At 59.5% G+C, this 110,089-nt stretch carries 115 protein-coding genes and 1 tRNA gene (2 of these 116 only partly in view); 63 read left to right on the top strand and 53 right to left on the bottom strand.

From position 1 onward, the window contains the following. From ACR0NF_RS02765 to ACR0NF_RS02785, 5 genes are all read left to right on the top strand, one after another. Positions 1-139, top strand: partial view of an SPOR domain-containing protein gene (locus ACR0NF_RS02765; RefSeq protein WP_480469548.1) — the final stretch only. It extends 905 nt beyond the left edge of the window; the window shows 139 of its 1,044 coding nt (coding positions 906-1,044); its start codon lies beyond the left edge, outside the window; the stop codon is at positions 137-139. After that, positions 136-1,143 carry a beta-N-acetylhexosaminidase gene (nagZ, locus tag ACR0NF_RS02770; protein ID WP_480666798.1) on the top strand — a complete coding sequence of 336 codons (1,008 nt, stop codon included), beginning with the start codon at positions 136-138 and terminating at the stop codon, positions 1,141-1,143. Before ACR0NF_RS02765 ends, nagZ begins: the two co-directional genes overlap by 4 nt. Next, entirely contained in the window at positions 1,133-1,927 is a 795-nt protein-coding gene (locus tag ACR0NF_RS02775) for a segregation and condensation protein A (protein WP_170509855.1), read from the top strand. The genes nagZ and ACR0NF_RS02775 overlap by 11 nt, the downstream gene beginning before the upstream one ends. Continuing rightward, positions 1,920-2,570, top strand: coding sequence for an SMC-Scp complex subunit ScpB (gene scpB, locus ACR0NF_RS02780; protein WP_480469550.1), 651 nt, complete (start codon positions 1,920-1,922; stop codon positions 2,568-2,570). The genes ACR0NF_RS02775 and scpB overlap by 8 nt, the downstream gene beginning before the upstream one ends. Positions 2,571-2,635: 65 nt before the next feature. After that, the gene (locus tag ACR0NF_RS02785) at positions 2,636-2,875 is read left to right on the top strand and encodes a hypothetical protein (protein ID WP_480469551.1); all 240 of its coding nucleotides are present in this window, start codon (positions 2,636-2,638) and stop codon (positions 2,873-2,875) included. A 3-nt stretch (positions 2,876-2,878) separates the two neighbouring features. On the opposite strand, the gene ACR0NF_RS02790 is transcribed toward ACR0NF_RS02785, so the two are convergent. The 8 genes from ACR0NF_RS02790 to ACR0NF_RS02825 all read right to left on the bottom strand — a co-directional run bounded on the left by ACR0NF_RS02790 (position 2,879) and on the right by ACR0NF_RS02825 (position 8,220). Next, complete coding sequence (locus ACR0NF_RS02790; protein WP_480469552.1) at positions 2,879-3,958, bottom strand: 2'-deoxycytidine 5'-triphosphate deaminase; 1,080 nt, start codon at positions 3,956-3,958, stop codon at positions 2,879-2,881. A 61-nt stretch (positions 3,959-4,019) separates the two neighbouring features. Beyond that, positions 4,020-4,096: transfer RNA gene (locus tag ACR0NF_RS02795), tRNA-Pro, on the bottom strand. A 61-nt stretch (positions 4,097-4,157) separates the two neighbouring features. Beyond that, positions 4,158-4,748, bottom strand: a complete 591-nt coding sequence (locus ACR0NF_RS02800) for a MerR family transcriptional regulator (RefSeq protein WP_480666800.1) — start codon at positions 4,746-4,748, stop codon at positions 4,158-4,160. 18 nt (positions 4,749-4,766) lie between these two features. Then, positions 4,767-5,069 carry an integration host factor subunit alpha gene (gene ihfA, locus ACR0NF_RS02805; RefSeq protein WP_008755922.1) on the bottom strand — a complete coding sequence of 101 codons (303 nt, stop codon included), beginning with the start codon at positions 5,067-5,069 and terminating at the stop codon, positions 4,767-4,769. Between the two features lie 96 nt (positions 5,070-5,165). Next, positions 5,166-6,137 carry a beta-ketoacyl-ACP synthase III gene (locus ACR0NF_RS02810; protein ID WP_480469554.1) on the bottom strand — a complete coding sequence of 324 codons (972 nt, stop codon included), beginning with the start codon at positions 6,135-6,137 and terminating at the stop codon, positions 5,166-5,168. Positions 6,138-6,161: 24 nt separating this feature from the next. Next, on the bottom strand, positions 6,162-7,247 hold the full coding sequence (gene plsX, locus ACR0NF_RS02815; protein WP_480469555.1) for a phosphate acyltransferase PlsX: 1,086 nt from the start codon (positions 7,245-7,247) through the stop codon (positions 6,162-6,164). Positions 7,248-7,271: 24 nt separating this feature from the next. Beyond that, entirely contained in the window at positions 7,272-7,478 is a 207-nt protein-coding gene (rpmF, locus tag ACR0NF_RS02820) for a 50S ribosomal protein L32 (RefSeq protein ID WP_008756996.1), read from the bottom strand. A gap of 205 nt (positions 7,479-7,683) precedes the next feature. After that, complete coding sequence (locus ACR0NF_RS02825) at positions 7,684-8,220, bottom strand: YceD family protein (protein ID WP_480777733.1); 537 nt, start codon at positions 8,218-8,220, stop codon at positions 7,684-7,686. Between the two features lie 85 nt (positions 8,221-8,305). Here ACR0NF_RS02825 and ACR0NF_RS02830 point away from each other — a divergent pair, with 85 nt between their 5' ends. From ACR0NF_RS02830 to ACR0NF_RS02840, 3 genes are all read left to right on the top strand, one after another. Further along, positions 8,306-8,782, top strand: coding sequence for an outer membrane protein assembly factor BamE (locus ACR0NF_RS02830; protein ID WP_480469557.1), 477 nt, complete (start codon positions 8,306-8,308; stop codon positions 8,780-8,782). A gap of 97 nt (positions 8,783-8,879) precedes the next feature. Next, positions 8,880-9,614 (top strand): GNAT family N-acetyltransferase, encoded by a 735-nt coding sequence (locus ACR0NF_RS02835; RefSeq protein WP_480777734.1) that lies wholly within the window; start codon positions 8,880-8,882, stop codon positions 9,612-9,614. A gap of 68 nt (positions 9,615-9,682) precedes the next feature. Next, positions 9,683-11,491: an ABC-F family ATP-binding cassette domain-containing protein gene (locus tag ACR0NF_RS02840; protein ID WP_480777735.1), complete on the top strand. Its 1,809-nt coding sequence runs from the start codon at positions 9,683-9,685 to the stop codon at positions 11,489-11,491. 76 nt (positions 11,492-11,567) lie between these two features. On the opposite strand, the gene ACR0NF_RS02845 is transcribed toward ACR0NF_RS02840, so the two are convergent. Beyond that, positions 11,568-12,122: a sugar O-acetyltransferase gene (locus ACR0NF_RS02845; RefSeq protein WP_480469560.1), complete on the bottom strand. Its 555-nt coding sequence runs from the start codon at positions 12,120-12,122 to the stop codon at positions 11,568-11,570. 10 nt (positions 12,123-12,132) lie between these two features. Next, a complete protein-coding gene (locus ACR0NF_RS02850) occupies positions 12,133-12,888 on the bottom strand; it encodes a 3-hydroxyacyl-CoA dehydrogenase (RefSeq protein WP_480469561.1) in 756 nt (251 codons plus the stop codon). 169 nt (positions 12,889-13,057) lie between these two features. On the opposite strand from ACR0NF_RS02850, the gene ACR0NF_RS02855 reads away from it, so the two are divergent. Continuing rightward, complete coding sequence (locus tag ACR0NF_RS02855; protein WP_480777736.1) at positions 13,058-13,774, top strand: hypothetical protein; 717 nt, start codon at positions 13,058-13,060, stop codon at positions 13,772-13,774. 99 nt (positions 13,775-13,873) lie between these two features. Here the strand turns inward: ACR0NF_RS02855 and tyrS are convergent, their stop codons facing one another. Beyond that, positions 13,874-15,127, bottom strand: a complete 1,254-nt coding sequence (gene tyrS / locus ACR0NF_RS02860; protein WP_480657419.1) for a tyrosine--tRNA ligase — start codon at positions 15,125-15,127, stop codon at positions 13,874-13,876. 562 nt (positions 15,128-15,689) lie between these two features. After that, positions 15,690-17,255 (bottom strand): carbamoyltransferase C-terminal domain-containing protein, encoded by a 1,566-nt coding sequence (locus ACR0NF_RS02865; RefSeq protein ID WP_480777737.1) that lies wholly within the window; start codon positions 17,253-17,255, stop codon positions 15,690-15,692. Between the two features lie 395 nt (positions 17,256-17,650). Between ACR0NF_RS02865 and ACR0NF_RS02870 the strand changes: the two genes are divergently transcribed. The 4 genes from ACR0NF_RS02870 (at position 17,651) to ACR0NF_RS02885 (ending at position 21,670) form a co-directional block, all read left to right on the top strand. Further along, the gene (locus ACR0NF_RS02870) at positions 17,651-18,061 is read left to right on the top strand and encodes an SxtJ family membrane protein (protein WP_480469565.1); all 411 of its coding nucleotides are present in this window, start codon (positions 17,651-17,653) and stop codon (positions 18,059-18,061) included. A gap of 19 nt (positions 18,062-18,080) precedes the next feature. Then, a complete protein-coding gene (locus ACR0NF_RS02875; protein ID WP_480469566.1) occupies positions 18,081-18,230 on the top strand; it encodes a DUF5989 family protein in 150 nt (49 codons plus the stop codon). A gap of 70 nt (positions 18,231-18,300) precedes the next feature. After that, positions 18,301-20,148 carry a carbamoyltransferase family protein gene (locus ACR0NF_RS02880; RefSeq protein WP_480469567.1) on the top strand — a complete coding sequence of 616 codons (1,848 nt, stop codon included), beginning with the start codon at positions 18,301-18,303 and terminating at the stop codon, positions 20,146-20,148. A 394-nt stretch (positions 20,149-20,542) separates the two neighbouring features. Beyond that, positions 20,543-21,670 (top strand): anhydro-N-acetylmuramic acid kinase, encoded by a 1,128-nt coding sequence (locus tag ACR0NF_RS02885; protein ID WP_480777738.1) that lies wholly within the window; start codon positions 20,543-20,545, stop codon positions 21,668-21,670. Between the two features lie 109 nt (positions 21,671-21,779). Here the strand turns inward: ACR0NF_RS02885 and ACR0NF_RS02890 are convergent, their stop codons facing one another. Both ACR0NF_RS02890 and ACR0NF_RS02895 read right to left on the bottom strand, forming a co-directional pair. Next, positions 21,780-22,670 carry a fatty acid desaturase gene (locus ACR0NF_RS02890; RefSeq protein WP_480666804.1) on the bottom strand — a complete coding sequence of 297 codons (891 nt, stop codon included), beginning with the start codon at positions 22,668-22,670 and terminating at the stop codon, positions 21,780-21,782. Between the two features lie 4 nt (positions 22,671-22,674). Continuing rightward, positions 22,675-23,094, bottom strand: a complete 420-nt coding sequence (locus ACR0NF_RS02895) for a cupin domain-containing protein (protein WP_480657424.1) — start codon at positions 23,092-23,094, stop codon at positions 22,675-22,677. 87 nt (positions 23,095-23,181) lie between these two features. Here ACR0NF_RS02895 and ACR0NF_RS02900 point away from each other — a divergent pair, with 87 nt between their 5' ends. After that, complete coding sequence (locus ACR0NF_RS02900; RefSeq protein WP_480777739.1) at positions 23,182-24,600, top strand: protein adenylyltransferase SelO; 1,419 nt, start codon at positions 23,182-23,184, stop codon at positions 24,598-24,600. A gap of 7 nt (positions 24,601-24,607) precedes the next feature. Here ACR0NF_RS02900 and ACR0NF_RS02905 read toward each other — a convergent pair whose 3' ends face one another. Continuing rightward, positions 24,608-25,495, bottom strand: a complete 888-nt coding sequence (locus tag ACR0NF_RS02905; RefSeq protein ID WP_480469572.1) for a DMT family transporter — start codon at positions 25,493-25,495, stop codon at positions 24,608-24,610. A gap of 187 nt (positions 25,496-25,682) precedes the next feature. On the opposite strand from ACR0NF_RS02905, the gene ACR0NF_RS02910 reads away from it, so the two are divergent. The 6 genes from ACR0NF_RS02910 to ACR0NF_RS02935 all read left to right on the top strand — a co-directional run bounded on the left by ACR0NF_RS02910 (position 25,683) and on the right by ACR0NF_RS02935 (position 30,019). Next, positions 25,683-26,381 (top strand): endonuclease/exonuclease/phosphatase family protein, encoded by a 699-nt coding sequence (locus ACR0NF_RS02910; protein WP_480469573.1) that lies wholly within the window; start codon positions 25,683-25,685, stop codon positions 26,379-26,381. Between the two features lie 71 nt (positions 26,382-26,452). Then, entirely contained in the window at positions 26,453-26,866 is a 414-nt protein-coding gene (locus ACR0NF_RS02915) for a Fur family transcriptional regulator (protein WP_480469574.1), read from the top strand. A 136-nt stretch (positions 26,867-27,002) separates the two neighbouring features. Next, positions 27,003-27,881: a DMT family transporter gene (locus ACR0NF_RS02920; protein WP_480777740.1), complete on the top strand. Its 879-nt coding sequence runs from the start codon at positions 27,003-27,005 to the stop codon at positions 27,879-27,881. A gap of 137 nt (positions 27,882-28,018) precedes the next feature. Further along, a complete protein-coding gene (gene eno / locus ACR0NF_RS02925) occupies positions 28,019-29,296 on the top strand; it encodes a phosphopyruvate hydratase (RefSeq protein ID WP_480469576.1) in 1,278 nt (425 codons plus the stop codon). A gap of 135 nt (positions 29,297-29,431) precedes the next feature. After that, positions 29,432-29,749 (top strand): hypothetical protein, encoded by a 318-nt coding sequence (locus ACR0NF_RS02930; RefSeq protein WP_480777741.1) that lies wholly within the window; start codon positions 29,432-29,434, stop codon positions 29,747-29,749. A gap of 102 nt (positions 29,750-29,851) precedes the next feature. Next, positions 29,852-30,019 carry a hypothetical protein gene (locus tag ACR0NF_RS02935; RefSeq protein WP_480469578.1) on the top strand — a complete coding sequence of 56 codons (168 nt, stop codon included), beginning with the start codon at positions 29,852-29,854 and terminating at the stop codon, positions 30,017-30,019. Here ACR0NF_RS02935 and ACR0NF_RS02940 read toward each other — a convergent pair. From ACR0NF_RS02940 to mazG, 3 genes are all read right to left on the bottom strand, one after another. Next, positions 30,016-30,465: an N-acetyltransferase family protein gene (locus tag ACR0NF_RS02940; RefSeq protein WP_480469579.1), complete on the bottom strand. Its 450-nt coding sequence runs from the start codon at positions 30,463-30,465 to the stop codon at positions 30,016-30,018. The genes ACR0NF_RS02935 and ACR0NF_RS02940 overlap by 4 nt on opposite strands. Next, positions 30,462-31,400 (bottom strand): nucleoside hydrolase, encoded by a 939-nt coding sequence (locus tag ACR0NF_RS02945; protein WP_480469580.1) that lies wholly within the window; start codon positions 31,398-31,400, stop codon positions 30,462-30,464. The genes ACR0NF_RS02940 and ACR0NF_RS02945 overlap by 4 nt, the downstream gene beginning before the upstream one ends. Positions 31,401-31,463: 63 nt before the next feature. Continuing rightward, positions 31,464-32,321: a nucleoside triphosphate pyrophosphohydrolase gene (gene mazG, locus ACR0NF_RS02950; protein WP_480469581.1), complete on the bottom strand. Its 858-nt coding sequence runs from the start codon at positions 32,319-32,321 to the stop codon at positions 31,464-31,466. A 66-nt stretch (positions 32,322-32,387) separates the two neighbouring features. Between mazG and ACR0NF_RS02955 the strand changes: the two genes are divergently transcribed. The 4 genes from ACR0NF_RS02955 to ACR0NF_RS02970 all read left to right on the top strand — a co-directional run bounded on the left by ACR0NF_RS02955 (position 32,388) and on the right by ACR0NF_RS02970 (position 35,995). Next, complete coding sequence (locus tag ACR0NF_RS02955) at positions 32,388-33,551, top strand: M20 aminoacylase family protein (RefSeq protein ID WP_170595399.1); 1,164 nt, start codon at positions 32,388-32,390, stop codon at positions 33,549-33,551. Positions 33,552-33,563: 12 nt separating this feature from the next. After that, the gene (speB, locus tag ACR0NF_RS02960) at positions 33,564-34,532 is read left to right on the top strand and encodes an agmatinase (protein ID WP_480777742.1); all 969 of its coding nucleotides are present in this window, start codon (positions 33,564-33,566) and stop codon (positions 34,530-34,532) included. 59 nt (positions 34,533-34,591) lie between these two features. Next, complete coding sequence (speB, locus tag ACR0NF_RS02965; protein WP_480469584.1) at positions 34,592-35,527, top strand: agmatinase; 936 nt, start codon at positions 34,592-34,594, stop codon at positions 35,525-35,527. Between the two features lie 66 nt (positions 35,528-35,593). Then, the gene (locus ACR0NF_RS02970; RefSeq protein WP_480777743.1) at positions 35,594-35,995 is read left to right on the top strand and encodes a DUF1499 domain-containing protein; all 402 of its coding nucleotides are present in this window, start codon (positions 35,594-35,596) and stop codon (positions 35,993-35,995) included. On the opposite strand, the gene ACR0NF_RS02975 is transcribed toward ACR0NF_RS02970, so the two are convergent. Then, complete coding sequence (locus ACR0NF_RS02975) at positions 35,921-36,223, bottom strand: hypothetical protein (RefSeq protein ID WP_480777744.1); 303 nt, start codon at positions 36,221-36,223, stop codon at positions 35,921-35,923. The two genes, ACR0NF_RS02970 and ACR0NF_RS02975, sit on opposite strands and share 75 nt — an antisense overlap. A gap of 62 nt (positions 36,224-36,285) precedes the next feature. On the opposite strand from ACR0NF_RS02975, the gene prfA reads away from it, so the two are divergent. The 3 genes from prfA (at position 36,286) to ACR0NF_RS02990 (ending at position 39,002) form a co-directional block, all read left to right on the top strand. Beyond that, on the top strand, positions 36,286-37,341 hold the full coding sequence (prfA, locus tag ACR0NF_RS02980) for a peptide chain release factor 1 (protein ID WP_480471891.1): 1,056 nt from the start codon (positions 36,286-36,288) through the stop codon (positions 37,339-37,341). After that, the gene (prmC, locus tag ACR0NF_RS02985) at positions 37,338-38,183 is read left to right on the top strand and encodes a peptide chain release factor N(5)-glutamine methyltransferase (protein WP_480657430.1); all 846 of its coding nucleotides are present in this window, start codon (positions 37,338-37,340) and stop codon (positions 38,181-38,183) included. Before prfA ends, prmC begins: the two co-directional genes overlap by 4 nt. 240 nt (positions 38,184-38,423) lie before the next feature. Then, positions 38,424-39,002: a DUF4167 domain-containing protein gene (locus tag ACR0NF_RS02990; RefSeq protein WP_480469588.1), complete on the top strand. Its 579-nt coding sequence runs from the start codon at positions 38,424-38,426 to the stop codon at positions 39,000-39,002. 58 nt (positions 39,003-39,060) lie between these two features. Here the strand turns inward: ACR0NF_RS02990 and rsmA are convergent, their stop codons facing one another. The 5 genes from rsmA to lptG all read right to left on the bottom strand — a co-directional run bounded on the left by rsmA (position 39,061) and on the right by lptG (position 45,441). Continuing rightward, complete coding sequence (rsmA, locus tag ACR0NF_RS02995) at positions 39,061-39,903, bottom strand: 16S rRNA (adenine(1518)-N(6)/adenine(1519)-N(6))-dimethyltransferase RsmA (RefSeq protein ID WP_480657431.1); 843 nt, start codon at positions 39,901-39,903, stop codon at positions 39,061-39,063. Between the two features lie 81 nt (positions 39,904-39,984). Beyond that, positions 39,985-40,950, bottom strand: coding sequence for a 4-hydroxythreonine-4-phosphate dehydrogenase PdxA (gene pdxA, locus ACR0NF_RS03000; RefSeq protein ID WP_480777745.1), 966 nt, complete (start codon positions 40,948-40,950; stop codon positions 39,985-39,987). Next, the gene (locus ACR0NF_RS03005; RefSeq protein WP_480469591.1) at positions 40,947-42,191 is read right to left on the bottom strand and encodes a peptidylprolyl isomerase; all 1,245 of its coding nucleotides are present in this window, start codon (positions 42,189-42,191) and stop codon (positions 40,947-40,949) included. Before ACR0NF_RS03005 ends, pdxA begins: the two co-directional genes overlap by 4 nt. Continuing rightward, a complete protein-coding gene (locus tag ACR0NF_RS03010) occupies positions 42,182-44,341 on the bottom strand; it encodes an LPS-assembly protein LptD (protein WP_480469592.1) in 2,160 nt (719 codons plus the stop codon). The genes ACR0NF_RS03005 and ACR0NF_RS03010 overlap by 10 nt, the downstream gene beginning before the upstream one ends. Then, positions 44,341-45,441, bottom strand: a complete 1,101-nt coding sequence (gene lptG, locus ACR0NF_RS03015) for an LPS export ABC transporter permease LptG (protein ID WP_480469593.1) — start codon at positions 45,439-45,441, stop codon at positions 44,341-44,343. The genes ACR0NF_RS03010 and lptG overlap by 1 nt, the downstream gene beginning before the upstream one ends. Before the next feature lie 219 nt (positions 45,442-45,660). Here lptG and ACR0NF_RS03020 point away from each other — a divergent pair, with 219 nt between their 5' ends. From ACR0NF_RS03020 to ACR0NF_RS03030, 3 genes are read left to right on the top strand one after another with little or no spacing between them, the layout of a single operon-like run. Continuing rightward, on the top strand, positions 45,661-47,139 hold the full coding sequence (locus tag ACR0NF_RS03020) for a leucyl aminopeptidase (RefSeq protein ID WP_480777746.1): 1,479 nt from the start codon (positions 45,661-45,663) through the stop codon (positions 47,137-47,139). A gap of 4 nt (positions 47,140-47,143) precedes the next feature. Beyond that, positions 47,144-47,602, top strand: coding sequence for a DNA polymerase III subunit chi (locus ACR0NF_RS03025; RefSeq protein ID WP_480469595.1), 459 nt, complete (start codon positions 47,144-47,146; stop codon positions 47,600-47,602). A gap of 27 nt (positions 47,603-47,629) precedes the next feature. Next, positions 47,630-48,676: an aldo/keto reductase gene (locus ACR0NF_RS03030; protein WP_480666811.1), complete on the top strand. Its 1,047-nt coding sequence runs from the start codon at positions 47,630-47,632 to the stop codon at positions 48,674-48,676. Positions 48,677-48,752: 76 nt separating this feature from the next. Here ACR0NF_RS03030 and ACR0NF_RS03035 read toward each other — a convergent pair whose 3' ends face one another. Then, positions 48,753-49,739 carry a GlxA family transcriptional regulator gene (locus ACR0NF_RS03035; RefSeq protein WP_480469597.1) on the bottom strand — a complete coding sequence of 329 codons (987 nt, stop codon included), beginning with the start codon at positions 49,737-49,739 and terminating at the stop codon, positions 48,753-48,755. A 131-nt stretch (positions 49,740-49,870) separates the two neighbouring features. On the opposite strand from ACR0NF_RS03035, the gene bcoG reads away from it, so the two are divergent. From bcoG to ACR0NF_RS03055, 4 genes are all read left to right on the top strand, one after another. After that, the gene (gene bcoG, locus ACR0NF_RS03040) at positions 49,871-50,785 is read left to right on the top strand and encodes a 3-dehydrocarnitine:acetyl-CoA trimethylamine transferase BcoG (RefSeq protein ID WP_480777747.1); all 915 of its coding nucleotides are present in this window, start codon (positions 49,871-49,873) and stop codon (positions 50,783-50,785) included. 64 nt (positions 50,786-50,849) lie between these two features. Next, positions 50,850-51,179: a hypothetical protein gene (locus tag ACR0NF_RS03045; RefSeq protein ID WP_480777748.1), complete on the top strand. Its 330-nt coding sequence runs from the start codon at positions 50,850-50,852 to the stop codon at positions 51,177-51,179. Between the two features lie 8 nt (positions 51,180-51,187). After that, on the top strand, positions 51,188-52,654 hold the full coding sequence (locus ACR0NF_RS03050) for a carnitine 3-dehydrogenase (RefSeq protein WP_480777749.1): 1,467 nt from the start codon (positions 51,188-51,190) through the stop codon (positions 52,652-52,654). Then, the gene (locus ACR0NF_RS03055) at positions 52,651-53,412 is read left to right on the top strand and encodes an SDR family oxidoreductase (RefSeq protein WP_480777750.1); all 762 of its coding nucleotides are present in this window, start codon (positions 52,651-52,653) and stop codon (positions 53,410-53,412) included. The genes ACR0NF_RS03050 and ACR0NF_RS03055 overlap by 4 nt, the downstream gene beginning before the upstream one ends. Before the next feature lies 1 nt (position 53,413). Here ACR0NF_RS03055 and ACR0NF_RS03060 read toward each other — a convergent pair whose 3' ends face one another. Continuing rightward, the gene (locus tag ACR0NF_RS03060) at positions 53,414-53,596 is read right to left on the bottom strand and encodes a hypothetical protein (protein WP_480469602.1); all 183 of its coding nucleotides are present in this window, start codon (positions 53,594-53,596) and stop codon (positions 53,414-53,416) included. 76 nt (positions 53,597-53,672) lie between these two features. Then, the gene (locus ACR0NF_RS03065; protein WP_480777751.1) at positions 53,673-54,539 is read right to left on the bottom strand and encodes a helix-turn-helix domain-containing protein; all 867 of its coding nucleotides are present in this window, start codon (positions 54,537-54,539) and stop codon (positions 53,673-53,675) included. Between the two features lie 109 nt (positions 54,540-54,648). On the opposite strand from ACR0NF_RS03065, the gene ACR0NF_RS03070 reads away from it, so the two are divergent. From ACR0NF_RS03070 to ACR0NF_RS03080, 3 genes are read left to right on the top strand one after another with little or no spacing between them, the layout of a single operon-like run. Next, entirely contained in the window at positions 54,649-54,852 is a 204-nt protein-coding gene (locus tag ACR0NF_RS03070) for a DUF2061 domain-containing protein (protein WP_480657445.1), read from the top strand. Continuing rightward, positions 54,845-55,747, top strand: a complete 903-nt coding sequence (locus ACR0NF_RS03075) for a fatty acid desaturase (protein ID WP_480666817.1) — start codon at positions 54,845-54,847, stop codon at positions 55,745-55,747. The genes ACR0NF_RS03070 and ACR0NF_RS03075 overlap by 8 nt, the downstream gene beginning before the upstream one ends. Before the next feature lie 21 nt (positions 55,748-55,768). Then, positions 55,769-56,671: an EamA family transporter gene (locus ACR0NF_RS03080; protein ID WP_480666818.1), complete on the top strand. Its 903-nt coding sequence runs from the start codon at positions 55,769-55,771 to the stop codon at positions 56,669-56,671. Here ACR0NF_RS03080 and ACR0NF_RS03085 read toward each other — a convergent pair. From ACR0NF_RS03085 to ACR0NF_RS03095, 3 genes are all read right to left on the bottom strand, one after another. Then, a complete protein-coding gene (locus tag ACR0NF_RS03085; RefSeq protein WP_480666820.1) occupies positions 56,668-58,047 on the bottom strand; it encodes a DEAD/DEAH box helicase in 1,380 nt (459 codons plus the stop codon). The genes ACR0NF_RS03080 and ACR0NF_RS03085 overlap by 4 nt on opposite strands. 183 nt (positions 58,048-58,230) lie before the next feature. Then, the gene (locus ACR0NF_RS03090) at positions 58,231-59,169 is read right to left on the bottom strand and encodes a glycosyltransferase family 2 protein (RefSeq protein WP_480777752.1); all 939 of its coding nucleotides are present in this window, start codon (positions 59,167-59,169) and stop codon (positions 58,231-58,233) included. A gap of 24 nt (positions 59,170-59,193) precedes the next feature. Further along, complete coding sequence (locus ACR0NF_RS03095) at positions 59,194-60,798, bottom strand: peptide chain release factor 3 (protein WP_480666822.1); 1,605 nt, start codon at positions 60,796-60,798, stop codon at positions 59,194-59,196. Between the two features lie 109 nt (positions 60,799-60,907). Here ACR0NF_RS03095 and ACR0NF_RS03100 point away from each other — a divergent pair, with 109 nt between their 5' ends. The 8 genes from ACR0NF_RS03100 to ACR0NF_RS03135 all read left to right on the top strand — a co-directional run bounded on the left by ACR0NF_RS03100 (position 60,908) and on the right by ACR0NF_RS03135 (position 68,321). After that, on the top strand, positions 60,908-61,270 hold the full coding sequence (locus tag ACR0NF_RS03100) for a nuclear transport factor 2 family protein (RefSeq protein ID WP_480469610.1): 363 nt from the start codon (positions 60,908-60,910) through the stop codon (positions 61,268-61,270). A 70-nt stretch (positions 61,271-61,340) separates the two neighbouring features. Continuing rightward, on the top strand, positions 61,341-62,120 hold the full coding sequence (locus ACR0NF_RS03105) for an SDR family oxidoreductase (protein WP_480469611.1): 780 nt from the start codon (positions 61,341-61,343) through the stop codon (positions 62,118-62,120). Between the two features lie 2 nt (positions 62,121-62,122). Further along, complete coding sequence (locus tag ACR0NF_RS03110; protein WP_480777753.1) at positions 62,123-63,235, top strand: hypothetical protein; 1,113 nt, start codon at positions 62,123-62,125, stop codon at positions 63,233-63,235. A 98-nt stretch (positions 63,236-63,333) separates the two neighbouring features. Beyond that, positions 63,334-64,380, top strand: coding sequence for a methyltransferase domain-containing protein (locus tag ACR0NF_RS03115; RefSeq protein ID WP_480777754.1), 1,047 nt, complete (start codon positions 63,334-63,336; stop codon positions 64,378-64,380). 45 nt (positions 64,381-64,425) lie between these two features. Beyond that, positions 64,426-65,547 (top strand): ABC transporter ATP-binding protein, encoded by a 1,122-nt coding sequence (locus ACR0NF_RS03120; protein ID WP_480777755.1) that lies wholly within the window; start codon positions 64,426-64,428, stop codon positions 65,545-65,547. Between the two features lie 120 nt (positions 65,548-65,667). Further along, complete coding sequence (gene surE, locus ACR0NF_RS03125) at positions 65,668-66,450, top strand: 5'/3'-nucleotidase SurE (protein ID WP_480777756.1); 783 nt, start codon at positions 65,668-65,670, stop codon at positions 66,448-66,450. Further along, positions 66,447-67,097 carry a protein-L-isoaspartate(D-aspartate) O-methyltransferase gene (locus tag ACR0NF_RS03130; protein ID WP_480777757.1) on the top strand — a complete coding sequence of 217 codons (651 nt, stop codon included), beginning with the start codon at positions 66,447-66,449 and terminating at the stop codon, positions 67,095-67,097. The genes surE and ACR0NF_RS03130 overlap by 4 nt, the downstream gene beginning before the upstream one ends. A gap of 63 nt (positions 67,098-67,160) precedes the next feature. After that, positions 67,161-68,321: a peptidoglycan DD-metalloendopeptidase family protein gene (locus ACR0NF_RS03135; protein ID WP_480657454.1), complete on the top strand. Its 1,161-nt coding sequence runs from the start codon at positions 67,161-67,163 to the stop codon at positions 68,319-68,321. Positions 68,322-68,384: 63 nt separating this feature from the next. Here the strand turns inward: ACR0NF_RS03135 and ACR0NF_RS03140 are convergent, their stop codons facing one another. Continuing rightward, positions 68,385-69,056, bottom strand: coding sequence for a helix-turn-helix transcriptional regulator (locus tag ACR0NF_RS03140; protein ID WP_480777758.1), 672 nt, complete (start codon positions 69,054-69,056; stop codon positions 68,385-68,387). 21 nt (positions 69,057-69,077) lie between these two features. Then, positions 69,078-69,383: a hypothetical protein gene (locus tag ACR0NF_RS03145; RefSeq protein WP_480469619.1), complete on the bottom strand. Its 306-nt coding sequence runs from the start codon at positions 69,381-69,383 to the stop codon at positions 69,078-69,080. Positions 69,384-69,601: 218 nt separating this feature from the next. Between ACR0NF_RS03145 and ACR0NF_RS03150 the strand changes: the two genes are divergently transcribed. The 4 genes from ACR0NF_RS03150 (at position 69,602) to ACR0NF_RS03165 (ending at position 72,114) form a co-directional block, all read left to right on the top strand. Continuing rightward, complete coding sequence (locus ACR0NF_RS03150) at positions 69,602-69,817, top strand: twin-arginine translocase TatA/TatE family subunit (RefSeq protein ID WP_480469620.1); 216 nt, start codon at positions 69,602-69,604, stop codon at positions 69,815-69,817. 6 nt (positions 69,818-69,823) lie between these two features. Continuing rightward, complete coding sequence (gene tatB / locus ACR0NF_RS03155; RefSeq protein ID WP_480777759.1) at positions 69,824-70,282, top strand: Sec-independent protein translocase protein TatB; 459 nt, start codon at positions 69,824-69,826, stop codon at positions 70,280-70,282. Next, on the top strand, positions 70,279-71,157 hold the full coding sequence (gene tatC, locus ACR0NF_RS03160; RefSeq protein ID WP_480469622.1) for a twin-arginine translocase subunit TatC: 879 nt from the start codon (positions 70,279-70,281) through the stop codon (positions 71,155-71,157). The genes tatB and tatC overlap by 4 nt, the downstream gene beginning before the upstream one ends. Before the next feature lie 114 nt (positions 71,158-71,271). Then, positions 71,272-72,114 (top strand): ATP-binding protein, encoded by an 843-nt coding sequence (locus tag ACR0NF_RS03165; RefSeq protein WP_480657457.1) that lies wholly within the window; start codon positions 71,272-71,274, stop codon positions 72,112-72,114. 62 nt (positions 72,115-72,176) lie between these two features. On the opposite strand, the gene ACR0NF_RS03170 is transcribed toward ACR0NF_RS03165, so the two are convergent. The 7 genes from ACR0NF_RS03170 to ACR0NF_RS03200 form a co-directional block, all read right to left on the bottom strand. Further along, the gene (locus ACR0NF_RS03170; RefSeq protein ID WP_480777760.1) at positions 72,177-72,821 is read right to left on the bottom strand and encodes an SDR family NAD(P)-dependent oxidoreductase; all 645 of its coding nucleotides are present in this window, start codon (positions 72,819-72,821) and stop codon (positions 72,177-72,179) included. Positions 72,822-72,863: 42 nt separating this feature from the next. Beyond that, entirely contained in the window at positions 72,864-73,112 is a 249-nt protein-coding gene (locus ACR0NF_RS03175) for a pilus assembly protein PilP (protein WP_480777761.1), read from the bottom strand. A gap of 242 nt (positions 73,113-73,354) precedes the next feature. After that, a complete protein-coding gene (gene purF / locus ACR0NF_RS03180) occupies positions 73,355-74,875 on the bottom strand; it encodes an amidophosphoribosyltransferase (RefSeq protein ID WP_480469626.1) in 1,521 nt (506 codons plus the stop codon). A gap of 644 nt (positions 74,876-75,519) precedes the next feature. Next, complete coding sequence (locus ACR0NF_RS03185; RefSeq protein WP_480469627.1) at positions 75,520-76,092, bottom strand: CvpA family protein; 573 nt, start codon at positions 76,090-76,092, stop codon at positions 75,520-75,522. Between the two features lie 41 nt (positions 76,093-76,133). Next, a complete protein-coding gene (gene radA, locus ACR0NF_RS03190; RefSeq protein ID WP_480666827.1) occupies positions 76,134-77,498 on the bottom strand; it encodes a DNA repair protein RadA in 1,365 nt (454 codons plus the stop codon). Positions 77,499-77,619: 121 nt separating this feature from the next. After that, positions 77,620-78,396, bottom strand: coding sequence for a DNA repair protein (locus tag ACR0NF_RS03195; protein ID WP_480777762.1), 777 nt, complete (start codon positions 78,394-78,396; stop codon positions 77,620-77,622). Positions 78,397-78,543: 147 nt separating this feature from the next. Next, complete coding sequence (locus ACR0NF_RS03200) at positions 78,544-78,996, bottom strand: paraquat-inducible protein A (protein ID WP_480657463.1); 453 nt, start codon at positions 78,994-78,996, stop codon at positions 78,544-78,546. 104 nt (positions 78,997-79,100) lie between these two features. Between ACR0NF_RS03200 and ACR0NF_RS03205 the strand changes: the two genes are divergently transcribed. Beyond that, the gene (locus ACR0NF_RS03205; protein ID WP_170470693.1) at positions 79,101-79,529 is read left to right on the top strand and encodes a thioesterase family protein; all 429 of its coding nucleotides are present in this window, start codon (positions 79,101-79,103) and stop codon (positions 79,527-79,529) included. On the opposite strand, the gene ACR0NF_RS03210 is transcribed toward ACR0NF_RS03205, so the two are convergent. The 3 genes from ACR0NF_RS03210 to alr are packed head-to-tail and all read right to left on the bottom strand — an operon-like array spanning position 79,526 to position 82,082. After that, positions 79,526-80,272, bottom strand: a complete 747-nt coding sequence (locus ACR0NF_RS03210; RefSeq protein WP_480469632.1) for an ABC transporter ATP-binding protein — start codon at positions 80,270-80,272, stop codon at positions 79,526-79,528. The two genes, ACR0NF_RS03205 and ACR0NF_RS03210, sit on opposite strands and share 4 nt — an antisense overlap. Continuing rightward, entirely contained in the window at positions 80,269-81,051 is a 783-nt protein-coding gene (locus tag ACR0NF_RS03215) for an MlaE family ABC transporter permease (protein ID WP_480469633.1), read from the bottom strand. Before ACR0NF_RS03215 ends, ACR0NF_RS03210 begins: the two co-directional genes overlap by 4 nt. Beyond that, on the bottom strand, positions 81,048-82,082 hold the full coding sequence (gene alr / locus ACR0NF_RS03220) for an alanine racemase (protein WP_480469634.1): 1,035 nt from the start codon (positions 82,080-82,082) through the stop codon (positions 81,048-81,050). Before alr ends, ACR0NF_RS03215 begins: the two co-directional genes overlap by 4 nt. Before the next feature lie 264 nt (positions 82,083-82,346). Between alr and ACR0NF_RS03225 the strand changes: the two genes are divergently transcribed. Further along, the gene (locus ACR0NF_RS03225) at positions 82,347-82,928 is read left to right on the top strand and encodes a GNAT family N-acetyltransferase (RefSeq protein WP_480469635.1); all 582 of its coding nucleotides are present in this window, start codon (positions 82,347-82,349) and stop codon (positions 82,926-82,928) included. Positions 82,929-82,931: 3 nt separating this feature from the next. On the opposite strand, the gene ACR0NF_RS03230 is transcribed toward ACR0NF_RS03225, so the two are convergent. Together ACR0NF_RS03230 and ACR0NF_RS03235 are read right to left on the bottom strand one after the other, a co-directional pair. Continuing rightward, positions 82,932-84,422, bottom strand: coding sequence for a replicative DNA helicase (locus ACR0NF_RS03230; RefSeq protein WP_480469636.1), 1,491 nt, complete (start codon positions 84,420-84,422; stop codon positions 82,932-82,934). Between the two features lie 201 nt (positions 84,423-84,623). Beyond that, positions 84,624-85,301, bottom strand: coding sequence for an orotate phosphoribosyltransferase (locus ACR0NF_RS03235; protein WP_480657469.1), 678 nt, complete (start codon positions 85,299-85,301; stop codon positions 84,624-84,626). A 411-nt stretch (positions 85,302-85,712) separates the two neighbouring features. Here ACR0NF_RS03235 and ACR0NF_RS03240 point away from each other — a divergent pair, with 411 nt between their 5' ends. After that, a complete protein-coding gene (locus ACR0NF_RS03240; protein WP_480777763.1) occupies positions 85,713-86,993 on the top strand; it encodes an alginate O-acetyltransferase AlgX-related protein in 1,281 nt (426 codons plus the stop codon). Positions 86,994-87,438: 445 nt separating this feature from the next. Here ACR0NF_RS03240 and ACR0NF_RS03245 read toward each other — a convergent pair whose 3' ends face one another. From ACR0NF_RS03245 to ACR0NF_RS03260, 4 genes are all read right to left on the bottom strand, one after another. Further along, positions 87,439-88,620, bottom strand: coding sequence for an ammonium transporter (locus tag ACR0NF_RS03245; RefSeq protein WP_480469639.1), 1,182 nt, complete (start codon positions 88,618-88,620; stop codon positions 87,439-87,441). A gap of 197 nt (positions 88,621-88,817) precedes the next feature. Then, on the bottom strand, positions 88,818-89,294 hold the full coding sequence (locus tag ACR0NF_RS03250; protein WP_480777764.1) for a CinA family protein: 477 nt from the start codon (positions 89,292-89,294) through the stop codon (positions 88,818-88,820). Next, positions 89,291-89,788 (bottom strand): phosphatidylglycerophosphatase A family protein, encoded by a 498-nt coding sequence (locus ACR0NF_RS03255; protein ID WP_480469641.1) that lies wholly within the window; start codon positions 89,786-89,788, stop codon positions 89,291-89,293. The genes ACR0NF_RS03250 and ACR0NF_RS03255 overlap by 4 nt, the downstream gene beginning before the upstream one ends. Continuing rightward, the gene (locus tag ACR0NF_RS03260) at positions 89,785-90,915 is read right to left on the bottom strand and encodes a bifunctional 2-C-methyl-D-erythritol 4-phosphate cytidylyltransferase/2-C-methyl-D-erythritol 2,4-cyclodiphosphate synthase (RefSeq protein WP_480469642.1); all 1,131 of its coding nucleotides are present in this window, start codon (positions 90,913-90,915) and stop codon (positions 89,785-89,787) included. The genes ACR0NF_RS03255 and ACR0NF_RS03260 overlap by 4 nt, the downstream gene beginning before the upstream one ends. A 179-nt stretch (positions 90,916-91,094) precedes the next feature. Between ACR0NF_RS03260 and dusB the strand changes: the two genes are divergently transcribed. The 7 genes from dusB (at position 91,095) to ACR0NF_RS03295 (ending at position 100,145) form a co-directional block, all read left to right on the top strand. Beyond that, entirely contained in the window at positions 91,095-92,078 is a 984-nt protein-coding gene (gene dusB, locus ACR0NF_RS03265) for a tRNA dihydrouridine synthase DusB (protein ID WP_480777765.1), read from the top strand. Further along, positions 92,075-93,154 (top strand): two-component system sensor histidine kinase NtrB, encoded by a 1,080-nt coding sequence (locus ACR0NF_RS03270; protein ID WP_480777766.1) that lies wholly within the window; start codon positions 92,075-92,077, stop codon positions 93,152-93,154. Before dusB ends, ACR0NF_RS03270 begins: the two co-directional genes overlap by 4 nt. After that, complete coding sequence (locus tag ACR0NF_RS03275; RefSeq protein WP_480777767.1) at positions 93,154-94,521, top strand: response regulator; 1,368 nt, start codon at positions 93,154-93,156, stop codon at positions 94,519-94,521. Before ACR0NF_RS03270 ends, ACR0NF_RS03275 begins: the two co-directional genes overlap by 1 nt. A 162-nt stretch (positions 94,522-94,683) precedes the next feature. Further along, complete coding sequence (locus tag ACR0NF_RS03280) at positions 94,684-96,909, top strand: sensor histidine kinase NtrY-like (RefSeq protein WP_480667137.1); 2,226 nt, start codon at positions 94,684-94,686, stop codon at positions 96,907-96,909. Next, entirely contained in the window at positions 96,906-98,315 is a 1,410-nt protein-coding gene (ntrX, locus tag ACR0NF_RS03285) for a nitrogen assimilation response regulator NtrX (RefSeq protein ID WP_480469646.1), read from the top strand. Before ACR0NF_RS03280 ends, ntrX begins: the two co-directional genes overlap by 4 nt. Before the next feature lie 23 nt (positions 98,316-98,338). After that, positions 98,339-98,929 carry a helix-turn-helix transcriptional regulator gene (locus ACR0NF_RS03290; RefSeq protein WP_480469647.1) on the top strand — a complete coding sequence of 197 codons (591 nt, stop codon included), beginning with the start codon at positions 98,339-98,341 and terminating at the stop codon, positions 98,927-98,929. A gap of 43 nt (positions 98,930-98,972) precedes the next feature. Beyond that, positions 98,973-100,145: an MFS transporter gene (locus ACR0NF_RS03295; protein ID WP_480469648.1), complete on the top strand. Its 1,173-nt coding sequence runs from the start codon at positions 98,973-98,975 to the stop codon at positions 100,143-100,145. A gap of 10 nt (positions 100,146-100,155) precedes the next feature. Here the strand turns inward: ACR0NF_RS03295 and ACR0NF_RS03300 are convergent, their stop codons facing one another. Beyond that, a complete protein-coding gene (locus ACR0NF_RS03300; RefSeq protein ID WP_480657480.1) occupies positions 100,156-100,635 on the bottom strand; it encodes a hypothetical protein in 480 nt (159 codons plus the stop codon). 96 nt (positions 100,636-100,731) lie between these two features. On the opposite strand from ACR0NF_RS03300, the gene trkA reads away from it, so the two are divergent. The 4 genes from trkA (at position 100,732) to hflX (ending at position 105,290) form a co-directional block, all read left to right on the top strand. Next, the gene (trkA, locus tag ACR0NF_RS03305; protein WP_480469650.1) at positions 100,732-102,108 is read left to right on the top strand and encodes a Trk system potassium transporter TrkA; all 1,377 of its coding nucleotides are present in this window, start codon (positions 100,732-100,734) and stop codon (positions 102,106-102,108) included. Next, entirely contained in the window at positions 102,108-103,649 is a 1,542-nt protein-coding gene (locus ACR0NF_RS03310) for a TrkH family potassium uptake protein (RefSeq protein ID WP_480469651.1), read from the top strand. The genes trkA and ACR0NF_RS03310 overlap by 1 nt, the downstream gene beginning before the upstream one ends. 130 nt (positions 103,650-103,779) lie before the next feature. Continuing rightward, positions 103,780-104,019: an RNA chaperone Hfq gene (gene hfq / locus ACR0NF_RS03315; protein ID WP_005982826.1), complete on the top strand. Its 240-nt coding sequence runs from the start codon at positions 103,780-103,782 to the stop codon at positions 104,017-104,019. Beyond that, positions 104,019-105,290: a GTPase HflX gene (gene hflX, locus ACR0NF_RS03320; RefSeq protein WP_480777768.1), complete on the top strand. Its 1,272-nt coding sequence runs from the start codon at positions 104,019-104,021 to the stop codon at positions 105,288-105,290. The genes hfq and hflX overlap by 1 nt, the downstream gene beginning before the upstream one ends. Here hflX and ACR0NF_RS03325 read toward each other — a convergent pair. From ACR0NF_RS03325 to hemB, 4 genes are all read right to left on the bottom strand, one after another. Then, positions 105,287-105,682 carry a nuclear transport factor 2 family protein gene (locus ACR0NF_RS03325; protein WP_480469653.1) on the bottom strand — a complete coding sequence of 132 codons (396 nt, stop codon included), beginning with the start codon at positions 105,680-105,682 and terminating at the stop codon, positions 105,287-105,289. The two genes, hflX and ACR0NF_RS03325, sit on opposite strands and share 4 nt — an antisense overlap. Before the next feature lie 103 nt (positions 105,683-105,785). Further along, positions 105,786-108,248: a penicillin acylase family protein gene (locus ACR0NF_RS03330; RefSeq protein ID WP_480666840.1), complete on the bottom strand. Its 2,463-nt coding sequence runs from the start codon at positions 108,246-108,248 to the stop codon at positions 105,786-105,788. A 166-nt stretch (positions 108,249-108,414) separates the two neighbouring features. Beyond that, positions 108,415-108,987, bottom strand: a complete 573-nt coding sequence (locus tag ACR0NF_RS03335; protein ID WP_480469655.1) for a lipid-binding SYLF domain-containing protein — start codon at positions 108,985-108,987, stop codon at positions 108,415-108,417. A 143-nt stretch (positions 108,988-109,130) separates the two neighbouring features. Beyond that, a protein-coding gene (hemB, locus tag ACR0NF_RS03340; protein WP_480666842.1) for a porphobilinogen synthase crosses the window boundary here: on the bottom strand, positions 109,131-110,089 show its 3' portion. The gene runs 40 nt beyond the window's last position; the window shows 959 of its 999 coding nt (coding positions 41-999); its start codon lies off the right edge, out of view — the gene reads right to left on this strand; it ends in the stop codon at positions 109,131-109,133.

A 110,089-nucleotide genomic window follows, 5' to 3' on the forward strand; every position in this document is an offset into this window, starting at 1 on the left:
TATCCAGAAAACCTCAAGTGGTGGACGCACCTTCTATCGCCTGCGTGTCATGGGGTTTGATGATCTGAGCGACTCGCGTCAGTTTTGTGCCGCCTTGGTCGCGCAGGGCGCCGATTGTATTCCGGTCGCCGTTCGTTGAAGTTCGGAGCAGTCATCACCGATGCCCATGGGCTGCGCCTGACGGCAGACGAGAAAGCCCTGTTCAAAGAAATGAACCCGTTCGGGTTCATTTTGTTTGCCCGCAACATTGAAACCGCCGACCAGACTCGCGCCCTGTGCGACGATTTCCGCGAGGCCGTTGGCCGAAATTGTCTGATCACCGTGGATCAGGAGGGGGGCCGCGTGCAGCGCCTGCGCGCACCTTTGGCCCGTGAATGGATGCCTCCGCTGGACCATGTCGCGCGTGCCGGGGATCAGGCTGAGCGTGCGATGTATCTGCGCTATCGCCTGATTGCGGATGAACTGCTGGCTCTGGGCATCGACAGCAACTGTGCACCGATGGTCGATCTGGCCCGCGACGATACCCATGCATTCCTGAAGAATCGCTGCTATGCCTCTGATCCAGAACAGGTTTCTGCGATAGGATGGGCCGTTGCGAACGGCCATCTGGATGGTGGTGTGCTGCCGATTGTGAAGCACATGCCTGGCCATGGCTTATCAACGCTCGATAGCCATCACGACCTGCCGCATGTGGATCTTTCGCTGGATGCGCTGGAAGAGGCCGATTTTGCCCCGTTCAGAGCGCTCAATGATCTGCCGATGGGGATGACGGCGCATCTGGTTTATGACCAGATTGACCCTCGGCCTGCGACGATCTCGGCTGGAATGATGACGCTGATCAGGGAGCGGATCGGTTTCGACGGTCTGATCATGACCGACGATATCACGATGAAGGCTTTGCAGGGCACGCCCGCTGATTTGGCCCGTCAGGCGCTGGACGCCGGATGCGATGTGGCCTTGCACTGCAACGGGGCCTTTGAAGAACGTGCTAAGGTGCTCGAAGCCGCTGGTGAGATGTCGGATGCGGCACAAGCCCGCGCAGATCGGGCGTTGGCCCAGCGGCAACCGCCACAGGAACTTGACATCCAAGCCGCCGAGGCGGAACTATCTGCCCTAATGGGCGGGCAGGTATATGCAGGATAACCTTTTCAGCGAAGACCCGGTCTCGGTCGCGGATCGGCTTGCAGCCGAAGCGCTGATTGTTGACGTTGATGGGTTTGAAGGCCCGTTGGATGTGCTGCTGACCCTGTCGCGGACGCAAAAGGTGGATCTGCGCAAGATCTCGGTTCTGGCGCTGGCGCAGCAATATCTGACATTCGTCGAAAAGGCACGGCAACTGCGGATCGAACTGGCCGCCGACTATCTGGTCATGGCTGCGTGGCTGGCCTTTCTCAAATCCCGTTTGCTGTTGCCCCCTGATCCGGATGATGAAGGGCCGTCGGGTGAGGAACTGGCCGCGCACCTCGCGTTCCAGTTGGAACGCCTGCAGGCCATGCGTGATGCCGCCGCACGGCTGATGGCGCGTGATCAGCTGGGTCGCGATTTCTTCAAGCGCGGGCAGGGCGAGGATGTCACCCGCATCCGCACCGTGACCTACTCCGCCACGCTGCTGGACCTGATGCAGGGCTATGCGCGTATCCGCACTCGTGACGAATTCCGTCCCTTCGTCATGGACCGTGATGCCGTCTTTACGATGGAACAAGCGCTGGAGCGGATGCGGCCCTTGATTGGCTTTGCCGGTGCTTGGACGGACATGGAGACCTATCTGCCCGAAGGCTGGGATGCCGACCCGGTGCGCCGCCGTTCGGCTACCGCTGCGACCTTTGCAGCCTCGCTGGAGCTGGTGAAAGAAGGACATATGGAGATCAAGCAAAGCGAAACCTTTGCCCCGATCCATCTGCGTAAGAGGACCGAAACACGTGACTGACGCACCCGAAGAAACAGGTACGCTGTTCGAAGCACCTCCGCTGGCTGAACAAGAGCGGATGGTCGAAGCTGTGCTGTTCGCAAGCGCCGAGCCGGTGACGATTGGTGATCTTGAAGCGCGGATGCCTCATGGCAGCAATGCCGCGCAAGCCGTTGAATCGCTTCAGAAGCGCTATGAAGGGCGTGGTGTGCGTGTCGTACGAGTGGGCGAGGCTTGGGCGATCCGTACCGCACCCGATCTGGGCTTTCTAATGCAGAAGGAAACAGTTGAGACCCGCAAGCTGAGCCGGGCCGCAATCGAAACGCTGGCGATCGTCGCCTATCACCAGCCCTGCACGCGGGCCGAGATCGAGGAAATCCGCGGTGTTTCCGTCTCGCGTGGCACCATCGATCAGCTTCTTGAAATGGAGTGGATCAGGCTAGGTCGACGCCGCATGACGCCGGGTCGTCCGGTGACCTTTGTGGTGACGCCCGAGTTTCTGGATCATTTCGGCTTGGAGAATGCCCGCGACCTGCCGGGCCTGAAAGAGCTGCGCGCCGCAGGGTTGCTGGAAAACCGGCCTCCGCCCGGCACCGTGCCTCTGGGCGAGGGGCAGGAAGCAGACGAGGACGAAGATCAGACAGAGCTGTTCGAGGAAGAGTGATCGGACAGCCCTTTTGTTGCCGCAGAACGTGCCTATTGTAGAGTGCAGGAAACGGAGTTGAGCCAATGAATGCCAATCGGATCATCGACATGATCGTGCGCCAAGTGACCCGTCGCCTTGTGAACCATGGGGTCAACAAGGGGATCGATCTGGCAAGCCGAGTGGGACGCAAACCGGATCAGTCAGAGACCCCGGGCAACCCGGAAGCTGACCGCCAGATGCACGACACCGCCGCGCGCCAGAAACAGAACGCCAATCAGATGAAGCAGATGACCCGCCAGATGCGCAGGTTCATGAAGTTCTGAGGATCAACCAACAGCCTTGAAATGCTTGGACAATTTCAGGCCCTGACCCTGATAGTTCGAAGCAATGCCTGCGCCATATAGCTGCGTCGGCATCTCAGCCATCTTCTCATAAACCAGCCGCCCAACGACCTGTCCGTGCTCAAGCACAAAGGGCGCCTCATGGCAGCGTACTTCCAGCACACCACGTGATCCGGCACCACCCGCTTCGGCATGACCGAAACCCGGGTCGAAGAACCCGGCGTAATGCACACGGAACTCACCCACCATGGCCAGATATGGGGCCATTTCTGCGGCGTACATTGGTGGGATATGCACCGCCTCGCGGCTGACGAGGATGTAGAACGCACCGGGGTCAAGGATGATGCGCCCGTCCTTGGTGCGCACCTCCTCCCAATATTCCTGCGGGTCGTATTCGCCGATCCGGTCCAGATCGATCACCCCGGTATGGGGTTTGGCGCGATAACCGACCAGATCGGTGTCGGGCAGCTGCAGATCGACCGAGAACCCCAGGCCGTCCTGAATGACGGCTGGCCCGTCGACCAACGGCGTCTGTCCATGCAACGCGGTCAGCTCGGCGTCGCTCAGCACAGCCTGACCCTTACGGAAGCGGATTTGATTCAGCCGCATGCCTGGGCGCACCAGCACCGAAAAAGAACGCGGGCAAATCTCGGCATAAAGCGGACCGGTATAACCTGCGGGCACCCGGTCAAACTCGGTGCCGCCATCGGTGATGGTGCGGGTCAACAGGTCAAGCCGTCCGGTCGAGCTTTTGGCGTTGGCCACGGCGCTGACATCGCCGGGCAGCGCAAGCGCTTCCATCAGGGGTACCAGATAAACGCAGCCTTTTTCCAGAACCGCGCCGTCGGTGATGTCGATGCGATGCATCTCGAACTCAGCCAGACGATCTGCAACGGTGCGTCCTTCGCCTGCCAGGAACGAGGCACGCACCCGATAAGCCACTGTTCCCAAACGCAGATCAAGGCTGGCCGGCTGCACTTGGGCCGGGATAACATCCGGGTTCGCAGTGATCTCACCACGCGCGATCATCGCTTCCAGCTGCTGGTTTGGGCAAACACCTGTCATCTTGATCCCCCCTGATGCCAGAGCGGGATCCGGCCTATGTGCCATAAACGTCGGTGTGATTTGGTCGGGCTAGCAGGACTCGAACCTGCGACCTTCCGTCCCCCAGACGGACGCGCTACCAGGCTGCGCCATAGCCCGACGTTGAGGTGTTCATAAAGACTTTCCCGGCAGGGGCAAGAGGAAATCATCGCCTTTTTTGCTATCCCGCCGCGTGGTGTTCAACGCGATCCAGCCAGCTGCGCAGATCCTTTGCGATCGGCGCAATTTGCTTCAGCAGCTCGTCGTCATAGTCGCCTCGATTCCACGCCAGCGAAGCAATACCCCCCATCAACGGAGCCGCATCGACCTCATCAGGCTGTTGTGGCTGTTCCACGGCTGCCGGGGCCGGGGGCTTTGTGGCGGCGGGCTGGACAGGCTCACCCAGGTCCAAGTTGATCTGATCCGCTGGCTCTGCCGCCGGTTTTGCGGTGAAGGGCACAACCGTGCTTTCGGGCGCAGGCTCTGGCGCGGTTTCGTCGAGCGCGGGAGACAAAGACGCCACATGTGCCACACCTTGTTCGCGCAGGATGCGCTGAACGCCTTTGATGGTGATCCCATCTTCATGGAGCAGTTTCTTGATGCCACCCAGCAGGCGCATATCATTGGGGCGGTAGTATCGCCGCCCTCCGGCTCGTTTGACGGGCTTGACCTGCGTGAACTTGCTTTCCCAGAATCGCAGCACATGAGCCTGAACTCCGAGCCAATCCGCAACTTCACTGATCGTGCGAAATGCGTCGGGGGACTTACTCATAACACAGACGTCCTGAACTTACTTGCGATTCCCGGCTGCGACGCGATCCTTCATCAGGTGCGACGGGCGGAAGGTCAGCACGCGGCGCGGCTGGATAGGAACTTCTTCACCGGTTTTGGGGTTGCGGCCAATGCGGGCGGTTTTGTCCCGAACGCTGAACGTGCCAAAAGACGAAATCTTCACTTGCTCGCCACGCACCAGCGCGTCGGACATGTGGTTCAGTACGCTTTCGACCAACTGCGCGCTTTCGTTGCGTGACAGGCCTACCTCACGGAAGACGGCCTCGCTCAGATCCATTCGGGTTAGTGTTTTGTCGCCCATACTTTTTCCCCTGTTGATGGGGAAGCATATGGCGATGCGAAATTCGCTGTCAATATCAATGAATTGCGGGCGGCTCTGTAAGCCGGATTGTGCCGGTTACCAGCGTAGGGCGACCGCGCCCCAGGCCAAACCGCCACCGATGGCTTCAGTCACGATCAGATCGCCCTGTTTGATCTGTCCACGCTGCTTGCCAACGGACAGTGCCAGGGGAATCGATGCTGCCGAGGTGTTGCCGTGGTCCTGAACCGTGACGACGACATGATCCATCGGCAGGCCCATTTTCTTGGCGGTGCCCTGAATGATGCGGATATTGGCCTGATGCGGCACGATCCAGTCCACATCGTTGCTGGTCAGGCCCGCACGTTCCAGCGCGACCTCGGCTGTTCTGGCCAGTTTCTCGACGGCGTGACGGAAAACCTGATTGCCTTGCATGCGCAAATGCCCGGTGGATTGGGTCGAGACCCCGCCATCGACATAAAGCAGATCCTTGTAACGCCCGTCCGAATTCAGATCGGTCGCCAGAATGCCACGATCATCAGGCGTGCCATTGCCTTCCTGTTCTTCCAGCACCAATGCACCTGCGCCATCGCCGAACAAGACGCAGGTCGAACGATCGGTCCAGTCCATGATTCGCGAAAAGGTCTCGGCCCCGATCACCAGCACTCGCTTGGCCTGACCAGACAGGATCAGAGCATTGGCATTGCTCAGTGCGAATACAAAACCGGCGCAGACGGCTTGCACGTCAAACGCAAAGCCGTTGGTCATGCCCAACCGGGCCTGAACCATTGTCGCTGCAGACGGAAAGGTCAGATCGGCGGTTGAGGTTGCCAGAACGATGGCGTCAATGTCTTCAGCAGTCAGCCCGGCATCAGCCAGCGCGGCCTCGGCCGCTTTGGTGGCCAGATCGGAAGTGGTTTCATCATCGGCTGCGAAATGTCGCCGCTCGATACCGGATCGGCTGCGAATCCACTCATCCGTCGTATCCAGTGTTTGCTCGAACTCAGCGTTTGGCACAACGCGCTCCGGCAAATAATGTCCGACACCTACAACAACTGAGCGGCCTGCCATGCTGGGGTACTGCCTTTTTTGTTATTATTCCGATTGAGACACGGAATGGGCCGCATCTTGTGCAAGTGCGGCTGTTGATGCAACCCGTGCCGCCAATTTTTCGGAGAAGCCGGATTCAGCCAGCGTAAACGCCAGTTTGACCGCTGCTGAAACGCCTGTCGCGTCTGCTCCACCATGAGATTTAATGACGGTTCCGTTCAGGCCAAGGAAAACGCCCCCATTCACGCGACGGGGGTCGATCCGCTTTTTCAGACGGTTGAGCGACGTGATCGCAAGGATCGAGGCCAGCCTGGACAGGGGGGAATACTTGAACGCCTGCCGCAGAAGATCTCCGATCAGGTTGGCAGTGCCTTCGCCGGTTTTGATCGCGACATTGCCTGTGAACCCGTCCGTCACGATCACATCGGCCTTGTCGCCGGGGATATCACTGCCTTCGACAAAGCCCACGAACTCAAAATTCGCCTGTTCGGCAAAATCCGAGATCATCGCATGCGCTTCTTTCAGCTCGGCCCGGCCTTTGTGTTCTTCGGTTCCGACATTCAGCAGACCAATGCGGGGGCGGCTGAGCGCCATACCGTTGCGCGCGTAGGAGGCTCCCATCAGCGCATATTGCAGCAGGTCCTTGGCGTCAGCCCGCACATCCGCGCCTACGTCCAACATCACGTTGAATCCTTGCGGATTGCGTGAGGGCCACAGGATCGCGATGGCAGGGCGGTTCACGCCGGGCAGCTTGCGCAGCCGCAGCATCGACATCGCCATCAATGCGCCGGTGTTGCCGCAGGATACCGCGCCATGCGCTTCACCTGCGCGCACCGCCTCAAGCGCGGACCACATTGAGGTGTTCTTGCCGCTGCGCACAACCTGGCTGGGTTTGTCCTCCATCGTAACCACGTCGGGGCAATCACGAAAAACGACGCGCCCATCAAGGACACGCCGTTTGGAAACCAGCTTGCGCAATTCCTGTTCCTGACCGTGCAGGATGAACCCGATCTTCGGGTTCTTGTCCGCAGATTTGGCAATACCCGCCACAACGACGGCAGGGCCCGAATCTCCGCCCATAGCGTCAACCGAGATGATGATCCGTCCGGTTTGCGAGGGCTGATCCGTCATGCCTTAGCCTGCGTCCAATCAGGCTTAGGCCGCGTCTTCGTCCAGGTCGATTTCGTCGGCCTGAGCGACGACTTCGCGATCGTCATAGTGGCCGCAAGAGGCACAAACGTGGTGCGGGCGCTTCAGCTCGCCGCAGTTCGGGCATTCGTTCGGGTTTGCAGCAACCAGAGCGTCGTGTGCGCGGCGGTTATTGCGACGCGACTTGGAAACTTTGTTCTGTTGGACGGCCATGGTCTCAACCTTTGTCTGATATGGGCCAGCAGATTCGCCGCCGGCCGGGTTACGTTCTTTGTTTTCTCGTGGTTTGACGCGCGTTTAAGGGGCTTGCCCCGCAATGTCCAACCCAAATTCCAATGAGCGCGCGAAAATACTGCGATTCTCGTCATGTTCAAGCGGTTTTTCTGAAGGCCTGCTATGACAGGAAAACACCCCCCTGTCACTCGTCTTTTTTCAGCGCATCCCGCAGCCCCGCCAGACCGGCAAAGGGTTTGACATCCTCATCCGTCAGGGCCTGCTTGCCCGGTTCAGTATAGTCGGATTGGCCCAGTTCAGCACCGTCTTTGCGCGGATATTGGGGCAGGGCCAGCGACAGGGCCTCAACCATGATCAAGGCAGGATCGATCTCGGGACCAAGTGGTTCAGATTCATCATCTTCGGGGATTTCGAACTCTGGCTCGTCCGGGTCGGCCCAGTCGGCCAAAAAGATGCGACTCACCGGGACATCTATGCGCGTGGTCACAGGTTCCAGCGTCACAACGCAGGGCTGAATCACCGTCGCGCCCAGCTTTCCGGTAAGCGCCCAGTCACGTTTACCCTGCGCATGCAGCTCTCCCACAAAGCTGAGTTTGCGCAATCCCAGCAGGCCAAGCTCCAGTTTGATCGCCTCAAGTGCCTCGCCGGCCGGGCGCAAATCAAACGGTGTCGGAGCGTTTTGCGGCAGGTCCGCGACGCGCAAAGATGTCTGGTTGCTCATTCGTGAGGTTTTCCTGTGTTGAACCGGGACTGCGGTTTGATGTAATCGGATAGGGTCCGCAAGGGGCCAAGGCAAGAGGGTGTGCATGTTGAAGGGTGTGAACAGGTTGAAACCAGCGTCGAAAACGCTTGTCTTTGCGGCCTGTCTGGCAGTCGCAGGCGCATGTACGCCGATCTTTAAGAATCACGGCTATGTGCCGCCGCCAGAAGATCTAGCCAAGATCAAGGTCGGCGTCGATACGCGTGAAACTGTGGAAGAGGCCGTTGGCGCACCCAGTTCCGCAGGTGTGGTACGGGATTCGGGTTACTATTATGTTGCCTCGCGCATCCGTACGTCCGGGCTCAGACGGCCCAAGGTCGTATCGCGCGAGCTGGTCGCGATCAGTTTTGATCAGCGCGGCGTTGTGCGCAACATCGAACGGTTTGGGCTTGATGATGGATATGTCATCGTCCTCGACCGCCGTGTGACCGATTCCAACATCGAGGACAAAGGATTCCTGCGCCAGTTGCTTGGCAATATCGGCAACTTCAACCCGGCGAATATCCCAGGGGTCTCCAACTAAGTCGCTCAACACGCTTGCAGGTTCACGGGACAGTCACACATACTGTGCTAGGGACCAGACAGATGCGAACCGGTCTGCAACCGCGGAGGGTGCGACGATGGCTGATTTGTTGAACAGGGGCCACTATCGCGCTCGTCTGGCTCAGACCGGGCGCGATATAGCAGCTGCGCAAGCCCTGCGCACGCTGGCGTTTGGCACGCTCCAGACGGATCATGACGCGTATGACGCCCGATGTGCGCATGTTCTGATTGAAGATATGCAAGCAGATTGTCATCTGGTCTGCTGTTTTCGAATGCTGACGATGCAGGATGGTTCCGAGATCGGGCAGAGCTACTCGGCGCAATTCTATGATTTGTCAGCGTTAAATGATTTTACCAGTCCCATGGTTGAGATGGGCCGGTTCTGCATTCACCCCGATTGGACCGATCCCGATATCCTGCGTGTCGCATGGGGCGCGATGACGGCATATGTGGATCAGAACGGGGTTGAGATGCTGTTTGGCTGCTCGTCCTTCGCGGGGACCGAGACGGCCGAGTATCTGGATGCGTTTGCCATGCTGAAGCATCGTCATCTGGCGCCCAAGCGCTGGTTGCCGCGGGTGAAGGCACCGGATGTGTTTCGCTTTGCCGCGCGCCTGCGTCGTCGACCGAATGTGAAACAGGCGATGCTGCGGATGCCGCCTTTGCTGCGGACCTATCTGATGATGGGGGGATGGGTCAGCGACCATGCCGTGGTGGATCGGCGTATGAACACGCTGCATGTGTTTACGGGGCTTGAGATCGGAGCGATTCCCCCAGCCCGCAAACGCTTGCTGCGGGCGGTGGCCGGGTGATCCGAGTATTTCGGAAAAGGTGAAGCAGGGGCGTTGACGCGTTGCCTTGGCCGGTTTAGCTGGCGGGCATGGCGAGAATTCCTTTGTTGCAGATGTCCGGCATTTCCCTGACTTTCGGGGGCGATCCGGTGTTTTCCGAACTTGATCTGGTGGTTCAACCCGGTGACCGCGTGGCGCTGGTGGGGCGAAACGGATCCGGAAAATCGACCCTGATGAAAGTAATGGCAGGGCTGGTCGAGGCGGATCAGGGGGATATTGTGATTCCGCCCGGTAAATCCGTGGGTTACATGGAACAGGACCCGGGAATGGAAGGATTCGCGACGCTGGGCGACTACGCCTCCAGCGGGTTGGAGCCCGGTGAGCTGTACAAGGTGGAACGCGCTGGAGAGGGCCTAAAATTCGACCCGGATCGCGCGGTCGAGACCGCCTCGGGCGGCGAGCGGCGGCGGGCGGCGTTGGCCAAGCTGATGGCCGAAGCGCCGGACCTGATGCTGCTGGACGAGCCAACCAACCATCTGGATATCGAGGCGATTGCCTGGCTGGAGCGTGAGTTGGGCGCGACGCGTGCGGCCTATGTTCTGATCTCGCACGACCGGGCGTTTCTGCGCGCACTGACACGAGCAACGCTGTGGATTGATCGGGGCGCCGTGCGGCGGCAGGAGCAGGGGTTTGAAGCCTTTGAGGGCTGGCGCGACAAGGTCTGGGAAGAGGAGGATCAGCAGCGCCACAAGCTGAACCGCCTGATCAAGTCCGAGGCGCGATGGGCCGTTGAAGGCATCAGCGCGCGACGCAAGCGCAATCAAGGCAGGGTGCGCGCCCTGCAAGCCTTACGGGCCGAGAAAGCGGCGCAGATCAAGCGTCAGGGCTCGGCGGCTATGGCATTGGAATCAGGTCCTAAATCCGGTCGCAAGGTGATTGAGGCCAAGGGTGTTACCAAGGCTTTTGGCGCACAGCAGATCGTTCGGAATTTTGACCTTTTGGTGCAGCGCGGTGATCGGGTGGCCTTTGTCGGACCCAACGGTGTAGGCAAAACGACGCTGCTGAAAATGCTGCTGGGTCAGGTTGAACCGGATGAGGGCAACATCTCTCTGGGCACAAATCTTGAGATCGCGGTGTTTGATCAGACCCGTGCGCAGCTCGACCCTGAAATGACGCTGTGGGATAGCCTGACCGGTGATCCCGAGATGCGGGTTTCGGGCAAGGCCGATCAGGTGATGGTGGGTGGGCAACCAAAGCATGTGGTGGGCTATCTCAAAGAGTTCCTGTTCGAGGAACGGCAAGCAAGAGCGGCTGTTAAGTCCTTGTCCGGAGGGGAAAAAGCGCGATTGCTGTTGGCCAAGTTGATGGCGAAATCGTCGAACCTTCTGGTGCTGGATGAACCGACAAACGATCTGGATGTCGAGACGTTGGATCTGCTTCAGGAATTGCTGGACGACTATGACGGCACCGTGCTGCTGGTCAGCCACGACCGGGATTTTCTGGACCGTGTCGCCACGACGACAATCGCTATGGAAGGCACCGGGCGGGCAACCGTTTATGCCGGTGGCTGGTCTGACTACATCGCGCAGCGCGGTGATGTTTTTGAGAAAAAAGAAGAAAAAACAAAGATATCAAAGCCGAAGGTGAAGCAGGAAGCCAAGCCAAAGGTAGGGCTGTCCTTCTCGGAGAAACACCGGCTTGAGAAACTGCCTGCCGAGATCGCGCGGCTTGAGGCTGAGATCGCCAAGCTGGAGGAACTGATGTCAGACCCCGAGCTGTTCACGCGTGAGCCTGTGAAGTTCCAGAAAGCCACCGACGCTCTGGTCGAGCGGCAGAAAAAGCTGTCGGCGGCCGAGGAAGAGTGGCTGATGCTGGAGGAGAAGGCCGAGGCCGGATAGTCCGTGTTGTACATCCTGAAATCGCTCAGGTGTCCGAGTCGTACAACTTTTTCTGTAAACGAGTCGTAAACAGATTCTATCCGCGCGCGGTGATCGGACGGGCCGGGTTCCCCACAACCGTTTCGTCGGGTGCCACCGATTTCGTCACCACGCTGCCCGCGCCGATGATGGCGCGGTCACCGATTGAGACACCGGGCAGTATGATGGCCCCGCCGCCGATCCAGACGTTTTCCCCGATGGTGACCGGGTGGGCGATCTCAAGACCCTGCGCGCGCCGGGTCGGATCTTGGGCGTGTTCAGCGCAGTAGATCTGGACATTGGGTCCCAGCAGGGTTCCATCGCCGATCCGCACGGGGGCGGTGTCCAATATGGTGCAGCCGGCATTGAAATAGACTCGGTCACCCAGCGACAGGTTGATCCCATAGGCGCAGTGGAAGGGTGCCTCGATGAAGCAGTCCTGCCCAATCTTACCAAACAGTGCGGCCAGTTCATCTGCCATGCCGCCGCGATCATCGGGTGGGTAGGTGTTGTGGGCATGAACAGCGCGGCGCGCGGTCTGGCGCATCTGCTCTAGTTCAGGATCGAGGCAGGTGTACCACTCACCTGCCGCCATTTTCTGCCGCTCGCTCATGCCATCAGGGTTAACGCATCCGCAGGGCGCCGTCGATGCGGATGACCTCGCCGTTCAGATAGCCCATCTCGACGATGAACCCGGCCAACCGTCCATATTCGCGCGGATCGCCCAGACGGGGCGGGTTGGGGACGTCGGCGGCCAGTTGTTGCTGCACTTCTTCGGGCAGTCCGGCCAGCATCGGGGTCATGAAGATACCCGGCGCGATGGCCATGACACGGATGCCGGTCGAGGCCAGATCGCGTGCCATCGGCAGCGTCATCCCCACAATGCCACCTTTCGAGGCCGCATAGGCCGCTTGACCCTTCTGCCCGTCAAAGGCCGCGATTGATGCGGTGTTGATGATCACGCCGCGCGCGCCATCGGATTCGGGGTCGTTCTTCGCCATTTCAGCGGCGGCGAGGCGCGAGACGTTGAAACTGCCGACCAGATTGATGTCGATGGTGCGTTGAAAAGCGTTGAGAGGGTGGGGGCCGTCTTTGCCGACCGTCTTGGCCCCGATCGCGATACCGGCGCAGTTCACGGCGGCGGTGATCTTGCCCATCGACTGGACAGCCTGTTCGATGGCAGCGGCAACCGATGCCTCGTCGGTCACGTCAGTCTGCACGAAATGACCGCCGATCCCCGCAGCGACCTGCGGGCCACGCTCGGCGTCGCGGTCGAGGATTGTGATCTGTGCGCCCTGTTCGGCGAAATGGCGGGCGGTGGCCTCACCCAGGCCGGACGCGCCGCCGGTGATGACCGCTGCGGTGGTGGATAGCTGCATGGCCGGTTCCTCTCTCGGATATGAACGATTGTTCAATAACTGCAAGACCCGCACCCTGTCTACTGTTTTGAGAGTGTCGAGGTGCCAAACGATCGTTCACGCAAGGGTCGCCGTTTCGTGAATGAACAATCCGTTCCGACCACGTGTTTGACACTCAGGAGGTACCGATATGGTTATGTTAAAGAATGCGAAGCGTGCACTGGGCGCGATGGTAGCGGCTCCTGTTTTAGGGGTATTGATGGTTGGCAGCGTGGCTGCCGCGCCGGAGGTGTGCGATGGACGCACGGCGCGGGATTTGGCCAATGCCGGAGACTATGCGGGGCTGTGCGACTGTGCGCAGGTGACCCCGAGCTTTCTGAAGCGGCTTCAAAGGCGGTCGGATTTCGAAACGGTTCTGGGGGTCACGGGTGCGCAATGCCCGGGGCTGGCGGGGCTGCTGACCGATTTGCCAACCGCCAGTATTTCAGCAGCAGCGACATCGCGTGGTGAGGACCGAAGCTCTGACGGCAATGGCGTTGGTGATGGCGGTGCAGGCGGCGGAGGCGCTGGCGGCGGCGCCGGAGGTGACGGTGGCGATGGTGGTGCCGGAGGTGATGGTGGCGATGGCGGTGCCGGAGGCGACGGTGGCGATGGCGGTGCCGGAGGTGATGGTGGCGATGGCGGTGCCGGAGGTGACGGTGGTGACGGCGGCAAACCGGGTGGAAAGCCTGGCGGTAACGACGGCGCAAAGAAAAGTGGCAATGATCGCGCGGATAAAGCGCGCGCCAGAGCCGACAGGGCGCGAGCCGGTGCAAGGGCAGCGGCAGCGAATGCGAGATCCCGTGCCGACGCCGCCAGAGGCAAAGGCAAGGGTAAAGGTAAAGGTAAGGGCAAAGGCCGCAAGTAAGGCGAAGGCCGGGTGCCCATCAATTCGGGCAATTGCCGAAACAAAAAAGGAAACGGCCACCTCATGCAGGTGGCCGTTTTTTCTTTGTGGCAGTCGGAGTTAGCCCAATTGCACCAGTGCGTGGCGTTTCTTGCCCGCGCTCAGCTTGATCGGAGAAGACAGCGCGCCAGCGTCGATCATCAGACCGGCATCGGTCAGCGGGGTGTCGTCCAGCTTGGCGCCGTTTTCGGCGATCAGGCGCTTGGCCTCTTTGCCGGATTTCGCCAGACCCGATTTCACGATGATCTGGACGATGGACATGCCATCACCCAGCTCATCCATGCTGAGCGTGAGGGTCGGGAGATCACCGCCCACACCGCCTTTTTCGAACACTTCGCGCGCGGTGGCCTCGGCGTTCGCGGCCGCCTCGGCCCCGTGCAGCAGGGTCGTGACCTCGTTGGCGAGGCGGATCTTGGCCTCGTTGATCTCGGACCCTTGCAGCGCGCCGAGACGGTCGCATTCATCCACCGGCAATTCGGTATAGAGCTTCAGGAACCGCCCCACATCCGCATCAGTGGTGTTGCGCCAGAACTGCCAGAATTCATAAGGAGACCGCATCTCGGCGTTCAGCCAGACTGCGCCGTCCTGCGATTTGCCCATCTTCTTGCCGTCGCTGGTGGTCAGCAGGGGCGAAGTCAGACCATAGATCTCGTGATCCAGCACGCGGCGGGTCAGGTCGATGCCGTTGACGATATTGCCCCACTGGTCACTGCCGCCCATTTGCAGAACACAGCCATAGCGGCGGTTCAGCTCAAGGAAGTCATAGGCCTGCAGGATCATGTAGTTGAATTCGAGGAAGCTGAGCGATTGCTCGCGATCCAGCCGCGATTTCACGGATTCAAACGAAAGCATCCGGTTGACCGAGAAATGCCGCCCGATATCGCGCAGGAAATCGAGGTAATTCAGATCGTCCAGCCACTCGGCATTGTTCAGCATCAAGGCCTTGTTCTCGGCCTCGGTGTCGTAGTCGATATAGGCCGCAAACACCTTTTTGATGCCTGCGATGTTTTCGTCGATCTGTTCGGGGCCCAGCAGGGGGCGTTCATCGGCGCGGAACGAGGGGTCACCCACCTTGGTGGTGCCGCCGCCCATCAGAGTGATCGGCTGGTGGCCGGTTTTCTGGAACCAGCGCAGCATCATGATCTGGATCAGGCTGCCCACATGCAAGGACTTGGCCGTCGCATCAAAGCCGATATAGGCCGGTTTGCACCCACTGATCAGCGCGTCGTCAAGGCCCTGATAATCGGTGCAGTCGGCAAGAAAGCCGCGCTCGATCATCGTGGCGATGAAATCCGATTTGGGGTGGTAGGTCATGACGCTCAACAGGCCTTGTGTTCTGGCCCTCTTAGCAAGGGCTGGTGTAAATTATCGGTCAGCAAAAATCTAACTTGACCCGCTTGGCTGCACGAAGGAGCAACTTTCGTGCAACCGGGTTCTAAATCCCTATGGTTCGAGGATTTGTCAACATCGCCTCGCTTGAAAAGGTATGAGTTCCTTGAAGCTTTGCGTTGTCAAGGCTATCGGGCTGAGGCACCCCGATAGCATCGTATCATTCAACTCACTTCGGCCCTGAGGCAGTTTCTGCTACATCCTGCAGACAGATCATCAATTGCCGATGCTCGGAAGCCTCTCAACCAGAATTTCCCCCACGACTGCGTGGCCCTGTGGCGATAGATGGCCGTCATAACGCCAATACAATTGATGCCTCTGCAAGTCGCGCTGATGAAACAATGGCAAGGCGGCCCTTCAAAAGCAGGGAGAATGGGCGCAGAAATAGGACATATGCGTTGAGGTATTTCGGAGGCACCGCGCAAAACTGCATATCACCTCAACATCGTAGCGATTTGCATTTGAACCCCTTGCAATGCACCGCTCGCTAATTGAGTCGAACATACGAAATACCGGCAACAAATGCGTCAAGGCCCGATGACCGCGCGTAGTAGTACAAGTCACTGGTCTTATTGATGAACCCGGCGTTTTTGAAGTTCAGCGAGGTGTTGCAGAGGACGCCAACACCGGAAAGCGCTTTGAACTCGGTAAGAAGATTGTAAAGCACAGGGTTCTGATCCCGATTTACAGTCTGAACGCGCGCCGAGGCGTCAACGTGACGTACCGCCTTCAAGGCCGGGTTGGTGGTATTCTGAAAATACAGCATATGAGGCGATGCTCCCGACCAGTCGAAGTGCTCCGAGACATCCTCTTCAAGGCAAACCGGAGCTACCGGGGCATCGTCGGCGCGCCCTTTGATCCTGTTCAGGCGGGTTCGGTTTTCGGCCTTGAAAGGGGATGCGAAAATAGATCGGTTCCCGAGCGCTCGAGGCCCAATTTCGCAACATCCCGCCGCCCAACCGACAACCTTGTCTTCATACAGGTCTGCGGCGATTTCCCGGAGGTTCAATTCGCCGACCGTAGTCTCTGGCATGTCGATACGGTCATCTACAAAGGGCTGACCACAATAGACCGACCAATCAAGCTTGGCGCATCCGCTATAATGGCGCATGGCGTCTACGGCAGTCCCAATCGAGCTGCCGGAATCGCTGGTGCAGGGCGGGACAAAGACATCGCGAAACAGACCACACTCGCGCCATCGCGTGTTCCAGTTACAGTTGAGGCCACAATCACCCGAAATCAGCAAAGGATAGCCTTTGTTCAGATGAGTCTTCGCGAACTCATAAAAAGCGTTGAAAATAGCGTCGGAATACTTTGCGGCCAGGTTCCTGAAGCGGCTCGAGTCGATGCCGATATTGTGGAAAGGCGATGATGCGAAATCGCTTTTGCTTGGAGTGAAAGACGCCTTGTCCTGATAGAGCAACTGAGCGATCAAAGTTTCGGCATCGGTGTCTTGCGCATGGGCGTCCCCGATAGCACCCGCTGCCATCAGCTTGCCCGGTGCTTTCTTGCTGAAACCGTCGTGGGCGTGCAACCGTTCAGGATCGGCCAGATCAAGCAGAAACGAATACCTGAGCCAAGGTTTCGCCATGACCTGACCAAGGTGGCGAATGTTCAAATCTGCATCAATTTCGTAGAAATCGCCAAGCGCTTCCTCCCAAACAAGCGCATAGCAAGGTTCGCCCTGTTCGAACGGAGACAATGCATAAGCGCTCCAGATATGGGATCTTTCGTGGGTTGAAGAATAGAAGTCAATTGTTCTTCCAAAGAACGTTTTTTTGCCAACCACTTCGGAACGGTTGCCGAGGCCCTGATGACCGGCACCGGTTAATGTCGCGTGGCCATTTGCCGTAGATGACCACCCGCTGAGCGCCAGGACATCCGGCAAATCCTTGAACCATGTCGCGGCGTCGATAAACGTGTCCGGATTGACCGCAGAGCTTCGGGGATAGCTGTCTTTTTCAGCCTCATATGAGAACAAAAGCTCTTTCTTGTCGGTATCAATTCCAGCGATGGTGCCATCGTGCCCGGGCTTAAAAGAAAGAACTTTCATAATAACTCACTCGCAAAAATCGTATTCCGAGCGAGCGTATTGAGGAATGTATGGTTTAATCAAGTATCGTTGATACCCAAAGGTGACAAATCCAACGATTGGTGGCAACGAATTGGCACGGCTTGTGTTGATCGAGCTTTTGCATTCAAGGCAGTAGAGGTTGCGGCCTTTGCTGTCAGAGTGTCATCGTCGCGGTGGAGGATTCTGGATCAATTTTCAAGATCGCTCGGGATTGTCGTTCCTTCGGAGACATTGATTTCACATTCCTAGATACTGTTTGCAAGAATCCGCTCTGCTGTTGTACTAGAGTTCTGAGTTAGCTTTTCGAGTGCTTCATTCCAGGCTTGGATCGTTTTTATCGTCGGCCTTGACACAATTTGAAGAAAGGGTCGTGCGTGTCAGACATAGCATCACATTCAAAAGTAGAAATCGGTTCTGAACGCAGCTTTGGTCTTGTGTTTGCGGCTGTGTTCATGATCATTGCATTGTGGCCATGGGTCATTCATGGGAACCCGGTTCGACTTTGGGCCATTGCGATTGCAGCTGTGTTCCTGGCCGCTGCCTTTTTCGCGCAGCCCCTTCTGAAGCCCCTCAATAAGATCTGGTTCAAGTTCGGAATGCTGCTGAGCATGATCGTCTCACCGATCGTTATGGGCATCATTTTTTTCGTGACTGTCACGCCGATTGGACTGATCCGCCGTCTGAAGAATCCAGATCCGTTGAAACAGAAATTTGACGGTGATGCGGACAGCTATTGGATCGTGCGCGAAGCGTCTTCATCGGATTCGATGCGCAAGCAATTTTAGTATTTAGCGGAGTTTACCTATGTCTTTTGTCGCCGAGCTTTGGGAATTCATGAAGGTCCGAAAGAAGTTTTGGCTGTTGCCCATTCTCTTGATGATGGTGCTTTTGGGCGGTCTGATCGTTCTGACCCAGGGTTCCGCGATTGCTCCGTTCATCTATACAATCTTCTAAATCGCCTTTTGGGTGAGAAGACTGGCGGAATGGTTTACCAGATTATTAACCTTTGGAAGGGTAGAGCGTCATGACGGCGATACTTGGTGTTTCGGCTTTCTATCATGATAGCGCGGCGGCCATTCTCGTGGACGGTGAAGTTGTAGCGGCAGCGCAGGAAGAGCGATTTACGCGCAAGAAACACGATGCCGGATTTCCGCATGAGGCCATCGCCTATGTGCTTGAAGAGGCGGGAATGTCCTTGTCCGATGTCGATCATCTGGCGTTCTACGACAAGCCTTTCCTGAAGTTTGAACGTCTGCTTGAGACTTATGTCGCCAACGCACCGCGCGGCTTCAAAAGTTTCCACCTCGCGATACCGGTCTGGATCAAGGAAAAGCTCTTTCAGAAAGATCTGATGCTGAAGGAACTGAACAAGATTGAGAAGGGCACCAAAAAGACGTTTCGCAATCGTCTGCTCTTTGCCGAGCATCATATGAGCCACGCGGCCTCGGCCTTTTATCCATCGCCTTTTGAAGAGGCCGTTGTCCTGACGTTGGACGGTGTTGGCGAGTGGGCGACGACCACCGTGGCAATCGGGCGCGGTAAAGATCTGGAAATGGTGAAAGAGATACACTTTCCCCATTCGCTCGGGCTGCTTTACTCTGCCGTGACTTATTACACGGGCTTTCGGGTGAACTCGGGCGAATACAAGGTCATGGGGTTGGCTCCTTATGGCGAGCCGCGGTTCAAAGACCTGATGCTTGATAAGCTGATCGATCTGAAACCTGACGGGTCTTTTCGTTTGAACCAGGAGTACTTTAACTACGCCACTGGTCTGACCATGACCAATGAGAAGTTCTCCCAGCTGTTCGGACGACCCGTTCGCAAACCTGAAGAAGATCTGCTGGACCAGTTTCACATGGATATGGCGGCGTCGGTTCAGGCGGTGACCGAAGAGATTGTCATGACGATGACTCGTAGTCTTGCCAAAGAGTACGACATCCCAAATCTCTGCATGGCGGGTGGTGTTGCCCTGAACTGCGTGGCGAACGGCAAAATCCTTCGCGATGGGGCATTCAAGGATGTCTGGATACAACCCGCTGCAGGAGATGCAGGCGGGGCACTGGGAGCAGCCTATGCGGCCTGGCATCAGGAACTTGGACACGAACGCAAGGTTGCATCGGGTCGCGACGGCATGCGCGGCAGCTACCTGGGCCCGGTTTTCTCGCAAAGCAATATCGAGGAACGCATCGCAAAGGTCGGCGCAAAGTTCACGACAGTTTCCGAAAGCGAGATGATTGAAACAACCGCGACTGCCCTTGCCGAAGGAAAAGCGGTTGGTTGGTTCAACGGCAGAATGGAATTTGGGCCGCGCGCACTTGGTGGTCGTTCCATTTTGGGTGATCCGCGCTCGGCTTCGATGCAGAAGACGCTGAACCTAAAGGTGAAATTCCGCGAAAGCTTCCGACCCTTTGCCCCCTCTGTCTTGCGCGACGACATGGCTGATTGGTTCAATTTGGACTATGACAGCCCCTACATGCTGCTTGTCGATCACGTACGAGAGGACAAGCGGCGCGAAATGACCGACGACGAACAGAACCTGTTCGGGATCGATAAGCTCAACGTGAAACGTTCGGAAATCCCGGCGATCACGCATGTTGATTACTCGGCACGTATCCAAACCGTGCATGAGGATACGAACCCGCTGTATCACAAAGTCATATCTGCTTTTAAGGACAAGACCGGTTGCCCGGTTGTGGTGAATACATCTTTCAATGTCCGCGGTGAGCCGATCGTGTGCACTCCGGAAGATGCCTTCCGATGCTTCATGGGAACTGACATGGATATGCTCGTGGTTGGGAATTCGATCCTGCGCAAAGATGATCAGGATCCGGCCTTGTCAGAAGACTATAAAAACAAGTATGAGCTCGACTAAATGGGTCAAAGCCGGTGCGCCGGTCAGAAGCATTGGCAGATTCCACTGACAATCTTGCTCTAGATTGCCGTTCATAAATCAATCGATTGTTGGCGACGCGAAGATACCGCTAAGCGCACTAACCAAGTGTGCGGTAGGTTTTGGATATGTCGTGCCAATGGGGCTGACGTTGCGGGGTTCCGGGGACTGAGCAAACCGGATAGGGGAAAGGTGCGTTCTCAGGAAAGCTGGGGGTGCTCTGAAAGACGCTCTGGTCCGGGAAAAATGCGGGATTGGTGACAAGGTGTCTTGTCAGCCTCGGTGAGATGCGGGCAGGTTGAGGCCATTGCATCGTCTGGTTGAGTGGCTGTCAGAGGTCAGGCCGAAGGCGGGCTGGATAGAGCAGGAGAAACGCGTGAGCCGGAGCAACGGGAAAACAGGGCCGATCCGGGCGCTGGGGGCGATGTCTGGAACCTCGCTGGATGGCGTGGATGCGGCGGTGGTTGAAACCGACGGGCAGCGTATTTTCGGATTTGGCGACAGCCGGTATCGCGCGTATTCCGAGGAGGAACGTGCCACGTTGCGGGCGGCGCTGGGGCAATGGCACGGGCCCGAGGTTGAGGCGGCCGGAGAACTGGTAACCCTTGCTCATGCCGAGGCTTTGGCCGAGTTCGAAGATGTAGATCTGATCGGCTTTCACGGTCAAACTCTGGCGCATGAGCCACGCGGGCGCGGCACGTTGCAGGTGGGCGATGGTGTGGGCCTGTCGCAGGCTTTAGGACTGCCCGTCGTCTGGGATTTCCGCAGCGATGATGTCGCTTTGGGTGGCGAAGGTGCACCGCTGGCTCCATTCTTTCATTTCGCCTGTGCCAAATGGATTGGCGCCATGAAACCCTTGTGTTTTCTGAACTTGGGCGGGGTGGGGAATCTGACCTATGTGGACCCCTCGTTCGATGGGCCGGAGGCGCCGGGGGCACTACTGGCATTTGATACCGGACCCGCGAATGCGCCGGTCGATGATCTGATGCAGGCGCGGCTAGGGTTGCCGATGGATCGGGACGGTGCCTTGGCGCGCGGGGGGACGGTGGAAACCGGCGCGTTGGAGCTGTTTTTGGCTGAACCGTTTTTCAACCGGATGCCGCCGAAATCTCTGGATCGCAACGACTTTGCCGAGATGATCGGATTGGTGCAGGAACTGAGCGATGCGGATGCGGTGGCGACACTGACCGGCATGTGCGCAGCGGGTGTGGTGCAGGGGATGGAGCATTGTCCCAGACCGCCCGCGCGGATGTTGGTCACCGGCGGAGGACGGCGTAATCCGGTGCTGATGGAGATGCTGCGGGTTGCGCTGGATTGCCCGGTGGAACCGGTCGAGGCGGTGGGTCTTGATGGCGACATGCTGGAGGCGCAGGCTTTTGCCTATCTCGCAGTACGTGTCGCGCGCGGGATGCCGACCTCGTGCCCCGGAACGACCGGGGTAAGCGCGCTTGTGGGGGGCGGGGTTGTGTCGTCTCCGGCGCGCGGGGCTGTGGTGAGCGGGTAGGGGGCTCTGCCCCCGTCGCTGTGCGACTCCCCCGGGATATTTTTGGCCAGATGAAGAGCGGATCTATTGCTTTGTGTTTAGGTTGCACCAAGGCATCGAAACACGCGTTTTAGCGCCTAAGGGTTCGGGTGTAGTCTATCGAGAATTCTGCGTATCCGTCTGAGGTGGTTTTCAGGTGGGCCTGGGTCCAGTTGTGGAAGGCTGGCAGTTGGTGGAACGGTACGTTTGGGAAGGCGTGGTGTTCTGCGTGGTAGGGCATATTCCAGGCGATGAACCGGATCAGGCGGTTGGTGAAGGTGGTGCGGGAGTTTTCCAGCATATTCGCCACAGGCGGGCAGAGGCCGTGTTCTGCAAGCAGGTAGAGGCGCAGGAAAGGCTGGCCGATCAGAACGGGCAAGAGCCAGAGCCAGAAAAGTACCGGTGTGAAGAACAGGCTGAGCGCGGCGAGGAGGTAGAGGGTGAGAAGTAGTCGTGCTTCGACCCTTATGGCGCGGTGCTGGCGGGGCGGCAGGTAGGGGGCGCTGACACGGCCCAGAGCATTTTGGATCAGCGTGTGCGCCATGCCTGACCAGTAGGGCCCACTGCTGAGATAGATCAGCAGGCTCGGCCAATTGTCCGGGCGGGGTTTTCCCGCGAGTTCAGGGTCTTTGTCGGGGTGATTGGTCCATTTGTGGTGGGCCAGGTGGAAGTAGCGGAACCATGTGAAGGGCAACGCGATAAGGATTGAGACCACGTGGCCGACCACGTCGTTGATCCAGCCCGTGCGGAACGGTGTTTTGTGGGTACATTCGTGGCTGAGGGTGAAGAGGAAGACCAGCAATATGCCTTGTGGGAGAAGCAAGAGCGGCCAGAGAGGGACCTGCAGCAGGATGCCGGTTGAGGTGAGACCGAGAGCCACGAGGTAGAGCGCGAGGTGGATCAGGCCTGCGCTGTTGGAGCGCTGTTGCAGCTGGGTTTTCACCTCGGGCGGCAGGGTTGCTATGAGGCTGCGGTGATCCACCCGGTCAGCCTCTGACGATATCGAAACCGGGGGCGGCGAGGGTGAAGCCGTCGAACTCGAAACCCGGAGATACGGTACAGCTGACCAGCGTGTAGTTGCCGGTGCTGCGGGCGGCTTGCCAGTGGTTCTTTGGCACGATCAGTTGCGGTACGCCTTGGGTCAGGTCCGGGGTCAGCAGGTGATCGATCGCGGGGCCATCATCGGATGCGCTGAGCGACAGGATCAGCGGGGCGCCGGCGTGGTAGAGCCAGATCTCGGTCGCGTCGACGCGGTGCCAGTGGCTGCTTTCACCCTCGGCCAGCAGGAAGTAAATGCAGGTGCCGGTGGCGCGGCCTGCGTTATCGGCGCGCCAGGTTTCGCGAAACCAGCCGCCCTCGGGGTGGCGTTGCAGGTTGAGGCGGTCGATGATGTCTTGCGCGGTCATGGCAATCCTTCGTGGGGTTGGTGCGATTATGCACGGGCGGGTGCGATCCGCTATGGCATTTGCGTCTGCACAGCATATGTTTGCCGCATGACACTGACGATCCCTTTCGACAACAGCTATGCCCGTCTGCCCGATGCGTTTTATGCGCGGCAGGCTCCGGTTCCGGTGCGCGCGCCGCGCTTGGTTGCATTCAACGCTGATCTGGCGCGGTTGCTGAGGATTTCGCCGGGCGAGGTCGAGGAGATGGCGGAGGCTTTTGCGGGTAACACCGTGCCCGAGGGGGCACAGCCGCTGGCGCAGCTGTATTCCGGGCATCAGTTCGGGTCCTACAATCCTCAGCTGGGGGATGGCCGGGCCGTGCTGTTGGGGGAGACGGTCGGTGAGGACGGTGTGCGCCGTGATATTCAGCTGAAGGGGTCTGGCCCCACGCCTTTTTCGCGGCAGGGCGACGGACGGGCCTGGCTTGGGCCGGTGTTGCGGGAATATGTGGTCTCTGAGGCGATGCATGCGCTGGGCATTCCAACCACGCGGGCATTGGCTGCGGTGGAGACCGGAGAGATCGTGCTGCGCGAGGGGCCGATGCCGGGTGCGGTTCTGACGCGGGTGGCGCAGAGCCATCTGCGGGTGGGCACGTTTCAGGTTTTTGCCGCGCGCGGGCAGTTGGAGAGCCTGAAGCGGCTGACGGAATATGCGATCCAGCGGCACTATCCCGAGGCTGAAGGGCCGATGGGTCTGTTGCGTGCAGTGCGCGATGCACAGGCGCGGTTGATAGCGCAGTGGATGAGCGTTGGCTTCATTCATGGGGTGATGAACACGGACAATTGCTCGATCGCGGGTGAGACCATCGATTATGGGCCATGTGCCTTCATGGACAGCTATCATCCGAACACGGTCTACAGCTCGATTGATCGGATGGGGCGCTATGCCTATTCCAACCAGCCCGAGATTGCGGTGTGGAATCTGGCGCAGCTGGCAACGGCACTGATCCAGCAGTATGAGGATAAGGAGGCAGCTGTCGAGGAGGCAACCGAGATCGTGCATGCAATGCCCGATCTGATGCAGGAGCACTGGCTGCAGCGGTTCCGGGCCAAGATCGGGCTTACCCGGGCTGAGGAGGGTGATCTTGAGATGATCTCGGACCTGCTGACCCGGATGGCGCAGAACAGTGCTGATTTCACCAATACATTCCGGGCGCTGGGCGGGGATCGCGCGCGCGACCAGTTCACCGATCCGGCGGCTTATGATCAATGGGACGAGGGATGGCAGGCGCGGGTGCAACGCGAAGAGGCTTCGGCGGAGGTGATGGTTGCAGCGAACCCGGCGTTCATTCCCCGCAATCACCGGGTCGAGCAGATGATCCAGGCGGCGGTGCAGGGGGACTACGCCCTGTTCCAGCGGCTGAATGATGTGCTGTCACGGCCTTATGAGGATCAACCGGAAGCCAGTGACCTGAAACGCCCACCGGCTGAGAGTGAAGTGGTGCATGCCACGTTCTGCGGGACCTGATCCAGATTTATTTCCGCACGATTTCGAGCACTGCGGCGCTGACGATCAGCACAGCGCCCAACAATTCGCGCAATCCGAAGGGTTCGCCCGCGAACGCCGCTGCTGATGCGAGGCCGACGACGACCTCGCTCATCAACAGCAATCCGACGCGACCGGGCGAGAGTTTTGTGGCGGGCCAGATGGTCATGTAGACCATCGGCAGGGTGTAGAACACGGACAGCAGGACAAGTTGCAGCACCCAAAGGGTGTCTTCCGGCGCGATGGCAGGCAGCATGGGGGCTTCCAGAAACACCAGGCTGATCAGAGACAGGATTATGGCGCCCAGAACAAAGGCGAAGACCTGCCCGAAAGCCGACACTTGCACGGTCCGGTACAGGCCCATGGTTCCCAGTGCCCAGCAGATACCCGAAGCCAGGGCGAGCCAGTCACCGATATTGCTGGGCCAGGGCACAATACCACTGTCGCCCAGAACGATGAACAAACCGACCATACCGAAGACAAGGCCAAAAAACCGCTGCCAGCTGAGGCGTTCTCCGAGAAAGAGCAGCCCCAGAAGTGTGCTCCAGATCGGTGTCAGGTAAAACAGCAGGATTGAGCGCACGACATCGGTATAGACGAGGCTGATGGAGTAAAGGCTGAATGCGGCACCGGTGAACACGCCGCTGAGCAGCAGCCCGCGCCACTGCAGGGCCAATTGACGACGCTCGCGCCAGATCAGCGGGATCAGACCCAGTAAGGCAACGCTGTACATCGCGATCCCCGGCCACGGACCGGTGAGCCCGAGGTCCAGAAAGAACCGCACGGGGATCCAGTAGAGGCCCCACATCATCCCTCCGATCACGAGGACGATGCTTGCCTTGGTCAAATCGCGTCCGGGGGCTTCGGTGGAAACCATGTTGGCTCGGGTCCTTTGTCTCGCAAGATAATCAGGCATTAAAGCTGTGTACGGTGAGTGCAAGCTTTTTGCGCAGAATGCCGAAGGTGGTGAATGCAGGTGAGCGCCATAAGACAGTTTTTGCGGCTTCGACTTGCGATTGCCGGGTTTCATGGCAATCTAAGGCCCAAACGGATTTCGGATACTTATGACCCAGACCCTGCGCCTTGCGAGCTACAATATCCAGAAATGCCTGGGCCTCGATTTCCGGCGGCAGCCGCAGCGGATTATGCAGGTCATCGACAGCATGCAAGCCGATATCGTGGTGCTGCAGGAGGCGGACAAGAGGCTGCCTCCACGCCCGGCCGCCCTGCCGCATTTCATGCTGGATGAGGCGGGTTGGCAGATCGTCGATCTGGGCGGTGCGGGCAGTCTGGGCTGGCATGGCAACGCAGTGATCTGGCGCGGGGATGCGATTACGGTTCGGCAGACCGGGCATCATGAGTTGCCGGGGCTGGAGCCCCGGGGGGCCGTGCGGGTGGAGTTTGATACGCAGATCGGCCCATTACGTGTGATGGGGATGCATCTGGGGTTGTTGCCCGCGTCGCGCCGTCAGCAAATCACCCATATCCGGCGATGTGATTCTGATCTGGACGAGATGCCCACGGTCTGGGCCGGAGATTTCAACGAATGGTCGCGCCAACCCGTGTTGGATCATCTGGCCCCGGACATGCAGTTCCTACCTCCGGTGCCCAGCTTTCCTGCGGCGCAACCATTGGGCGCGCTGGACAGAATCGCGCTTGGGCAAGGGCTTGAGGCCACTCTGCACGGGGTGCATGACGCGCGACCGGCGCATATCGCCTCGGACCATTTGCCGGTCTGGGCAGACCTGCGCCGCGCGGCCTAGCGCAAAATCGTCGGTGGCGCAGCGCGCGCGGACATATTAAGACAGAAGTCCGAACAGTTCCGGGGGTCACCATGTCCGATACGATTATCGCCCGTTGCGAGGCCAAAGGCCTGCGCATGACCGGTCAGCGCCGGATCATTGCCCAGGTATTGCAACAGAGCGAAGATCACCCGGATGTCGAGGAGCTCTATGCCCGTGCCTCGGCTGAGGATGCGGGGATCTCGATCGCCACCGTCTATCGCACCGTGAAGCTGTTCGAAGAGGCCGGGATTCTGGAGCGTTTGGAGTTCGGCGATGGCCGCGCGCGCTATGAGGATGCCGAGCGTGATCACCATGATCATCTGATCGATATGCAGTCGGGCGAAGTGATCGAATTTGTCGATCCCGAGATCGAGGCCTTGCAGGAAAAGATTGCGGCCAAGCTGGGTTACAGGCTGAAGGGCCACCGGCTTGAGCTGTACGGGGTACCGTTGGACAAGGACTGACCCATCACGAAATGCGATAGGTCGACACACGGGAAATCATCAAACAGGTCGCAATTCGACTTGCGAGGTCGCAGTCAATCCGGTTTTGCTGCGGCAAGGGCCCCACGGTTCCTAACCCTCTCTGATGGAAACGCGCATGAATAACGTAAACGGCATCCTGCTGCTTGTCGGATCGATGGCAGCCTTTGCGATCGAGGATATGTTCATCAAGTACCTGTCGGTCACTGTGCCGACCGGGCAAATCCTGATTGCGCTGGGCGTTGTCTGCGGCCTGGCCTTTGCGTTGTTGTCAGTGGCGACGCGCAGACGGATCTTCGATCCGGCTGCATGGAAGCTTTTGTCAATTGCCCGCGCCGCGTCCGAGGGGGTGGGTGCGGTGCTGTTCGTGACCGCGCTGTCGTTGATCGATCTGTCTACGGTTGCGGCGGTGTTTCAGGCCTTGCCGCTGGTCGTGACCATGGGCGCTGCGTTGTTTCTGGGCGAAAAGGTCGGCTGGCGGCGGTGGAGTGCGATTGGTGTCGGCTTTGTCGGTGTTTTGATGATCATCCGTCCGGGGCTAGAGGGGTTCCAGCCGGAAACGCTGCTGGTCGTTGCGACCGTCGTCTTTATCGCCGCGCGCGACCTGATCACGCGCAGGCTGGATGCGCGGATCGCGTCCACCGTTGTTGCGATGCAAGCCTATATCGCCGCGACACTGGCCGGGCTTGTGTTGATGCTGTCTACCGGGCAGTCCTATGCCCCGGTCCAGGCGGCGCAGGTCGGGCCTTATCTGGCCGCAGTGGTGTTCAGCATGTTGGGCTATTACGGCATCGTGGCGGCGATGCGGGTGGGCGAGGCTTCGGCCATGATGCCGTTCCGCTATACGCGCCTTGTGTTCTCGATGATCGCGGGTGTGCTGATGTTCAACGAGCGGCCTGATGCGATGACCCTGGCGGGGGCCACGTTGATCATCGGGTCGGGTCTTTACACCTTTGTCCGCGAACGCCGTCTTGCGCGCGAGATGGTTCCAGCCTGATCAGTGTTGGCGCAAACAGAAAACTGTTAGCCCTAAAGGCAGGAAAATATACGTGTTAGCGATAACGTGACCGGTTTACTTTTCGCCGGTTGCTGTTATGAGGCGTGCAACTGATTGCAGCCACAGGGACGGGCCTCATGAGCACCATCATCGACATCCACGCACGCGAAATCCTGGACAGCCGGGGCAACCCGACGGTTGAGGTTGATGTGATTCTGGAAGACGGCACCATGGGTCGCGCCGCTGTGCCCTCGGGTGCGTCGACCGGCGCCTATGAGGCGGTCGAGAAGCGCGACGGCGACAAGGCGCGCTATATGGGCAAGGGCGTGCTGGAAGCGGTTGCTGCCGTGAACGGCGAGATCGCCGAGGAACTGGTGGGCTTTGACGCAACCGAGCAGGTGGCTATCGACCAAGCGATGATCGAGCTGGATGGCACCGAGAACAAGGGTCGTCTGGGCGCAAATGCCATTCTGGGCGTCTCGCTGGCGACCGCGAAGGCGGCAGCGGATTTCACCACGCAGCCTCTGTACCGCTATGTCGGCGGCACCTCGGCGCGCATTTTGCCGGTGCCGATGATGAATATCATCAACGGCGGTGAGCACGCGGACAACCCGATCGACATTCAGGAATTCATGATCATGCCAACCTCGGCTGCGAATATCCGCGAAGCTGTGCGCATGGGGTCCGAGGTGTTTCACACGCTGAAGAAAGAGCTTTCGGCGGCTGGTCTGGCCACCGGTGTGGGTGACGAGGGCGGATTTGCGCCCAACATCGCATCGACCCGCGAAGCGTTGGATTTCATTCTGAAGTCCATCGAAAAGGCGGGCTACAAGCCGGGCGAAGAAATCCACCTGGCCTTGGATTGTGCGGCGACCGAATACTACAAGGACGGCAAGTATGTCCTGTCGGGTGAGGGCAAGACCCTGACCTCGGAAGAGAACGCGGCTTATCTGGCGGCTCTGGTTGCAGACTACCCGATCATCTCGATCGAAGACGGCATGTCCGAGGATGATTGGGACGGCTGGAAAGCGCTGACCGACGCCCTTGGCAATGAGGTGCAACTGGTTGGCGACGACCTGTTTGTGACCAACCCCGAGCGTCTGGCCGAAGGTATTGACCGGGGATGCGCCAACTCGATGCTGGTCAAGGTGAACCAGATCGGATCGCTGACCGAGACGCTGCGTGCCGTCGATATGGCGCACCGCGCGCGGTATACCAACGTGATGTCGCACCGCTCGGGCGAGACCGAGGATGCCACCATCGCCGATCTGGCCGTGGCGACGAACTGCGGTCAGATCAAAACCGGCTCGCTGGCGCGGTCGGACCGGTTGGCCAAGTATAACCAGCTGATCCGTATCGAGGAATCGCTGGGTGAGGTCGCGGAATATGCGGGCGCGTCGATCCTGAAGCGCTGAGCGCACCGCACCTTTTTGAACCAGATCAGGCCCCGGCTTCCGCGCCGGGGCCATTTTTTTCTTTGCGTAATCCTCGATCTGTCTAAGCTGAGCATCAGAGGTCACAGTGCCGTGACTGATGGGAGAGGACGTCTTATGACCACATTCAAACACATCACTGGCGCAGCGGCGCTGTTGATCCTGCCTCAGATCGCGTTGGCCGAACGTCCGCCCGAAGCGGTGTGCCAGAAGATGGTGGAGGGCGATCCCAGCGGGCAGATCACGATGGAGGAATGCCTGTGCACCTATAACGTCGCCGACACGCTTCTGGACGATGATATCAAGGCGCTTTTGTTCCAATCCTGGTATACTGGCGAGAACGTGACCGCGCAGTTGGAGGCGCTGCCTGAGCCCAAACGCGTGCAGCGTCAGTTCAAGACCATGGAGCGGACGTTCAAGAAAAACTGCCTCTGAACGACGTATAATACCTACATAAAAATCATTATGTGTGAACTTGTTCCTATTGCCGTGGGGTAAGGCACGGTAGTCTGCCTGCATTGCAGAAAGGGGGGCAAGATGTCTGCTTCGAAGGTTTTTCTTGTGATTTCATTGGTTTCTGCCGGATTTCTGGCCGCATGTTCCGAGCCGGGAACCTATCCGATCACGGGCGCGGAGGTCTCGCAGGACGATCCGGTACAGGAAATGTACAATCCAGGGCTGATTTTCCGGGGTGAGTCGCGCTAAAGCGTTTTGCTCATCAACATATAGCGTTCGCGCGGTTTGAAGCCTGATCGCAGATAGAGTTTCTGCGCGGTCTCGTTGGTGCGGTCGACTTCAAGATGCAGGGCGGTCAGCCCGGCCTCGGCCAGCGCTTTGGGGAGATCGTGCAGCACTTCGGTTGCGATACCGCGGCCACGGACGGCGGGGCGGATGTAGATTTCGTCCACGAAGGCGTCCATGCCGCCGAACTCGACCGACCAGCCGAAGGTGAGGACAACATAGCCCAGCGGCGCGCGGCCCGGCCCGATCAGATACACGCACCCATGCGGTATGCCGTCCAACAGCGGGGCCAGCGCGTCGCGCCTATGCGCATCGTCCTGCGCGATGCCGGATTCCGAATGAAACGCCGCGACCAGCGCCATCAGGCGGTCCAGATCGTCGGGGCGGGCGAGGCGGAGTGCGGCGGTCATAGACGGGCCAGCCTTTCTGTGAGCAGGTCGAAGAAACCCTGGGCGTCCACGTCGCCCATGAACATGGCGTTTGGTGCGCGGTCGGTGACCCGCCACCAGTCGGCCACTGTCATACCCAATGTCAATTCTGACTGGGTTTCGATTTCAACATTGATGTGGCGACCCGAGAACAGCTCGGGGCGGATCAGATAGGCGGTGACGCAGGGATCGTGCAGCGGCGCACCTTCGGACCCGTACTTTTCTTTGTCGAAACGCTCGAAGAAATCGGTCATCTCGGCCACCGCATGACCAACCTTGCTGTCCAATGCCCGGAACGCATCGTTGCGATGGGGCGTGACCAGCGCATCATGGGTGACGTCCAGCGGCATCACCACGATGTGGATGCCAGATTTAAACACGATATCAGCGGCTTCCGGATCGACGTAGATGTTGAATTCGGCCGCTGGAGTGATGTTACCGACCTCGAAATAGGCCCCGCCCATCAGCACGATTTCCTGCACCCGATCGATGATGTCAGGGGCTTTCTGGAAAGCGGTGGCGATGTTGGTCAGCGGCCCCAGCGGGCAGAGCGTTACTGTGCCGGGCTCATGCGCGCGCAGAGTTTCGATGATGAAATCGACCGCATGGCCTTCGGCCAGAGGCATTTCGGGATCGGGCAGAACAGGGCCGTCGAGACCGGTTTTGCCGTGAACATGTTCGGCCGTGACAAGCGGGCGTTTCAGGGGTCGGTCGCACCCGGCATAGACAGGTATATCGGTATGGCCGGCCAGTTCGCAGACGATGCGCGCATTCTTGGCGGTCAGTTCCAGCGGCACGTTTCCAGCGACGGCAGTGATGCCCAGAACCTCGATCTCTTCGGGGCTGGCCAGCGCCAGAAGAATGGCGACTGCGTCGTCCTGACCGGGATCGGTGTCGATGATGATCTTGCGGGGCATGGTGGTCTCCGGGGGGCGTGAAGATCGGACACTCGCAAGTGTCGCGGGACTTGTCTACCAGATTTACACGTCCGCCGGAGCATCCACCGGCGGGAGTTTGCCGTTGGCGCGGTGTTCTTCGATTTTCACCTCATCCCACAGCGCGTCCATCTCGGCCAGGTCGCTTTGCGTAGGCGTTCTGCCACGTTCGGCCAGTCGCGCTTCGACCTTCTCAAAACGGCGGGTGAACTTGGCGTTGGTGCGGCGCAGGGCGGCCTCGGGTTCGATGCCTAAGTGCCGGCCGAGGTTGACGATCACGAACAGCAGATCGCCGAATTCATCCTCGAGCGCGTCGGCATCCATGCTGTCGCGCGCTTCTTCCAGTTCGGCGGCCTCTTCGGTGATCTTGGCGAGGACATGGCTGGCATCGGGCCAGTCGAACCCGACACGGGCGGCGCGTTTCTGCAGCTTGTGGGCACGTAGCAGGGCGGGCAGGTTGGCGGCAACCCCGTCCAGCGCCCCTTTCTGTTCCTTGCCCGCGCGTTCAGCGGCTTTGATGGTTTCCCAATCCAGCGTCTGTTGATCCGCCGACTTGTCTCGGGACTCATCACCGAAGACATGTGGGTGACGGGTAACCATCTTGTCCGACATGGTGCGCACCACGTCTTGGAAGGTGAAATGCCCAGCCTCTTCAGCCATTTGCGCGTGGAAGACGGATTGGAACAGCAGGTCGCCCAGTTCTCCTTTCAGCTCGTCGTAGGCCTCGCGTTCGATGGCGTCGGCGACCTCATAGGCTTCCTCAATCGTGTAGGGCGCGATGGTGGAAAAATCCTGTTCGATGTCCCACGGGCAGCCGGTTTGCGGGTCGCGCAGGCGGCGCATGATTTCCAGCAAACGCTCGATACCCGCGTCCGTGTCGTGGATCAGAGGATTTTCGGCCATTGCGAACCCTTTCGTTCCGGTGTCAGATGCATCCATCCCGCAGTCAGGATCAGGAGTCCACCCCAGATGCCCGTCGTCAACCGAATTGCCGATTACGCCGCTGATATGGCCAAGTGGCGCCAGCACCTTCACACCATCCCCGAATTGGAATTCGAATGCTATGAGACGGCCGCCTATGTGGCCGAGCGTCTGCGCGAGTTTGGGGTAGATGAACTGCATGAGGGAATCGCCAAAACCGGCATGGTCGCGATCATCAACGGGCAGGGCGAGGGACCGACTATTGGTCTGCGCGCTGACATGGATGCTCTGCCGATTACCGAGGAGACGGGCGTGGACTACGCCTCGAAAAACCCCGGTAAGATGCATGCCTGCGGTCATGACGGGCATACAACCATGCTACTGGGTGCTGCGCGCTATCTGGCCGAAACGCGGAATTTTGCGGGCCGGGTTGCGCTGATCTTTCAGCCTGCCGAGGAAGAGGGCGGCGGCGCGGGCGTGATGGTTGAAGAAGGCATCATGGATCGGTTCGATATCTCTCAGGTTTACGGTATCCATAACACTCCGGGTCGGCCCGAGGGGCTGTTCGAAACCACGCCGGGGCCGCTGATGGCCGCAGTAGATACGTTTGAGATCCATATTCAGGGCGTGGGCGGCCACGGGGCAATGCCGCATGAGACGCGCGACCCGGTGATGGCGGCTTGCGGAATGGCGCAGGCGATCCAGACCATCGTCAGCCGCAACCACTATGCGCTGGACGATCTGGTGGTGTCGGTGACGCAGATACACACCGGAACAGTGAATAACGTGATACCTGATACCGCTTATCTGAACGGCACCGTTCGCACCTTTGATCCGGCCGTGCAAAGGATGGTCAAAGAGAGAATGGCGCAGATCGTGGCGGGGCAGGCGGCCACGTACGGTGTCGAGGCCAAACTGGACTATCAGGAGGGTTATCCCGCCACTATCAACGACGCCGACAAGGCGGCATTCGCGGCTGAAGTGGCGCGGGATGTATCCGGCGCGGAACGCGTGAAAGATGATGCTGGGCGTGAGATGGGGGCCGAGGATTTTTCCTACATGCTGCAGGCCCGACCCGGTGCTTACCTGTTCATGGGGCAAGGAGATGGCGCGGGGCTGCACCATCCGAAATACAACTTCAATGACGACGTCGCGCCGATCGGAGCGTCCTTCTTCGCACGGATCGTCGAAAAGGCACAGCCGTTGGGCTGACAGGGAAAAGACATGGCACTGGAAGATGCAAAGAACCAGGTGGATGAGGCATTCACCAACCCCGATCTTAAGGGGCTGTCCTATGAAAACACCTTTGGCGGCGCGACTTCATTCCTGCGGCGGCTTTATACCAAAGACCTGACGGGTGTGGATATTGCTGTAACCGGCGTGCCTTTCGATCAGGCGGTGACAAACCGCCCCGGAACCCGGCTTGGCCCTCGTGCGATCCGCGAGGCCAGTGCGTTGCAATCGCCTGATGCGCCTTATGGCTGGCCCTTTGACGCGCTCAGCGAGCTGGCGATCGTGGATTATGGAGATATGGCCTACGACTATGCCAATATCCCGGCCTTTCCCGACACGCTGACCGATCATATCCGTACCATTTTGGCGGCGGATGTGGCTTCGGTCACGCTGGGAGGGGATCACTATATCAGCTTCCCGATCCTTAAGGCCTATGCCGAGAAATATGGGCCAATGTCACTGCTGCAATTCGATGCGCATACGGACACCTGGGCCGATGACGACATGTCCCGCGTGGACCACGGAACGATGTTCTACAAGGCGGTAAAATCGGGGTTGGTTGATCCGAAACGCTCGGTTCAGGTGGGCATTCGCACCACCAACGAAGACACGTTGGGCGTTAACATCATCGACGCGCGCGAGGTTTACGAATCCGGCCCCGCCGCCGTTGCGCAGAAGATCAAAGACATTCTGGGCGATAGCCCCGTTTACTTGAGCTTTGATATCGATGGTCTGGACCCGGCCTTTGCGCCCGGAACCGGGACGCCAGTCTGGGGCGGTCTGACCTCGATCCAGGCGCAAATCATCCTGCGCGACATTGCCGGGATCAATATCAAAGGTGGCGATGTGGTCGAGGTGTCTCCGCCATTCGACACCTCTGGTGCGACGGCGATTGCGGGGGCGCATGTGGCGACGCAGATCATTTGTCTGCTGGGGTGGAACAAGCTTGTGAAGCCTTAACCTTTGGTTAGGCATAATCCCGGTATCTGCTTGGTGAGGCACCGGATCGGAGACATCATATGACCGAATTCAACCAACCGATTGGCGGCAATGATCTGGCGCGGTTTTCTGGCCCGAATACCTTCATGCGCTTACCGCAGGCGTCTTCGCTGGAGGGGCTGGATGTGGCTGTGCTAGGCGTTCCGATGGATATCGGCACCTCGTGGCGGTCGGGCACGCGGTTTGGACCCAAGCAGATCCGCAGCGAGAGCGCGATGATCCGGCCCTATAATATGGCCAATGGCGCGGCGCCGTTTGACCATCTGCAGATCGCAGATATCGGGGATCTGGCGATCAATACGTTCTCGCTGGCCGACAGTCTCAAGATCATCAAAGACAGCTATGACGGTATACTGGGGCAGGGTGTCATCCCGGTGGCGATGGGCGGAGATCACTCGATCACCTTGCCGATTCTGCGGGCAATGGCAGCCAAGCACGGGCCAGTGGCTTTGGTGCATGTGGACGCTCATGCGGACGTGAATGACGAGATGTTTGGCGAGAAAGAAACCCACGGAACAGTCTTCCGTCGCGCCTATGAGGAAGGGTTGATCGTGCCCGACAAGACCTTCCAGATCGGCATTCGCGGCTCGGGCTACGCGGCCAGCGACTTTACCGAGGCGCAAGGTTGGGGGTTCCGCCAATACCCGGCATGGGAGCTATGGCAGCAGAACCTGACCGAGATCGGCTCACTGATCCGCAAGACGGTCGACGATCATCCGGTTTATATCACCTATGACATCGACAGCCTCGACCCGGCTTTTGCACCGGGAACCGGTACGCCCGAGATTGCGGGTCTGACCACGCCACAGGCGCTGCAGCTGATCCATGCGCTGGCGGGTATGAACGTGGTGGGCTGTGATCTGGTAGAGGTATCTCCGCCCTATGATCCGTCAGGCAATACCGCGTTGACTGCGGCGAACCTTCTGTTCGAGCTGCTGTGCATCCTGCCGGGGTGACGCCACGATAGGGGTGTTGGTCGCCCTCGGACTGGGTAGGCTTTGCGCAAAGGGATCGAAGGGCAGATGAAAATGGTGCTTTGGCTGTTGATTTCGGTGGGCATTGCGATGGGCGCATATGTTCGTCTTGCGCCGTCTGACCCAACGCGCTGGCATGTTGCCCCCGAAGGCGTGGATCGAGATTTTAGGAACGGCGTAGTGCGGGTCGTTGAGGCAGCCCCGGGAGGGCTGGAGCAACTCGATCATATTGCCCGCTCGACGCCGCGCACGACGGTGCTGGCAGGTTCGATCGAAGAGGGAATGATAACCTATGTCATCCGTTCCAGGGTATTCGGGTTTCGCGACTACACGACCGTGCAGCATGACGGGGATAAGCTGCGCATCTATGCGCGCTCAAGATTTGGTCGGAAAGATTTCGGCGTCAATCGACAGCGGGTCACCCACTGGCTTGCTTTGCTGCAACCCTGACGACAAGCACCCCTCTTGCACCTCGCGCCACATGGGCACGTTCAGCGACATCTGGCATTGGGCCATGAACATGCGACCGTCGACCTGTAGGCAGATCATCTCGCCCAGCTCGATGCGGCTGCCGGATTTGTCGGTGCAATAGCAATCGCGGGTCTTGCCATCGGGACCGACGTAATCGGCCATTGCAGGGCTTGAACAGAGGGTTAGGGTCAGGATCAGTCGTTTCATACCTCAAACCTAGCACAAGGCAGGGCCTTGACCAACGCCCCCGGATGAGAGACACCGCCCGGATGATCCCCGAAGAACGTCTTGAACAGATCACCCAGCGATTCCAGTACCTCGAAGCGGCCATGGCGGATGGTGCCTCGGGCGGGGATATTGCGGCTTTGGCCAAGGAATATTCGGATCTTAAGCCAGTCGTTGATCAGATTATGGCGTGGCGGCAACTGGTCAGTGATCTGACCGAGGCCGAGGCGATGTTGGCTGACCCGGACATGAAAGAGCTGGCGGAAGAAGAAATCCCCGAGCTGCAGGCACGTATCCCCGAGGCGGAACATGCGCTGCAACTGGCATTGTTGCCCAAGGATGCCGCTGATGCGCGCCCGGCGATGCTGGAGATTCGGCCCGGTACGGGTGGGGATGAGGCTGCGCTGTTCGCCGGAGACCTGCTGCGCATGTATCAGCGCTATGCCGAAGCGCGGGGCTGGAAGTTTGAGATAATCGAGGAACAGGCCTCTGATCTGGGTGGGATCAAAGAGGTCGTGGCCCATATCAAGGGTGACAACGTCTTTGCGCGGATGAAATACGAATCCGGTGTGCATCGGGTGCAGCGGGTGCCAGAGACGGAAAGCGGCGGGCGCATTCATACCTCTGCGGCGACGGTGGCGGTTCTGCCCGAGGCTGAAGATGTGGACATCCAGATTGATGCTAACGACATCCGGATCGACACGATGCGTAGCTCGGGCGCCGGGGGGCAGCACGTCAACACCACCGACTCGGCGGTGCGGATCACGCACTTGCCGACCGGGCTTGTGGTGACCAGTTCCGAGAAATCCCAGCATCGCAACCGTGAGATTGCGATGCAGGTGTTGAAGACGCGGCTTTATGATCTGGAGCGTCAACGCATCGACAGTGAGCGTTCTGCAGATCGCGCCAGTCAAGTGGGTTCGGGCGACCGGTCGGAGCGGATCAGGACTTATAATTTCCCCCAAGGTCGCATGACGGATCACCGTATCAACCTGACGCTCTATAAGCTCGATCAGGTGATGCAGGGCGATCTGGATGAGGTGATCGACGCGCTGACCGCAGATGATCAGGCCCGGCTGCTGGCCGAGATGGCGCAATGATTGCGGCGTTGACGGCAGCTCAGGCAATGGTGGCCGCCACTGCGCGTTTGCGGGCCGCAGGCGTGCCCGATCCGGCGCGGGATGCGCGGGTGCTGCTGGCCCATGCAGCGCGGATCGAGGCCAGCCGGGTGACGCTGATCGCGCCCGAGGAACTGCCTGTCGATATTGCGGAGCGCTATGACCAGCTGATCTCGTTGCGGGCCATTCGGGTGCCGGTGTCGCACCTGTTGGGCGAGCGGGAATTCTATGGCCGCCGGTTCCGGGTCAGCCGCGATGTGCTTGATCCACGCCCCGAAACCGAGGCTTTGATCGAGGCGGCGCTGAGCGAGCCGTTTGACCATCTGCTGGACCTGGGTGTGGGCTCGGGCTGTATCCTGATCACCTTGCTGGCCGAGCGCAGCAGCGCCTCGGGGCTGGGTGTGGATCTGAGCGAATCTGCCTGCCTGCAGGCCAGCGCCAACGCCGTGCAGCATCAGGTGCAGCCACGGGTGGAGATTCGGCAATCCGATTGGTTTGAGAACATTGAGGGGCAATTTGACCTTATTGTTTCAAATCCGCCCTATATTTCCGTTGAGGAAATGGATGATCTGTCGCCCGAGGTGCGCGAGCATGAACCGCGCATGGCCCTGACCGATGAAGGGGACGGGTTGGGGGCGTATCGCCGGATCGCCGCCTCGGCACCGGATTTTCTGATGCCGGGTGGGCGGTTGCTGGTCGAGATCGGGCCGACGCAGGGCAAATATGTTTCGGCCTTGTTTGATGCGGCGGGGTTGGTGGATATCCGCATAATCCCTGATCTGGACGGTCGGGATCGGGTTGTGGGTGCCAGAATGCCGCAGTAATGGGCCCGGCTGAGGCTGAAATGTGCCGATTGATGTAAAAAAGCTGCGAAATATCGGACAAAGCCCTTGTCTGAATGCGCAGGACATGTTTACTCAGGATTAGTCGGCGAGGTTGACGCTGTTTCAGCGCGCCCCTGACGCCAAGCCCAAAAAGTCGATGACGCGTTAAGGCACAAGCCACCGAGCAGCGTTAGATACGGGTTGATCGACAGTGAGTTTATAAGGCTGACGTAAAGTAAGATGAGATCTTCCAAATCCCGTTCGCGGGCCAAGAACAACCGCAATCGTCCTTCTGGCGGCAACGTCGTAAACCGGGTTTTTGACAGCTCGGGTCCTGAGGGCAAAGTGCGTGGCACCCCGCAGCAGATCATTGATAAGTACAACCAGCTGGCGCGCGATGCGCAGCTGTCCAATGACCGTGTGGCCGCCGAGAACTTTCAGCAGCACGCCGAGCATTATCTGCGCATGTTGAGCGAGGCGCAGCGCGAGATTGAAGCCCGCCGCGAAGAGCAGGAACGCCAGAACCGTGAACGGCAGGCTGAGCGTGATCGCGAACGTGCTGAGCGTCAGGAACGCGAGGCGGCCCGTCAGGCCGATCCGGCAGAGGCTCCGCAGCCTGATGTGATGGATTTCAGCGCGCCCGAGGCCACACCCGAAAGCGGGCTAGTCGAAACACCTGAGAACAAAGGGGCGGAGGCACCTGAGAAAAAGGAAAAGCCCGCTCGCAAGCCCCGCGCGCGCAAGCCGAAACCTGCGCCTGCGGCAGAGGCTGAAGCTGAGCCCAAGACAGATGGCGATACGCCCGAAGCGGCTGAGTAAGACCAGCCTCAGAAGAGACAAAGCCCCGAGGTTTCGACCCGGGGCTTTTTTCTTGGTGTCAGTTTTTCTGAACTTCGCGGGCCAGGGCGCAGAACGCCTCTAGCGGGACCTGTTCGGCGCGTTCCGTGGGCTGGATGCCTGCGGCAAGAAGGCGGTCCTCGATGTCAGGTGCCACGCCTTTCAGCGAGGCGCGCAGCATCTTGCGGCGCTGATTGAAGGCGGCGGCCACGACACGGGACAGAGTGGCGGCGTCCGCCGGATAGCGGGGCTCGGACAGCGCGGTCAGGTGGACCACGGCGCTGGAGACCTTTGGTGGTGGTGTGAAGGCCCCGGGCGGCAGCGACATGGCGATGCGCGCTTCGGCCCGCCATTGGGCGAGGATGGCGAGACGGCCATAGGCTTTGCCGCCGGGTTGGGCGACGATGCGTTCGGCCACTTCGCGTTGGAACATCAGCGTCAGGCTTTGCCAGAAGGGCGGCCATTGTGGCGGGGTGAGCCAACGGACCAGAAGCTCGGTCCCGACATTATAGGGTAGGTTGGCGGCCACGCGAATGGGCGGTGTCAGATGGGCCAGCGGGTCGATTTCAAGCGCATCGCCATTGATCACCTCTAGCTGGCCCGGATAGGCGGCGGCGATATCGTTTAGGGCGGCGATACAGCGTGTGTCTTTTTCCACCGCCACGACCTTGCGGGCCCCTTCGGAGAGCAACCCCCGGGTCAGGCCACCGGGGCCGGGGCCGATTTCGAGGACATCGCATTGTGTCAGATCCCCGGCCTGCCGTGCGATCTTGGCGGTCAGGTTGAGGTCGAGCAGGAAGTTCTGGCCCAGCGATTTGCGGGCTGAGAGCTGGTGCGTCGCGATGACCTCACGCAATGGGGGAAGGGAGTCGATGGCGCTCATGGCTTCACCGTTGCGTGTGTTGGAGGCGGAGTGCCAGAGAATTTTTGCCTCCGGCGGGGATATTTTTGGCCAGATGAAGCATTAGCGGGTATTGGCCATGGATTGGGCGAGCCTTAGCGCTTCGATCAGGCTGGTGGGGGCGGCGATGTTCTGACCGGCGATATCCAGTGCCGTGCCGTGATCGGGGGAGGTGCGAATGAACGGCAGGCCCAGCGTGACGTTCACGCCTTTGTCGAAATCCAGCGTTTTGATCGGGATCAGGGCCTGATCGTGGTACATGCAGATTGCTGCGTCATAATTGGCGCGTGCGGCGGCATGGAACAGGGTGTCCGCCGGGTGCGGGCCGGTGAGTGTGGTGTTTTCGATGCTCAGGTCGGACAACAGGGTCGCGATCCAGTCCATCTCCTCGGTTCCCATCTTGCCGCCTTCGCCTGCATGCGGGTTCAGGCCGGCAATCGCGATCCGGGGGGTCGGGATGCCGAATTGGGTTTGCAGGCTGTGGGCTGTGATCTCGATCGTGTCGCGCAGCAGGTCGGGCGTGAGCGCCGATGGAACTTGCGATAGCGGGATGTGAATGGTGGCCGGGACGACGCGCAGCTGATCGCTGGCCAACATCATCACAACGCGTTTGCGGCCGGCCAGAGCGGCGAGGAACTCGGTATGGCCCGGATAGGCGAAACCGGCTCCGTCGATCAGGGCCTTTTTGTTGATCGGTGCGGTGCACAAGGCAGAGGCCGCGCCCGACTGGACCAGCGCAACGCCCTGTTCAATGGCATCGATGACCGAAGGCGCATTGGCCGGGCCGGGATGGCCGGGCCGGTTGGGGGCGGGAAAATCCAGTTGCAGAACAGGCAGGGCGGATGCGCTGGCCGCGCGCGCCTCAGACGGATCGGCTATCCGGGCAATAGGGGTGTCCTGTGGCAGGTGCGCGGCGTCTCCGATGTAAAAGAACGGGCAATTGTCGCGTAGCGCCTTCCATGCCTTGGCTGCGATCTCGGGGCCAATTCCGGCGGGATCACCGCAGCTGAGGGCGATGGGGGCCGTCATTGCTCGATGATGACGGCGTCAGCCCGGAGTTGTTGCAACAGACTATCGGCAAAGGCCTGCAGGCGCTGCTGGGTCAATGCGTTGGCGACATCGGCGCGGGTGGTCTCTTCGCCCAGATTGCGGGTGCGGTTGCACAGCATCAGGAACACCAGGGTCTGACCGTTATTGCGCGTCAGCGTAGTCGACACCTCGTTCGGGTCCAGCTTGGCCAATTCCAGCGCGATATCCCGCGGGATCTCGGAAGGTTTGGCGGTGACGCGATCCAGCACCTCGGCAGGTTGATCCTTGGCAAGGCCATAGAGGTCATCGCAGGTGTCGATTTCTTCGCGCAGCTTAGCGGCGTCTGCCAGTGTTTCGGCGCTGCGACCTCCTGCGAGGTAATAGGCGGCGTAGTCGATCTCGGAATAGTTCGGGGTGCCGGGGGCAACCTCGCGGATACCGCGCATCTGGAACAGGGCGACGGCATTGCTGAGCGACAGGGGTTGCGTGATCTCTCCGTTTTTCAGACCAAGGATAACCGGTTGCAGCGCGGGAGGCAGATTGCTGAGCGACAACCAGTCGAGCCGCCCGCCTTCTTCGCGCGTGGCGGCAGCGGAATATTGAATAGCGGCTGACGAGAAACTTTCCTGATCCGTGAGCTGGGAAATCTCATCGGCCAGTGCTTCGGCTTGTGCCAGCGTCTGCGGGGTGACCGGGATGATGATTTCGGATAGCAGAACCTGAAGGCCGCCACCGCCACCTTGCCCGAGGGCGCGGTTGATCTCGTCTTCGGTGGGGCGCGATTGCGACAGGTAGCGCGCGCTGACATATTCGCGCCACGACAGCTGATCGGCGACGAAATCGCGCACGGTCTCGCGCGAGACGCCAGCTTCGTTGAGCAATCTCAGAAAATCTTCGCTGCCAAGATTGCCCCGAGCGGCGAGTTCATCGATTCCGGTCTGGACGTCTTCGGGGGCGACCTGAATTCCGACCTCGCGCATCGCTTGTTTGCGCAGACGGTCCTGAATCATCGCTTCGCGCACCTCGTCCTCGGAACTGCCGGGGGCACCGAGCAATTCAAGGAATTGCTGGCGTTGCTGCAGTTCGTACCAGGTCACGATGTCCTGATTGACGCGGATGGCGGGTGAGAACAGGCTTTGACTGAAAGCCTGCGGTGCCGTCATGCCACCCAATGCGACGGCAAAGAAGGCGGCGCGCCAGCCAGAGCGGAGAATTGTGGTGAAACCTGAGATCAGCTGCATCTTTTCTTGAACTTCTTGCCTTCGCCTTCGACGGAGTACCCTGTCAGGGCTACGGTAAAGCCGAATTCTGTCGAAGGCTCAATACTTGATGTCGAGGTAAAGCGCCTGTTGACGGTCATATTAACTTGCACACATTCGTTACTGTAGGTCAGCCCGAAGCCCAGACGGAGTGGTTCGGATTCGCTGATATCATATCGCGCACTCGCACGTGTCAGCCAGTTTTGGTCGATCCGATAGCGCCCGGCAACCCTCAGTTCCGAAATTTCATCATTATTGAGCTCGGCCGGATCGGGTTCAAGCCAGACATAGCCGCCGCTCAGCGATGTGTCACCCTTGGTCCAGGCGGCGCGGAGCTCGGCCTTGGTGAAGCTGAAATCGCTGTTCAGCAATCCGCGTGCCGCAAGGGTCAGGCCCCGGCCATTGTTCAGCTGCCCTGCCAGCAGCAGGTCCGATTTGGTACCTTGCAGGCCCGAGGTCAGGGTGAAATCCGGGTCGGCATCGGCGCGGAAGACCTGTCCGATGGTCGCCAGCGCGTGCCAGCCATCGGCCGCGTACCGCGCCCAGTTCACGCCGATGACCGCAGTGGTCCCGTCCTCGCGCCGGTCTTCGGCTGGAAAGCGGGAAAGCGACAGAAGGTTGCCCTGATCAAATTCCTGAAACGTGCTTTCGTCATTCGGGACATCCGTGTCCGAGACATCAGTCCAGCCGATCTGAGCGATGGGCTCCAGTATCTGGGTGGCTCCGCTTTGCTCGCGCCGTTGCATGGGATAGCGCAGGGTGAAGGCCGCGCGCGGTGTGGCGCGGGTTACATCATTGGGAAAACTGCTGTCGTTGCGGATGTTGAACGTATCGATCGCGGCACCCAGCTGGGCGTCGGCGCGCAGACCTGTGGCAAAGGTCCAGCTGCGCAACCATTCGGCATCGAATGTCGCGCGGGCGACGTCGCGCCCGACAATGTCCTCATCGCTGGTGCGGGTATGGGTATGCCCGATAAAGGCCAACGCGACTTCACCCCCAATGGCTTTGGGGAAATAGCGCTTGCGGAAGTCGATGTCGAAAATGCGCGAGGGGATCTCATCCTGCTCTTCGCTGTCACGGAGGGTTTCATAGTGGATGAAGCTGGTGCGGAACGCGGTGTCCCGTTTGATCCGTTCCAGGGCAATCTCGCTGCGCAGACGGTCGAAATCGGGCAGGCCGTAATCGGCCAGATAGGCATCATCCGAGGTGGTTTTGATGTCGAAAGTCAGGCGATAGCTGTTCTGCAGGTTGAAATAGCCATCCGCGAAGAAATAGCCGCGATCCTGATTGGGTTGGATGTCATCCCGGGTGTAGGCGCCGCGCAGACGGATTCGGCCGTTTTTGAACGCCTGCCGATAACGCAGCCCCAGTGTGCGGGTTTTGGACGACACATATGGGGTGACCGTCAGGTCCTTATGATCGCCAAGCTTGAAGAAATAAGGTACCTGCAATCCGGTTCCGAGCTGCGAGGTCGTGCGGATCGACGGCACAAGAAACCCGGTGGCGCGGTCCAGGGTCGGGTCGGGCAGGCGCAGGAACGGGAAATAGAATACCGGCACATCCAGGACACGGAATTGGGCACCCTCGAAATAAAGCTGCCGTTCGACCTGATCATGGGTCACTTTGCGGGCGCGGATTTGCCAGAGCGGCGGTTTTCCATTGGCACAGACATGGCACGAGGTGGCTGCCACCTTGCTGAACTGCGTATAGCGTCCAGCGGCACGGGTTGCCTGCACCGAAGCGATCTGAACCTGCTGATCAAACACCATTCGCGCGCCGGTCAGCAGACCGTTCTGAATGCCGCTGTCCAGTTGCGCGGAATCAGCCAGCAGCGTGGATTGGCCGCCCTGATCGATGCGGATCGGGCCCGTCAGGGTCAGCTCTCCGGTCTCGCGGTCGTAGGTAATGCTTTGGGCGGTCAGCTTCACGTCGCCCTGAAAGGCTTCCACATTGCCCTCGGCAACCAGTTTGCGGTCGGGGGTGATGAAGATCTGATCGGCTACCAGCAGCGCGGGCTGGTCTTGACCGCCTGCGTCGGTTGTTGGGGCGGTATCGTCGCTCTGTGCACTGGTTGCAATGGGCAGTGTCAGGATCAGCGCGCTGGATAGCAGCAGGGGAAGCAGGGCACGCATCAGCCGTCCTCCGCATGCAGCAACAAGCCCAGCGACAACAGGATCCCGGCAAAGGGCGGGGCCCAGGCGGCGACAAAGATGGGCAACTGTCCGTTTTCACCCAGAATTTGAGCGAAATTGCGGATGAAATAGATGCCAAAGCCCAGCAGCACGGCAGTCAGCACCGCAATGCCAGTGCCGCCAAAACGCACATGGCGCATGGTAAAGGCCGCGCCAATCAGGACCATCGAGACCAGAAATAGCGGGCGCGCCAATTGGACCTGCAGCCAGACCTCGTATTGCTTGGTTGAAAAACCGGCCTCGCGCAGATCACGAATCAACTGTGGCAGGTCGTAGACCGAGACTGAATCCTGTTGCCCCAGAGTATCCAGGATACGGTCACGGGTGAGCGTGGTCGGCAAATTCAGCACCTCATGTGTGATCGCGTTGGTCTCTGGGTTGAGGTCGTCTGCTAGTGTCCAGACCTTGACCTCATGCAGTGCCCAGTGGCCGTTTTCCAGTTCAGCACGCTTGGCGGCGATTTGTTCGGTGGGTTTGCCCTGAGACGAGAATGTCGTGATTGTCACGTCACGCAGTGCAAACCTGTCGCCATTGACCGTGCCAAGCGCATGGATGACTGACTGACCGCTGGCCGAGCCCTGACGCAGCCACAGCCCATCGCGGCTGATGGACAGGGTCGAACTGCCGTTGTTTCGAAAATCATCTGACAGGCGCTGGTATTCCTCGGATGTTGCTGCAGCGATTGGATTGAGTAATGAAACAGCAAGCGCGCCAATGGTCAGCGCCAGCAGGACCGGAGCCAGCAGCGCCCGGATGCCCGAGCGCCCGATGGCGCGTGTCACCACCAGTTCCGAGCTGCGGGCGAGGCCCACGAACAATGCAATCGTCGCAAGGATCATCAACAGCGGCAGCATCTCACTGATGGCTGTGGGGGTGTTCAGCAGGGTCAATCGCAAAAGCTGCCCGAAGGACAATCCGACCCCGTCAAAGCGGCGCACCTGCTCGATCAGGTCGATCAGGATCATCAGGGTCAGAAAGATTCCGCCGATCACCAGAAAGCTCTGGATGAAACGTCGGGCAAAATAACGGTCGAGGATCACGCAGGCATCTCCGCCCGATTGCGGCACTGGAGAATCGCGCGCCGCACTGGATTGATGCGCGACAGCCTATGCCTGCCGAATGATGCCACGTTATGTCCCCCGGGCCTGCAATTATTTTCGGGCGACCATAATGCAAATGCCCGTCGGGGAAAACTGCTATCTGGTCAACTGCGACCGTGCGGGCTAGGTCTTGGGCAACGCATTTTTCAGGAGAAAGATATGAGCAGTCTGGTGCCCGTCCGTTTTACCCCCGTTGATCTGGAACTGATGGCGACGGCCAAGGGCCGCGTCACGATCATCATTCCGGAGGACGGCAAGATGAGCCCCGCCGCCCGTCGCGCCAACCGCCTGACCAAAGGGGCCGTTGCGCGTCTGGTTGAGAGCGAGCGGTTCGGAAAGGCCAAATCGGGCGATGTAATCCCGATGGCGTGGCCTACGGGTATGGAAGCGATTGCCCTGGATGTGCTGGTGCTGCCGCGCCGTCCCGACAGCGATGAGGCGCGCAAGGCCGGGGCCAAGCTGATGAAGCTGGCTGCGGGCAAACCGGTTCTGGTGATGGCGGCCAATCAGGTTCGGGTCGAGGATCTGGCCCTAGGCATGGTGCTGCGCGCCTATGATTTTGATGCCCACAAAACAAAGGACTCGGACCCCGCTGGCGAAATTGTGATCGCGCATGGCAAGTCTGATGAGGCCGAAGCGGCCTTTGCGCCGCTTTATGCCGTCGCTGACGGCGTGCGGATGACTCGTGATTTGACCAACGAGCCTGCCAATGTGCTGACGACCACAGAATTCGCCAATCGTCTGGCCGAGATGGAAGCGCTGGGGCTGAAGGTCGAGGTTCTGGAAGAGGACAAGCTGGCCGAGTTGGGCATGCGTACACTGCTGAGTGTCGGGCAGGGATCGGTGAGCCCTTCGAAAGTTGTGGTGATGCATTGGAACGGTGGCGACAAGGATGACGCCCCGCTGGCGTTGGTCGGCAAGGGTGTGGTGTTCGATACCGGAGGGATTTCGCTGAAGCCCGCGGGCGGCATGGAAGACATGACCATGGATATGGGCGGCGCTGGCGTCGTGGCGGGCACCATGCGCGCGCTGGCCAAGCGTAAGGCCAAGGCCAATGTCGTGGGGCTGGTCGGGCTGGTTGAGAACATGCCATCGGGCAATGCGACCCGCCCCGGTGATGTGGTGAAATCGATGAAGGGCGACACCGTCGAGATCATCAATACCGATGCCGAGGGCCGTTTGGTTCTGTGCGACGTGATGTGGTACGCGCAGGATCGGTTCAACCCGGTGGGTATGATCGATCTGGCTACTTTGACCGGCGCGATCATCATCGGTCTGGGGCATGAGAATGCCGGGGTCTTCTCGAACAATGACACGTTCTGCGATGCCTTCCTGAAATCGGCCAAGGCCGAGGATGAGGGTGCATGGCGGATGCCTCTGGGTCCGAAATACGACGAGATGTTGAAATCGCGCATTGCGGATATGAAGAACGTGGGCGGACGGCCTGCGGGTTCAATCACCGCCGCGCAATTCCTGCAGCGTTTCGTTAAGGAAGAGACGCCGTGGATTCACCTCGATATCGCGGGCGTGGCCTCGGTCTCGTCCGAGACATCTTATGCGCCCAAAGGGGCCACCGGCTGGGGCGTGCGTGCGCTGAGCCGGTTCGTGCAGGACAATTTCGAGAGCGCGGAAGACTAATTCCGTGGGGGCCGTCTATTTCTACCACCTGACCCGTCAGCCGCTGGAGCACACTCTGCCGGTGCTGCTGGACAAGGCGCGGCAGGCCGGGTGGCGGATCGCAGTGCGTGGTGTTGATCCGGCGCGGATGGACTGGCTGGATGAAAGATTGTGGCTGGGGCCCGAGGAGGGGTTCCTGCCGCATGGCCGCGCCGGTGGCCCGCACGATGCGGCACAGCCGATTTTGCTGACCACCGGATCAGAGGCTGCCAATGACGCGACCTGCGTGATGGCAGTGGACGGGGCGCAGGTCGAGGCCGATGAGGTTCAGGCGCTGGAGCGGGTCTGCATTCTGTTTGATGGGAACGATCCGGATGCGGTTCAACATGCGCGCGGGCAGTGGAAGGCGCTGACCGGCGCGGGATGCTCGGCACAGTATTGGTCGGAAGAATCAGGGCGTTGGGAAAAGAAGGCCGAGGCTTGATCGGCCAATTTATTTAGGAGATTTGAGATGGAAATGAAGCCTTTGGGCCGCACGGGGATAATGGTGTCAGATCTATGTTTGGGCACGATGACGTTCGGCACGCAGACCTCAGAGATCGATGCGCATCGTCAGATGGATATGGCGCTGGCAGGCGGGATCAATTTCGTCGATGCGGCCGAGATGTACCCGGTCAACCCGATTTCGAAAGAAACGGTCGGACGGACTGAAGAAATTCTGGGCAATTGGAATGCGGCCAATCGCGCACGGCGCGGAGATTATGTGCTGGCGACCAAACATTCGGGCGAGGGGTTCATGCATGCGCGCGATGGGGCGCCGATCACGCATGAGACCATTCCCGAAGCCATCGAAGGTTCGCTCCGCCGGTTGCAGACGGATTGCATCGATCTCTATCAGTTTCACTGGCCGAACCGCGGCAGTTACATGTTCCGGCAGAACTGGGATTTTGAACCGCGTCCGCATGATCCGGTTCAGGTCGTCGAAGAGATGCGTGGCTGTTTGAACGCACTTCAGGCTCAGGTCGAAAAGGGCAATATCCGCGCCTTTGGTCTGTCGAATGAAAGCGCCTGGGGCACGGCGCAATGGCTGCGCGCCTCGGATGAGGTCGGGGGCCCTCGGGTTGCGACGATCCAGAACGAATATTCTTTGATGTGCCGGTTGTTCGATACCGATCTGGCCGAGCTTTGCATGTATGAAGATGTGGGATTGCTGGCCTTTTCGCCGCTGGCAGCGGGATTCCTGACGGGTAAGTATCAGGGCGGCGCGGTACCCGAGGGATCGCGTATGTCATTGGTGCCGCAGATGGGCGGGCGTAAAACGGGCCGCGTATTTGATGCGGTTGTGGCCTATCTGGAGATCGCAGCCCGTCATGGGCTGGACCCGATTCACATGGCGTTGGCCTGGTGTCAGAGCCGCCCCTTCATGGGATCGGTGATCTTCGGGGCAACGACGACCGAACAGCTGGAGCATATCCTGGCGGGCAAGGATCAGGTGTTGTCGTCAGAGGTGATGGCCGAGATCAGCGCGGCACATCGGGCGTTTCCGATGCCTTACTAGAGTGGAAGGGGGCTCTGCCCCCGTCGCCTTTGGCGACTCCCCCGAGATATTTTTAGCCAGATGAAGAGGGATCCCGTCAGTGATGGGTGGGCTGTGTGCGGTCTTGTCTGAGGTCGCGGGCTGAGAGGCCGTGGGCCGTGCGGAAGGCGCGGGCGAAGCTGGATTGGGACGTGAAGCCGGTCGCCAGCGCGACATCCATTAAGGACAGGTTGGTGTCGGTGACCAGACGGCGCGCCTCGGCCAGACGCAGTTGCAGGTAGTGGTCCTGCGGTGTCGTGTCCAGGCGCAGGCGGAACTGCTGTTGCAGGGTGCGCGGGCTGGTGCCGAGTGTGTCGGCAATATCGGCGAGGGGGAGCGGGTCGTCGAGCGACGCCTCCATCAGCGCGTTTGCCTTGGCGGTCAGGGCAGTGTGGCGGTGCGGCGCTCCGGTGCGGCTTTGGGGCTTTGAGGGCTCGGAAAGGCCGTCGTAGAGGAACAGGCCGGAGACACGCGCGGCAAAGCCTGCGCCGTGTCGCGCGGCGATGATGTGCAGCATCATGTCGATTGCCGGGACCGCTCCGCCAGAGGTCAGGCGGCTTTCGGATACGGTAAACCGGTCGGGGCGCACGTCGACGGCTGGGAAACGGGCGGCGAAGTTTTCCAGATCCTCCCAATGGGTGGTTGCGGCGTGGCCGTCGAGCAGACCGGCCTCGGCCAGCAGCCAGGGGCCGCCATCGATGCCTGCCATGGTCGCTCCGGTGCCAGCGATGCGGCGCAGACCTGCCAGCAGGCTGGGCGTGGCGTGGCGGGCGAGTTGGAACCCGGCCACGACGATCATCAGGTCGCAGCTTTGCAACCGAGCCAGCGGAACGCCCGGTACTTGCAGCGCGCTGGTCAACATCGCCGGGTCTTGGGTGGCGGTGACATAGTCCCAGTCAAATGCGGGACGATCGGCCAGCCGGTTGGCGGCGCGCATCGGGTCGACCGCGGCGGCGAAGCTGAGCGTGTTGCACTCATCCAACACCAGCACCGCGGTTTTCAGGGCGCGATGTTCGGGCTGGAGTATGTTTTTTGCGGATTTCATCAAGTTCGATTCGCATTCTGGCAAGTGTTTCCACAAGGCTGCGCCAGAGTCGCAGGCAACGCAAATCGGAATCCGGGGAGAAGTCTGGGGAAAACCTGACGCACAAGCCGGTATAACTTGGGGAAAACATCATGCCTCTGGAAATGAACCGCGAAGTCTTCATCACCTGCGCTGTCACCGGTTCGGGCGGGACGCAGGATCGTAGCCCGCATGTGCCACGTTCGCCCCAGCAGATTGCCGATAGCGCGATTGCGGCGGCAAAGGCGGGGGCCGCTATCGTGCATTGCCATGTGCGCGATCCCGAGACCGGCGCGCCGTCGCGCGATCTTGGTCTGTACCGAGAGGTGACAGACCGCATCCGGGATGCCGAGGTGGACGTGGTTCTGAACCTGACCGCTGGGATGGGTGGAGATATCGTGTTTGGTGGTGTCGAAAGCCCGTTCCCGGTGAACGAGGCGGCGACCGATATGATCGGCGCGACCGAGCGCGTCGCGCATATCGCAGAATGCTTGCCGGAGATTTGTACCTTGGACTGCGGCACCATGAACTTTGCCGAGGCCGATTATGTCATGACCAACACCCCCGGCGCGCTGCGGGCGATGGGGCAGATGATGACCGATATGGGCGTGAAGCCCGAGATCGAGGCTTTTGACACCGGCCATCTCTGGTTTGCCAAGCAATTGGTGAAAGAAGGGATTCTGGAGCCGAACGCTCTGGTGCAGCTGTGCATGGGGGTGCCGTGGGGCGCGCCGGATGATCTGAACACCTTTATGGCGATGGTCAACAATGTGCCGGATGACTGGACGTTCAGCGCGTTCTCGCTGGGGCGGAACCAGATGGCTTATGTGGCGGCGACCGTGCTGGCAGGGGGCAACGTGCGCGTGGGGCTCGAGGATAATCTGTGGCTGGACAAGGGCGTTCTGGCCGAGAACTGGCAGCTGGTTGAGCGGGCAGGTACCATCATCGAGAACATGGGTGCGCGGGTGATCGGGCCGCAGGAAGTTCGTGAGAAACTGGGGTTGGTGAAGCGGGCACCCAAGGGCTGAGAACCCATCTTGCGCCCAACAGCAGAAAAGGGCAGGCCGGGGCATCGGCAGAAGGAATGAGATGATGCGTTTGTTGCCTTTGACGTTGGTCGCCTCCGGTATGATAGCCCTGATTGGGTGCCTGCCAGAAGGCGACGAAACCACTGGCAAGCCTGTCGAGTCTGAGCGAACGGCATGCGAAGCCCAGGGTGGCACCTATGAGATCGGTGGTCTGGCGCAAAGCTATGTTTGTTTCACGCCCTTGCCGGATGCTGGCACCACCTGTGAAAAGGAAACCGATTGTGCAGGCTTCTGCCTTTCGGAAACAAGACAATGCAGCGCGGTCACGCCGCAATTCGGGTGCATACCGCACCTGGATGAAACGGGGCGTGAGCTGGTGATTTGTATCGATTAGAGGACAGCATGACGAAAACAGCAGCGATTATCGGTGGTGGCGTGATCGGCGGCGGATGGGCCGCTCGGTTTCTGCTTAATGGATGGAACGTGCGGGTTTTCGATCCGGACCCCGAGGCCGAGCGCAAGATTGGTGAGGTTCTGGACAATGCGCGGCGATCTTTGCCGGGGTTGAGCGATGTACCTTTGCCAGCAGAAGGAACGCTGACGTTTCACGGTGATCTGGCCGATGCCGTTCAGGGGGCTGTCTGGATTCAGGAAAGCGTGCCGGAGAGGCTCGATCTGAAACTGAAGGTATACAAGGGTTTGCAGGAGGCGTGTGATCCGGGTGCGATCATCGGGTCCTCAACCAGCGGGTTCAAGCCATCTGAGCTGCAAGAGGGGGCGCTGCGGCCCGAACAGATCGTTGTGACGCATCCGTTCAACCCGGTTTATCTGCTGCCGTTGATCGAACTGGTGCCGACCGACAAGAACCCGCCAGAGATGGTGGCGCTTGCGCAGGATTTGCTGAAATCGGTGGGTTTCTTCCCGCTGCATATCAAGAAGGAAATCGATGCGCATATTGCCGATCGGTTCCTGGAGGCCGTCTGGCGCGAGGCGCTGTGGCTGGTCAAGGACGGCATCGCCACGACTGAGGAAATTGACGAGGCGATCCGTATGGGCTTTGGCATCCGCTGGGCACAGATGGGTCTGTTCGAGACCTATCGTGTCGCAGGGGGCGAGGCCGGCATGCGGCATTTCATGGCACAGTTTGGGCCCGCACTCAAATGGCCCTGGACCAAGCTGATGGATGTGCCTGAATTCACCGATGAACTGGTCGAAATGATTGCAGATCAGTCGGATGCGCAGTCCGGCATGCACTCGATCCGGGAGTTGGAGCGCATCCGCGACAACAACCTCGTGGGTATGATGCGGGCGCTCAAGGCGCAGAATTATGGGGCCGGGGCGGTGCTGAACCAGCATGATGCGGCTTTGAAGCCCAGTGCCTTGCCGACGCTGGATCAGGCGGATCTGAGCCAGCCGATCCTGACACTTTCGCGCGCCGTTCCCCTGGACTGGACCGATTACAATGGTCACATGAACGAGGCGAAATATCTGGAAGCCTTTGCCGCCGCGACCGACCGGTTCATGGAGATCATCGGATGCGACATGGACTATATCCAATCGGGCGGCAGCTATTTCACCGCTGAAAACCACATCCGTTACATGAACGAGGTCCACGCCGGCGCAAAGATCGACGTGCGCACGCAGATGCTGCTGGGGCAGGGCAAGAAGTTGCATGTGTTCCATGAAATGTATGCGGGCGAGACGCTGCTGGCGACCGGCGAAAGCTTTTTGCTGCATGTCAGTCTGGAAACCCGTCGCCCCAGTGCGCCATCGCCCGAGATCGAGGCTGCGATGGCGCGGATTGCCGAGGCTCATGCCGGGTTGCCTTATCCCGAAGGTGCAGGGGCGGCGATCCGCAAACCGGCATGAGCGGCAAGGTCCTGATCACGGCCGGAGCATCGGGCGTCGGGCGCGCAATGGCCGAAGCATTCGATGCGGCAGGTGCCGAAGTCTGGGTCGCTGATCTGGATGCGGATGCATTGGCGCAGTGCCCGCCGCATTGGAGACGTAGCCAGCTTGACGTATCTGATGAGGCAGCGGTTGAAGCGCTGTTCGCCGAACTCAGGACCGCATGGGATGGGTTGGACGTGCTTTGCGCCAATGCCGGTATTGCCGGGCCGACAGCCGCGGTTGAGGATGTGGCCTTAACCGATTGGCGAACCTGTCTTTCCGTGAATCTTGAGGGCGCGTTCCTGTGCAGCAAATACGCAGCCCCGATCATGAAACAGCAGCGCAGCGGCGCGGTTCTGATCACCTCGTCCACGGCGGGTCAGTACGGATATCCCAACCGTGCGCCTTATGCGGCGGCGAAATGGGGAATGGTCGGGCTTGGCAAGACACTGGCAATGGAGCTTGGGCCACATGGCATCCGCTGCAACGTCATCTGCCCCGGCTCAGTCGAAGGCCCCCGGATGGAGGGCGTGCTGCAGCGCGAGGCCGCAGCCAAGGGCATGACCCGCGAGCAGGTTTATGACGGCTATGCTTCGGGCACGTCTATGGGCCGCTTTGTCGAGGCTCGGGACATCGCGAATATGGCCGTGTTCCTCGCGTCAGATGCGGCGCGGCTGGTGTCGGGTCAGGTGATCGCCGTGGATGGTCATACGGTCAATCCCGACCCGAAGCTCTAATCTAGCCCTGATTTGGCCCCCGGATCTGGCGGATGGCGCTGCGGACGGCTTGCCAGTCCTGCGCCTCCTGCGGGTTTCCGGCGGCTTCGCATTCTCGCATTTTCTGTGCGGCTTCTGCCTCGGCCCGATCCCCGTGGGCGGTGTAGAGGGCTCGTGCGTATTCAGCGGTTTTGAGTGCGTCCATTCCTGTCATCCTCCATCTCAGATCGGAATGTCTGATGGTTCGCGCCCGACGACTATACTACAGGATCGCGCTCAGGTCATGCCCGCGTGATCTGCTGCCGTAGTTGCTGCAGATAGGAGGGGAATTCGCGGGCGGTCATGTCGGCCTCGCGCACCAGCCGGTCGAAATGGCGGGTGAAGACCTCGATCCTGTCGCGGTCGCGAAACGCCATATAGTGGCTGCCTGCGTAAAAGACACAGAGCAGGGGGCCGAAAATCGTAACGGGCGCGGAGTAAAGCCGTTTGGCATCATAGAGATAGATGCGCAACCGGGGATAGAGCTGTTCGCAGAGGTTTAGCAGGTGATCGATCTGATCCAGCCGGATTTGCAGGGGCAGGCCCTCGTAATATCCGGTGGCGTGGGCAAAGCTGTGAAGTTCATACAACGGCATCGCGACTTCATAGTCTGATTGCGCGCTGCGCATCCAGGACAGCCGGTCCTCGGACGCGCCAATCGCCTGATCTGCCGTACGACCCAGATGCGGGGCATATTCCCATTCCAGCACGGCGCGGGTCTTGAGCATGTCGGGCAAGGTGGCGGGGACATAGCGGATTTTGTAGCCTGCGGCCTCCTGATGCCATTCGAAGATGCGTTCATCGACCAATGCGCGGGCGGCCTCGGTCAGGGTCAGGGAACTGGCAAGCAGCTCCGCAGCGCTTTCGGGACGGTCCGAGAGCCCCAGCAACCAATCAACCGAGACGCCGAGCGCCGAGGCGCAGCTGCCCACCACATGCGCGTTGGGCAGGCGTGCACCCGCTCCGGTCAACAGTTGCGAGATGGTCGAGCGATCCACGCCGATGTCACGTGCAAGGGCGCTTTGACTGACATCCCGGTCCTGCATCGCGCGGGCAAGACGGTGGCGGAACTGCGCGGCGCGGTCGCGTTTGTCGACTTTATCAAGCATATGTTGATTTATATCACATATGTTGAAGATTGTTAATCATATTCAGAATTCCCGAACCATGGCCCTGTCTGTAACGCTGAAATGACAAAAACAATAAATGGGGTCCGGAATGGAGACGCGACGAAGATCGGTCGTGAAGGCTGTGGTGTGGAATGTGATGGGGCTGGCGGTGATGACGCTGGTGGGCCTGATTGCCACGGGATCAGCCGCTGTCGGAGGGGTGCTGGCGCTGGTCAACACGGCGATCGGCCTGACGCTCTATGTGATTTACGAGCGTATCTGGGCCGGTATCGCGTGGGGTCGCAATGGCTGACCCCACGACGCCGAAATCGCCTGAATGGGTCACTTTTGGCCTGATTGTTGGATGTTACCTCGCCTGGCTGGGTACTTTGTTCTGGCTGGCCGGTGCGACTCTGTGGTTGGCCATCCCCGCGATGGGGTTGATCGCCGCGCTGCATTCGTCGCTGACACATGAGGCGCTGCACGGGCATCCGTTTCGACAGAAATGGCTGAATGAGGCGCTGATGGCGTTGCCCCTGACACTTTTCATCCCGTTCAACCGGTTCCGCGACCTGCATCTGGCGCATCATTGCGATGCCAACCTGACCGACCCTTATGACGACCCGGAAACCAATTATCTTGATCCTCAGGTCTGGGCCGGTCTGGGGATGTGGCAAAAGCGGCTTTACCTGCTGAACAACACTCTATTGGGGCGCATGGTTTTAGGGCCTGCTATTGGACAGTTGGCCTTTATGCGGGATGAATGGCGCGGCGCGCGGCGCGGTGATCGGGATATTCTGCTGGCCTGGGCCTTGCATCTGCCCGGAGTGGCTGCGGTGCTTTGGATCGTTTCCCTGTCGCCGATGCCAATCTGGGCGTTTGTCCTGTCGGCCTATATCGGGTTGGGTCTGGTCAAGATTCGCACCTTTCTGGAGCATCGCGCACATGAGAAATCCCGTGCGCGCACCGTTATCGTCGAAGATCGCGGCCTTTTGGCTTTTCTGTTTCTGAACAACAACCTGCATGTCGTTCATCACATGAATCCCGCAGCCCCCTGGTACCGTCTTCCCGCGCTTTATCGGGCCGGCAAAGAGCGGTATCTGGCTTGCAATGAATCCTATGTCTATCGCTCTTACGCGCAGATATTCCGGGACTATTTCTGGCGCGCCAAGGATCCAGTGGCGCATCCGCTCTGGCCAAAGCTCTGATTTAACGACAGAAGGGAAGCCATGAGTTTGTGGATTCCCATCACCCTCGCAGCCGCGACGTTTCAGACCGTGCGGTTCATGCTGCAAAAATCGCTGAGCAGCGTGAAGCTGTCGGCCGCCGGGGCAACCTTTGCGCGGTTTGCCTATTCCATGCCGCTGGCGCTGTTGGGTCTGTTCATAGCGCTGCAGGTGACGGGGTTTGAGTTGCCGACGCTCACGGCGCGGTTCTGGGTGTTTGCTGTGATCGGCGGGACCACACAGATTCTGGCGACGATCTGCGTGGTCGCCTTGTTCAAACAGCGCAACTTTGCGGTCGGGATCACGTTCAAGAAAACCGAGGTTATTCAAACCGCTATCGTCGGGTTTCTCATCCTCGGGGATCAGATTTCAACCGGTGCGTTGGGGGCCATTCTGCTGGGGCTGATGGCAGTTCTGTTGCTGTCCAAAACACCCGGTGGCGAGGGTGCATGGTGGCGCAATTTGACCAACAAGGCCTCGCGCCTTGGGCTGGGGTCCGGGGTGTTGTTTGCTTTTTCCTCGGTCACCTATCGCGGCGCGTCGCTGGAACTTGGGGACAATGACGCGTGGTTCCGTGCGCTGGTGACGTTGGCCGTGGTCGTCAGCTTCCAGTTCCTCAGCATGGGGATTTGGCTGTTGTGGCGCGACCGGGCCGAGTTGCGCGCGGTGTGGCAGACACGAAGCACTGGTGTCTTTGTCGGCCTCACCAGTCTTGGCGGCTCGTTCTGTTGGTTCTTCGCCTTCACGCTGCAAAACGCGGCTTACGTGAAGGCGTTGGGGCAGGTGGAGCTGATCTTCAGCCTGTTTGCTTCGCTGCTGTTCTTCCGTGAAAGCATCACCCGGCGAGAGATCGCCGGGATTGCCTTGCTGGGTCTGTCGATACTGGCGCTGGTGTTGGCGATTTAAGACGCGTCTGCATCCGCCAGAGCAGAAGTTCCCGCGCGCCGCTCTTCAAAGCTGAGAGCGATGAAGCTGGGCAGATGATCGCCCATGCCCACCACTGCTGGACCAGCATCATCGCGGCGACCGCGGCCGCGACCCTTGGACTCACGATCCTTCTTGCCTTCGCTCTTCTTGCTCTCGGCAGGTTTGGCTTTTTTCTCGGGCTTCGGCTTTTCGGCCTTTGGTTCTTCTTTGACCGGATTGTCGATGCGCGGAATGTCTTTCTGAATCAGCTTTTCGATTGCATCCAGAGCCTTCTCGTCGCGACCCGAACAGATCGTGACGGCCTTACCCTCGCGTCCGGCGCGACCGGTGCGGCCAATGCGGTGAACGTAATCCTCGGCATGGCTGGGGACGTCGAAGTTGAACACATGGCTGACCGAGGGGATATCTAGACCCCGTGCGGCCACGTCCGAGGCTACCAGCAGGCGCAGCGAGCCATCGCGGAACCCGTCCAGCGTTTTCATCCGCTGCGACTGATCCAGATCGCCATGGATGGCGGCGGCGTTATAGCCGTATTTCTTCAGTGACTTCGCGCAGATATCCACGTCCGTCTTGCGGTTGCAGAAGATGATGGCGTTGGTGCATTTTTCACCTTCGGCGTCGATCAGAGCGCGAAGGACCTTGCGCTTGCCGCTGGCCTCGCGGTCGCGGCGACCGCCTTTGAACAAGACGACGCCCTGTTCGATGGTTTCCGAGGCGGTGGCCTGACGGGCAACCTCGATCCGGGCAGGGGCGGACAGGAAGGTATCGGTGATGCGCTCAATCTCCGAGGCCATGGTGGCCGAGAAGAACAGCGTCTGGCGGGTAAACGGCGTCAGCGAGAAGATGCGTTCGATATCGGGGATAAAGCCCATATCCAGCATCCGGTCGGCCTCATCTACCACCATGATCTGAACGCCGGTCAGCAACAGCTTGCCGCGTTCGAAATGGTCCAGCAGACGGCCCGGCGTGGCAATCAGTACGTCGACGCCCCGGTCGATCAGGGCGTCCTGTTCCTTGAAGCTGACACCGCCGATCAACAGCGCTTTGGTCAGTTTCACATTTTTGGCGTAGGTGTCGAAGTTTTCCGCCACCTGTGCTGCCAGTTCCCGCGTCGGGCACAAGACCAGCGAGCGCGGCATACGCGCGCGGGCGCGACCCCGGGCCAGCAGGGTGATCATCGGCAGAGTGAAGCTGGCGGTCTTGCCAGTTCCGGTCTGGGCGATCCCCAGAACATCGCGACCCTCAAGCGCAGGTGGAATCGCGCCTTCCTGGATCGGAGTGGGGGTTTCGTATCCGGCTTCCTCAATGGCTTTGAGGACCTTCGGGTTCAGGTTCAGTTCGCTAAACTTTATCATGTATGTCCGGTTCATGCGGACACTAGACCTGGCCCGCGCGTCTGAAATATGCCGGGCCCGGATGGCCATGCGCCCTTTGCGCATAACGGCTGAGGCGGGGCATAACAAAAACGTGGGGCAGGGTCAAATGAAGAGGAGTTCATCTGTCGCATCTCCGCTCAATACGCGAATTTATGCAACAATTCAGATGCTTCCGGGGAAGTGTTTCGCCACTTTCTGATCCAGATTCAAAGGCCGATGCCGGATCAGATCGTGATCTTCCAGCCTTGTGCGCACATCCGCGTCGGCGGCGCTCATTTCATCGTAGAAGGCGCGCAACCCCTCGGGACCCTGTTCCGCTTCGATCCAGCTGAGAAGTTCATGCATGTTCAGGCCACCCCGGTTGCGGGGGACGTTTGGCGTCATGCCCGCCTGATAGGAGCCGCGCTCCATCCGGAAGTTGAGATGCGCCTGCCAATGGTCCCAGCTGGGCGCGTGGCGGTGGCATAGGTCAACCTGCGGCAATTCCGTCTTTACCGGCAGAAGAACCTTGTTCTGGAACAGGTTGTGAATGCGGTAACTGAGATTTTCCATCCCTGTGCGGACAAATAATTTGCCCTGTACATGGCTGAGAAACCCGCCCAGCACAAAGGCCCCGTAGTTCGGATAAAGGTTCTGGACCAAAGCCTCGCGATCAGGGCCGTTCGGGATGTGCGCCTTATAGAGATCTTCGGCCCCGGCGATCGCCTCAATCGGGCGCACCCGGACGGCGGGGGTGGTTTCGGGGATTTCCTGTAGCAGATCAGCGATGGAGTTTGAGGGCCAGAGGAACTCATCCACATCAATATGCGCCAGCCAGTCCAGATGGGTGTTGCGATAGACGAAAGTCGCGTGGGTCGTTTGCCGAATCTGGTGCTTTTCCGGGCACTTTCGTTTGCGTTCTTCCCAAAACGCATCGTCACAGATTCGCGCGCGGATTCTGGGATGTTGTTGCAATGCACGCAGGGCGCGGTGGTTCGGTTCATCCAGATAGATGTACAGCCGATCAGCGCCCAGATCGAGGTGATGGGCGACGTAGCGCAGGATGTCCTCGGTCGGGCCGCGGACCATCGACACGATGCCCCAGGTTGGACGCTCCTGCATCATAGCCGGCCCATCATCCGCCGATCAGGTCATCATTTCTTTGGTCGCGGTCAGATTGAGCGCCGGATAGTCGCGTACGACCCGGTCGATATCCCACTGCAGCCGGGTCAGATAGACGATGTCGCCATCATGATCATTTGCGATGTGCTGCTTGTTGGCGTTGACGAATTTCTCGACCTCTGTCTTCTCACCGCTGACCCAGCGGGCCGAGGTGAACTGAGATGCTTCGAACCGTACGGGCAGGCCATATTCCATCTCGATCCGGCTGGCGAGCACTTCGAACTGCAGCGCGCCGACGACGCCGACGATAAAGCCCGAACCGATTGAGGGTTTGAATACCTTGGCGGCACCTTCCTCGGCAAACTGCATCAGCGCTTTTTCAAGATGTTTGGCCTTTAACGGATCTGCAGCGCGAACAGTTTGCAGCAGTTCCGGCGCGAACGATGGGATGCCGGTCACGCGCAGCGCTTCGCCCTCGGTCAGCGTGTCACCGATGCGTAGCTGGCCGTGGTTCGGAATGCCGATGATGTCCCCGGCCCATGCCTCTTCCGCGAGTTCGCGGTCAGAGGCGAGGAACAGGACGGGGTTCGAGATTGCCATCGGCTTTTTTGACCGCACATGCGTCAGCTTCATGCCGCGTTTGAAGTGTCCCGATGCCATGCGGACAAAGGCCACCCGGTCGCGGTGCTTGGGGTCCATATTGGCCTGCACCTTGAAGACAAAGCCCGCGACCTTCTTTTCGTCCGGTGCGATCTGGCGGGGTTCGGCGGATTGAATCTGAGGTTGCGGGCCATAGGCTCCGATGCCTTCCATCAGTTCTTTGACACCAAACGAGTTGATGGCCGAGCCGAACCAGATTGGAGTCATGTGCCCTTCCAGAACCGCCTGAGGGTCAAGCGCGGGCAGCAGTTCGCGCGCCATCTCGACCTCTTCCAGTAGCTGTTCCAGCAGATGCTCGGGTACGTGTTCGGCCAGCTTGGGATCGTCCAAGCCGTTGATCTGGATGCTTTCTGCCACCTTGTTGCGGTCGGCGCGGTCCATCAGCTCCAACCGGTCGCGCAGCATGTCATAACAGCCGATGAAGTCGCGTCCCACGCCAATGGGCCATGCGGCAGGGGTGACGTCGATGGCCAGCATCTCCTGAATTTCGTCGATGATCTCGAACGTATCGCGGCTTTCGCGGTCCATCTTGTTACAGAAGGTCAGGATCGGCAGATCGCGCAGACGGCAGACCTCGAACAGCTTCTGCGTCTGGCTTTCCACACCTTTTGCACCGTCGATTACCATCACGGCTGCGTCCACGGCGGTCAGCGTGCGATAGGTATCTTCCGAGAAATCGCTGTGGCCGGGGGTGTCGACAAGGTTGAACCGGAAATCCCCATAGTCGAACGACATTGCCGAGGCGGAGACCGAGATACCTCGATCCTTCTCCATTTGCATGAAGTCCGAGCGCGTGCGCCGCGCTTCACCCTTGGCGCGCACCTGACCGGCCATCTGGATCGCGCCCCCGTACAGCAGGAACTTTTCCGTCAGCGTCGTCTTACCCGCATCGGGGTGCGAGATGATGGCGAATGTCCGGCGTCGGGCGATCTCGGGCGGCAGGGTGGGTTGGTTCGAGGTATCAAGCATAGGGGCGCGTATAGGCGGGGAAACCTGCCGAGGCAAGACAAAGGGGGTGGATCGAATCGTGGCCTTATGGCAACAAGAACATATAGTGAACAAATGATGGAGTGAATCAATGAATTTGAAAGAAATCTCAGAAGAACTGGTTGCCGGATGCCGCGAGAATCGGGCCAAGGAAAACCTCGGGAAGCTCTACGCGCCTGATGCTGTTTCGGTTGAGGGTCAGGATTTTGCCGGTATGGGGCGCGAAACGCATGGTGTTGAGGCCATTCGTGGCAAGCATGAATGGTGGGAGGGCGCGCATGAGGTGACAGGCGCGTCGGTCAGTGGCCCGTACCCGCATGGCGAGGATCGCTTTGCCGTGATCTTCGAGGTGCAAGGCAAGGTGAAAGAAACCGGCGAAAACTTTGATATGAAAGAGGTCGGTGTCTATCACGTGGCCGATGGCAAAATCGTTCGGGAAGAGTTCTTCTACTGAGCAAGCTATACATTCTGGTCTTCCTCTGCGGGCCGGTGCTAGATGTGCGGAAGATTTGGGGAGGATCAGAATGGATCTGGGAATACGCGGAAAACGCGCGCTGGTTTGTGCCAGCAGCAAAGGCTTGGGGTTGGGCTGTGCCGAAGCATTGGCCGAGGCCGGAGTCGATCTGGTGATGAACGCGCGCGGGGCCGAAGCGCTTGAGGCCGAGGCGACGCGGTTGCGGGCTGAATATGATATCGACGTGCAGACGGTGGCCTGTGATGTGACCTCGGCTGAGGGCCAGGCGCAGGTGATCGAAGCAGCACAGAACGTTGATATCCTTGTGACAAATGCGGGTGGGCCTCCGCCCGGACTATGGTCGGACTGGGAACGGGACGATTTCATCAAAGCGCTGGATGCCAACATGCTGACGCCGATTGCGTTCATCAAGGCCCTGCTGCCGGGGATGATGGACAAGGGCTGGGGCCGGGTGGTGAACATCACTTCGCAATCCGTTCGCGCGCCGATTGCCGTTTTGGGCCTGTCCAATGCAGCGCGGACTGGATTGACCGGTTATGTTGCGGGCACCTCACGTCAGGTGGCGCCTCATGGTGTGACCATCAACAACCTTCTGCCGGGTATTCATGCCACCGACCGGGCCGATGCGCTGGACAGCAATGTTTCGCTGCAGAAGAATATCTCGATTGAGGACGCTCGGGCCGAGCGCGCCGCAACGATCCCGGCCCGGCGCTATGGCACGCGGCAGGAGTTTGGGGCGGCCTGCGCCTTCCTGTGCTCGCAGCATGCCGGGTTTATCGTCGGGCAGAATATCCTGCTTGATGGCGGCGGCACCAATCTGACGATGTAATCATGGCGCAGGGTTATTCGCTCAAGGATCAGTTATTCAACGTCGAAAAAGTGAGTTATCTCAGCGGCTTGTTTTTGGACGTTGAGACGAGCTTCGATGCCTCGGCGTTTGAGGCGCAGGTGATGTCACGCCTGCCGGGTCTCGAATTGAAGGAACGGATGGTCTGGATCGCTGAATGCCTGCAACAGGCCGTTCCGGGTGATCTGTCACAGGTCGCGCCGGTGATCCTTCGCGCATTGCCGGCCCCGCTTGATCCCGACAAGACGGATGACGATTTCGGCGACTTCATCTTTGCGCCTTTGGGCGATTGGGTGGTCTCGGTCGGGCTGGATCATCCGGAACTGGCTTTGGACGTGATTGAGGAACTGACCCAGAGGTTCTCGATGGAATGGGCTATCCGCCCGTTTCTGAATCGGCATCCCGATTTGGTGCTGGAGCGGATGCAGGACTGGTGCGGGCATTCCAGCTATCATGTCCGCCGACTGGTCAGTGAAGGAACGCGACCTCGGTTGCCTTGGGGGCAGGGGATTGGGTTGGACCTGTCTGATCCGCTGCCGCTGCTGGATCGGTTGCATGGTGACCAGACGCGCTATGTCACGCGGTCGGTGGCCAATCACCTGAATGATATCACCAAGAAAAACCCCGATCTGGTGCTGGAGCGATTGCAGAGCTGGCGAAACGGCGGGCAGCAATCCGGGGATGAGTTGTCGTGGATGACGTCGCATGCATTGCGGGGATTGGTGAAATCGGGCCATCCGGGTGCGATGACAGCGCTGGGATATGACCCCGAGGCCGATATATCGGTTGATGTTCAGGTGAACGGAGAGGTCCGGATCGGGGAAGCGCTGGACTTTTCGACCACGCTCGCGGGTGCAGCAGAACAACCGGTTCTGGTGGATTATATCATTCACTTTCAGAGGCCTGGGGGCAAAGTCTCACCCAAGGTTCATAAGCTCAAACAAACAGTTCTTGTGGACGGCACGCTGACGCTGTCGAAGCTTCATAAGCTCAAAGGCAATGCAACCACCTTCAAACTGGTGCCCGGTCCGCATCGGTTGGAAATACAGGTGAATGGACGTGTTCGCGCAAGCGTTCCGTTTGAGCTTTTGGCCTGAGTTGGGTCACGCTTTCGTCAGATCAACCGCCTCTGGATTGCGGCCTGAATGGGGTGGCATTAGCTGCTGTACAACCGACTGAAAGAAGGAATGCTCAGATGAAGCATGAGGCTGTGCAAAACTACTATGGCGAAGTGCTTCAGGGTAGCGCCGATTTGCAGACGAACGCCTGTTGTTCTCCGGATGACATGCCGGATCACGTCAAAGGAATTCTGCCGCAAATTCATGACGATGTGCTGACACGTTACTATGGCTGCGGATTGATTGCCCCGCTGGACCTTGAGGGGATGAGCATCCTTGATCTGGGCTGTGGCGCAGGGCGGGACGTGTATGCTTTGTCTGCGATGGTGGGTGAGACGGGCCGCGTTCTGGGAGTGGACATGACGCCCGAGCAACTGGACGTGGCGCGCACGCATCAGGAGTTCCACGCCAAGGCTTTTGGGCATTCCGCCAGCAATGTCGAATTCCACCACGGCTATATCGAAAAGCTGGATGAGCTGGATTTAGAGCCCGGAAGTTTCGATATCATCGTGTCGAACTGCGAGATCAATCTGGCGACCGACAAGGCCGCGGTTCTGCGCGGTGCGCATCGGTTGCTGAAAGAGGGCGGCGAGATGTATTTCTCGGACGTTTATGCCGATCGCCGGGTGCCCAAAGCGATGGCCGAGGATGAAGTTTTGTACGGCGAATGTCTGTCAGGTGCGCTTTACTGGAATGACTTTCTGTCGATGTCAGGCGAAGCGGGATTTGGTGACCCGCGCCGGGTCACGCATCGACCGCTAACCATTGAAAATCCGGTTCTGGAACAACGCATTGCGCCTTTGAGCTTTATCTCGGCAACTTACCGTTTGTTCAAACTGTCCGGGCTGGAACCCGCTTGCGAAGATTATGGTCAAGCCGTGATTTACAAGGGTACGATTCCCCATGCGCCGCACAGGTTTGTGCTGGATGATCACCACGCCATTGAGGCCGGTAAGGTCTTTCCTGTCTGCGGCAACACCTGGATGATGCTGCAGGATACACGCTTTGCCCGGCATTTTGAGTTCATCGGCGATTTCTCGACCCATTACGGCATCTTCGAAGGTTGCGGTGGTGACAGCCCGTTTGTTGTCGAGGGCGACACAGCGTCCACCGGGTGTTGCTGACGCCTTGCGCCTGAGGGGCGGGGTTGTTATCCCCGCCTAAGCCCGATGGATTTGATCGGGAAAAGGCTACGGGGTCCATCGGTGAACGTGACGACAACTCCTCCGCGACTGGAGATCCGCAATATGGTGGCGCGCTTTGGCGGGCGGACCGTTGTGGATGATGTCTCGCTGACGGTGCAGGCGGGGCAGGTCACCTGTCTGCTGGGGCCGTCGGGCTGTGGTAAGTCGACCACCTTGCGGATGATCGCAGGGGTTGAGATGCAGACCTCGGGCGAGATCTATGTCGATGGCAAGCTGATCTGCGATACGGTGTTCCGGGTGCCACCCGAGCGGCGCGAGATCGGCCTGATGTTTCAGGACTTTGCCCTGTTTCCGCATCTGAGCGTCGCTGACAATGTGGGCTTTGGCCTGAAGGGCAGCAAAGACGAAAAACGCGTGCGGGTCGAAGAACTGCTGACCAAGGTCGATCTGATGCGCTTCATCGATGGCTTCCCGCATCAGCTTTCGGGCGGTGAGCAGCAGCGGGTGGCGTTGGCCCGTGCCCTCGCGCCACGTCCGCGGATCATGTTGATGGATGAGCCATTCTCGGGCCTCGACAACCGTTTGCGGGACGGGATCCGGGATGAGACGCTGGCGATTCTCAAGGAAGAAGACGCCGCCGTTCTGCTGGTCACGCATGAGCCGGAAGAGGCGATGCGGATGGCCGATGAAATCGCATTGATGCGGCGGGGTAAGATCGTGCAGCAGGGCGCGCCATATAACGTTTATACCCGCCCAGCGGACAAGGCCGCCGTGGCATTCTTCAGTGATGTCAACGTTCTGCAGGCGCAGGTTAATGGTGCGCTGGCGCAAACTCCTTTTGGTCGCTTTCTGGCGCCGGGCGTGCCGGACGGAACCGATGTCGAAATCGTTTTTCGACCGCAACACGTGAAACTGGATTTTGACCGCAACGGCAAAGGCCCGATGCCCACGCCGACCGATGGCGTGGCCGCACGCGGCGTGGTCGAGAGAGCCCGGTTTCTGGGCAATGAAAGTCTTGTCGAGTTCCGGATGGACTATGACGGATCGATCCTGAAAGCGACGGTTCCGAATGTCTTTGTGCCGAAAGAGGGGCGCGTCATGTGGCTGACCATCCGCCGCGATCGGTGCTTTGTATTCCCGGCCTGAGGCCTTAAGACCACGATTTCCGTCCGAGTGGTGCGCGAATGCCGCAGATTGGGCCCGCCGGTCGCTTGCCGCAGCGCTGGGGCGGGTCTATCAAGGGCGAAACGCAGGGGTGGACCGGGCATGCGCATTCTTCTGACAAATGATGACGGCATCAACGCGCCGGGCCTTATCGTGCTTGAAGCGATAGCCAAAGAGCTGGCCGGGCCTGACGGAGAGATCTGGGTTGTGGCCCCGGCCTTTGAGCAATCGGGGGTAGGCCATTGCATCAGCTATACGCATCCGATGATGGTCGCCAAGCTGGGTGAGCGCCGGTTTGCGGCCGAGGGCTCTCCGGCGGATTGCGTGTTGGCGGGACTGCATGACGTGATGAAAGATACGCCGCCCGATCTGGTTTTGTCCGGTGTGAACCGAGGTAATAACTCGGCGGAAAATGCATTGTATTCCGGTACGTTGGGCGGCGCAATGGAAGCGGCTTTGCAGGGCGTTCCTGCGATTGCCTTGTCGCAATTCTTCGGTCCGCGCAATCTGGGTCTGGACGATCCCTTTGAGGCTGCGGCTCGCCATGGCGCGGCGCTGATCCGCCGCATTCTGGATGCAACACCGCAGGCACAGGGCGATTATCGGCTGTTTTACAATGTGAACTTTCCACCGGTTCCAGCCGATGAGGTTCTGGGTACTCGGGTGGCGCCACAAGGATTCCGCCGCGATACTCATTTCTCGGTCGAGCCGCACAGTTCGCCCTCGGGCCGCAGGTTCCTTTGGATCAAGGGTGGGTATCAGCACAACCCGACTGCACCGGGCACGGATGCGGCGGTGAATCTGGATGGATACATCTCGGTCACGCCGATGCGGGCCGATCTGACGGCGCATGACGCGCTTGAGGCGTTGAAGGTCATCGAATGACAGGACCAAGAGCGGAAACCACCATGCAGTTTCTGTTTGCCCTGCGCTCGCGCGGGGTGACGGACGCGCGCGTGCTGGCGGCGATGGAGCAGGTGGACCGGGGACGCTTTGTCAAAGGTCTGTTTGCTGAGCGCGCTTATGAGGATACGCCGCTGCCGATTGCCTGCGGGCAGACGATCAGCCAGCCCTCGGTCGTGGGGTTGATGACGCAGGCGTTGAAAGTGAGCCCTCGGGACACAGTGCTGGAGGTCGGGACCGGGTCGGGCTATCAGGCGGCGATCCTGTCCAAGCTGGCGCGGCGGGTTTACACAGTGGAACGGCACACGCGGCTGGTACGCGAAACCGGGCAGCTGTTTCGGGAGATGGGCCTCACCAATGTCACCGCGATGTTGTCGGATGGCTCGTTTGGTTTGCCCGAGCAGGCTCCGTTTGATCGTATCATTGTGACCGCAGCCGCCGAGGACCCGCCCGGGCCGCTCTTGGCGCAGTTGAAAATCGGCGGTATCATGGTGTTGCCGGTGGGACAATCGGATGCGGTTCAGACCTTGATCCGTGTGACACGCACCGAGACCGGACTGGACTATGACGAACTCTTACCCGTTCGTTTCGTGCCCCTGTTGGAGGGGCTGGGAAAAGACGGAGTTTAAAGGTATATTCAGAGTTATACGCTGGAACCCCGAAGAACAGGGGCAGGTGTTGAGGACAGTATAATGAGAGCAGTTTCTAAATCAGCAATGCGTCGCTGTGCGACAGGTGTGGCCGCCCTGACAATTCTGGCCGGGTGCGAAGGGCCGTTCGATTATGACCTGCGCGGTAATGTCGGCGGATTTTCAACCACTGATGCCGCGCTGGCCGCGACCGCCAGCCGACCCACACCCGATGCGCGGGGCGTTATCACTTATCCCAACTATCAAGTTGCCGTGGCGCGCCGGGGCGACACGGTGGGCGATGTGGCCAGCCGCATCGGCATGCCGGTGGCCGAGTTGGCCCGGTTCAACGGGTTGCAAGCCAACGACTCGCTGCGGGATGGGGAAGTTCTGGCCCTGCCACGCTCGGTCGGTGGCGGCGGGAGCGGTGTGGACATTGCGTCCATCGCCGGCACCGCGATTGATGAGGCACCGGATACCGGTTCCGTTCAAACCACTGCCCTGGCACCCGTTCAGACCGCCCCAGCTCCCGCGCCGTCGGGGCCCGAGCCGATCCGGCACAAGGTCAAGCGGGGTGAGACGGCCTATACGATTTCGCGCCTGTATCAGGTGTCGGTCGAGTCGCTGGCCGAGTGGAACGGGCTGGGGTCGGATTTCGCGGTGCGCGAGGACCAGTATCTGCTGATCCCGGTCAAGAACCAGCCAGCGCCGCGTGCTGCCGCACCGGCTGCCACGGCGACCGCGGTGACACAGCCGGGCGAGGGCTCTCCTACACCGACGCCGCCCAGTGCAACGCAACCCCTTCCGGATGAGAAGGTTGCCGTCGCCACGCCTGCGCCGGATGTCACCGCCGAAGCACCCACCAATTCTGGAACATCAGCTCTGGCGCTTCCAGTGGGTGGCACCATCATTCGTACCTATGAGAAGGGTAAGAACGAGGGCATCGATATTGCAGCCGCACCCGGTACTACGGTCAAGGCGGCCGAGGCGGGGACGGTTGCCGCGATCACTGCAGATGCGGATCAGGTTCCGATCATTGTGGTCAAGCACAACAACGACTTGCTGACGGTTTATGCCAATGTCGACAATATCACCGTCAAGAAAGGTGATCGGGTACGTCGGGGCCAGAAGCTCGCTGCCCTGCGCGGTGGCGACAATGCTTATGTGCATTTTGAGGTGCGCCAGGGCTTTGAGTCGGTGGACCCGGAACCCTATCTGAAATGACCGGAATGGCCCGTTCCGGGCCATGCCTCCGGCGGGGATATTTAGGGCCAGATGAAGGGCGGATCACGCGTAAGGATCGTAGTCGCTGAGCCGTTTGCCGGGTTCGTCGGTGAAGAGTTCCGGCAGCGGTCTGATGGATTCGATCAGGTCGATGCGGAAGACGCGGAAGGCATCGCGTAGTTCGCACCAGGCGGTGAGGGTCCAGACGCGTCCCCAGTATTCCATGTGCAGCGGGCGGATCGTGCGATCTGTCAGGGCGCCGTCTATGCGGCGGTAGTTGAGATGCAGTTTCTGGCGTGATTTGATCGCGGCGCGGATCGGAGCCATATGGGCCAGCCCGCGCGCGGCATCGGCAAAGGGATAGACGGCGAATTTCCAGCTGTCGGCCTCGGCAATGACCTGAGTGGGCAGGACGGCATCAATCTTTTCGGCCAGAGATTCGGCGGCGGATTTGAGATCAGGATCAGCAGCCTCGGCCACGATTGCCATGCCGAGGTTCAACGCCTCTAGTTCAGCCGGTGTCAGGTTCAGCGGGGGCAGGGTGATCTGTTCGCGCACCATGTAACCCACGCCACGTTCGCCTTCGACCGGAACGCCCGAGGCCACCAGCGTATCCATGTCGCGATAGATCGTGCGGACCGACACTTCGAGCCGGTCCGCGATATCCTGCGCGCGGTGCAGCTTGCCGTCGCGCAGGATCTGGATGATGTCGAACAGGCGGTCAGTGCGGCGCATGACACGCCGTCCGGACCGCGTTTAGGCGGTCATGTTCCATAGCACATTCTCATGGCGCATCTGGACACTGTCGGGGTCGATCACCGCCATCATCGCAGCGGCGCAATCCTGCTGCATGAAGGCGGCGGCAGCGTCTTGTGCGGATTTCATATCGGTCCAGACGACATAATCCGTCCAGCGGCCATCCTCGCCTTGGCTGAGTTGACGGTGCGCAAAGCCGGGGGCGGCGCGCACGAAGGCCTCGGACGCCTGGCTGAGTTTCACATATTCCTCTGGCGTGGTGCCGTCGGTGAGGGTGAAGGTGACGATTTCTGCGACATGGGTCATGTGGTTCTCCGTTGACCAGGTTTCGATATCGTCTTTCTAGGGCTTTACAACTGACATAAACCTGTCAGTTGTGAAAAGCCAGCCCGCAAAAAATGCGCGATCCGTTCAAATTCGCGCGCAGATTCTGCCTGCCGCACTTTTGCTGGCGCGCGCGCAGGCGTAGACACGAGGCGAGACATATTCCCGGCGCGCTGCGCCGACGTAGAAGGAGACAAGACATGCTCAACAATATCGGCCTTCCCGGCCTGCTGCTGATCGCCGTTGTGGTTCTGGTGCTGTTTGGCCGCGGCAAAATCAGCTCGTTGATGGGTGAAGTGGGCAAGGGCATCACCGCGTTCAAGAAGGGCGTCAAGGACGGCTCGGAAGAGTTGGAACAGGACGCATCCGATCTGGCCAAAGACGTCACCCCTGAGACCGACAAAGACAAGGTCTGAGCCTAGATGTTTGATCTGGGCTGGACAGAGCTTTTGGTCATCGGCATCGTCGCGTTGATCGTGGTGGGGCCGAAGGACCTGCCTGTGCTGTTTCGCAATGTCGGACGGTTCGTCGGCAAGGCGCGCGGTATGGCGCGCGAGTTCAGCACCGCGATGAACGAGGCGGCGGATGAGGCTGGCGTCAACGAGATCAAGAAGGGCCTGAAGGCGGCAACCAATCCGGTGGGCTCTGCGATGGACGGCATCAACGAAGCTGCCCGTGACGTAGCCAAGTCCATCGATCCGACCAAGTTCGACTCTGACAGCGAAACGGGCAAGCTGGCCACCGAACGGGCCGAACAAGCCAAGAAGATTCAGGCCACGACCGCCCGTGCTGCCGCTGAACGCAAGGCCAAGGAAGCTGCGGATGCGCTCGCCAAGGCGGAAGAGGCCGAAGCGGCGTTGAAAACCGAAAGCAAGACATGACCAAGACCGACGAGATCGAGGACAGCTCGGCACCATTGATCGAGCATTTGGCCGAGTTGCGCACACGGCTGATCCACTGCGTTGTGGCGTTCCTGATCGGCATGATCATCTGTTTCACCGTGGCCACGCCGCTGTTCAACTTCCTCACGCAGCCTTTGTGTGAGGTGCTGACCGAGCGTGGGCAGGATTGCGGGCTGATCTTCATCTCGCCGCAGGAAGGCTTCTTTGTCGCCATCAAGGTCTCGTTGCTGGGCGGTTTCATTCTGGCGTTCCCCTATATTGGGATGCAGATGTGGCGGTTCGTGGCGCCGGGATTGTACAAATCGGAAAAGAACGCGTTTCTGCCGTTCATGCTGGCCTCGCCCTTCATGTTCCTGCTGGGGGCAAGCTTTGCGTTCTATGTCGTCACGCCGCTGGCCTATGATTTCTTCCTTGGGTTCCAACAGTTTGGCGCTGAAGGGGAGGCCGTTGCCGAAGGCACGACCGCTCCGCTGAGCGTGGTATTTCAGGGCTCGGCGCAGGAATATTTGAACCTAACCATCAAGTTCATCGTCGCCTTTGGTTTGTGCTTTCAGCTGCCCGTATTGCTGACACTGATGGGCAAGGCAGGCCTGGTCAGCGCCGAAGGTCTAGGCGCAGTGCGCAAATATGCGGTGGTTGGCATTCTGGTGCTGGCAGCGATCGTGACGCCGCCGGACGTGATCACTCAAATCATCCTCTTTGTGGTGGTTTACGGGCTTTATGAGATCTCAATATTCCTTGTGGCTCGTGTCGAGAAAAAGCGCGAAGAACAGCTGCGGGCCGATGGCTACTATGACGATGAAGAAGCCGAGGCAGACGCAGACATGATGCAGGATTACGAAGAGACCAAGTAATCCGCTGCAGGATCTGAAAAGGCGCACCCTGAACCGGCGCGCCTTTTTCATGCGCTGCTCTTGTTGCGCCGCGCGGAACATGGTTGAACGCCGCAAAACACCCCGGAGGAGCCGATGGACGATCAAGCCTTGAACCGCATCGCAGACGCGTTGGAACGAATGGCTCCCGCGCCCTTGGCCGCACCCGATTTCAACGCGGCCCCGGCCTTCGTCTGGCATGTGGAACCCGACCGGCTGGAGCCCGTCACTCAGGTCAACCGGGTCGATCTGGATTTGCTGGTGGGGATTAACCGGTCTCGTGACACGCTGCTGGACAACACACGCCGCTTTGCCGCTGGCTACAAGGCTAACAACGCGCTGCTCTGGGGCGCGCGCGGAATGGGCAAATCCAGCCTTGTCAAAGCCGTCCATGGCACGCTGCAGGATGAGCATCCCGACTTGAAACTGGTGGAACTGCAGCGCGAGGATATGGCTTCGGTCGCGCGCCTGCTGAACCACCTGCGCTCTGCGCCGCACCGGTTCATCCTGTTCTGTGATGATTTGTCATTCAGCCACGATGATCAGCATTATAAGTCGCTCAAGGCGGTACTGGACGGCGGCATCGAAGGCCGCCCTGAGAATGTGGTGTTCTACGCCACCTCGAACCGCCGCCATTTAATGCCGCGTGACATGATCGAAAACGAACGCTCCAGCGCCATCAACCCGTCTGAGGCGGTCGAGGAAAAGGTCTCACTCTCCGACCGTTTCGGCCTGTGGCTGGGCTTCCACCCCTGCGATCAGGACGAATACCTTGCCATGATCGACCGCTACTGCGCCGCCCATGGCGTCAAGGTCGATCCGGAAACCCTGCGCGCCGAGGCCATCGAATGGCAAGCCACCCGCGGTTCGCGTTCGGGCCGCGTGGCCTGGCAATTTTTCGTCGACCTCGCCGGGCGCAACGGCGTCCATATCGCGTAATCCGCCCGCTTCATCTGGCCAAAAATATCCCCGCCGGAGGCATGGCCCGCAAGGGCCATCCCCTATAGCTGCGCCAGAATACGCGCCGCCTCATCCGCAGTGCTGGTCAACACATCCCGATCCTCACCGGGATGGAACCGCGCGCGCACGGCTGTGGGCATCGGGGCAGGCTCAACAATCGATACGCGCGGACCGGTCCGCGCTGTCTCGGCGGCCCAGCTGCGCGCCAGCGCCATCTGTGCTGCTTTGGTGGCGCCATAGATGCCATAGAACTTCTCGCCCGCTTTCGGGTCATCAAAGAACACCGCATGGCCGGCATCGCCAAGCAAGGGCGTCACATACGGGATCAGAACCGAGGTGGCCGTCGCATTGGTGTTGACCGCCTTGGCCCATTCCTTCGGATCAACAAAATGCGCAGGCGTCAGCGCCGAGGTGTGGATCGCCGTGTGCAGCCACAGATCGACCTTGCCCCAGCGGTCATGAATACCCCGGCACAGCGTTGCCATCGCGTTGGGATCGGCGATGTCCATCGGGGCCAGGGTGGCCGAGCCGCCTTTGGCCTGAATGCGGTCGTCCAGCTCTTCCAGCCCGCCTTGGGTGCGGGCGACGGCGACGATGTGATAGTCGGGGGAAAGGGCTTCGGCCAGCGCCGCGCCCAACCCGCGTGAGGCCCCGGTAATCAGGGCGATTTTGGTCTGATCGGTCATGAGGGGGGTTTGAACCCGTCCGCGCAAAGCGTCAAGTCAGGATCAACCGCCGGGAATGTCGATCCGGCGGTTCTGGCCGCTTTGTCGCAGCACAACGCCCTGTTCGTCAATCGCCACCACGCGACCAGAACCCATCCGACCGCCGGATTTCACCTTCTTAACCCGCCCCGAAGACAATCGGACCAGAGCCTGCAGTTCGGCCTTTGGGCCAAATACGCCCAGGACCGAAACCGAATTCTTCTTGAGCGCACCCCGCTGTGTGGCTGCGCTTTTGACCGTTGTATTTGCCATGATCTGCGGTCGGGCTACGCGCCCCGACCCCGTATAGTGAGTGGTTCGAGGCGCCGCGTAACATGGGCTATATCGGAGCTAAAGAGCCGTTATGTTCACATCTGGGGGAGCAGAAATGCCACCCGGCCAAGCCGCTGTGGACTCAGCAAAAATGATGAGCGGATTTTGACCGAGGGCCCCTACAGCCAACCCGCAACTGGTCTTCCATGCTATCGCTCAACGGATTGCCTGTCAGACAGCGTTCAGCCCGAGGCCAGTTTCGCCGCGTTCCATGAGCTGCCGACCACCTGCATATCCTCACGCTTCTTGCTGACCCGGCTGCTGTTTTCGAGGCTGTCCAGATAGTCCTCGTTCACCCCGGTGATGTAGTTTCCGTCAAAGCAGGAACAGTCGAAGGCTTCGATCTCGGGGTTACCTTCCTTGGCGGCCCAGATCAGATCGTCGAGATGCTGATAGAACAGCGCATCTGCGCCCAGTTCCTCACGGATTTCTTCGATCTCTTTGCCATTGGCAACCAATTCGGCCTTGGTGGGCATGTCGATGCCATAGACGTTGGGATATTTCACCGGCGGTGAGGCGCTGGCGATATAGACCTTCTTTGCACCGGCCTCACGGCACATCTGGACGATCTTCTTGATTGTATTGCCACGCACAATCGAGTCGTCGATCAGCAACACGTTATGCCCGTCGAACTCCAACGGCACCGCGTTGAGTTTGCGGCGCACGGATTTCTGCCGTTCTTCCTGACCGGGCATGATGAAGGTGCGGCCGACATAGCGGTTCTTCACCAGGCCCTCGCGGTAAGGAATGCCGGTGATCTTGGCTGCTTCGAGCGCGACAGGGCGGGCGCTGTCTGGAACGGGGATGATCCGATCGATCTGAAGGCCCGAGTCCTGAATTTGCTTTGCCAGCGTTTGGCCCATCCGCATCTGGGTCTTGTAGACCGATACGCCATCCAGCAAGGAATCTGGCCGCGCCAGGTAGACATACTCGAAAATACAAGGGGTCAGCTTGCCTTCGACGGCTTGGAACTCATGCATGTTGCCGTCAAGATCGATCAGAATCGCCTCGCCGGGGCGCAGGTCGCGCAGCTTATCAAACCCGTTGATGCCAAAGGCCACATCTTCCGAGGCGAAAGCATAATCATCCCCAACGCCCGGTGCCTCGCGTTTCGCCACTGAAAGAGGCCGGATGCCATAGGGATCACGGAAGGCCAGCATGCCGACGCCGGCGACCAGACAGATCACCGAATAGGCGCCCTGAATGCGCTCCATCGTCATTTTCACGCCGGCAAACAGGTTGCGGATCGGGTCGGCGTTGCCATTCACCTTGATCGCATCAGCGACCTTGTCGGCCAGCACGTTCAGCAGGACCTCGGAATCCGACGTGGTGCGCAGGTGGCGGCTGTACTTGGCCGTGACCTTCTCGCGCTGTTCTTCGGTGTTGGTGATGTTGCCGTTATGGACGAGGTAGATGCCATAAGGGGCGTTCACGAAAAACGGCTGCGCCTCGGCCGCGCTGAGCGAGCCTGCGGTGGGATAGCGCACATGGCCCATGCCGACCTTACCCAGCAGGGTTTCGGCGTCGCTGGCGTTGAATACATCCTTGACGAGGCCGTTGGCCTTTTTCTCGCGGAAGAATTCACCATTATAGGTCACGATGCCTGAGGCATCCTGACCCCGGTGCTGCAGCATCAGCAACCCGTCATAGATTTCCGCAAAGACATCATGTGTCCGGCTTGCGATCCCCAATATCCCACACATACACGGGCTCCAATTTCTATGACTTGTTCTGGCTGGCGTTTCGGTCGGGTCGGCTGCGGGTCGGTATCCGAATGTGGTGTTGTTGACCGCTCAGGCGGCAAACAGGCACAAGCGCGAGGGCGGCTAGTGCGAAAGAAAACAGATACAGCAAGATCGGCAGCTCCGATTCCATCTCGGTACGGCCTCCACATAATGCCAAACGATGCGTGTGTCATCAAAGGATCACATTTGTGATTTGCCACAGGCGAGATTTGTACATGCCGTGGGTTTGGGATGACAAATGGGCAGACCTATGCTGTCATATGTTCGCGAGTGTTTTTGCAGACACTCTGGCAACACTGGGTGGAGCACAGCTATGTGGCAACACAAACAGAACAGGCCAAAAGAAGAACCCGTCAAACGGCGGTGTCATCGCTGTCGCGGGGCCGGCCGCGCACCCTGTGAGATCTGCAAAGGCAGCGGCGAGGTGGTCAAGAGTCGCGACCAATTCGGCAAACCTATCTCAAGCCGGTGCGACGGGTGTTTTGGGCTGAAAAGCATCCGGTGCAATATCTGCGGTGGAGAAGGGTTCGTTTGATCCCTGCGGCCTGGGCATGAAAAAGCCCGGTCGAAGCCGGGCTTTCATCAGTTCAGTTTGACTGCGTTCAGCCTTCCGACGCGCTGTCTGCGGTGCAGCTGGCAACCAGCTGTTCATACTGGGCGGTGACCCAACCCAGCGCAGCTTCGGGGTTTTGTTCTTCGATTTTACCGCTGAACTGTTCGAACACTTTGGCCGAGCGGCTTTCGTCGACGATTGTATAGGACTGACCGGTCATCACGGTGTCGTAGACAAAGAACGCAATCGCAACCAGCAGGATGCCGCGTGCAATGCCGAAGAAGAACCCAAGCGCCTGATCCAGCCCGCCAATCGCCGAGCGTTGCACCAGCGATGAGAACAGCGGTGTAAAAATGCTAACCACGATCAGAGCGATTGCGAAGACCGCAGCAAAGCCGGTAATAACCGAAAGCTCGCAACTGTCGCGCAGGAACTCTCCGACCACCGGGACCTCTTTCACCAGCGGCACGGCTTGCGGTGCGAAGATGAATGCCAGAACGGCGGCGGCGACCCAGCCCGCGATGGCCAGAACCTCGCGCATGAAACCGCGTGAGTAGGCCAAAAGGCCTGACAGCACGATGATCAGGGCGACAACCCCGTCAATTATTGTAAAACCTTCCATGGCCCTCGCCTGTTCTTTTTACTGCCCCTCGGGGCGCGACCTTAACCTGCTCCGAAGGTTTCGCCAACAAACCCCACCAAATCAGAGGGTCGGGTGAGTGTCAGACCTGCCACAGTGCCGGTTTTGCCACCCGCCGGAGCAATTGCCGCTGTGAAACCAAGTTTTTGCGCTTCTTTCAACCTGTTTTCGGTTTGTGGGGCGGGTCTAAGTGCCCCCGACAGCGAGATTTCTCCGAAAACCACAGTATCGGCAGGCAGGGCGGTATCTTCGCGGGCGCTGAGCAGTGCGGCGGCAACCGCGAGGTCTGCGGCGGGTTCAGAGACTTTCAACCCTCCGGCCACGTTGAGATAGACATCGAGCCCGGCAAAGGGGATGCCGCAACGGGCTTCGAGTACGGCGAGGATCATGGCGAGCCGCCCGCTGTCCCATCCCACCACCGTGCGTCGGGGCTGCGAATGGGGCGAGGGCGCAACTAGTGCCTGCAGTTCGACTAACACGGGGCGGGTGCCTTCGATGCCTGCGAAGACGGCTGATCCGGGGCAGGGTGTGCCACGCTCCGACAGGAACAGGGCCGAGGGGTTGGTAACCTGGGCCAGACCCTTGCCCGTCATCTCGAATACGCCGATCTCATCCGCCGGGCCAAAGCGGTTCTTGACCGCGCGCAGGATGCGGAACTGGTGTCCACGCTCACCTTCGAAATAGAGTACGGTATCGACCATATGTTCGACAACGCGGGGGCCAGCGATCTGGCCTTCCTTGGTGACATGGCCAACCATGATGATCGACACGCCGTGGCGTTTGGCGAATGTCGTCAGTTCATGCGCTGCGGCGCGGACCTGACTGACCGAGCCCGGCGCGCTATCCACATTGTCAGCCCACATGGTCTGGATCGAGTCGATGATGGCGAGGCCTGGTTTTTCGGCCTCTAGCGTGGTGAGGATGTCGCGCAGGTTGGTCTCAGCGGCCAGTTGGACGGGCGATTCCTCCAGACCCAACCGGCGTGCGCGCATCCGAACCTGCGCACTGGCTTCTTCACCCGAGACGTAGATGGTTTTGATCCCATTGCGAGCAAAGCGGGCAGCCGCCTGCAAAAGAAGGGTGGATTTGCCGATACCGGGGTCTCCACCAACCAGCAGGGCCGAGGCGGGGACGAGACCACCGCCAAGGACGCGATCCAGTTCTTCTACGCCGCAGAGGGTGCGGGGCGGAGGTGTTTCTTCGGTCGACAGGTCGGTGAGCGCGATAGACTGGCCGCGCTTGCCGCCGAGTGATTTCTTGGCCGGTCCCGCCGAAAGGGGCGCTTCCTGAACAATGGTATTCCATTCGCCGCAGCCATCGCAGCGACCGGACCATCTTGTATGCGAGGCACCGCAGGCGGAGCAGGTGAAGGATTTTGTCTTAGCCATGCCGCCCTTCGTGCCCCAGGCGGGGCGGTTCTTCAAGCCCTTGCGGGCTTTCCTCACCGCCGGGGGTGCGCCGCATCGTCAGGCCCTGCGGGCCATCCTCTGCGGCGGGCGCTGAAAGCGCCTATTCCGCGGCACGCGGCGGGGTCATGGCAACCACGCTGCCGGGTGTTTGATCGTCCGTCGGGGATTGCAGCTGCGCCGACAGTTCCGGCAGCAGGTCGAACAGCTCATCCCTGAGGCGCGCGAGTTGGGATTTGGCGATGGATTCCTCGATCTCGATATCGCGGGTCCACTGACGCAGCTCGTGCTGGATGGTCTGGGCATCTTCGATCCGTTGCTGGAATTGCTCGACCTCTTCCTGCCGTTGCCGCAGGAAGGCGCGGGCGCGCTCTACTTTGGCATCTCCGTAGGTTTCAGCCAGTTCCTGGCTGATCTGGCTCATCTGTGCGGCCAGTTCCAGCACCTGGGGTTCAAGCCCCTGAAGATCGGGATGGTCGCGCAGGAAGGCCATACGCTCTTTCACCGCGTCGAATTCGGATGACAGCGCGAAGGTGCCGTTGCGGTCAGCAGCATGGGCGAGTTGGTAGGCACCGGCCACATCCTGCATGTTGAGAGAGAAGTTGCGGTGCGTCCGCTCCAGCGCCATCATTCGGGCGCTTGAGGGCAGATAGAAGGTCAGCATAAGGATCAGCGCGGTCAGGCCGATCTGAACGTAGGGACCAGCGTCTATCGCGGCACCACCGCTGAGGCCAGCCTGCAGGGACAGCCACGGCAGGATACCGAAGGCGGACAAAACAGTTGTTGTGACCGCGAATAATGCGGCGGCGCAGATCAGGAAAAATGTCAGTTTCAATAAGGCATTCTGAAATTGCAATGTGATAGAGTGAAGGGCGGCCATGATGTCGATCTCCTTCTTTAACCGATACGAAACCGGGTCAAAGCGGACGACAATCAAGCACGATCTGGTCCGCTGAGGACCCGTGAACTACAAAAACGTTGCTGCTCGAAATATCATAAAGATACTCAGAAATGCGTTTTCAATCAATTACGTCTGAGGTTTTCGTGATCCAGATGTCATCTCTGTAATGTGACCTAGGGTCAACGAAGCGAGGATGCAGCCGGTGAACAGGTAAAGGCCCCAGGCTGTTTCGATGGTGGCGTATGAGATGCCTTTGGCCAGTGTGATGTAAAGCGCGATGAGGAAGATATCGGCCATCGCCAGCTTGCCGAGGATGTTCAGTGCGGGTTGGACGCGCGGGTCCAGCAGGTTCCATTGGATCAGCGCGGTCCCGATGGTTTTGATGTAGGGTGCGAAGAGGGCGAAGACGGTGACAATCAACGCGAGGAAGATGTCGGACTTCCACAAGGACTGGAGCCCGGTGATGACGCTTATTTCGCTGAGACCGAAGATCGGCAAGAGCCCTGCGCGCATCAGCGGGGCGAACCACGCGATGGGGTAGAGGATCAGGAGTGAAAGGGTGGCGAGGCGGAGGGTCATATGTACTTTTTAGGTGTTCCGCCGCCTATCGGGCGACGCGTTTCAGTTATGTGTTAGCTTAATTCAAGAATTCAAACTCGTTTTTGTCAGTGGGGAGACCTCAGATGCCAGCTTTTGTGGCTTTCAAGTCAATTGTTGATCCTTCGGATTGCGATTTTCTGGGGCATATGAATGTCTCGCGGTACTTTGCGGCTTGCTCAGATTCGGTGTTTGCTATCCAATCGGAGATGGGATTGAACGCAGACGATATGCGTTCGGGACGGAAGCTATCATTTGCGGTGGTACATGCGGAGAGTAGTTTCCTCGCCGAACTTCGAGCGGGGGAGGCTATTCAGATGGAGAGTGAGGTACTCGAGATAGGCGGGAAGTCGGTCACCTTCCGACACAGATTGCTGCGCTCTGCCGACAGAAAAACTGTATTCTCAACAGTGTTCAAATGCGTCTTGTTAAATCTCGAATCTCGAAAAGCCGAATTGCTTCCAGATGAGGTTGTCGCGAGCGCGAAAAACTGGCTAGTGAGTGAGAAAGATTAGCGCACTGCCTCAATCGGCCCCTCTGCACTCCCGCTGATGAACTGCTCCACATAGGGATCGCCCGAGGCGTCCATCTGGCTGACCGGGCCGGTCCACTGGATCACGCCTCCGTGCAGCATGGCCACGTTGTCGGCAATCGCGCGGACCGAACTCATATCGTGGGTGATGGTCATCGCAGTGGCTCCCATCTCGGTCACGATCTCGCGGATCAGGTCGTTGATGACGCCGGACATGATGGGATCGAGGCCGGTGGTGGGCTCGTCAAAGAAGATGATCTCGGGCTCGGCGGCGATGGCGCGGGCGAGGCCGACGCGCTTTTGCATGCCGCCTGACAACTCGGCGGGGAAGCGGTCGGCGACGTTGGATTTCAGACCGACGCGGCGCAGTTTTTCGATGGCGATTTCGCGCGCCTCATCCGCCGGGCGTTTCAGCGAGCCGCGCAGTAGGCGGAAGGCGACGTTTTGCCAGACGGGCAGGGAGTCAAACAGCGCAGCACCCTGAAACAGCATGCCGAAACGCGCCAGAAACGCATCCCGGTCACCTTTCTGGGCGTCCTTGCCGTCGACATAGATCATGCCGCTGTCAGGCTTGATCAGGCCGAGGATGCATTTCAGTGCCACGGATTTGCCGGTGCCCGAACCGCCAATGATGACCATCGAGGTACCCTTGGGAATTTCAAGGTTCATGCCTTGCAACACGTGATTGTCGCCAAAGGCCTTATGTACGTTCTCCATCCGGATCATAGCGAGAAGAACACCCCTGTGAGTACGAAATTGGCGGCGAGGATCAGCACGGCGGCGGCCTCGACCGAACCTTTGGTGGCGCGGCCCACGCCCTGCGCGCCGCGGCCCGAGGACATGCCGTAGTAGCAGCCCATGATGGCGGCGATGACGCCGAAGGCGGCCCCTTTGACCAGCGACGAGACGATGTCGCGGGTTTCAAGGAAGTCTACGGTGTTTTTTAGATAGGCCGCTGGGTTGAAGCCCAGATTTTGCGTGGCCACGGTGTAACCGCCTGCGATGCCAATGATATCTCCGACCCCGACCAGCGCCGGGACGGTGATTAGGGCGGCCAGCACGCGCGGGGCGGTGAGGTATTTCATCGGGTGCGTGGACAAAGTGACCAGAGCGTCGATCTGCTCGGTCACTTTCATCGTCGCAATCTCGGCGGCGATCGAAGACGTCACGCGGGCGGCGATCATCAGGCCGACCAGCACCGGGCCAAGCTCTCGCACCATGCCGATGGCGACGATCTGGGGCACCACGGCCTCAGCATTGAAACGCGCGCCGCCTGCGTAGATCTGCAGCGCCAGCGCGCCGCCGGTGAAAATGGCGGTCAGGCCAACCACGGGCAGGGACAGCCAGCCGATGTTCAGCAGGGCGATGCCGAATTCGCGCGGATAAAACGGGGGGCGGAAAATATGCGAAACCGCGTCGAGCGCGAACAGCGCGACGCGGCCAAACGCGGCCAGCATGTTAAGGATGGCGCGTCCCAGCTCACCCAGCAATGAGATGGGGTTCATTCCACGTAGCCTCGGGAATAGCGGCTGCCGAGCGAGGTCAGGATTTCATAGCCGATGGTTCCGGCGGCCTCGGCCAGATCATCGACGGTTTGGTGCCCGTTCAGGATACGCAGGCGATCAGGTTTGTACGGCAAGTCGGTAACATCCACGGTGATCAGGTCCATCGAGATACGTCCTACCACCGGGCAGGGCTGATCACCAGCGAATGTATCAATGCCGCCGCCGATGGCACGATGTAGCCCATCGGCATAACCCGCCGCGACGGTTGCGATCCTGGACGGGCGGCGCGCGGTCCAGCTGTTGCCGTAGCCCACGGTCTCACCCACCGCGACGTCGCGCACTTGAATCACCGGAAGATCAACAGTCACCACCGGCTTGGCTCCGGCAAAGGGCATCCCGCCATAGAGACCGATGCCCGGACGGCAGAAGTCAAAGTGGAATTCAGGCCCCAGCAGAGTGCCCCCGGTTGCGGCAAGCGAGCGGGGGGCTTCAACCCCGTCGGTCATCTGCTTGAATGTGTTGAGCTGCTGGCGGTTCATCGGATGGTCGGGTTCGTCCGCGCAGGCCAGATGAGACATCACCACCAGTGGATCAAGTTCCAACGCTTTGTGCCGCAGTTCGGCCCAGTCCGCCGGTTCCAGGCCCAGACGGTTCATTCCGCTGTCCAGCTGGATGCCGAAACGATGATCCGGCAGCGCCTCGAGGTGACGTTTGAACTGCTCGGGGGAGTTGATCAGCGGAGTCAGATTATGGTGGCGCAGCAGATCGGTATCGCCTTCCATATGGCCAGAGAACACGGCAACCAGTGCCTCGGGTCCCACGGCCTCGCGAACGATGGCGCCTTCTTCGGCAGCAGCGACAAAAAACTTGCGCACGCCTTCTTCAGCCAGCGCCCAGGCAACCGGTTCCGCGCCCAGACCATAGGCGTCAGCCTTGACCACGGCGCCGGTTTCGACTTCCGTCTTTGCATCCAGCGCGCGCCAATTGTGGGCGAGCGCGTGCAGATTGATCGTTAAACGTGCAGTACTCATGATCCCGTTCAAGACATTGCCCGTTCCAAGGTCAAGAGGGAATGGTGATTTGAAAACGGGTTTCATGTATCGATATGATATCGCCGCGCCGCGAGGCCAATAAATCCAAGGATTTGCGCGACTTGTCGCAAAGCGGCAAAAGGTATCGGATTGTATTCACATCAGTGTTAAAACGCGTTGGCGGGGCCTATCGTTCATGTTTTTCACGCGGGTTGTTGAGCAAACCGATGTGCCGGTTGCATTGCCACACGGGGCATGGGCGCTATGCCCACCGATTACATGGGAATGAGAGGCATCAACATGGCCATCCAGTTCATATCTGGTCACGACCAGCGCGCAGCCGATATTGTGGCGCTTTTCACTGCCGTTTTTACCGCTTCGGAAGGTGCAGACGAAGGCAAGCTGATCGGGTCACTGGTGCATGACCTGATCACGACCACGCCGGATGGCGAACTCTATGCGTATTCAGCGGTAAAAGGGCGCGCTTTGCTGGGCTGCATCTGCTTGTCCCGTCTACGCTTTGATCAGGACGCTCGGCAGGTGTTTATCTTGTCACCGGTCGCGGTCAGCACAGAACATCAGAGGGGTGGCGTGGGGCAAGCGCTGATCACGCATGGATTGGATCAGTTACGTAAGGCGGGGGTTGATATGGTGTTCACCTATGGCGACCCGGCTTATTACGGCAAAACCGGCTTCCAGCCGATCTCGGAGGCGTTTGCAAAGGCTCCAATGAAGCTGAGCTATCCGCACGGCTGGTTGGCACAATCTCTGACCGAAGCCGAGATGACACCCCTCAAGGGTGCGTCGCATTGTGTTGAGGCGTTGAACCGGCCCGAGCTCTGGTAGGCGTCAGTACCCTTCGATCTGACCGTCCTGTTGCCAGGGTTTGACCAGATTGCCGAAGCGAGTAAATTGTGCCTCGAAGGATAGCTCGACCGTGCCGATGGGGCCGTGGCGCTGCTTGCCGACGATGACTTCGGCTTTGCCGTGCAAGCGTTCCATAGCCTGCTTCCATTCTTCCATCTTTTCCAGCTCGTGATCGCCGGGCTTTTCGCGTTCCTTGTAATATTCCTCGCGGAACACGAACATCACCACGTCAGCGTCCTGTTCGATCGAGCCTGATTCCCGCAGGTCAGACAGTTGCGGGCGTTTGTCGTCGCGGTTTTCCACCTGACGGGAGAGCTGAGACAGCGCGATCACCGGGATGTTCAACTCTTTGGCGATGGCCTTCATGCCCATCGAAATCTCGGCGATTTCGTTCACGCGATTGTCGGCCATGCCGCGGCAGAGCTGCAGATAGTCGATCACCAGCAGGTCCAAGCCGTGCGTCCGCTTCAACCTCCTCGCGCGGGCGGCAAGTTGTGAGATCGGCAGGGCGGGGGTGTCATCAATGAAGAGCGGGCAAGCTTCCAGTTCCTTGGCCGCGTCCACGAAGCGGCGGAACTCGGCTTCGGTCATGTCGCCTTGCCGGATTTTGTGTGAGGAAATCTCGGAAGCTTCGGCCAGAACCCGGCCTGCCAGCTGCTCGGCGCTCATTTCGAGCGAGAAGAACCCAACGACGCCGCCGTCAATGGCACCCTCTGAACCATCCGGCTTGGTGCCGCGTTTATAGGCCTTGGCCACATTGAACGCCACGTTGGTCGCCAGCGAGGTTTTCCCCATCGATGGGCGCCCCGCCAGAATAATCAGGTCGGACGGATGCAGACCCCCAAGCTGCTTATCCAGGTCGGCCAGACCGGTGGAAATCCCCGCCATGCCGCCACCGCGCTGGTAAGCCTCGTTGGTGACGTTGACGGCTTCTGTGACCGCCTTGAGGAAGGATTGAAAGCCCTGTTCGGTCTGGCCCTGCTCGGACAGCTGGTAAAGTTGTTGCTCGGCTTCGACGATCTGTTCCTTGGGCTCACTGGATACATCGACCCGTGCTGCCTTGTCCGAGATGTCGCGACCCAGCCGGATCAACTCGCGCCGGATGGCGAGGTCATAGATCATCTGAGCATAGTCATGCACGGCAAAGGCGCTGATCGAGGCTCCGGCCAGTTTGACCAGATAGGCCGGGCCGCCCAATTCTTTCAGGCCCTCGTCTTCGGCCATGAAGGATTTCAGCGTCACGGGTGAGGCCAGCGCATTCTTGGCTATACGTGTGGCTGCCACCTCATAGATGCGGGCATGAACCGGATCATAGAAATGCTCGGCCCCGATGATCGAGGCGACCCGGTCATAGAGATCATTATTTGTCAGAATCGCGCCCAGAAGTTGCTGCTCGGCCTCGATCGAATGCGGCATGGTTTCCGGATTCTGAATCTGTGCCGCTGCCTGCTCGATACTACTGATCTCGTTCATTGCTGCTCTCATCGTCCCCATGGGACAAGGTCCATAGCTTAGACCTGCGAGTCGGGGCAAATTGTATGTTTTTGGGGATAGGTTGTGAATATCTCCCGACCCCTGCATATTGAAGCAATATGGGGTCGAGCGTCAACATATTGTGCGATTGGTGCCTGTCGCGCGACCGCTGTTTCCAGTTTGAAAACAGTTGTCGCAACGTCAACTTTTGTTGGCTTCCTGCCACCCGCGCGGGTCGCTCAGGAAGGCTTCGACACCGCTAAGGGTCTCTTCGTCAAAGGCCTTTTGCGCCTTGGCCTCGGCCAGAACATCCCACCAGGTGCATAAGGAGTGCAGCTTCACGCCGTGGTCACCCAGCGTCTTCTCGGTCTCGGGGAAAATACCGTAGTAGAAAATCACGGCCGTATGCCCGCAGGTCGCACCCGTTTCGCGGATCGCATCCACGAAGGATAGTTTCGAGCCACCATCGGTTGTCAGATCCTCGACCAGCAGAACGCGTTCACCTTCGCTCATCTCGCCTTCGATGCGGGCGTTGCGGCCATAGCCTTTGGGCTTCTTGCGCACATAGGTCATCGGCAGGGCCATCCGCTCGGCAACCATGGCCGCGAACGGGATGCCTGCAGTCTCGCCGCCAGCGATGTTGTCAAACGCCTCGAAGCCTGCGTCGCGCATCACGGTGATGGTCAGAAAGTCCATCAGGGTCGAGCGGATGCGTGGGTATGAGATCAGTTTGCGACAATCGATATAGGTCGGGCTGGGCAGGCCCGAGGCCAGCGTGAAGGGCTCGCGCGAGTTGAAGTGCACGGCCTTGATCTCCAGCAGCATCCGTGCGGTCAGGCGGGCGATTTCGGTGCTGTCGGGGAAGGAACTGGGGATCATAGCGCAAACCTCTGGGCTGGAAGGGTGTCGCAGGCTGATAGCCCGACCGCCGGTCCGGAGTCGAGAGGCGAACGCCGAAAAGAAAAGCGGACCCCAAGAGATTCTCGACTGGGGCAATTGTGGTTTAGTTCAACTGGTTTCAGGCCAATTGAATTGAAATTTCGATCCAATCCTGCCGAAGAGCCAACGATTGATACGAAGGGGCGCTCTATCCGATCCCCAGCGCATGCTGAGACGCGTAAGCTTGACAGCAAGCAGACGATAAGCATCCTTATTATAGCATTCTGCAATAACAGCCGAGTTGATGCCAAGTATTCCCATTGGATCATGTGTAGGGCGTCACGTGTAATTGAATAGTAACCAGTATTGGAGGTAACTTTGCAAAGAAGAAGAGATTGGCGCATTCTGGCCGTGGCCATTACAATAGTAGCTGCTGCGGTTGCCTTTGCATTATTGTCGGCAGATTCAACGCCAACAACACCTGATAGCAGACGACTTTTTGGACTTTGGAGGTTCCGTCACGTCGCATTCTTCTTTGGAATGCTTCTTGTTGCAGTTTATTTGTTACTATTGGTGCTCGGCCGGAGAGAACAACAGTTTACATTTTTAGGAACTGTGTTGGTTTGCGGGCTTTCTTTTGCATTTTTAGAACTGCTTGGACAGACCGGGTTGTTCAGTTGGCAATCGCTGATCAAAAGCCCGGGAACAGATCTTTATGAACTGGGGTATACTCGTGTGCCGGATGTTGATCGTGAAATCACTTCTGGACAAGACACAGCCTTGGCTTGGGGACTCCCAAGCGAACCAATTGTCTTTGATTTCAAGACCGACCCGGTTGGTTTCAGGAACGCATCGGATTCAAGAAACGCTGCTGTAGTGCTGGTTGGGGACAGTTTCATCCAAGGCCCATTGATACAGCAAAAGGATACAATGGATTCGGTTTTGTCTAATGAAACTGGCTTACAGGTCGCTCAGGCGGCGCTTTTGGGATTGTCGCCGCAAGCGGGTCAAGGTGTTTTCTGGAATTCTGGCATTCCGGCCAAGGATAAAGTTGTTGTTCAGTTTATATTCGGCGGTAATGATCTGTGGGATTCCTATTTTTATGAAGCGAGAGGAACTGACGGTATTGTCGAAGACTCTCGTGCTGTACACGATCCGCACTATCCGTATCTGACCAGAATGGCGTGGGGCGCACTTACGACATTAACCGATCGGCAGCGCGGGCTGAGTGGGCTGGATATCTGTCATATTGATGGAGATGTCTATACGTTTCGATTGACGTCTTGGGTCATAGATGGATACGAGGACCAAGCCGCCATCATAACAAAGTCAATGGACGAATTCGCTGCGCGTATCGAGGAAGAAGGTGGCGAATATCTAGTTGTTTACATTCCGTCAAAGCTTCGGGTGCTTTCGCCATATTGTACCTTCCCAGAAGACAGTAAGTTGGCAAATGTAGAAAGTCATCTGTCTCCGCTGCGTGAGGACATTCAGGCATGGTCGAGCGCAAGTGGAGTGCCCTTCCTCGACCTTACGTCAGCATTGCAAGAACAGGTGGAAACCGGTGAAAACCCGTGGTTTTGGGGTGATACACATTGGAGTGCAATTGGTCACGCCGTTGCTGCGAAGGAAATCGCAAAATGGGCACCTTTTCAAGACGCTATAAATCGAATGGTACATAGCGGCGGGTAAAGCTGACTTAGAAACATCTGAGAAGTCGGTGGATGTTCGGACATCGATCACTCCGAGGGCCGCGTTGGTATATGGAAAACAGATACGGTGTACAGTATGAAACTTGCCGTTATCGGTATTGGGGTGCGGCTTGATATGACACCTGACATCGGATGGAGAATAGGCGTTCTCTGATCGTTTTTTCTTAGCTTGCTGCGCAGAGGCAAATACAACTACCTAGTTCTGGATGGGATATTCTTGCTCGCTCGAACTCGAGCTCCGTAACATGATCTGCGTGAAGAGTTTGATAAGCGGTTGTGTGTCTATCGCCAGTTTCAGCGCTGAACGCTGGTGGAGCCTTGGGAAGAGTTGATAGATGTTATGAACCACGACTGGCTGTAGAAAAGCGGACCTCGTCAAGAGGTCCGCTTTGGCCCTTTGCGGGCGCATAGCAGCCAAGGTGGGCTTAGCTGCTCATGTCGTAGGCGCGTTCCCCATGTACCGAGAGATCGAGCCCGTTTGTTTCGGTCTCGGCGTCTACGCGAAGCGGGGTGATGAGTGCAACCACCTTTACCAACACAATCGTGACAATTGCCGTAAAGACACCCACAATCACCAACCCACCCAGTTGTGCGGTCCATGTGCCCAAACCGAACAGGGCGATCATCAATGTGCCGAAGATGCCTCCGACACCGTGAACGGCGAAAACATCCAATGTGTCGTCGATGTTCAGCTTGTTGCGGATCAAATTGACCGCCTCCTGGCACAGGATACCTGCAACGGCACCGATGATCAGCGCCTGCACTGGCCCCACAAAGCCCGAGGCCGGAGTGATCGAGGCCAGACCGGCGATGGTGCCAGTCACAAGGCCGACCATAGAGGCTTTGCCAAAACGGATGCGTTCCCACAGCGCCCAGGTCAGCGATGCGGTTGCAGCCGACAGGTGGGTGACGGTCATGGCCATCGCGGCGCCTCCGTCAGCGGCCAGTTGCGAGCCACCGTTGAAGCCGAACCAGCCCACCCACAGCATTGCGGCACCCACCATCACATAGCCGGGGTTGTGCGGAGGCGTGGTGCGATTGCGGCGCGGGCCGAGTATGACGGCGATGATCAATGCCGCCAGACCGGCGGTTTCGTGGACGACGATGCCACCCGCGAAGTCACGTACGCCGATCTCACCCAGAATGCCTCCATCCGCCAGCATTCCACCGCCCCAAATCCAATGGACGACGGGTGCATAGCAGAGCAGCATCCAGAGGGCTGAGAATGTCAGGACGAAGCCAAAGCCCACACGCTCGACATAGGCGCCGACGATCAGGGCAGGGGTGATGATCGCGAAGGTCATCTGGAAGGCGAAGAACAGGACCTCGGGCAGGGTGCCTGCGAGGCTGTCGGCGTCCACGCCGTTTAGAAACGCTTTGCCCAGACCACCCCAAAGGCCGCTCTCACCCGGGCCGAAGGCAATGGAATACCCCGCGACCAGCCACAGAATGCTCATCAAACAGGCAATCGAAAAGCAATGCATGAAGACGCTGAGGACATTTCGGGCACGCACGAGCCCGCCGTAGAACAGGGCAAGGCCCGGCAATGTCATGAACAGGACCAGTGCTGTTGCCACAATGATCCACGCTGTATCGGCTCCGTTCATGGGCCGCTCTCCTTTCCCTGTGGGGGCGTCGATTGGGCAAACACACCCCAACCGATGCCTTGTGAGTGGTGTGCGGCGGGTTGAAGCCGACCTGAGTTGGGGAAAAAAGAGGCAGAGGTGCAAAAAGCCGCCTGTTTAGGCGGCTTTTTCTCAACTGGTGATGAAATTTGCGCCCATATGGCGCATGCGCATTAAAATTAGGCGAGTTGTGAAAGGCCGCGTAGCAGCATCTGCAACGCATGATCACGCGCGGCTTTGCGCACATTATCCCGCCCCAGCGCGCCGAATTCGATTGTTTCAGTCCGGGTGGGTTGGCCGTCCGTGGCGAGACCAAAGCAAACGCGGCCTTCTGGCTTATGCTCGGACCCGCCGGGACCGGCGATACCGGTGATCGAGACCGCCAGTTGAGCCTGCGAGTGGTGCAACGCGCCTTCGGCCATTTCGCGCGCGACCTCTTCCGAGACCGCGCCGTGCGCCCTAAGCGTATCGGCACGTACGCCCAGCATCTCTTGCTTGGCGGTATTGGTGTAGGTGACGAAACCACGCTCGACCACAGCAGAGCTGCCGGGGACGTCGGTCAGCGCAGCGGCGACCATGCCGCCAGTGCAGCTTTCGGCTGTTGCGATCATCACGCCTTGCGCTTTGGCGCGGTCCAGCAGGTCGGTCACGGTCATAGACCCAAGACCCCGTGTGAAATTCCAGCGAGGATGATGACGCCGATTGCGGCAAAGACCCCGGCAATCACATCGTCCAGCATCACGCCCATCGGATCTCCGCGCCGATCGGCCCAGCCAACGGGGCCGGGTTTGGTGATGTCGAACAAGCGGAACAGCAGGAAACCGGCGATCCAGCCGGGCCAGAGCGCGGTGATTTCGATCCCATGCGCCCAGGACGGGTAGGAAATGGCCCAGATTGCAATGAACTGGCCAGCAACCTCGTCGATGACGATTTCGGACGGGTCGTGGTCCTCTTGCCCGGCAGTCATGACACGCGTAGCCCAGAGGCCGCCGAAGAAGGCAGCAAAGGTCCCGATAACCAGCAGAGGAAAGCCGCCGAGCGTATGTAGCACCCAAGCCAGAGGCAGCGCGGCCAGCGATCCCCAGGTGCCGGGGGCAGGGCGCAGATAGCCGACGCCGCAGACGGTTCCGATCAGACGCGCCGCAGTCATGACTTCACCAGACAGGCAGTGGCGAGCGAGGCGATGCCTTCGCCGCGTCCGGTAAAGCCCAATCTCTCCGAAGTTGTCGCCTTGACCGAGACCTGATCCGCCTGCAAGCCCATGATCCGCGCCATCTCGGTACGCATGGCCTCAGCATGCGGCCCGATCTTGGGGTGTTCACAGACCAGCGTGCAGTCGACATTCGAAATCGCATACCCCATCTGCCCGGCCAGTTCGACGGCGTGACGCAGGAATATCTCGCTGGCCGCGCCTTTCCATTGCGGGTCTGTGGGCGGGAAGTGCTGCCCGATATCACCTTGCGCCAGCGCGCCATAGATCGCGTCGGTCACCGCGTGCATGCCGACATCCGCATCCGAATGTCCCTGCAGCCCGCGATCATGCGGCACTTTCACGCCGCAGAGGATCACGTGATCTCCTTCACCAAAGCGGTGCACATCATAGCCGTTGCCCAGCCTTACATCCATATCGTTACCCATTATGCGTTCAGCCCGAGCAAAATCCTCGGGCCGGGTGATTTTCAGATTGTCCGCGTCGCCGGGAATGATCGCGACATCAATCCCGGCAGCACGCGCGACCTCGACGTCATCTGCCGCGCCTCCGGGATGAGTCGCGTGCGCTGCGGTGATCGCGTTGTAAAGAAACCCTTGCGGAGTCTGCGCAGCGAAGAGGCCGGAACGATCCTGCGTACCTGTCACCACCGATCCATCCCCGGTCCAGAGCGCATCGGTGACGGCCAGACCGGGCGCCGCCGCGGGATGTGTATCGAGCGCAGCGAGAACTTCCCCGATCACCCGAGCGCTGACGCAAGGGCGGGCCACGTCGTGAATCAGAACCTTTTCAATGCCATACGATCCCAACGCCTGCAGGCCGTTGCGGACCGATCCTGCCCGGTCTGCACCGCCCTGAGCGAGAATCAAACCGGTGGTGCTGAATTCTTGCCAAGCCGCTGTGTCCTCTTCGGCGAGCACCAAAACAATGTGATCAACCAGGCCCATAAAGCGATCTATGGTCCAATCGGCCACGCGCTGCCCGCCCAGGGCGCGCCACTGCTTGGGCACTCCACCTCCGGCGCGTTGGCCGCGCCCGGCGGCGACGATGATGGCGGCTGTGGTCATCTGCGGGTTCTCCTGATTGAGGCATTGTTTAGGGGGCGGTGAATGCAGAGGCAATCACCCGCATCTGTTTGCCTAAAAATTAAGCAAGTGATGATTTTGCGGGCTTGAATGCCGCCGTTTTGTTGTTCATATGCTGCGATTTCGATATCAAATGCGCAACTGCTCAAGGATTAGGCACATTGACCCTGCGTCTTGCTGAAAAGGATCTGACCCCTCCGGTGCTGCTGGCGCCGATGGCCGGAATCACCGACCGCCCGTTCCGCGATCTCGTGATGCGCTTTGGTGCAGGTATGGTGGTCAGTGAAATGGTTGCCAGCCAGGAGATGGTACAGGCCAAGCCGGGTGTCCGCGAACGGGCCGAGCTGTCGGCGGATGTGGAAAATACCGCCGTGCAACTGGCCGGACGCGAGGCGCATTGGATGGCCGAGGCTGCCCGGCAGGTCGCCGACCGGGGCGCGCGGGTGATCGATATCAACATGGGATGCCCTGCCAAGAAAGTCACCAACGGCTATTCCGGTTCGGCCTTGCTGAAAACTCCGGACCACGCCCTGACGCTGATTGAGGCCGTGGTGGAGGCGGTGGATGTACCGGTGACGCTGAAAACGCGTCTGGGCTGGGATGACAGCTTGCTGAACGCCCCGGATATGGCGCGGCGGGCGCAGGACGCGGGCATCCGAATGGTTACGATCCACGGACGCACACGCTGCCAGTTCTACAAGGGGCGCGCCGATTGGCGGGCGATCCGGGCAGTGAAAGAGGCAGTCTCGATTCCGGTCATCGCAAATGGGGATATTGTTGATACGGAAGCCGCGCAAACCGCGCTGGAGCAGTCTGGTGCGGATGGCGTGATGGTCGGTCGGGGTGCGCAGGGCAAGCCATGGCTGCTGTCGCAAATCTGTCATGATCTCTATGGCCCTGCTGCGCCGACCATTCCGACGGGCGCTGATCTGATCGAGATGGTGCGCAGTCATTATCAGGCAATGCTTGGATTCTATGGCACCGATCTGGGCCTGCGCGTCGCGCGCAAGCATTTGGGCTGGTACATGGATGAAGCCGGAACGCCTGCCATGCTGCGGCGTGCTATCCTGACCTCACGCGATACGGATGAGGTGCTGCGGCTGTTGGGGGAAGCACTGAACGGCCCAGCGGAGGAAGCGGCATGACCTCGGATCAGAGCATCTGGACCTCGCTGCCGGTTCCGGCCTTCATCATTGATGCCGAGGATCGGATATCCGACGTCAATTCCTCGGGCGAGGGGTTTCTGAACGCCTCGCGCAAGGCGGTGATCGGACACCCCGTATGGGATCAACTGGCAGTCGATGCGCCGTTGGAAGAGGCGTTCTTGCGGGCTCGTCAGCAGGGGACCCCCTTGTTCGTCAACGATGTGGATGTGGGCTCGGGTAATCGCGCACCGCTGCAATGTGCGCTGCAGATCGCGCCGCTTATGGGACATCCTGGTTCGATGATCATGATCATCTCGCCACGAGAGCTGGCGGGGCGGATGACACGGGGCAATACGGTGAAATCGGCGGCGCAATCGGCCATCGGCATGGCCGAAATGCTGGCGCATGAGATCAAGAACCCCTTGGCAGGCATCACCGGCGCGGCGCAGCTGCTCAGCATGAATATCTCTCAGCAAGACCTTGAACTAACTGACCTTATCGTCGAAGAAAGCCGCCGCATCGTGAAGCTGCTGGAGCAGGTGGAGCAGTTCGGAAACCTGTCGCAGCCCGATTTCAAACCGGTTAATATCCACGACGTTCTGGACCGCGCGCGGCGGTCGGCGCTGCTGGGCTTCGGCGCGCATATGACGATTGTCGAGGATTATGACCCCTCGCTGCCATTGGCCTACGGAGATCCGGATCAGTTCCTGCAAGTGGTGCTGAATTTGCTCAGGAACGCCTCGGAAGCCGCTGATGGTAATGGCACAATTCGGTTGCGCACATATTTCGAACACTCGTTCCGTCTTCGGCGCAGTGACGGGTCGGGACACTCGCTGCCCTTGCAGATTGAGATCATCGACGACGGGCCGGGGCTGCCGGAAAACATCCGGAGCGATATCTTCGATCCCTTCGTGTCGGGCAAGGAGAATGGCACCGGGCTGGGGCTGGCGCTGGTCAGCAAGATCATATCCGACCATGACGGCTGGATTTCGGCGGAATCCGTGCCCGGACGCACCGTATTCCGCCTATCCCTGCGGCGCGCACCGCCGGACGCCTATGAAAAGGAGAGCATCTGATGGATGGCACAGTTCTGGTCGCCGATGACGACCGCACGATCCGCACGGTTCTGACACAGGCCCTGACGCGGGCCGGGTGCAAGGTGCACGCGACGTCCTCGCTGACCACGTTGATGCGCTGGGTGGCTGAAGGCAAGGGCGACGTTGTCATCTCGGACGTGGTGATGCCGGACGGAAACGGGCTGGAGATGCTGCCGAAGATCGCGCAGGACCGCCCCGGCTTGCCGGTCATCGTGATCTCGGCCCAGAACACCATCATGACGGCCATTCAGGCGGCCGAGGCGGATGCCTATGACTATCTGCCCAAGCCCTTCGATCTGCCCGATCTGATGAAGCGCACGGCGCGGGCGCTGGATCAAAAGCAACGCAGTCAGTCCGAGCCCGCCCTGACCAGCGAAGAGCGCCCGGACGAGTTGCCGCTGGTCGGACGAACCCCGCTGATGCAGGCGCTGTATCGTCTGGTGGCGCGGGTGATGAACACCGACCTGTCCGTGATGATCTCGGGCGAAAGTGGCACCGGTAAGTCGCTGATCGCGCGCGCGATTCACGATTTCTCTGACCGGCGCACGCTGCCTTTCGTAACCGCGACGGCGGCTGATCTGAGCGATCTGGAAGGCCCCGCGCGGGTCATGGCGCGGGTGCGGGGCGGGACGCTGCTGATTGATGAGATTGCCGACATAGACGATGAGATTCAGGCGCGCATCGTGCGCATGATGGACACCCCGGGGGATCATGTTCCCCGTTTCATGGCCACCAGCCAATCGGACCTGACCGACGCGATGGAAAGCGGTCGGGTGCGGCAGGACCTGTATTATCGCCTGTGCGGTGCGACGATTCATGTTCCGGCCCTGCGCGAACGGGTTGACGACATCACCTTGCTGACCGACCATTTTCTTCAGCGGGAAGAGCGTGAAAGCGGCACCCAGCGTCGCCTGAGCCCCGAGGCCGTGGAACTGGTGCGCCGGTATTCATGGCCCGGTAATGTGCGTCAGCTGGAAAATGCGATCCGTCGTCTCAGCCTGACCAGCCGCGCGGATGAAATCTCGCGCACCGAGGTTGAGATGGTGCTGGGAAGCCAGCCCGAGGCCGAACCGGTTCTGGGCGATGGTGAGCGTGAGAAATTGTCGTCATCGGTGGGCCGTCATCTGCGCCGCTATTTCGATTTGCACGGAAACATCCTGCCACCGCCGGGCCTGTATCAGCGCATTCTGCGCGAGGTTGAGGCACCCCTGATCGAAATCGCGCTGGATGCGACCGGTGGAAATCAGGCAAAATGTGCTGATCTTCTAGGGATTAACCGGAATACGCTGCGTAAAAAGATCTCCGACCTCGATATTCAGGTGACACGCCGTCGCAAACTGATGTAATATCGCCACACAAACCGTGGCATTCGGGTTCGCACCCGGGAACGACCACGACATATGGCGGTAAGCCGCGAATGCGGCACATCAGTAAGAGGGCAGACGGTGGCAACCCGGGCACAGAACGGGCCGATCCTATCGATCAACCGGTGGCGCAAGTCCCGGAGGATGCGCAATTTCAGCACCTTGGGGCTCGTGATGCTGGGCCCGGTGCTGGCGCTTGCGACGTATCTGGTCATTGGACCCTTCGATCTTGGCGCTGCGGCCCCGACGCTGCGGCTGATTCTTCTTGCCGATCTGGTCTATGTGCTGGTCGTGGCCGCGCTTGTTCTGGGACAGTTGTTCAGTCTGATCGCAGCACGGCGGGCCAAGTCAGCCGGCTCTCGGCTTCACCTGCGCCTGATCGGCGCGTTCACGCTGCTTGCCCTTGTGCCCACGGTAACTGTGGCAATCTTCGCCGGTCTGACCGTCAATATCGGCCTCGAAGGCTGGTTCTCGGACCGCGTGCGGCAGGTTGTTGGTTCATCGCTGAGTGCGGCGGAGGCATACGAGCAGGAGCATCGTCAGGGCCTGACGCAGGACGCGATGGCGCTGGCGCGCTTTCTGGATAACGCGCGGACGTTGGATTACTACATCTCGGATGCGGAATTGCGAGAAGTTCTGGCCCAGGGGCAGTCGCAGATTCAGCGCGGGCTGCGCGAGGCTTATGTGATCGATGGCAGCAGCGAGATCCGGTCGCGTGGCGATCGCTCTTATCTTTTTGATTATGAGGCCCCCACGCCTGAAGAGATGATCGAGTCGAACGATCAGGGCGTAGCGATCATAGCCGATTGGGATAACAGCGAATTTAGGGCTCTGGTGCCGTTGCAGGCTTATCTGGATCGCTATCTCTATGTCAGTCGCGAGGTTGATGGCGACCTGTTGACCCTGTTGGATGAAACCAAGGAAACGGCACAGTTCTACAGTCAGCTGGAAAGTGAACGGGGCAGGGTGCTGTTTGAGTTTGGCCTTCTGTATCTCGGTTTTGCGGTGATCCTCATTCTGGCTGCGATGTCTCTGGGCATGTGGTTTGCCGAACGTCTGTCGCGCCCGGTTGGGCGCCTGACAACTGCAGCGCAACGTGTCGGTGCCGGGGATTTGAGCGTTCAGGTCTATGAAGAGGCCAGCGATGACGAGATCGCCATGCTGGGCCGCTATTTCAACCAGATGACCCGCCAGTTGAAAGGGCAGCGCGATACCCTGTTGGAGAACACACGCCACATCGAACGTCGCCGCCGGCTGTTCGACTCGGTTCTGAGTTCGGTGACCTCGGGCGTGGTGGGCGTTGATCCCGATGGATGCGTGACCTTCGTGAACCGCTCGGGCGAGCGCCTGCTGGACTGGACCAGCGGTGAACAGCATCTGGCCATCGGCATTGCCGTGCCTGAATTCCTGCCGCTGTTCGAAGAGCTGAAATCCAGCGGTCAAGAGGCGGTGCAGGGAGAGGTCAAGGTGACCCGTAAGGGTCAGTTGGAAAACCTGCTGGTGCGCATGGCCACGCGGCGGGGCGAGGATGGCGGGTTGGAAGGCTATGTGGTGGCCTTTGATGACGTGACCGATCTGGTCAGCGCGCAGCGTATGGCGGCGTGGGGCGACGTGGCGCGTCGTATTGCGCATGAGATCAAGAATCCTTTGACTCCGATCCAGCTGAGCGCGGAGCGGATCAAACGCAAGTTCTCGCGCAAGCTGGATGAAGAAGATTGCGACAGCCTTGAGTCGATGACTGACGTGATCGTGCGACAGACCAATGATCTGCGGCGGATCGTGGACGAGTTCTCAAAATTCGCGCGGATGCCCGAGCCGGAGCGGCATGAGGAAAACATCGTCACACTGGTGCGCGAGGCGGTGCTGCTGCAACAGGCCGGACAGCCGGATGTGCAGATTGATGCAGACCTGCCTGAACAGCCTGTTCTGGCGGATGTTGACGCAACGATGTTGAGCCAAGCCCTGACTAACCTGATCAAGAATGCGGGCGAGGCCATTGAAACGTTGAAGAAAAAAGGCGCGCCCGACAATCTGAAACCGCAGATCAAGGTGGCTGTGTCCAGCGACGATGCGGGAATGCAGATCACCATTGCCGATAATGGTATCGGGCTGCCCGAGGATCGTGCGCGGTTGTTTGAACCTTATGTGACAACTCGTGATGAGGGCACTGGCCTCGGCTTGCCTATCGTGAAGAAAATCATCGAAGAACATGGCGGAGCGCTGACATTAGAAGACGCGCCCACCTTTGACGGACAGGACCATTTCGGCGCGATGGCTGTCATTCGTCTCCCTGGGGCCTCAGGCGGCCCGTCAATCGCGTCGGACAAACAGGCGATTAAAACAAACAAACTGAAAGCAGGCCAAAGATGAGCGACATTCTGATCGTAGATGACGAACGCGATATTCGCGAATTGGTGTCCGATATTCTAGAGGACGAAGGCTATTCCACCCGACTGGCGGCGAACTCGGATGAGTGTATGTCGTCGATCAATGCCGAGCCTCCGGGGCTGTTGATCCTGGATATCTGGCTAAAGGACAGCCGCATGGATGGGATCGATATCCTGAAAGCGGTGAAACGCGACAATCCGGATGTACCGGTGGTGATCATTTCGGGCCACGGTAACATTGAGATCGCCGTGGCGGCCATCAAGCAGGGTGCTTACGATTTTATCGAGAAGCCCTTCAACATTGACCAGTTGATGGTGGTGATCCGTCGCGCGATGGAAACCTCGCGCCTGCGCCGCGAGAATGCCTCGCTGAAGCGGAAAGAGGTGAGCTGCTCCGACATGATCGGCAAGTCGGCTTCGTTCCGGGCGATGCAGGGTCAATTGGACAAGGTGACCAAATCGAACGGGCGCGTGATGTTGAGCGGCCCGGCCGGGTCAGGCAAGGAAATCGCTGCGCGCTACATCCACGCTCATTCGAACCGTGCCAACGCGCCTTTCGTCACCGTCAATTGTGCGGGGATTGAGCCTGAGCGGGTTGAAGAGGTTCTGTTCGGTCGCGAATCCTCGGAACGGGGGATCGAATCCGGTCTGCTGGAAGAGGCGCATGGCGGGGTGATCTATTTCGATGAGGTGGCCGATATGCCCCTGGGCACCCAGTCCAAAATCCTGCGAGTGCTGGTGGATCAGCAGTTCCAGCGTGTGGGCGGCAGTGACAAGGTGCGCGTCGATCTGCGGGTCATTTCATCGACCAACCGCGATCTGGAAGATGAAATCGCAGCTGAACGGTTCCGCGAAGAGCTTTATCATCGCCTGAATGTGGTGCCGATTGCTGTCCCGTCGCTGGAAGAACGGCGCGAGGATATTCCGGTTCTGGCCCAGCATTTCATCGAAATGTGCAACGAAACTCAGGGTTTGCCTGCCCGCGAATTGTCGGACGAGGCGGTCGCCCTGCTGCAAACGATGACTTGGCCGGGCAATGTACGTCAGCTTAAAAACCTGATCGAGCGTGTGCTGATCCTTGGCGATGGCACCGGGCCGATCGAGGCGCGCGAGCTGCCGAGTGAGGAAGAGAAATCCGATGAATCCGGTCGCGTTGTCCTGTCTGGGGCATTGGCGACCCTGCCGCTGCGCGAAGCACGCGAGGCGTTCGAGCGGGAATATCTGCTGACCCAGATCAACCGTTTCGGGGGCAATATCAGCCGCACCGCCAGTTTTGTCGGCATGGAGCGCAGCGCCTTGCATCGCAAGCTGAAATCGCTGGGGGTTGTGACGTCGAACAAATCAGGCGCGCGTGTCGCTCAGATTGATGAGCCTGAACCGGCAGAGTGATTTCTGCGACCAAGGCGAAGCAATTGATCAGCAGGTATGCAAAAGCCGATGGTACAGGGCCCATCGGCTATCCTGCATTTGGTCGCAGGCTTAGACGGCTTCGCCGGTCGGTTGGCCTCAAGCAATCCGCTTTGGCTGATATGCTGGAAGTGGATCAGGCCACGATTTCGAGGTGGGAGAGCGGGGCTCACACCCCTTCGGCAGAGATACAGCAGGGCGTTTTCTCAGTTCTGGCCCCAGTGCGCGTTCAGGATTCAGCGCTGAAACGGCTGGTGGCCCAATCGACTGACTGCGTTCATTTGGTTGAGGAGGCCAGCCATACCTGTCTGGCCTATTCGGCCAGCCGGGCCCGAGATTGGAAAACCTCGCAGAATGCTCTGCTGGGCGTCTCGCTCTGGCAGTTTGCGACGGACGAGATCCGGCAGGCTGAAGCAGAGCTGCAAAGCGAAGGTTGGTGGGACATGCACACGCCCGCACCCAAGGCCTTTCTGACCTCAGAGGCCGTGCATGACCGTATCAGGATCAGTGCAGGCCAGATCGTTTGGGAGCGGCTGTATCTGGCCGATGGCACCCCGGTTCGTCTGGTCAGCGGATCGCGGGGGCAAGTCGCATAATTTATGCGTTCCCGCGCGCAGCCGGGCGGGTTAGACCCGGAACATGACATTTCCTTACCTGAGATTTGCGCAGGTCATGCTGATCTGGTTTGCAGGGCTTGGTGCTGCCACGCAATTCGCCAAGATCGCTGTACCTTTCGCCGAAATCAGCCTGCTGTATCCCGAGCAATCCGCGGTGATCGGCTGGTCACTGTCGATCATCAGCCTGATGGGTGCGGTGTTCGGGGCGACCTCGGGCGCGATCACTGCCCGGGTTGGGCCGATGCGTCTGCTCTTGTCCGGGCTGGTTCTGGGCGGTGCTTTGTCTTTGCTGCAGGCGAGTCTGCCGGGATTCCAAATGATGCTGGCAAGTCGCGTCGTCGAAGGGGCGTCGCATCTGGCAATCGTTGTCGCGGCCCCCACGCTGATTGCCCAGATCACCACCGGCAAGGCGCGCAATCTGGCGATGGTGTTGTGGAGCACCTTCTTTGGTGTCGCCTTCGCGCTGAATGCGTGGTTCGGCCTGCCGATTGTAGACCGTTTCGGACTGCCCACCTATTTCGCCCTGCACGGAGCCCTGATGCTGTTGATCGCCGCAATGATCGCGCTGAGCCGGATCAAGATCGAGATGGGATCGATTGAGGAAAGAAGCCGTGGATTGGCTGCGTTTCTTGAGGCTCATGTCAGAACCTACCGCTCACCCTTTATTTCGGCGCCCGCGATCGGGTGGTTCTTCTATACGCTGACCTTTGTTTCGCTGCTTGCGATTCTGCCGGGACAGTTGCCTGAGGGGCAGGGCGCGTCGGTTGCGGCATTGATGCCTTTGGCTGGGATTGCGCTGTCCTGGCTGTTGGTGCCGCTGCTTCTGAATGTCTTTTCCTGTGTCACCGTTGTTAATCTAGGCTTTGGTCTGGGCATAGTGAGCATCGGGGCCTTGTTTATCGGGGCACCGCTGGCGGTTGTCGGTATTGCCTTGTTTGCCGTGTTGGGGCTGGTTCAGGGCGGCAGTTTTGCTGCGGTACCTCAGCTCAATGACACGGCCGAGGCGCAGGCGCTTAGCTATGGTGGAATGGCGCAGATGGGAAATGCCGGAAACCTGCTGGGCACTCCGGTTCTGCTGGCGATCCTTGTGGGTATTGATGAAACGGCGATGTTCGGGGCTGTTGTCGGGTTCTATGCCATAGCAATGATGCTGCACATCTTTCTTGGACTGCGCCGCGCTATGGTCAGCGACTAGCGGCTGAGGACTATCCCGTTTGCCCCGGCGTGATGATCTGGAACGAGCCATCGTCAAACTTCACGAAACAGGACTCGGTGCTCAAGGGCGGAAATGTGGTCGTCCGAGTGGGCACAACCCGCGATTTCACCCCTTGTTTGCAGGGTGGCAGGCTGACCGGGCGATACCCTTTTGAGGCCATACACTGCGCCTCGACCTTGTTTCGCAGGCCCTGATTCACATCGACCGTGTAAATCCGTCCCGGCTCCCACCAGCCCGGATTTCGATAGCATCTGCCATTGCGGTCGCAATAGGTGCGACCGGGCCAATAGACCGGCGGGCTCTGCCGGACCTGATTGGCGACGGGGGCGTCTTTCAGTGCCTGCACCTGACAGGCGGTGGTCTCGGTCTGCATGCGCGCGACGCTCTCGCCCTCGCGGTAATAAAGCGACAGTGGTCCGCAAGCAGAAAGGGTCAGCAGGCAAATCAGGCCGGGCAGCAATGTTTTCATGCGCTTATCTTGCCGCAGCTTATGCGGTATGACAATTCAATTGACCGCTTTGGGGGCATCTGTCATTCAAAGATTTCAGGCAGAGGGGCCAATTGTATGAAGGTCATCATATGCGGTGCCGGTCAGGTGGGCTGGCAGATTGCGCGTCATCTTTCGGGCGAGCTGAACGATGTGACGGTGGTCGATAACAACCCCGATCTGGTGCGCCGCGCGACCGAGACGCTGGACGTGCAGGGCATTGCAGGGTTCGCCAGCTATCCGGATGTGCTGGAACGGGCAGGGGCGCGTGACGCCGATATGATCATCGCCGCAACCCATTCGGACGAGGTGAATATGGTCACCTGTCAGATGGCGCATTCGGTGTTTGCGATCCAGCGCAAGATCGCGCGGCTGCGCTCGAAATCCTATCTGGAGGCGATCCATTCCGATCTCTACCGCCGCGATCATCTGCCCATTGATGTTGTGATCAGCCCCGAACGCGAGGTCGCGGCAGCGGCCATGCGGCGCCTCTCGGCCCCTTCGGCCTTTGACACCGAACTGTTCATGGATGGTAAGGCGCAGCTTTTGGGCATTCGGGTCGATGAGGACTGCCCGATTGTGAATACGCCTCTGCGTCAGCTGACCGACCTGTTCTCGACCCTCAGTTCCATCGTCGTGGGCGTCCGGCGCGAAGGGTCGCTGTTTGCCCCCGAGCCGGATGATCAGCTGTTTGTTGGCGACGAATGTTATGTCTTCACCAGCGTCAAGGATGTCGACCGCACGATGGAGGTGTTTGGCAAGGCGCAACGCCAGCAGGATCGGGTTGTGATCGTTGGGGGCGGTAATGTCGGGCTGGAAGTGGCCCGGACGCTGGAAGAGCGTGAAAGCCGCGTGCGTGCCAAGATTATCGAACGCGATCGCAGATGCGCTGAAATCGCCGCTGAGGCGTTGGAACGGACGATCGTTCTGAACGGCGATGGTCTGGACTCGGCACTGTTGAGCGAGGCGGGTATCGAACGCGCGGATGCGATGCTTGCGGTTACGGATGATGATCGCACCAACATGCTGGCCGCCGTGCGTGCCAAGGGCGAGGGCTGCGCGCTGGCCATTGCATTGATCAATGACCCCAGCATGGTGGCGCTGATGGGCCCGTTGGGCATCGACGCCTATATCAACCCGCGCGCCACGACCGTCAGCTCGATCCTGCGCCATATCCGCCACGGGCGCGTTCGTCAGGTCTATTCCATCGGCGATGCCGAGGCCGAAGTGATCGAGGCCGAGGTGCTTTCAACCTCACCGATGGCCGGGCAAAAACTGCGTGACATCGATTTCCCCGAAGGCGTTCTGGTCGGAGCGGTACGTAAGGGCGACGAAGTAGTGCGCCCGACCGGCAGCCTTCGCATTGATGAGAAAGACGTGGTCGCCATCTTTGCGATGGCCAAGGACGTACCCGAGGTGGAACGCCTGATGCAGGTCTCGATCGATTTCTTCTGATGTTGCAAGCGCGCGGACAGCATCGGGTCGGAGTGCTGCGGCGGCTGCCGTTGCTTCTGATGATCTGGGGCGTTTCGGCGCTTGCGATGTGGATACCAGCGATCTACGCGCTGACACTGGATGATCACCACACCTCGCGATCGTTCTTTTATTCCGGGCTTCTAGGCCTGTTTGTAGTGTCGATCATTGCTGTGGCGATGTCGAACAGAACACCGCGACGCGGGACGCTGGGCCAGTTGGCCGTTCTGCTGGCCTCGTTCACGATCCTGCCGGTTTTTCTGGCTATCCCATTCCATGAGGCGCTTGGCACGACGAGCTTTCTGAACGCCTATTTCGATATGGTCAGTGCGCTCACCACCACCGGGGCTGATCTGTTTCCTGATCCCGGACGCCTGTCTGCGCCACTACATCTGTGGCGCGCTCTGGTGGGTTGGCTGGGCGGTCTGCTGATGTGGATTGCGGCGGCGGCGATCCTTGCCCCGCTGTCGCTGGGAGGGTTCGAGGTCACTGCGCGCGGACAACCGGGCCGCCCGGTCACCGGCGTGGCGCAAAGCGAAAAGATGGATCCGCGCGGGCATCTGATCCGCGTGACGCGTACGCTGACCCCTGTCTATGCCGGGCTAACCGCTGTAATCTGGATCCTGTTGCTGATCGCTGGAGAGCAGGGTCTGACAGCCGTTTGCCATGCGATGTCGGTGATGGCGACGTCGGGCATCTCGCCTGTCGGAGGGTTGGAGGGGTCGACAGCTGGCTTCACAGGGGAGGCGATCCTGTTTCTCTTTCTGTTCTTCGCCCTGTCGCGGCTGACATTCTCAACCGACACGGCCACCTCGGGCTATACCCGGTTGGACAAAGACCCCGAGCTTCGCATCGGCGTTTCAATCGTGCTTGCCGTGGCCGTGCTGCTGTTCCTGCGCTTTTTGTCGGGCGTGGCGGAACTGAGCATTGATGTCACTCCGCTGCAGGCGCTGCAGGTGATCTGGGGCATGATCTTTACTGCGATGTCGTTCCTGACCACGGCAGGGTTTGAGAGTGCAAACTGGAATGATGCGCAGCAACTCTCGGGCCTGGGCACGCCGGGGCTGATCCTGATGGGGCTGGCACTGATCGGAGGCGGGGTTGCAACCACCGCAGGCGGGGTGAAGCTGTTGCGTGTCTTTGCGCTCTACCTCAATGGTAAGCGTGAGATTGACCGGCTGATCTATCCCTCATCGGTAAGTGGCGAGGGCGGGGGCAACCGCCGCATCCAAAGCGACGGTGCCTTCATCGCGTGGATCTTTCTGATGATGTTCGCTCTGACGCTGGCGATGTTTGATCTTTTGCTGGCCGCGATGGGGGTCGGGTTTGAACAGGCAATGGTGCTGAGCGTTGCCGCGCTCAGCACGACGGGGCCGTTGATCGAGCTGGCAACGGACGTTCCGATCCGTCTGATCGACCTGTCCGGCGGGGCCAAGCTGACGCTTTGCGCGGCGATGGTGATCGGGCGGCTTGAGACGCTGGCCATCGTTGCGCTGATCACGCCCACTCTGTGGCGCGATTGACCTATCGTCAACGGTTGGCGTTACTGCCTGATTTTTCATCTGGAATATCTGTGCGCGGCACTCCATACTCCTCCAGAGGGAGCGCGTTGGTCCGCAGCGCGTAGCAAGAACAATGGCGAGATAATAAAATATGGCTTCGGACAGACAGAATCTGCAGGACGCGTTCCTGAACAATGTACGGAAAGCAAAGGTCCCGGTCACAATATTCCTGATCAACGGCGTGAAATTGCAGGGTGTGATCACCTGGTTCGATAATTTCTGCGTGCTTCTACGCCGCGACGGACAGTCGCAGTTGGTCTATAAGCATGCGATTTCGACCATCATGCCGTCACAGCCGATCAACCTGTATGAGGGCGAAGACGCCTCTTGATGGAACATGAGAGGGCGCGCACCCGCGCTTGGGTGCTGCATCCCGAAATCAAATCAGATGAACAGCGCCGTGTCCCCGAACCGGCGCTGGAAGAGGCGGTGGCATTGGCTGCCGCTTTGCCCGATCTGGATGTGGTCGGTTCTGAAATCGTGCGCCTGCCGCGCGCACAAGCCGGATTGTTGTTCGGCAGCGGCAAGATTGAAGAACTCGCCGAGCGCCTCCATGATAATGAGATTGAGCTGGTTCTGATCGACGGGCCGGTGACACCGGTTCAGCAGCGCAATCTGGAAAAGGCGTGGAAGGTCAAAATCCTCGACCGGACCGGTTTGATTCTGGAGATCTTCAGCGACCGTGCGCGTACCCGAGAAGGTGTGCTGCAGGTCGAGATGGCCGCGCTCAGCTATCAGCGTACGCGGCTGGTGCGGGCCTGGACCCACCTAGAACGCCAGCGTGGTGGCCTTGGTTTTGTCGGCGGACCCGGCGAAACCCAGATCGAGGCTGACCGGCGCGCCATCGACGAACAACTGGTGCGTTTGCGCCGCCAGTTGCAGAAAGTGGTGAAGACACGCACCCTGCACAGGGCCGCGCGAGCCAAGGTTCCGTACCCGATTGTCGCTCTGGTCGGATACACCAACGCCGGGAAGTCCACCCTGTTCAACCGTCTGACCGGGGCCGAGGTGATGGCCAAGGACATGCTGTTCGCTACGCTGGACCCGACGATGCGGCGGGTTGAGCTACCGGATGGCCCCGAAGTGATCCTGTCCGACACGGTGGGTTTTATCTCGAACCTGCCAACCGAGCTGGTCGCCGCTTTCCGCGCCACGTTGGAAGAGGTGCTGGGCGCTGATCTGGTCGTGCATGTCCGCGACATCAGCCACGAAGAGACGGATGCACAGGCGCAGGATGTTGAGACGATCCTGACCTCTCTCGGGGTCGAGGATGATCGGCCCCGGCTTGAGGTCTGGAATAAGATCGACTTGCTGAATCGCGACGAACGCGAAGCCGCTACGGCGCGGGCTGAGCGCGATCCGGCGATCTTTGCGATATCGGCCGTGACGGGCGAGGGCGTTGATCCTCTGCTCTCTGAAATTGCAACGATTCTGCAGGGCGCGCGGCATGAGGTGACGCTGTCATTGGGCTTTGCCGAGGGCCAAAAGCGTGCATGGCTGTTTCGTCAGGATGTCGTGCGATCAGAGGAACAGACCGAAGAGGGTTTTGAGATCACGGTACTCTGGACCGACAAACAAGCGGCGCGTTTCGCAGCGCTTTAGGTTCCGTCAATCTGGCTTTGACGCTCGTCCGCATCGAACCATTCCGATGAACTTTGGATCTTATTGTCCGGCGTTAGTTCCCATTGTTCCCAACCGCGCGTGACGACACGGTTTCCGGTGGCTTTGTGGTGCCCTTCGAGCGTCCTGACGAACAAGGCATGCGGTCCGGCCCATCGCATCATGTCGCAACGCACTTCGAGATCGGGAAACTCTGCGTACAATGCGCGCGCCATCTCAGCGATTTCTGCGTGGCCCTGCAGAGTTTCGCCGTGATTGATGGTGATCCGGCCTTCAGGGGCGAAGAAACGAGCGACAGATTCAGGATCGCCCGAACTCCAGGCGATGGCATAATCACGTGCGAGATTGTTCAAGGTATCGCGAAGGCTGCCCATGCATTTCCCCCTTCGTACAATGCGACGGCCTGATGATTTTAGGCGAAAACGAATGAGTGCGTCCACGAGTGGCGCAGAAAGGGGCGGGGATTTGCCGATTTGATTAGCGCGGGTTGAGCACGGTCACCCCGACGGCTGCAGCGCGGGCAAGCCCAATGTCCAGCGACATCGGGATATATTCCCCCCTCCGCCACAGCTGCGCCTGATCGTCGTAGTAGCGCGACAGGAAATGGCCTGATTGCCCGGTCGCGGTGATAAAGACCGAACTGTCGGGATCGGCGAAATCGTAAACGCCACGATAGCCTGCACCATGCACGTTCTGGAACGGGTCCGGCCCTTCGCCTGAGGTGCGTCCACGCAGCAGAGTGTTGTCGCCACCGCTGGTGGATTGACGGATGTTGACGAAGAATCGCAGCACCGGAACGTCACCCAACACGGGGTGGTCATGGGTTGCCTGATGCGCATCGCCCCAACGCAAGGACTCAAGCGCAGAGCCATAGCGCTCGGAAATCCAGATAATGGCGTCGTCCAGTGCTAGCCGCGCCATGTCAGTACAGGTCTCAAGCGGTGCGCTTTGATGTACGTCGCACCAGACCGACGCACCATCGATATCGCGGTAAACCCGCTCGATGAAGAGGGGGTCCACGTGCTTGAATTCCGTAGCAAGCGGGCCGAGTTCGTCCGTGATTAGGCGGATCTGCAACGCGCGCAGCCACGCGGCGTAGATCAGCGGTTCCGGCAGATGTTCGTTCATCTCACCGTTCCAGTTGGCCAGCAGGTCCAGCGCAATCTGACGTTGCCGTTTGGGGGTGTCTTCGGGCGCGGATTCGCCCGTGAACCAGAGGTCGGCACCGATCAGTGGTAGCAGGGACCGCGCCGTGAAGCTGACCGTATCCAGTTGCGCTTCGATAAAGCTGTCGCGGGTGTGCACTTCGCGCGACTGCATGAGGCGTTCCCAGCGATTGATCCTCTGGGTGTCGCCCCATTCATAGGAAACGTGTCGCGGAAAGGGGCGGTCAATGATCTTGTTATTCGTGTTGCCGAGCACGCCGCCGACCGGGGCCACAAACTCAGGGTTATCAGTATAGGGCAGACGACCCTGCCAGCGGTTCCGTTCCAGCCAGCCGGGAGAGGGAATACGACCGCGGCTTTGATGATTCAGGTCGCGCCGGGGCATCGCTCCGATCAATTTCAGGCCGATCGTGTCTTTGTCGACCAGCGACAGGTTTTGCGATGGGGCAATGAAATCTTCACCCAGATCAATGGCTTCGCGCACCGTGTCAGCGTTCATCAGCGCCAGAGAGGCGCTCATCGACGTGTCGCGAGGGCTCAATGCGCTCCACGACAATGACGCCACGTGGCCCGGCGGTGTGATGGTTTCCAGATCGTAATCGGTGCCCGGCAGAACGGGGCCATTCTCGGTCCAGCGCAGGGTCAGGGTGATTGGTGCGGTATCCTTGATCTCGATGATCGAGGGGCGGGTCTGAAAGCGTTTGTAGCCGTCGGGCGTGAGGTATTCCTCGGGATTATCGGGGTTCAGCTGTTCGATGTGAACGTCCTGATCATCCAAATAGGACGAGGTCAGCCCCCAACCCAGACGTTCGCTGCGCCCGGCCGAGACCGCCGGAATGCCCGGAATGGTCGCGCCGATTACGCCGCCTTTGGTCAGCTCCAACCGTGCCAGATACCAGATGCCGGGTGCGGTGAAACCCAGATGCGGATCGTTGGCCAGCAAGGTGCCACCACTAGCTGAGCGGGACGGCGCGGCGGTCCAGGCGTTTGATGCGCCCGCCAGACCACGCTGCGGGAATGGGGACAGCGGCGAGTCGGGCATCGGTGTGCCTTGCGCAAAGCGCGGCAGGTTTGGGAACAGCGCCGCGTATTCGGGCAACGCCGCGATACCGGGGCCGGGGACGTTGGGCAGTATGTCGGCAAGTCGCGCAGGATCGTCCAACATCAGAGACGTACGCGCACGCAGAACTTCGTCTGCGAGGTGGCCCGAAAGTTGCAGGCTCATCAACTTCATGATCGCTAGACTGTCGCCCGGCTGCCACGGGGGAACCGGCGCGTTGAACAGGAACATCTCGGGTGCACCCCGACCAAGCGCCTCTTCGTTGATTTCGGTCAGACGCGCGTTGATCCCGGCTGAATATGCGCGCAGGGCGGCTTTGGTATAGTCATCCTGCACCTCGACCGAGCGATGGGCGAGCCCGTAGAGGTCCAGTCGGCGCAACAACTTGTCGATGGATACGGTGCGTTGCCCAAAAACTTCGGACAAACGGCCCTGTACGGTGCGGCGCAGAATGGTCATCTGCCACAACCGATCCTGCGCATGCGCATATCCAAGGCCAAAAAATACATCCGGATCGGAAGCACCCAGGATATGCGGCACGTTCGCCGTGTCGCGTACAATCTCGACCGGGGCGGTTATTCCTTCTACGTCAAGGGTTTGATCGTATTCGGGCAGGGATTGGCTTGCCAGGAAATAGACCAGCCCTACGGCGGCGATCACCAGCAGGATCAGGCCTGTCGTAAGTCTCACCAGCCAGCGAAAAACCAGACCCATTTGTCCCCCGAAATCTTTGCGTCATTATTTTCGCCGAGGTTACTGGAACCCCAGCCGGACCGAAAGAGGAATGCCGCCTGTCTTCGTCGAAAACCATCGAAACTCAGAGCCCCGCCACAACATGCAGCGGGGCTTGTCCGAGGGGGGAGGGTGGTATCTCTGAGTATCAGGGGATGATGCGCGTGTATTTGGTGCCTTCGACCGTCGCGCCGAATTTCAAACCAGCCTGCCCGAAAACCGCAGCCAGAACGGGTTTGCGTAATTGCGTGGTGTCGGTCGACAGGGATTCTCCTGTCGCATCGACCACGTAACCGATGTCGGCCCCGGCGGTCCAACCGTTCGAGCGGCGGAAATCGTTCAACGCCTCGTCGGTCATGAAGAACAGCACATGCGCATATTGTTGCGCACCGATCTGAAGGCCCGCGCTGCCCGAAATGGCCGAGTAATAGTCCACGGTCGCGCCTTGTATACGCAGCGCTCCTTGACCATAGGCACCGCCGAAGATGAAACCGGCCTCGGTGATCAGCGGCATGACCAGCATTCCGTTGGCCTTGTTCGCGATCTCAAGGGTGTTGGGGTACTTGTTGTACATTTCGTTCAGCGTTGCATCGACACGCGCGTCGATGGTGGCCGCATTCGAGTTGCCGACCCCATTGCCGCATGCTGCGGTCAGGGTCAGCCCGGCCATGCCAAAAGCAAAGCCGCGACGGCTGAGTCGGGGGGAGTTTGAACTGCTCATGTTTCTCTGTCTCTGTATATGTGCCTGATATGTCGGGTATTCCCGATCTTGTATGCAAGAATACGCCGATTGCGGCCGCCTGTCACGGGAAAGCTGTGCCGCGGGCGCAGCAAATCGGCGAAAAATCGCGACAATCTGAGACGTTAGCCTTGCAGAATGCGAGCAGCTTCGGGTGCAAAATAGGTCAAGATGCCGTCACAGCCTGCGCGTTTGAAGGCCAGCAGGCTTTCCAACATCACATTTTCGCCGTCGATCCATCCGTTCTGTGCGGCGGCCTGGATCATCGCGTATTCACCAGACACTTGATACGCATAGGTTGGCGCGCCAAAGCTGTCTTTCACGCGGCGGCAGATGTCCAGATAGGGCATTCCCGGTTTGATCATGACCATATCCGCGCCCTCGGTCAGATCGCGTTCGATCAGACGTAAGGCCTCGTTCGAATTGGCCGGATCCATCTGGTAAGTCTTCTTGTCGCCTGTCAAAGCGCCCGAGGCCCCCACGGCATCACGGAACGGGCCGTAAAAGGCACTCGCATACTTTGCGGCATAGCTGAGGATCATCACATTGTGATGCCCTGCCGCTTCGAGCGCATTGCGCATCGCGCCGATCCGGCCATCCATCATGTCTGAGGGGCCGATAATATCGGCCCCGGCTTCGGCCTGTGCCAGCGTCATTTTCACCAGCGCTTCGACCGTCTGATCATTCACGATCTCGCCATCTACCACATAGCCGTCGTGGCCGTTGATGTTGTAGGGATCGAGCGCCACGTCGGTCATCACCGCAATATCCGGAGCCGCCGCCTTGATGGCGCGAATCGCGCGGTTGGACAGGTTGTCGGGGTTCCAGGCTTCGGCGCAATCTTCGGTTTTCAAGCTGGGATCAGTGTAGGGGAACACGCAAATCGCCGGTATGCCGAGGGCCTGCGCCTCGACAGCGGCTTTGGCGATCAGGTCGACCGATCGGCGCACGACGCCCGGCATCGACGGTACAGGCTCTTCGATACCTTCCCCATCGCGCACAAAGACGGGCCAGATAAAATCATCGACCGTCAGGGTATTCTCACGCACCAGTCCCCGTATCGCCTGCGATTGGCGGGCCCTGC

The sequence above is a fragment of the Ruegeria sp. CF4 genome (assembly GCF_056537345.1).

Excerpts from the sequence above, each read along its gene's own strand:
- ACR0NF_RS03175 (WP_480777761.1), bottom strand. The coding sequence starts at position 73,112 with ATGGCAAATACAACGGTCAAAAGCGCAGCCACACAGCGGGGTGCGCTC.
- ACR0NF_RS03045 (WP_480777748.1), top strand. The coding sequence starts at position 50,850 with ATGCGTTTGTTGCCTTTGACGTTGGTCGCCTCCGGTATGATAGCCCTG.
- tyrS (WP_480657419.1), bottom strand. The coding sequence starts at position 15,127 with ATGACCTACCACCCCAAATCGGATTTCATCGCCACGATGATCGAGCGC.
- ACR0NF_RS03200 (WP_480657463.1), bottom strand. The coding sequence starts at position 78,996 with ATGACCCTCCGCCTCGCCACCCTTTCACTCCTGATCCTCTACCCCATC.
- surE (WP_480777756.1), top strand. The coding sequence starts at position 65,668 with ATGCGCATTCTTCTGACAAATGATGACGGCATCAACGCGCCGGGCCTT.
- ACR0NF_RS03110 (WP_480777753.1), top strand. The coding sequence starts at position 62,123 with ATGGCGCAGGGTTATTCGCTCAAGGATCAGTTATTCAACGTCGAAAAA.
- ACR0NF_RS02875 (WP_480469566.1), top strand. The coding sequence starts at position 18,081 with ATGTCTTTTGTCGCCGAGCTTTGGGAATTCATGAAGGTCCGAAAGAAG.
- ACR0NF_RS03060 (WP_480469602.1), bottom strand. The coding sequence starts at position 53,596 with ATGGACGCACTCAAAACCGCTGAATACGCACGAGCCCTCTACACCGCC.
- ACR0NF_RS02845 (WP_480469560.1), bottom strand. The coding sequence starts at position 12,122 with ATGAGCGAGCGGCAGAAAATGGCGGCAGGTGAGTGGTACACCTGCCTC.
- ACR0NF_RS03335 (WP_480469655.1), bottom strand. The coding sequence starts at position 108,987 with ATGAGCAGTTCAAACTCCCCCCGACTCAGCCGTCGCGGCTTTGCTTTT.
- ACR0NF_RS02975 (WP_480777744.1), bottom strand. The coding sequence starts at position 36,223 with ATGAAACGACTGATCCTGACCCTAACCCTCTGTTCAAGCCCTGCAATG.
- ACR0NF_RS03085 (WP_480666820.1), bottom strand. The coding sequence starts at position 58,047 with ATGATAAAGTTTAGCGAACTGAACCTGAACCCGAAGGTCCTCAAAGCC.
- ACR0NF_RS02855 (WP_480777736.1), top strand. The coding sequence starts at position 13,058 with ATGGTTATGTTAAAGAATGCGAAGCGTGCACTGGGCGCGATGGTAGCG.
- ACR0NF_RS03075 (WP_480666817.1), top strand. The coding sequence starts at position 54,845 with ATGGCTGACCCCACGACGCCGAAATCGCCTGAATGGGTCACTTTTGGC.
- ACR0NF_RS03035 (WP_480469597.1), bottom strand. The coding sequence starts at position 49,739 with ATGAAATCCGCAAAAAACATACTCCAGCCCGAACATCGCGCCCTGAAA.
- ACR0NF_RS03005 (WP_480469591.1), bottom strand. The coding sequence starts at position 42,191 with ATGCAGCTGATCTCAGGTTTCACCACAATTCTCCGCTCTGGCTGGCGC.
- ACR0NF_RS02785 (WP_480469551.1), top strand. The coding sequence starts at position 2,636 with ATGAATGCCAATCGGATCATCGACATGATCGTGCGCCAAGTGACCCGT.
- alr (WP_480469634.1), bottom strand. The coding sequence starts at position 82,082 with ATGAGTACTGCACGTTTAACGATCAATCTGCACGCGCTCGCCCACAAT.
- ACR0NF_RS03150 (WP_480469620.1), top strand. The coding sequence starts at position 69,602 with ATGCTCAACAATATCGGCCTTCCCGGCCTGCTGCTGATCGCCGTTGTG.
- ACR0NF_RS02940 (WP_480469579.1), bottom strand. The coding sequence starts at position 30,465 with ATGACCGCCGCACTCCGCCTCGCCCGCCCCGACGATCTGGACCGCCTG.
- ACR0NF_RS03050 (WP_480777749.1), top strand. The coding sequence starts at position 51,188 with ATGACGAAAACAGCAGCGATTATCGGTGGTGGCGTGATCGGCGGCGGA.
- ACR0NF_RS03185 (WP_480469627.1), bottom strand. The coding sequence starts at position 76,092 with ATGGAAGGTTTTACAATAATTGACGGGGTTGTCGCCCTGATCATCGTG.
- ACR0NF_RS03115 (WP_480777754.1), top strand. The coding sequence starts at position 63,334 with ATGAAGCATGAGGCTGTGCAAAACTACTATGGCGAAGTGCTTCAGGGT.
- ACR0NF_RS03195 (WP_480777762.1), bottom strand. The coding sequence starts at position 78,396 with ATGGCCGCCCTTCACTCTATCACATTGCAATTTCAGAATGCCTTATTG.
- prfA (WP_480471891.1), top strand. The coding sequence starts at position 36,286 with ATGATCCCCGAAGAACGTCTTGAACAGATCACCCAGCGATTCCAGTAC.
- trkA (WP_480469650.1), top strand. The coding sequence starts at position 100,732 with ATGAAGGTCATCATATGCGGTGCCGGTCAGGTGGGCTGGCAGATTGCG.
- ACR0NF_RS03120 (WP_480777755.1), top strand. The coding sequence starts at position 64,426 with ATGGATTTGATCGGGAAAAGGCTACGGGGTCCATCGGTGAACGTGACG.
- ACR0NF_RS03270 (WP_480777766.1), top strand. The coding sequence starts at position 92,075 with ATGACCTCGGATCAGAGCATCTGGACCTCGCTGCCGGTTCCGGCCTTC.
- plsX (WP_480469555.1), bottom strand. The coding sequence starts at position 7,247 with ATGACGGATCAGCCCTCGCAAACCGGACGGATCATCATCTCGGTTGAC.
- ACR0NF_RS03100 (WP_480469610.1), top strand. The coding sequence starts at position 60,908 with ATGAATTTGAAAGAAATCTCAGAAGAACTGGTTGCCGGATGCCGCGAG.
- prmC (WP_480657430.1), top strand. The coding sequence starts at position 37,338 with ATGATTGCGGCGTTGACGGCAGCTCAGGCAATGGTGGCCGCCACTGCG.
- ACR0NF_RS03105 (WP_480469611.1), top strand. The coding sequence starts at position 61,341 with ATGGATCTGGGAATACGCGGAAAACGCGCGCTGGTTTGTGCCAGCAGC.
- ACR0NF_RS02800 (WP_480666800.1), bottom strand. The coding sequence starts at position 4,748 with ATGAGTAAGTCCCCCGACGCATTTCGCACGATCAGTGAAGTTGCGGAT.
- ACR0NF_RS03255 (WP_480469641.1), bottom strand. The coding sequence starts at position 89,788 with ATGACTGCGGCGCGTCTGATCGGAACCGTCTGCGGCGTCGGCTATCTG.
- ACR0NF_RS03295 (WP_480469648.1), top strand. The coding sequence starts at position 98,973 with ATGACATTTCCTTACCTGAGATTTGCGCAGGTCATGCTGATCTGGTTT.
- ACR0NF_RS03210 (WP_480469632.1), bottom strand. The coding sequence starts at position 80,272 with ATGATCCGGATGGAGAACGTACATAAGGCCTTTGGCGACAATCACGTG.
- tatC (WP_480469622.1), top strand. The coding sequence starts at position 70,279 with ATGACCAAGACCGACGAGATCGAGGACAGCTCGGCACCATTGATCGAG.
- ACR0NF_RS02945 (WP_480469580.1), bottom strand. The coding sequence starts at position 31,400 with ATGCCCCGCAAGATCATCATCGACACCGATCCCGGTCAGGACGACGCA.
- ACR0NF_RS03065 (WP_480777751.1), bottom strand. The coding sequence starts at position 54,539 with ATGCTTGATAAAGTCGACAAACGCGACCGCGCCGCGCAGTTCCGCCAC.
- speB (WP_480777742.1), top strand. The coding sequence starts at position 33,564 with ATGGCACTGGAAGATGCAAAGAACCAGGTGGATGAGGCATTCACCAAC.
- ACR0NF_RS03055 (WP_480777750.1), top strand. The coding sequence starts at position 52,651 with ATGAGCGGCAAGGTCCTGATCACGGCCGGAGCATCGGGCGTCGGGCGC.
- ACR0NF_RS02905 (WP_480469572.1), bottom strand. The coding sequence starts at position 25,495 with ATGGTTTCCACCGAAGCCCCCGGACGCGATTTGACCAAGGCAAGCATC.
- eno (WP_480469576.1), top strand. The coding sequence starts at position 28,019 with ATGAGCACCATCATCGACATCCACGCACGCGAAATCCTGGACAGCCGG.
- hfq (WP_005982826.1), top strand. The coding sequence starts at position 103,780 with ATGGCTTCGGACAGACAGAATCTGCAGGACGCGTTCCTGAACAATGTA.
- ACR0NF_RS02865 (WP_480777737.1), bottom strand. The coding sequence starts at position 17,255 with ATGAAAGTTCTTTCTTTTAAGCCCGGGCACGATGGCACCATCGCTGGA.
- ACR0NF_RS03330 (WP_480666840.1), bottom strand. The coding sequence starts at position 108,248 with ATGGGTCTGGTTTTTCGCTGGCTGGTGAGACTTACGACAGGCCTGATC.
- ACR0NF_RS02810 (WP_480469554.1), bottom strand. The coding sequence starts at position 6,137 with ATGGCAGGCCGCTCAGTTGTTGTAGGTGTCGGACATTATTTGCCGGAG.
- ACR0NF_RS03235 (WP_480657469.1), bottom strand. The coding sequence starts at position 85,301 with ATGATCCCCAGTTCCTTCCCCGACAGCACCGAAATCGCCCGCCTGACC.
- ACR0NF_RS03010 (WP_480469592.1), bottom strand. The coding sequence starts at position 44,341 with ATGCGTGCCCTGCTTCCCCTGCTGCTATCCAGCGCGCTGATCCTGACA.
- ACR0NF_RS03080 (WP_480666818.1), top strand. The coding sequence starts at position 55,769 with ATGAGTTTGTGGATTCCCATCACCCTCGCAGCCGCGACGTTTCAGACC.
- ACR0NF_RS03260 (WP_480469642.1), bottom strand. The coding sequence starts at position 90,915 with ATGACCACAGCCGCCATCATCGTCGCCGCCGGGCGCGGCCAACGCGCC.
- ACR0NF_RS02970 (WP_480777743.1), top strand. The coding sequence starts at position 35,594 with ATGAAAATGGTGCTTTGGCTGTTGATTTCGGTGGGCATTGCGATGGGC.
- rpmF (WP_008756996.1), bottom strand. The coding sequence starts at position 7,478 with ATGGCCGTCCAACAGAACAAAGTTTCCAAGTCGCGTCGCAATAACCGC.
- ACR0NF_RS02955 (WP_170595399.1), top strand. The coding sequence starts at position 32,388 with ATGCCCGTCGTCAACCGAATTGCCGATTACGCCGCTGATATGGCCAAG.
- ACR0NF_RS02825 (WP_480777733.1), bottom strand. The coding sequence starts at position 8,220 with ATGAGCAACCAGACATCTTTGCGCGTCGCGGACCTGCCGCAAAACGCT.
- ACR0NF_RS03245 (WP_480469639.1), bottom strand. The coding sequence starts at position 88,620 with ATGAACGGAGCCGATACAGCGTGGATCATTGTGGCAACAGCACTGGTC.
- ACR0NF_RS03230 (WP_480469636.1), bottom strand. The coding sequence starts at position 84,422 with ATGAACGAGATCAGTAGTATCGAGCAGGCAGCGGCACAGATTCAGAAT.
- ACR0NF_RS03205 (WP_170470693.1), top strand. The coding sequence starts at position 79,101 with ATGCCAGCTTTTGTGGCTTTCAAGTCAATTGTTGATCCTTCGGATTGC.
- ACR0NF_RS03135 (WP_480657454.1), top strand. The coding sequence starts at position 67,161 with ATGAGAGCAGTTTCTAAATCAGCAATGCGTCGCTGTGCGACAGGTGTG.
- ACR0NF_RS02840 (WP_480777735.1), top strand. The coding sequence starts at position 9,683 with ATGGCGAGAATTCCTTTGTTGCAGATGTCCGGCATTTCCCTGACTTTC.
- ACR0NF_RS03090 (WP_480777752.1), bottom strand. The coding sequence starts at position 59,169 with ATGCAGGAGCGTCCAACCTGGGGCATCGTGTCGATGGTCCGCGGCCCG.
- bcoG (WP_480777747.1), top strand. The coding sequence starts at position 49,871 with ATGCCTCTGGAAATGAACCGCGAAGTCTTCATCACCTGCGCTGTCACC.
- ACR0NF_RS02935 (WP_480469578.1), top strand. The coding sequence starts at position 29,852 with ATGTCTGCTTCGAAGGTTTTTCTTGTGATTTCATTGGTTTCTGCCGGA.
- ACR0NF_RS02880 (WP_480469567.1), top strand. The coding sequence starts at position 18,301 with ATGACGGCGATACTTGGTGTTTCGGCTTTCTATCATGATAGCGCGGCG.
- ACR0NF_RS02775 (WP_170509855.1), top strand. The coding sequence starts at position 1,133 with ATGCAGGATAACCTTTTCAGCGAAGACCCGGTCTCGGTCGCGGATCGG.
- pdxA (WP_480777745.1), bottom strand. The coding sequence starts at position 40,950 with ATGACGGCCCCCATCGCCCTCAGCTGCGGTGATCCCGCCGGAATTGGC.
- tatB (WP_480777759.1), top strand. The coding sequence starts at position 69,824 with ATGTTTGATCTGGGCTGGACAGAGCTTTTGGTCATCGGCATCGTCGCG.
- radA (WP_480666827.1), bottom strand. The coding sequence starts at position 77,498 with ATGGCTAAGACAAAATCCTTCACCTGCTCCGCCTGCGGTGCCTCGCAT.
- ACR0NF_RS03095 (WP_480666822.1), bottom strand. The coding sequence starts at position 60,798 with ATGCTTGATACCTCGAACCAACCCACCCTGCCGCCCGAGATCGCCCGA.
- ACR0NF_RS03070 (WP_480657445.1), top strand. The coding sequence starts at position 54,649 with ATGGAGACGCGACGAAGATCGGTCGTGAAGGCTGTGGTGTGGAATGTG.
- ACR0NF_RS03030 (WP_480666811.1), top strand. The coding sequence starts at position 47,630 with ATGGAAATGAAGCCTTTGGGCCGCACGGGGATAATGGTGTCAGATCTA.
- ACR0NF_RS02930 (WP_480777741.1), top strand. The coding sequence starts at position 29,432 with ATGACCACATTCAAACACATCACTGGCGCAGCGGCGCTGTTGATCCTG.
- ACR0NF_RS02895 (WP_480657424.1), bottom strand. The coding sequence starts at position 23,094 with ATGACCGCGCAAGACATCATCGACCGCCTCAACCTGCAACGCCACCCC.
- ACR0NF_RS02790 (WP_480469552.1), bottom strand. The coding sequence starts at position 3,958 with ATGACAGGTGTTTGCCCAAACCAGCAGCTGGAAGCGATGATCGCGCGT.
- ACR0NF_RS02835 (WP_480777734.1), top strand. The coding sequence starts at position 8,880 with ATGGCTGATTTGTTGAACAGGGGCCACTATCGCGCTCGTCTGGCTCAG.
- ACR0NF_RS03250 (WP_480777764.1), bottom strand. The coding sequence starts at position 89,294 with ATGACCGTGACCGACCTGCTGGACCGCGCCAAAGCGCAAGGCGTGATG.
- ACR0NF_RS03165 (WP_480657457.1), top strand. The coding sequence starts at position 71,272 with ATGGACGATCAAGCCTTGAACCGCATCGCAGACGCGTTGGAACGAATG.
- ACR0NF_RS03130 (WP_480777757.1), top strand. The coding sequence starts at position 66,447 with ATGACAGGACCAAGAGCGGAAACCACCATGCAGTTTCTGTTTGCCCTG.
- ACR0NF_RS03020 (WP_480777746.1), top strand. The coding sequence starts at position 45,661 with ATGAGCAGTCTGGTGCCCGTCCGTTTTACCCCCGTTGATCTGGAACTG.
- ACR0NF_RS03145 (WP_480469619.1), bottom strand. The coding sequence starts at position 69,383 with ATGACCCATGTCGCAGAAATCGTCACCTTCACCCTCACCGACGGCACC.
- ACR0NF_RS03225 (WP_480469635.1), top strand. The coding sequence starts at position 82,347 with ATGCCCACCGATTACATGGGAATGAGAGGCATCAACATGGCCATCCAG.
- ihfA (WP_008755922.1), bottom strand. The coding sequence starts at position 5,069 with ATGGGCGACAAAACACTAACCCGAATGGATCTGAGCGAGGCCGTCTTC.
- mazG (WP_480469581.1), bottom strand. The coding sequence starts at position 32,321 with ATGGCCGAAAATCCTCTGATCCACGACACGGACGCGGGTATCGAGCGT.
- ACR0NF_RS02920 (WP_480777740.1), top strand. The coding sequence starts at position 27,003 with ATGAATAACGTAAACGGCATCCTGCTGCTTGTCGGATCGATGGCAGCC.
- ACR0NF_RS03310 (WP_480469651.1), top strand. The coding sequence starts at position 102,108 with ATGTTGCAAGCGCGCGGACAGCATCGGGTCGGAGTGCTGCGGCGGCTG.
- ACR0NF_RS02830 (WP_480469557.1), top strand. The coding sequence starts at position 8,306 with ATGTTGAAGGGTGTGAACAGGTTGAAACCAGCGTCGAAAACGCTTGTC.
- ACR0NF_RS03300 (WP_480657480.1), bottom strand. The coding sequence starts at position 100,635 with ATGAAAACATTGCTGCCCGGCCTGATTTGCCTGCTGACCCTTTCTGCT.
- ACR0NF_RS03275 (WP_480777767.1), top strand. The coding sequence starts at position 93,154 with ATGGATGGCACAGTTCTGGTCGCCGATGACGACCGCACGATCCGCACG.
- purF (WP_480469626.1), bottom strand. The coding sequence starts at position 74,875 with ATGTGTGGGATATTGGGGATCGCAAGCCGGACACATGATGTCTTTGCG.
- ACR0NF_RS02990 (WP_480469588.1), top strand. The coding sequence starts at position 38,424 with ATGAGATCTTCCAAATCCCGTTCGCGGGCCAAGAACAACCGCAATCGT.
- ACR0NF_RS03280 (WP_480667137.1), top strand. The coding sequence starts at position 94,684 with ATGCGCAATTTCAGCACCTTGGGGCTCGTGATGCTGGGCCCGGTGCTG.
- ACR0NF_RS02900 (WP_480777739.1), top strand. The coding sequence starts at position 23,182 with ATGACACTGACGATCCCTTTCGACAACAGCTATGCCCGTCTGCCCGAT.
- ntrX (WP_480469646.1), top strand. The coding sequence starts at position 96,906 with ATGAGCGACATTCTGATCGTAGATGACGAACGCGATATTCGCGAATTG.
- ACR0NF_RS03325 (WP_480469653.1), bottom strand. The coding sequence starts at position 105,682 with ATGGGCAGCCTTCGCGATACCTTGAACAATCTCGCACGTGATTATGCC.
- speB (WP_480469584.1), top strand. The coding sequence starts at position 34,592 with ATGACCGAATTCAACCAACCGATTGGCGGCAATGATCTGGCGCGGTTT.
- ACR0NF_RS03140 (WP_480777758.1), bottom strand. The coding sequence starts at position 69,056 with ATGCGCCGCACTGACCGCCTGTTCGACATCATCCAGATCCTGCGCGAC.
- ACR0NF_RS02850 (WP_480469561.1), bottom strand. The coding sequence starts at position 12,888 with ATGCAGCTATCCACCACCGCAGCGGTCATCACCGGCGGCGCGTCCGGC.
- ACR0NF_RS02910 (WP_480469573.1), top strand. The coding sequence starts at position 25,683 with ATGACCCAGACCCTGCGCCTTGCGAGCTACAATATCCAGAAATGCCTG.
- rsmA (WP_480657431.1), bottom strand. The coding sequence starts at position 39,903 with ATGAGCGCCATCGACTCCCTTCCCCCATTGCGTGAGGTCATCGCGACG.
- ACR0NF_RS02915 (WP_480469574.1), top strand. The coding sequence starts at position 26,453 with ATGTCCGATACGATTATCGCCCGTTGCGAGGCCAAAGGCCTGCGCATG.
- hflX (WP_480777768.1), top strand. The coding sequence starts at position 104,019 with ATGGAACATGAGAGGGCGCGCACCCGCGCTTGGGTGCTGCATCCCGAA.
- ACR0NF_RS03170 (WP_480777760.1), bottom strand. The coding sequence starts at position 72,821 with ATGACCGATCAGACCAAAATCGCCCTGATTACCGGGGCCTCACGCGGG.
- ACR0NF_RS03215 (WP_480469633.1), bottom strand. The coding sequence starts at position 81,051 with ATGAACCCCATCTCATTGCTGGGTGAGCTGGGACGCGCCATCCTTAAC.